Here is a 115,343-nt window from a genome sequence, read left to right on the forward strand (position 1 = left end):
GTCAAGGCCAAGGGTATTTGTTAGTGCAGGTTATTGAGCTGGTAGGCAGGTTTTACCAGACTCATCCATGGTTACAAGCCTTTCCTAATGAACAGGAAGGGATTAGTATGAACTCCGAAAGTTGAGTTACATAAAAAAAAGCGAATTAGTGTAACACGAATGCTCTCTGGCGAAAAGTCTCAAAGTAATGGCTTGATATTTAAACTACAGGCGTCCCGATTATCTGCATTTATGGACTATGGACGATTTAAACAGGTGTTATTGTCAAACCTGAGCCAACGACACACGCTCGATTTGCATTTACACATGATCCATCCAGAGCCGATAATTCGGACACACAGGTGCATGATTAAGCACATGGATGCTCCATGTGACATTGTGAATAAGAAAATTTAAATAGATGAAACTGTATATCAAGTACATGGTTAGCTTGCGTTGTAAGATGCTGGTAAAGGAGGAGTTGAAAAAACTTGGCCTGGACTGCATTTCTGTGGAACTTGGTATGGCTGAAATGCAGGAAGATATCACAGATGAGTTGCGTGAGGCGTTCAGAATAAATCTGGAAAAGGCGGGTCTGGAGCTTCTGGACAGCAAAAAAGACATTCTGGTTGAGAAAATAAAGAATGTGATTATCGAAATGGTTCATCACGCTGAGGATATACCCGATGTGAATGATTCCGATTATATCAGTGAGAAATTAGGCTACGACTACACGTACCTCTCTAACACATTTTCTGAAGTCAAAGGAATGACAATTCAGAAGTTCATCATTTTGCATAAAATTGAAAAAGCGAAAGAAATGCTGCTCTATGATGAAGATAACCTGACTGAAATCGCTTTTAAATTAAATTACAGCAGTGTCGCCCATCTTTCCAATCAATTTAAAAAGGTTACCGGTTTTACTCCCAGTTTCTTCAAAGAGATGAAATTCAAGAGGGAGAAAAATCTCGAAAACCTGTAAAATGTATAAACCTTGATCGTAATCATATAATTAGATGATCCAATTATGATATTACATTTATGCAATTTACTGCAAAAGGGTACAGCCAGGGTAATGGCATACTGAATCATGTGTCCCCTTTTTATGGGTGGTCGTCTCAGACGCTTCTCTGCCGGGGAACCTGGAGCGACCATAGCTGATATTCAACAAACCATTGTATTGAATAGAAACGAATTAAAACATTTTTAGCGATGATTGCATTAAAAGCCAATACGCAACGGGAAGCAACGAAGGCAAAAAAGAAGCTATATGTAAAATATATGCTGAGTCTTCGATGTGAGAAGAATGCGAAATCGGAATTAATTAATCTGGGCTTAAGACATATTATTTCAGATAACGCAATTATATTGCTTGGGAATGTCACAGAAGATCAACTGGATGCCCTGAAAGAAAATCTCAAAATGGCAGGGCTGGAACTTCTTGATGAGCCCGACAGCATGCTGATCGACAGGATTATTACTTCAATCCATGAGATAGTACACGATTCGGATCAGCTGCCCAATATTACGTATGAAGAGATCATCAATAAAAAAATTGTTCTGGGAAGCGAACATATCCTGAAAATATTTTCTGAAGTCAAAGGCCTTTCCATACTGCATTACATTGTCCTGCAAAAAATTGAAAAAGTGAAAGAGTTGTTACTGTACAGTGATCTTTCACTGCCTGAAATTGCCGGTCGGCTTCACTACAAAAATAAACATTCTTTAACAGCACAGTTAAGAAAATTTACCGGACTTACCCCTGACTATTTTAGAAAAATTAAACGGAAACGGGAACGGAATCTGAATCGGAATCAGGAAACCAGTAACAGGAATTAGAGAAGCTTGCATTAGTCAACGTTATGGTATCGCTGTAAACTATGTAACCATTCAGCGGTTACATGTAAGGATTTTTAATCGAAATCTGACAATATTATCTGTGAACAGTGTGAATTCAGGATCTTGAATTTTGTACATGCAAAAGGGATCAATAGATGAAACTACTTAAGCACTATATATTATTGTCTTTCTTTGCCGCCTTTCTGGCAGCAGGATGTTCGATACAGAAAAATCCGGTAACCGGAACGACCCGGGCATTCGGCTATTCATGGAGTCAGGAGGTGCAGATTGGAAAAGAAGTGGATCCGGAAATCGTTGCTCAGTTTGGATTGTACAATGACGATAACGTGGCAAATTATGTAGTGGAAATTGGAGAGACGGTACTCGAACAGAGCCATTTGAGAAGACCGGAAACAGAAAGCCACTTCAGAGAAACAGAATTCACATTCCGGATACTCGACAGTCCCGTCATCAATGCATTTGCTCTTCCGGGAGGCTATATTTACTTCACAAGAGGGATGATGGTCCACCTGAGCAATGAAGCCCAGTTTGCTGTTGTTATGGGTCATGAGATCGGGCACGTAGCAGCCAGACATTCCTCTCAGCGGGCCCTGAGGCAAACAATTGGTCAGATCGCTGTAATCGGCGGGGCCGTGATGGGACAGGAAATTTTCGGCCTGCCGGGCCAGACAATTTTGGATTTAAGCAGCACGGCGGCACAGTTAATTTTTCTCAGCTACAGCAGAGAGAATGAACGGGAGTCAGACAATCTCGGTGTGGAATATGCCGCCATGAGTGACTATGATGCTTCGGAAGGAGCGGCTCTTTTTACCAGTCTGAAAAGGATTTCAGAGATGCATGATCAGAATATTCCGAATTTTGTTTCTACGCACCCGGATCCCGGTGAAAGGGAGCGTGCCATCCCGGAGGAAGCAAGTAATTGGAAAGATCAGGGATATGAACAGTCGACGAGAAATGAGGAACGGTATATGGAGCTTATCGACGGGATGGTATACGGTGAGGACCCGCGGCAGGGTTTTGCGGAGGATGGATTCTTCTATCATCCGGACCTCGCTTTTCAATTTGAGATTCCGGTGGGCTGGTCACTGATCAATCAACCGTCACAAGTGGTATTGCTGAGTCCGGATGAAGATGCCGTATCCGTTTTCCGGATTGATTCAGAGTCCGGAACTCCGCAACAATCGGTCCGTTCTGTGACATCACAGGATGGCATCACGGTTGTGAATGAAAGTGAGGCACTGAGCAGCGGATCCTGGGGTGCCTGGGTTGCAAAAGCTCATGCAGCGCTTGAGGATGGAACCCCGTTGACCCTTCAGGTATATGCCGTTGATTTTGACAACAACATCTACCGGTTTCTGAGTTACACGGTACGTGACAACTATGATTCCATGGAACCGGGTTTCAATACTGCCACGGAATCATTCGATCGGCTTACAGATTCCGGGAAACTGAATATTGAGCCGGTCAGAGTACGTGCATTCCGGGCGGAGCGAAGTGGTTCGTTTGAATCGTTTTTACCGGACCCGCTCCCGGGAGCAAGGGACGCTCTTGAAATCGCAATAATAAATCAGGTTGAACTTGATGAACAGATTGAACAGGGCCGCTGGTTGAAAATACCGGTTCAATAAAATGTCAGGGCGTATTCCCTGCACTATAAAGGCCTGTAAATGCACAAATGATCCGTTAAAACTACGGCATATATTATATACCATTTATTCTATGTACCTTCGAACATGAAAAACAATAATGAATATCAACCCATCAACCGCAAGTTAAAAATACTCCTTGCCGAGGATGACAATGCCGATTGCCTTCTTTTTGAGGAAGTAATAGCGGAATTACCGGTATCAGTGAATTTATTTACGGTTACAAATGGTGAAGAACTCCTTGGCTGGCTCAATAAAAAAGGGAATAAACTTCCGGATGTGCTTTTCCTCGATCTCAACATGCCTCGTAAAAATGGTTTCGCAGCTTTGGGGGAAATCAAACGTAGTTCCAAATTGCAGGATCTTCCGGTCATTATTTTTACGACGGCTAATGATAAAGAAAGGATCAAGCAGGTTTACAAAGACGCAGCACACTACTATATCCGCAAACCCAACAAATTTTCGGATCTCAAAAAACTGGTCTATAAAATACTTGTATTAATATCGGAGAATAATATTTCACTCCCGGATAAAGAGCATTTTATTTTAAAGGTCGACTCTTAAATCAATTTTCTTTGAAAGCAAAGAAGCCATCAAATAAACGTCTGAAGACAGCAACTAAATCAGACCAACCATTTCCAATAGTATGTATCGGTGCTTCTGCAGGCGGGCTGGAGGCCTTTAAATTGCTGATCAAAGCGACATCCGAAGATTCCGGGATGGCGTACATTCTTGTTCAGCATTTGGATCCCAGCCACGATAGTCTGTTGCCCGAATTACTTGAAAAAGTAACAAAGATTCCCGTTTCGGAAATTTCGGAGACAACAGATTTGGCACCTGATCATATCTACGTGATGCCCAGTAACAAAATCATGGTGACCGAAGGTGGCCATTTAAAGCTGGTTCCACGTCCTCCAAAAAGTAAAACAGAGCGTAATCTGCCCATAGACACCATCTTTACCTCGCTGGCGGAAGTGTATCATGAGCATGCAATTGGAGTGGTATTGTCAGGAACAGCTACGGATGGCACGCTTGGGTTGAAAGCTATCAAAGAGCTGGGAGGCATCACTTTTGCACAGGACTCACTGTCAGCAAAGTTTGAAAACATGCCGAATAATGCCGTGGAAGCAGGTGTGGTGGATTTCATACTTTCGCCAGAAAAAATTCCGGAGAAGTTGCTGGAAGTAACGAGCTTTATCAATGCTCCCGCTGAGGGTAAAAAAGATCCGCATTTGGAAGATGAGGACATTTACAGAAAAATTATTTCTGTGCTTCGCATCCGCAAGGGAACAGATTTTACATACTATAAGCAGACCACGATTCGGAGAAGAATCCTCCGAAGGATGCTGATTACTCAAAAAACCAAACCTGCTGAATACCTCGCCACTTTAAGAGAAGACAAGGATGAGCAGGATGCACTATACCAGGACTTTTTAATTCCGGTTACTTTTTTTTTCCGTGATCCGGAGGCTTTTGACAATCTATATAAAAAGGTCGTACCACAAATTGTAAATAACAAAGTCGCCGGTGAACCCATCCGGGTTTGGGTAGCAGGGTGCAGTACCGGTGAAGAAGCCTACTCCATAGCTATTTGCCTGCAGGAGTATCTGGACAAAAACTCTTTGAAGGGTTCGGAATATAAAGTGCAGATCTTCGCCTCCGATATCAGTGAGCCTGCCATCAAACAGGCCCGGACCGGTATGTACTCAAAACTGGAGACAAGCGGTGTTTCAGAAAAACGCCTGAGTGAGTTTTTTACAAAAACAGATGGCCATTTTCAGGTAAACAGACGGATAAGGGATATGTGTGTATTCGCTTGTCATGATTTTTTAAAAGATCCGCCGTTCGGAAAAATGGATCTCATAAGTTGCCGGAATGTGCTTATCTATATGGAACTCTATCTGCAGAAGAAAGCGCTTGTCACTTTTCATTATGCATTGAACTCCAATGGATTCCTGTTTCTCGGCAAATCTGAAGCTACCGGCGGGGCACCTGAGCTTTTTGAGTTGATCATCAATAAAGACAAAATTTATACGCGCAAAGATGCACCAGGCAAGTTTATGCATGTAGTCAGTCCTGGATCCGAACGGAATCTCAATCAATCTGAAAACAAAGAAAGTTCCGAAAAGATGCATTCCGATTTTCAAAAAACGGCGGATGATATCATGCTCAACCGATATATGCCTGCCGGTGTAGTAGTAGATGAAGCAATGGATATTGTGCAGTTTCGTGGCAGTACCAGCAGCTATCTGGAACAAACGTCGGGAAAACCAAGTCATAATTTGATGGTCATGGCAAAACATGGTCTGGCATTTGAACTGCGGAACGTATTGCACAAAGTAAAAAAGGAAAAAGGAACGGTTAAGAAAGAAAATATTCCCGTTAAAAAAGGTGGAGAATTGCACAATGTAACCATCGAAGGCATTCCATTGCCCAACACCATAGAACCGTATTATCTGGTTTTGTTCCATGAAAACGTCTCAAGTGAAAAACAACAACCTGCCGGTACCGGGACAAAGAAGGGAGCGAAAACAAAAACGGACACCGAGGACTTGCGTGTAAAGCAATTGGAGCGGGAACTTGTTGAAACCCGGGAAGATATGCGCAGTATTACCGAGGATCAGGAAGCGGTTAATGAAGAGCTTCAAAGTGCCAATGAAGAACTGTTGAGCGGTAGTGAAGAGCTGCAGAGTTTAAACGAAGAACTGGAAACCAGTAAAGAAGAGCTTGAAAGCACCAATGAAGAACTGGTTGTGGTCAATAATGAAATGACAAGCTTGAACAAGCAGCTGGAGGCAGAAAAAAACTATTCCGAAGCTATTGTTTCAAACATACGTGAGCCCCTCCTGGTATTGGATAAACATTTGCGGGTAAGAACGGCTAATAACGCCTTTTATAAACTGTTCAAGATGAGTGAAGAGGAGACAGAAGGTGTTATTGTTTATGAGCTTGCCGACAAACATTTTGATATTCCGAAATTGCGAACCCTGCTCGAGAAAAGCATCCCGGAAAAATCAAAGATCAATAATTTTGAAATAACGCATACTTTTCCAAACACGGGAAAACTGATTCTGCTTGTTAACGCCCGCGTGGTAACACGTGAAAGCAAGACAGAAGAATTAATTTTGCTGTCCATCGAAGATATTACAAAACAGGAAACGGAAAGAAGAAAAAGACACGATATTCAGAAGCAGCACACCAAAGATCTGGAACAAAAAATCAAACAACGCACGGCTGAATTGAGTGATGTCAATAAAAGACTGGTGCTGCAAAATGAAGAACTGCTAAAGATGAACAAAGAACTGGAAGCGTTCGCTTATGTATCCAGTCACGACTTGCAGGAGCCGTTGCGGAAAATTCAAATCTTTGTGGACCGGATCCTTGATAAAGAACACAAGAACTTATCCACCAAGGGAATATCGTACTTCAATTTTATTCAGGATGCGGCGCACCGGATGCAGAAACTGATTGAAGATTTACTGACTTTTTCCAGATTGGCCAAAGCTGAAAAAAAGTTTAAACCCACAGACCTGAATACCGTTGTCGATAAGGCAAAAGCTGACTTTAGAGACATCCTTGAAGAAAAAAATGCAACCATTGAAACAGACGAACTTTGCGAGGTCAATGTTGTTGAATTTCAATTCCAACAGCTCATAAACAACCTCGTAAGCAATGCATTGAAATTTGCAAGACCCGGCACTCCGCCGGTAATAAAAATTACCAGCAACATTTCTCTGGGCAGTACATTGAAGCAGAAAAACCTGGTTCCGGATAAAAAGTACTGCCATATTACTTTTTCGGACAATGGTATCGGTTTTGAGAAAAAATTCGGTGAGATAATTTTTGAAGTTTTTAAAAAACTGCACAGCAAGGATGAATTTCCGGGAACGGGAATCGGATTGGCAACTGTGAAAAAAGTCGTAGACAATCACAACGGTATAATTACAGCCACAAGCAAGCTGGACAAAGGTACTACTTTTGAAATCTATATACCTGTTGAAAGTAATATTCTGAAGTAGAGAAATAGGTCTGTAATTAGTACATCAGGGGAATCTTACATAAATCCGTCTGAGAGTTACATAAATCATGTAAACTTTCAATCAGTGTTTTATATAAATAATAATTGCTTAACTGTAATAGTTGCAATCTGATATTATTGCATATTGATACTGGGAGCTTAGAAAAAGAAGAATTTTTCAAGATCAAGTTTAGAAGGATTTTTAAACCAAAGCATGTGAATAATTAATTTAACGATTTAAAAAACCGGCAACAACGAGATTAGTTAACAAGACCGCTTTTGATTTGACTTCTAATAACAAATCGCATGTCAAAACTTCTGCACAAATAACAATTAGGTTAATTCAATAAAACCAGGGAGTTCACTATGAAACAATACCGAACATCTTTCACACAGATATGTGGCTTAGGATTGTTGATGGTATTTTCTGGTCTTCTCGCAGCCTGCGGGAGCACCAGTCCGCCCACACAGCAACTCACAGAAACACAGATGGTTATCCAACAAGCCGAGCAGGCGGGAGCCAATGATTTTGCCCCTCTTGAAATCCGTGATGCGAGGAAAAAACTGGAGATGGCCCAAAAGGCTGTGGAAGAGAAAGAGTATGAACGCGCTCTTCGTCTACTTGAACATGCCAGAGTCGATGCTGAGCTGGCCCAGGTGAAAACGCTATCCGGTCAGTCTCAAAAAATAGTAGCTGAACTAAGAGAAAACATCCGGACCCTGCGGGAAGAAATCGGAAGTAAAAGTGGAAACAACAATAAAAACTGAGGAAACTCATATGAAATACAACTATTATCCATTCTATTTGGTGTTACCCTTGTTTCTGTTCTTCGCAAGCTGTGGTGGTCCACCTGCACAAAATCCGATTTTAGAAGATGCGAGCACCGCTTATGAGGCTGCCGAACAAGATGAAGACATTGTGCGGTTTGCTCCAGTTGCCCTCAAAGAAGCCGAAGAAACACTTGAAATGAGCCGCAGACTCTGGGAAGCAAAAGCAGACAAGGTAGATGTTGAACATCATGCCTATCTGGCAAAACAAAGAACGCTTATTGCCCGGGAGACAGCTATGTTAAATGCTGCAGAAAACGAAATTGGAAGGGCGGAAACAGAACGACAGCAAGTTTTGCTGGAAGTGCGTCGTAGTGAAGCGATGAATGCTGAAGCACGGGCAGGACGGGCTGAAGAAGAAATGCGGCGGGAACGAACATCATCAGAAGAAAGAGCGCTACGTGCCACGGAAGAAATGCAGCGGGAACGAGCATCATCAGAAGAAGCCAGGAAAAGAGCTGAAAAACTTGCAACAAGGGTTGAAGAACTCGAAGCTCTTCAAACGGAACGCGGTCTGGTCCTCACTTTAGGTGATGTAACCTTTGATTTTAATAAGGCAACTTTGAAGTCTGGTGGGTTACGAACGATCAGAAATCTGGGCAATTTTCTGGAAGAATATCCCGAGCGTAATATTCTGGTTGAAGGACATACCGATAGTATAGGATCAGACGAATACAATCTCGGTCTTTCTGAACGAAGAGCAAATGCTGTGAGACAAGCATTGATCGGCCTTGGGGTTTCAGGCCAGCGTATCAGGATTCAAGGAGTTGGGAAAATGCAACCTGTAGCCAGTAATGCCACCGAAATCGGGCGGCAGCAAAATCGACGTGTGGAAGTGATTATATCCGATGAAAATGGGGTTATTTCGGAACGTTGAAACTCCAATAGTTTACATGGCGGCTCCCTATAGACATTACAAACGCTCCCTCTCATAATCCCGTACATCTATTCATAAGGCAAACGGAGTGGGAGCGTAGTCCAGGCAAGTGAGGCCGATGGTGTAATGCTGCTGCGGAGTTGGCCCGGCAACACAGGAGTGCTGCTCAGTTGATTACCAGTTCTGTCACTTCCACTCGCATGTCTTCAATGTCCCCACTTTCAAGGATCAGTTTGTATTGTTCCAGTTGGTCACCGAATTGTTGTTTGATCATTTCACGCTGTGCATCAGGCATCGCATCGAGGCGTTCCTCCATCATTTGCAAAGCTTGTCGTGCTTCAGCCAACTCCTCTTCGGTAAACATATCGCCAAGTCCCTCAAAAGCAATTTCCGTAACCATCGGAACCGGTAGACCGGAATGCCACTGATAATCAGAAAGGGTGTAATGGATCTGAAGCGACCCCTTGTAATCAAATGTACCATGATGCATCACCAGGTCCTCTCTGTCCAGAAAGAAGGTAAATGACTCGACTGAAACAGGTTGCCCGCTTGGTTCCATGTTATCATCCATCAGCTCATCGATGGTAGCCATGCTACTTAGAAACTCCTGATCGTCCACGTACACGCGGTATACCGGATGTCCTTCATAGGTGTCATGTTCCACCGAACGGGCATGCCTGATCACATCATCGTATATGCCGTGAGAGAAGCCACCGGTTTCACTTGTCTCCAGAAATCCATCGGTTTCTACGGCAATGAGATCATAGCGGCCGTTGTGCTCTTTTTTCTCCAGAACATTTGTAGTTTCCTGACCCTCAAAAACTCCGGAAACAATCGTGTTTGTAAGCGTAAGCCGGTCGATATGCTGTATTCTTTCCTGTGTAACCTCCACAACGCGCCCGGCAAGTTCTTCGGGTGTTGGTTGTGCCGATACCAGGTTGCCGCTTATTGATAAAACCATAATTACCGGCAAACAGATAATATATTCTCGGATTTTCTCTTTACTCATAATGGTCCCTCCGTGTTGTAATGATCAGATGACACATTCGCATATTGGCAAACCCCTGTTTTTCACAATAATATGCCCTTCAATGCACAGATACGTTTGGATATGTCTGCGCACACTCATTCAATGTATAGGTTTTTATATCGTTTCTCAAACAGGCAGATCCGGAACAACTATCCATAGCATGTCATGCTACCTTATCAGAGTAAATTTTTTGGATTCCACATATCCACCTGCTTGCAGCCGGTATATATAAACTCCACTTGACAATCCGGCAGCCTCAAATATCACCTCATGCCATCCAGCAGACCTTTTCCCCGCATCAAGGAAAGCCACCTGTTGGCCGGAAAGTGTATAAATGCAGAGATGAACTTCGGATGGTACCGGTAATTGAAACCGGATTATGGTAACAGGATTGAACGGATTGGGAAAGTTCTGGTTCATAATGAAACTCGTGACATTGCCATGCAGCTGTTCGGTGGCTGTACCTGATGGACAACTACCCCATACGGGTTTGTTTTCTTCACTTAAGGGACAGCTAAAGGAAAAGTTTGCAGGTTCGGCAGTGATCTTTTCAACGCACCAGCTGCTCAGGTCCTGATTGAAAGAAGCGGCACCAGCAAACATGGTTTCCATATCGGTCACGTTACGCACATCCCAACCGCCAATATCTTGATTAAAGGCACGTGCATCGGCAAACATGGCATTCATGTGCATGACGTTACTTACATCCCATCGGCCAATATCCTGATTGAAAGAATGGGCAGCATAGAACATCAGCCCCATGTGGGTTACATTACCGGTATCCCAATTACCGAGATCCTGATTAAAAGAAACGGCACCACTGAACATGGAAAACATGTTGATCACACCGGCAACATCCCAGTTACCGATATCACGGTTAAATGAGATGGTACCTGAGAACATCATCACCATGTGGATGACATTGCCTACATTCCATTCACTGATATCCTGGTTAAATGACACTGCTCTACCGAACATTTCATTCATATCATTAACCTGGCTTACATTCCATTCACCGATATCCTGGTTAAAAGCTGCGGCATCAGAGAACATCCAGCCCATGGTGATCACATTACCGGTATCCCATTTGCTTATGTCCCTGTTGAAAGAAGCGGCACCACTGAACATGTATCTCATGTTTGTGACGTTGCTGACATCCCAGGAGCCGATATCCTCATTGAAGAAAAATTTTTCTTCAAATAATGCTTCCATGCTGGTAACCGGTGAGGTGCAAAGACGAGACAGGTCTGATTCATTCCGGATATGTAGTCTCAGTAAATCATTATCTGCAGCTTCATATTCGATGCCCTGAACAGTTCCCTTACTGCCCGAAGCAACTCCCGGACATTTTACTGTAATACCGTTATCATCGAGGAAAAAGGTACCTTGACTGACCGAACGTCCGGGGATAATCAGAAGGCAAAGCAGCACAACTATTCCGGGGAAAAATAGTGTTGTTTTCATGTGTTTATAATTTATGATTCTGACGTCACATGTAGTACCCATGTTGGCTATAATCATGCTTCTGTGTGGCGATAAGCCGCCATGGGTATTTCATTGAAACTCCCCGTGCTTTTATAGAGGTTTATAGACGTACTTATGCAAGAGTCCCGGTAAACAGCCGGTAAAGAGATGCCTGCCGCTCAGCAATGTGCGGCCAATGTAAAATGACCTTAATGCCATTTTACGATTCAGTTGTCGGTTGCCATGACAACTGTACCAAATCCCTGATTTATTTCAGAAAAACTACAAGTACAGACCAGAATTTTCTCAAATGCTCCGACAAAAACATATGGTATTATTGCTGAACAGAAGCGGTATTATGAAAATGCCTGGAAGTCTTTTTCAGATCTGCACATATTTCATAATCTACTTGCAATTCCCGATGAAAGCAACTGAAAGGGTAAAAATCAATTATATACACAAAATAAAGGGGCGCAATCGCAATAGGGATACAGGTTGAAGGCGGCAGAGAGGTATCTGCGTTAGGGAAAAGCAAGCTGTGGTTTCAGGATGAAGGGCAACGGAAACCAGTGAAACGGAAATTAGTGATACAGAAAGCTCTGGAATGAAACATCCGGATAAAATAAAAGCCTGCAGAACCGGGTCCGCAGGCCTTTGGATGATACTGTTTGACCAGAGAATTATTTGACCAGCGTCATTGTCCGGGTCAGTTCCATTCCGGCGGCATTAAGCCGGTAGATATATGTACCGCTGGTGAGTCCTGCGGCATCAAAGTCTACCGTATGTGTGCCTGCTCCAAGCTGTTCATTTACCAATTCAGCTACTTCCTGTCCGAGTGTGTTGTATACCGTCAGGGTAACCTGACCGGCATTTTCCGGTACCCGGAAGGAAATCTGGGTGGTTGGGTTGAACGGATTGGGATAGTTCTGATTCAAAGTGACATCTTCCGGGCGATCAGCCAGAATCTCATCAGCAGATGTTTCTCCGGGCTGTACCCCGAATATATCTTCAACTACTTTGTCATCTGTTACGGAAATTGACCTGTCCGGATCTCCGGGCCACTCATCATTATCCCAGGTGGGTTCGTCTTCTACAAGAAAATACTTGTATTCGTAGTCGTCCGCCTCCAGTTCCAGCGTGATGGTATAGATGTCAGAATCATCGGCATGCGGCTCCATTGCAAAATCCGGATTTTCTCCGGGTTCGGTCCAGTCAACCATGGATCCGGTGATGAAAACATCGTAGACATCCGGATCAAAATCAGCATCGGACATGTCGACATTGAATGTGACATCAAAGACTTCTTCTTCCTGCACGGTTCCTTCTGCTGCAGCCCGGGCTGCAGAAAATGTGAGGCCCGCAGCAAGAAAGAGAACAATTGTATTTCGTATCATTTTAGTAATCATAGTTCCATTGTGTTGGTTTAAAATTAACCGGCCGGACAAAGAACATTGCCGACAGTTGCCGGATAACCTTGTATTGGCAATGTTTTGCTAATGAATACAGCCGGCACGATTTGTAAGCGCTTACATCAAACATATTTAAAACTAAAAAACGCATATTACGATCACAAATAACGGAACCTCTTTTTTCATTTGTAAAATCCTTGAAAAGAGTTCATCAACCTTGGTATTTTTTCATATTTTAGATGTCATCTGCACTCCGCATCGGGTAAACTCATTAAGTATTTGCAGGGGATAACATTGTACCGGGACATCCGGTAGTCATTACAATATTTATTTCGCCAACAATCATTACAGTATGGAATTTGCAAGCGATCATTTTGCCATAGTCCACATCCTCAACCAGTACTGGCTCACCCTTCTTCTGGTGATTTCCATGGTACTGATATCCCGCACGTTTGTCGCCGGGACCCGCTACTCACCGATTCTGATTATCGTCGTTTTTGGTCTGATTATGGGATACATCATGGTCGGAACAGGACTTGCCACTCCCGGGCTGCCCGAATTTCCCATAGTAGAACTTACCAGCAGGGTGACCATAACAGCGCTGATGGCTTCTTTTTTTGTAGGCGGGCAGGAGATCAGAAAGCTCTTTGCCAATCAGAAAATCGATCCGGAGGACATGGTCGTACCTTCTTCCCAGGAGCTGTTTCTGGGTACTAAAGCCACCCAGTTCATGTTTCTGATCCGCGGTTTTTTTATTCTGACCGGCATCGAGGCTCTGCGACGGATGGTTACCGGTTACACCACAGGGGAGCCGCTCGACCAATTTTATCCGCTTTTGGGTTACATCGGCCTGGTTGCTTCCATCATTCTCATTGATCATCGCGCAAAGATCACCAACAAGGCCGTCTATATCCGCAAGGGAATTTACGAAACAGCTGTAATCATACTGGTCCTTACAGCTGCATTTCATATAGCCTCCTGGATTCGTCCGTTCATTGCCCTTCCCGAGATCTTCTTTGCGATGATAATTTCGGTGGGACTGGGTATGTTCATGGTGCGATGGCAGTTTGGTCCGACTATCAAGTCACTGTTGTTTGCAGGTATTCCTATAGTGCTTGCGGCCAACTTCATGGTAGGCGGATCGCGTATTGCCGAGGCGTTCGCGCTGACGGGCATGACGTCGGTGCTCTCATTCGGGTTTTTCGGGCAACTATTGTGGATGTTCGGCGGACTGGCAATCCTTATTCTGCTTGGTAACGCCAATCACATCCGCAACCTCGCTCCCGGTATGGCCGGTTCCTTGTCCCATTCGGGACTGACGGGCGCCTGTACTGCCGGTGATTTGGGGCCGCAGGCCGCCATCCGGGCCCCGATTATGATCAATATTCCGTTTATTGGGCACATTTTTGTGTTTTCCATACTTGCAGCAAGCGCTACCGCAGGAAAACTGCTGATCCCGTACACTCTGGCGGTGGTGATGGCCGGGTTGGTCCTTACCTTTTTTGCCCTTAAAATACTGCGCGGGGGAGTCGGTGAAGAACAATCCGAAATTCGCGGACTGATGATTTTCTCACTCGGATGGCAGCTGGTGGCCGTATTCGGCGGGTTGTTTCTTCTGGATATATCAGGCATGCCGCTGGCGGATGCTGTAATGGCCAATGCCTCGGCGATATCACACTTCGGTCTCTTTGCCGCCATTCAGGAGGGCATGTTCGGGGCTGAAGCAGCGGGAATGATCGCTTTCGTATTTGCCATGCCGTTTCTGGTCCATCCGCTGGTCTTCGGAATATTCGGAAAGGCAGCGGAAAATGACGGGATCATGCCGGCAAAAACGGTCTACTTTCTGGCGCTCCTTGGTGTAGTTGGCGTACTTTATTCGATGTTCTTCTAATCGGACGAAATCTGCAGCTTAAGCGCTTGCCGCATTAGTAAGAGTTTGTCGGAACCTTGAGCGGTTCCCGCGTTCTTAAGCGCATGCAAAATTTTTTAGCGCTTGCCACATTGCGGGTTACTTTGTTTTGATTTGATCCAATAATGATGAAAAGCCGCCCAGCTCCTTTACATCAAGGACAAGCAGTATGCCGTTTTCGGGATCATCAAGGTTGGCGTCCGAAATGATCTGATCCTTCACTTTTTTGGTTTTTGACTCGGGTGTCAATATAAAGATGATCTCTTTGGGTGGTTCAACTTGAACAGAAAGCAGTTTAAAACTTTTCTTTCCAACGCTTCCCTTTGTATTGAAAGCAGTGTAAACAGGAGCTTTCGATTTTTCACATGATTCGATAACGATGTCGTGCTGATCGGTATCAATGATTACCATTATGAGGTCGTATTTTTCTTCCATGTGATCACACTCTGATGTTTTTTGGCAATCCGGTCAATTTTCCAATCGGGCACCGGTGTTAAAAAAAAGTTTATGAAAATCATCTGTGCATTTTTCATCAGACAAGATAAATAATTTGTCATTTGTTTTAATATCGCATGATACCGGAGGATGATGAACGTGTCGTCTCTGCCGTTTATCGTGATAACAACATGAAGCATCCCGGGCCTTAGATAAAGGGTGGACTTGTACGGTGGTTATTAATCCGTGCTTCCCGGAAAAAATTGATTGTTATTTTTACTTTATGTAACATTCTAAAACAGCAGGCTTAATGCGAACATCACCAACCCGGGCATGTCCGGCAACACTCATATATCCCGACTGATGCGGTTTTGGTTACCCGGTTCCCGCAAAGGATCTGCAGCCATACCGGTCATGCTGATAACAACAGCATTGATCTTTTCCGCCTGCAATCCTTTTTCAGCCTCTGAAAAGTCCGGTTCCGGAATTGCAGAAGACGGGCTGGAAATATTTTTTTCCGAGCATGTCGAAAGAGAGCGAAGCGAAACAACTCCTGCTGAACTGAAGCTCCTCATGAGAATGAGCACAAAAAAGATCATGCCCTGCATGAATTACCAGATTTCTTTCCGCCTTTCGGATTATGGCAGGAAACCGAGAGTAAGAGATATCCGGCTGCTGAGCTATGGATTGCCGGGTCAGATGTGTCTCACTGCTCTTGGGCCCGCCATCGGGAAGGTGGATTTTGACCGGCATAAGGGGTCGTACCGCCTGCTGATCAGAGACGGCGACCTGAAAGACAGTTTCGACCTTGAAATAACAGATGAATATGTCCGGGTTGTACCCGATGCAGCCACATTCACCAGGGCAACGCACGATGTTTATTATCGAAGGCCGGAGAATTCGTTTTACTTCGTCTGTGGTACTACAAACGACATGGGCCATCTGTGCGATGATTTTCATCACAAAATGAAGGGCGAACTCACCGTTTCGGAGTTTACTTTCCCTGATGACGGCTGGATACCATATCCTGAAAAATCAAGTGGCAATCATTACAATCATCCCACGAGGTATTACACGTATGACAACGTGGAGCAGTTTCATCGTGCCGGAGAGCTTCTGGAGCAATTTACACATGATGAGATAGGCGACAAACAGGGAATATCACTGTCTATTATGAACTGGATAGATGAGGGATACCGGTCATGGCAAATGCAAAGCCGGTGATATTTTCGTTGCGCAGAGAGACGGATTAAAACAAGTGGTGAATTTGGAGGTTGCTCGATTTTTAAAAGTAAAATCCGTAAATTACGAAACTGTGGCAAAAACGCTGTTTTTGCTGATTGCCTGTAGCTGTGTCGGATAATTGTCCGACATGCACTACCTCAAAATATACTCCAATCATGGGACTGAATGACCGGTACGAAGTACCCGTGTTATGATCCGCCCGACCCCATTTTCCCAGCTTATCTCACATCAGATGCAACAACCCATTCGCAATATTGCCATCATCGCACACGTCGACCACGGGAAAACCACTCTGGTTGACCATATGCTCCGTCAAAGCGGTACTTTCCGCGAAAACCAGGAGGTCGCCGAACGCGTCATGGATTCCAATGCCCTGGAGCGGGAACGCGGAATTACGATCATGGCCAAAAATACCGCCGTGAAATGGCACGGTACAAAAATCAACATCGTTGATACCCCGGGTCACGCCGATTTCGGCGGTGAGGTAGAGCGTATTCTGAAAATGGTCAACGGTGTCATATTGCTGGTGGATGCCGCCGAAGGCCCGCTGCCCCAAACCCGGTTTGTGCTGCGTAAGTCATTGGCCCTGGGATACCGGCCCATTGTGGTCATCAACAAAATCGATCGCCATGATGCCCGCCCGGACGAGGTGGTCAACGAGGTGTTCGACCTGTTTGTCAGTCTGGAAGCCACTGATGAGCAGCTCGATTTCCCCGTATTATATGCCGTTGGCCTGCAGGGCTTTGCCAGGGAGGAACTTTCGGATGCCAACGAAGATCTGTCCCCGCTTTTTGACGTGATTATCCGTCATGTGCCGGAACCGGAGCGTCCGGTTGAAAAACCGTTCAAAATGCTGGTTTCCAACATCGAGTGGAACGACTATGTGGGCCGGATTGCCATCGGACGGGTAGAACAGGGAACCATCGAAAAGAATCAGCCGATCATCCTGCTGGACCGGAACGGTCAGGTCAAGGAGAAGTCCCGCATCACGAAACTGTATACCTATGCCGGACTCGAGAAAGTACCTGTGGACAAGGGCGAAGCCGGGGATGTTATCGCTCTGGCTGGCTATGAAAACACCAACATCGGCGATTCACTGACATCCGAAGAAGATCCGACTCCGGTCGCCTATTATGACATCGACAAGCCGACCATTGCGATGTATTTCCGGGTAAATGACTCGCCGTTTGCGGGACGCGAGGGCAAATATGTGACATCCAACATGCTCAAAGACCGCCTGATGCGGGAAATCCGGACGAATGTGTCCCTGAAGGTCGAGCCGACCGAAAATCCCGACATATTCAAGGTGTCGGGGCGCGGAGAGCTGCAGCTCTCCATTCTCATCGAAACCATGCGCCGCGAGGGGTATGAATTTGCCGTTTCTCGTCCGGAAGTACTCATGCAGGAGATCGACGGGGTGCTTCAGGAACCGGTGGAAGAGGTGATCATTACCGTAGAAGAAGAGTACAGCAGCCGGGTCATCGAGATATTGATGAACCGTAAAGGCACCATGACCAGCATGTCGGGAGAGCTTGACATGACGCGTCTGGAGTTTCGTGTGCCGTCACGCGGACTGATCGGATTCCGGAGCGATGTTATGACCGAGACCCGCGGGACGGCCATGATCCATCAGCAGTTTGACGGATACGAACCATTCAAGGGGGATATCACCGGCCGGAACAACGGAGTGCTTATTGCACTTGAACACGGCAGTGTCACCCATTATGCACTCGAAGGGCTGCAGGACCGCGGGCAGTTCATCATCGAACCCGGAGATTCCGTTTACATGGGACAGGTGGTCGGTTTGAACAACCGCTCGGATGACATGATCGTCAACGTGGTCAAAAAGAAAAACCTGACCAATCACCGGGCCTCGCAAAGTTCGGATGCGGTTAAATTGTCAACGGCAAAAAAACTGAGCCTCGAACAGTTCATCGAGACCATTGAAGATGACGAGCTCATCGAAGTCACACCTCACAGTCTCCGGATCCGGAAAAAATATCTTGACCCGCACGAGCGTAAAAGAAATAGTTAGCAGAATTTGGTAAATAATTTCTGTAAAGCTATCATACAATAATGATGCATTTTTTACCGGATGCAGCTAATTTTATCTAAAACGGGAACATTTATTTTCCAGTTATGCCGCGTAACGTTACAAAAATAATTGCAGATATTTTCAGGGCACTCACCTTTTCAGCACTGTTGCTGGCCGGATCCGGCTTGTATATGAATGTGCATGGCGATGAGGGCGGACCGCTTGCCAACCGGTCTGTATTTGCCGGTGAAAAGGTTCTTATCCATCACTGGAATTTCAACGATATTCCGAATAATGTCAATTTTGACATATCTGAGCCGGAACTGATGCATGTATCAAGCCGGCTTTACGGAGCATCTCTTACTTATGAAGGTACCCGATGGGACCGCGTCAACCATCCCACGACGATCAATGCACGGGAGCTTCCATATGAGGAGAACGATGACCGGGCGCTCCGGCTTCGCAATCCGGCAGGGGACTTCACCATCAGCCTGCCAACAGACGGCTATCGTGATCCTGTATTCCGCTACGCCGTGACACGGACGCCGAACGGTGCTCATTATCAGAGAATAACCTATTCCACCGATGGCGGCGAGACCTTCTGGACAGAAGGGCTGGATGAAAACCTTTTCTCGGTCGATGAAGGAAGTTACAAGCTTGTTGAGCTTGACCTGTCGGATGTACCCGATGCCGATGACAACCCCGATTTCATGATCAGAATCGAAATGGCGGGAGAGGGATCGGAGCCGGACAATAATGACGGTAATCACCGCATCAATAACATCACCCTGGACGGATATGTTATGGAGGATGCGTACGATCGTCAGCTCATCCACTACTGGCAGTTTGACAATATTCCCAATGACGTTGATTTTCCCCTCGAGGTTGAGATCAGCTCCGGCGGAATCACAGGTGGTCAGAGCTCGCTTGACGGGGCGTGGATTCGTTATGACGGTGCCAGATGGGATCGTGTTAATGCTCCCACTCCGTTCAATGCGCGCGCCATTCCTTACGAAGAAGATGATGACCGGGCGCTGAGATTGCGCAATCCGACCGGCGATTTCTTGCTTGGCCTTCCCACAACCGACCATGAAAACGTCGTGGTTTCCTATGCTGTCAAACGCACCTCAAACGGAGCGGCCAAACAGGAGATAGCATATTCGCTTGACGGAGAACAATTTGAAACCGAAGGCCTGAAGCACAGCAGCGTGGAAGTCGGGGAGAACTATATTCTTCATGTCCTTGATTTTACAGATATGGGAGAGGTAAATGACAATCCGGATTTCACGCTCAGGATCAGGGCTGCCGGTGAGGGTGCAGAGCCGGAGAACGACGACGGTAATCAACGCTTCAACCATATAAGCGTGGATGCCACTCCGACATTTACCTCTGCCGATGAATACTCATCGGAACGTCCTTCCCGGATCAGGCTGGAGCAGAACTATCCGAATCCGTTCAACCCGGCAACTACCATCCGTTTTACACTGCCGGAGCAAAAGCAGGTAACATTGGAGGTATTTGATGTTACCGGGCGCCATGTGGAGACACTGGTTGATGAATCACTTTCTGCCGGAGAGCACAGCCGGACATTCAATGCCGAAAATCTCTCCAGCGGTATATATCTGTACCGGCTGCAGGCCGGCGGAGAGTCATTTACCCGCCGGATGATGTTCGTGAAATAGACTCCGGCCCCGGACCAAGTTAATCCGGATTCAGACATCCATGAACCGGTAGTATTTCACTCCTTCAATAATGCCTGCAGCATAGTTGCTGTCGGCAAAGTAGACGCGTCTGTTTCCGCGTAGCCGCTCGATCTCGGGACTGTGATTTCCCACGACGACAGCAAGCCGCTTGCCGTAGAGCATCTCATAATCATTTCCGGAGTCACCGGAAACAAGCGTGTTTTCCGGTTTGATGTCCCACTTGTTACCGAGGTACTGAATGGCCCGTCCTTTTGATGCCCGTTGGGGAAGAATATCCAGATAGGCATCATGAGAATAGATCAGCTGATACCTCAGCTTGTTCTCGGTCAGGCGCTGGTGAATCTTGGCCAGGTGATCATCATTGGAATCCATGTTGTAACTGATCTTGAAGTCCCGCTCACCATCACGGTCCTGAGGCTCCAGGAAATCAAAATCGGAAAGTACCTCTTTGATCCGGTCCGGCTTCCACTGATATGAAATGTGGGACCGCCATCCGGAATCCATGCTCAGGTTATTCATGTCCGGACCGTAGTAAATTTCTGTACCGACAGAGGAAATGATGACATCAGGAACGGGTATGTTTTTCTCCTTGAGAATTTCGTCTACGAGCTCGAGGCTTCTGCCGGTTGCCACTCCAAATCCAACCTCATTACGGTTTTTTTCCATGATTTCAATGAACTCCTCAAGAGACTCATCATCACCTACCAGCGTGTCGTCAATATCGGTGATCAGCATTTTGTCAAGATCGGCAAACCGCCAACCCGGTGCCTGAGTGACTCCGTGAGTGCCGGTGGTTTTCTGGTAATCGCCTATGACGCCATCCACAGAGTCGAGGAAAGTTTCGGCATGGGCGGTCCAGGAGTAGTGCTTTCGCACACCATTGACACCACTGTTTGAGTACTCCCTCCATTTCTCCTGATCGATCAGAATATTCTTTATGGCTTCGCCGAGTGCTTTGGAATCGGTGGTATCGACCAGGATGCCGTTTTTACAGTTCTTGACGATGTCCTGGGGACCGCCGTCATCCGGCCCGACAATGGGAACCCCGGCCGAGGCCGCTTCAATAAGGGTGATTCCAAATGGTTCGGAAAATGCGGAGTTGACGAAAACGCCCTGCCGGTCGGCTGCCATCCGAAACAGCTCGGGAACTTCATTGGTGGGATCGTGCTTTTTCGGCAGTGCCATTTTTCCGTACAAGTCATACTTGTCCATCAAAAGCAGCATTTCGGTAAGCACTTCCTTCTCATTTTCATCCAGGTTGTCGATGTCTTTGCGGATGCCTGCAAATACGGCAAGGTTTGCAATGGCCTGAAGCTCCTTGTTTTCACCGAATGCGGTGATAAGCCCCTGGATATTCTTGCGCCTGTCCGGCCGGCAGATCGTCAGGATAAGTGGTTTGTCACTGTTATAGAAAAATCGCTCAAATTCCCGGTTCATTTTGTCACGCGCCTGAATGTAAGGCTCGGGCTTGGTAAAATTCTCATCGTGATCGTAATAGTAAGGGTAGAACTTGTCGACATCGATACCTGGCGGAATCACGGTGAAAGCAGCCCTTTCGCAGTTATCGTAGAGCTTGTATTGCTTTTGAATTTCATGGTTGGTACTGACAATGACGTGGGCTGCAGTTCGCAGGACATCTTCCTCGGCCTGGATACGCTCATTGATGTTGAACTTCTCCACCATCTGCTTTTCGGTCATGCCCTTATTGGCAAGGGAGTTCTTTTTGGAGCGTCCGAGAGAGTGTCCGGTAAATACATAAGGGATACCGAGAAGCTTGGACAGTTGCCGCGCTACATATCCGGCATCGGCATAATGTCCGTGCAGCAAATCCGGAGTAATATTCTCCTTTTTGTTGAACCGGACCACATTGTCGACAAATTCAGACAGGTGAGGCCATAACAACTCTTTTCTCATGTACCGTTTTCCGCCGCAACGGATTCTGACGATACGGGCACTTTCACTGATCTCCTCGACCTGTTGCTTATAGTCTGAACTGACTCTTTTGTCATCCACAAGTCTGGTAAACAGGTCGACCTGTTTGACTCTCGGCAATTCACCAAGTGCCCTGGCCAGTTCAACGACATATTTGGTCTGGCCGCCGGTGTCTGCATCGCGGCCAAGCTCCAGATTTTGCCCTCTTATAAGTCCGTGAATACTGAATAGTTGGAGATGGAGCTGCTCTTTTTGATTATTGTTTTTGTCACTCTTTGATTGAGCTTTTTTTTGATTTTTTTCTGTGTTCTTCAAAACAATAGTGTTTTGGTTGGAATTGATAAAAAAACTCCGGTCGTATCAAGGCTGTGCCTAATATATTACAAACAAGATAAAGTTACCTCAGTAAATTTTCCAGATTGGGGTTGTTGATGAATGCGAAAACCGCCGTCAGTGCAGCAGGTGCAATTGGTTGATTCAAATCTCTGCTTCAGTCTTTGCAACACATCTGAAGCCTGTTTTGTTCAGGAATGTCAGCTTCAGCCACCTCCGTAGGCATCTTCGTCGGGGCTGTCGGCATACCATTTTGTGATAATGGCATGGCTTGCCGGACGAATTCTCGCACCGTATCTCATGGTATAGACATAGGTGAATTCGGCACCCAGGAAAAACACCATCGCATTGTAGTACACCCAGATCAGAAACACCACAAATGATCCGGCGGCACCGTAGGTGGATGTTGTGGCAACTCCCATGTAAATCCCGATGAGATAGCGTCCAAGCAGGAAAAGCAAAGCGGTAATGACAGCACCAACGGCTACGTCTGACCACCTGATGCGAATATCAGGCAGCATTTTGAAAATGATACTGAACAGAAATACAAGCACCAGGAATGAGACGATATTGTTGACCGTGGACCAGATTCCGATACCGCCCGGCATAATTGGATCGAGAAAGGACTCCAGGCCTTTCATGACAAATTCCATCATCATCGTCAAGACAAAAAGACTGGCAAAAATCAGGATCAGCCCGAGGGCAACAATCCGGTCGATCAAAAAACGCTTGAATCCGCTGGCCTCTTTTTTTGTGGTGACATTCCAGATGTTATTGAGTGCGTTTTTCAGCTGTGTAATGATTGTGGTTGCCATGAACAGGATGATACCCAAACTGATGACAGTAGCTATGATTCCGGAAGTCGGTTCGTAGGCATCGAGGACAAAATTCTGTATCGTCCGGGCCAGGTCGGCACCCATCAGCTGGGACATGTATTCCTCAAGCTGGCCGGTAGCGGCCGATTCTCCGAAAATAAAACCCACTACAGCCACCATAATAAGCAGCAGCGGGGCTATGGAAAAAATGGTATAAAAGGCCAGTGCGGCACCATATGTCGGGATATTGTCATCAAGCCAGTCCCTGATGGTGTCGCGAATGACAATCCATATCTCGGTTCCTGCCAGTTTTATTTTTTCCCAGATTACATTTTTCATCTTTTAAATGTCTGGATTTATATGGTCGGATGTAATGTAATGACAGTTTCGTTCATATGCCTGTTTGTCTGTGTATCTGCTCTGTCATGGACAATACATCAGCTTGTTGTGCTTTTGCCGCGTGCAAGCATTGCCGCAGTAGTTTCGATAACATGTTCGATTTCATCCGGAGTATTATAACCATGTGGCGAGATCCGCAGTTTGCCGTCACGTATGGAAAGGTAAATATTTTCTTTCCGGTACATTTGCTCAGTGTCGTCATTAGCAAGGTTATCGGGCAATGTAAAGGTTACGATCCCCGATTCATGATCACGATGGTCTGATCCGTACAGCTTTAGTCCATATTCTTCCATTCTATTGCGCAGCAGCCGGTTGCATGTTGTGATCCGACTGAAAACGGCATCGATACCCGTGTCCAGAAGCAGACCAAGCGATGCATTCAGTCCGTAAATTCCCGGAATGTTGGTTACGCCGCCTTCATAACGGCCGGCATCGGTGCGCAGCGGCTGATGGTAGTTTAACAGGTCCCACGGCTCTTCCACCGATAACCAGCCCGGATCGGGCGTATTCATTTCTTCGCACAAACGCGGTGACAGATACAGAAATCCGATACCCATGGGTGCCATCAGCCATTTCAGTCCGCCGGCGGCAAAGGCATCCACACCCCATTTCTGCACATCCACAGGAACCACCCCTGCGGCCTGAATGCCATCCACAACAAAGAGGATACCGTGCTTCCGGCACAGCGCTCCGACAGCCTCCATGTCGGACCGGTAACCGCTCAGAAACTGTACTGCGCTCAGGGCGACCATTCGGGTTTTCGGAGTGATGGCTTTTTCGATTCGCTCAACGGGGACCGTGCCGTCACCGGCATCGACAAAAATACACCGGACACCTATCGACTCCAGTTTGCGATAGGGCAGTACATTGGACGGAAACTCGATGCTGTTGAGAATAATCTCGTCACCTTCATTCCAGTCCAGGCCGGATGTTACTTTGTTCAGACCTTCGGAGGTGTTCCCGATGAACGCAATCTGGCGGGCATCGCCGGCATTTACAAGTCTGCGGATGCGCTCCCGGCATTCAGCGATGACCTCCATATCCATCGGGTAGGTCATCATCATGCCGTCATGCCGCTCTTCGAGATGCCGGTTTATGGCATCCACCGTTAACCCGGCCAGCGGTGACTGGGCCGCATGGTTCATGTAACAGATACCACGAATCGTATGTGGAAATTGCTCCCTGAATCTGTGTAATTTGAAATCGGTTTCTGTTTCGGGATGCATCTTCGAATGATCGGTTTGACAGGTGCTGACACCTGATTATGCTGCTGAGTGTGCCGGTGTCCGGAAACCTTGCAGCTTTGTACTATATTAATCAAAATGTCCTACTGGAAAAACATTCTTTTCACATTTGCGGCGGTGATGCTGCCGTTTGCGGTTCTCGCACTGGCGGAAGGAGTGCTGCGGGTGACGGGTCTGGAAAGCGAGCGCCAGGAGCTTTTTATACCGGCTGGAGATGATGACACGATGGTCGTGATCAACCCTGCGTTCGCCGGCCGGTACTTTTCCGGCTTTACTCCGGACACAGCCCCGCAACCATTCCGGAAAGACAAACCGGAAGGTACCCGGCGATTTTTTGTTCTGGGCGGATCCTCGGCTGCCGGTTTTCCATACAACTTTTACTACGGCTTTCCTGCCAAACTTGAGGAAATGCTGCAAAAGGTGCATCCGGGAGAGCATGTGGAAGTGATCAACCTGGCAATGACCGCGGTTAACAGTTACACCTTGCGTGATTTTCATCGCAGGCTGGCGGAATTTGATCCGGATGGTATCCTGATCTATGCCGGACATAATGAATATTACGGGGCGTATGGTGCCGGAGTGGTACCCGGATGGATGCGTCCGCGATGGGTCAGAAGATCGGTGCTGAGCCTGCAGGATCTCCATCTGGTATCACTGGTCACGAGGCTTTTCCGGGATACAGGGGATACTGATGCAGCCTGGAGTCCGGATGCCGGTGACCGGGGTGCCGGTGGGACCGGAGACGGTTTCCGGAGATCTGATGATGGTCATGACGAGCCCGCCGCCCGTACGCTGATGGCACGAATGGCTGCCGACCGCCTGGTCCGTCATGACGAGCCGCGATTCAGGGAAGGCATCCGGCATTTTGAAAACAATATTTCAGATATTCTGTCGACTTTCCAGGACGGGGAGGTGCCGGTTTATCTGTCCACGGTGGTATCCAACAAGGCCGGCCAGCGGCCTCTTGGCGATGATGCCACGGCCGACAGCTTGTTTGCGAAAGCAAAGACCTTCAACCCGGAGCAGGAGCCCGACTCTGTCCGGAAATATTTCTCCGCTGCCAGGGATCAGGATCCGCTTCGGTTTCGCGCACCGGAGGACGTCAACCAGACCATTCGCGAACTGTCCCGGAAGGATGGAGTCTATCTGGTTGATGCCCACGAAATTTCCGCATCCGGCGGTCTGCTGCCGTTCGCCCCTTCATACTTCACCGATCATCTCCATCTTGATTACCGTGGCTATGCACTGGTTGCGGAAGCATTCGGCCGCACCATCCGGGAGCATGGCGGTTTTCGTTTTAAAAAGACCGCTCATAATGATTCCGGACCGGTGACAGCGCAGCCTGATCCGCTTGAGGAACAGATTGTCGATTACACATTGGGGCTGCTCAAAAGCGATTTCCCATTTGTCAGGGATCCCGAAGAGCAGAAACCTCAAAAATGGGCACGGCAACGACTGGAGGAGCTGCGCGCCTCCGCCGATCCTGCATCACAGGCTGCCCTGGCCTATATCACCGGCCAGGTGACGCTGGCCGATGCACATGCGCGGCTCGCAGGTACTTACCGCTCCGCAGATCAGCATGTCAGCGCCTTACGGTCACTTCGCGCTTTGCAATACCTTCAACCCCTGAACCCGGACCTGGACCGGATGATCCTGGATTACATAGCCGAAATTGCGGACATGCCCGATGCGGGTTCCGGTGAAGAGATGCCGGCTTCTGAAGACGAACCCACCACCGTCCGCGCCACGATATGGCAGGAGTCATTCCCGTTGCTGGTCCGGTTGAAAGCACAGTCTTTTGATGAGCGCGCCTGGCCGCTGATTGTTGACAATCTGATCCGGTCTGAACAGTTTGAAACGGCCCGCTACTGGCTGGAATCCTGGGAGACCCTCCAGCCCGATGCCCTGCTGTACTGGTACTTTGCACAATGGCATATCCGGCAGGGGCAATCAGGAGAAGCACAACCCTATTTCCGTGAATATTACAGGCGTGTGCGGTAGCCCGTCCAGAATTGTCCTGCAAACAGATGCAACGGATAAATTGTCATTTATTCAGAGATTGCAGCGCTTTCAGAGTCAAAAACAATTGCAAAAAGCAGTGTTTTTATTATTTTGTTTAGGTAAATAATCTATGGAATTAAACCTGCGCCATGATAGTGTACAGAATTGTTACAGGGACATTTCTTGCCTTATTGATTATTGCCGGATGCGGTAATGACAACGGCGAACAGCCTCCTGTAGATGAACAGGAACAAATCGATGCTGAAGCTATTGAAAACGATGTGGACGCTCCGGAGGCGGACGACCAGGAAGTGATAGATCAGCAGCGTGAAGAACTCCCCGAAGAGGAAAATGCACTTCCTGAGGAGACGGATGAACCCGGTCCGGCCGGTCATGAACCGCAGGAAGATGCCGATGATCCCCGGGACCAGTACGCAGAAGCGGAAGACGGAACTGATGAGTCCTCGGATGAGCAGGCCGACAGGGACGCAGTCACGATTTCGCGGGACGTCATTAACCCGGATTATGAAAACCTGCTTAACGAAGACGATGAGCTGGTTGTATCCGGCCGGACAGTCGAGGAACTTCTGGATTTGATTGGCGAGCCGCCGCATCTGCTGCGCCAGGGACACCGGGGCTCCGGATGGCACAAAGAGATCTGGATTCTTCCGATTTATCAGGAAGACTCCACAGGACTCTATATTTACATTGAAGACGGCGAAGTCGCCGACTGGCGGCTGGATACGTTCATGGGAATTGGAAGTCACGAACAGTTGCTTGACTGGTTCTGATGCAACCGGTCGATCAAAAAACTCATATACAGGGACATCATGAAGTTCAATACAATGAAACATCATAATAAAAGTGTGTTTTTTACACTCCTCATAGCCGGTTTGCTAACATCATTTCCGGCATTGCTTTTTGCTTCCGCTTCGGACGGCAGCACCGCGAATTCCAAATCGCAAAACATCATTCAGAAACACGACCTGACAGAAGCATCGCAGGTGCGTTCCAAAACCGCCGGAGAAGCCGCATCCGGAGGATTCGAAATTTTATCCGGCGAACAGGAAGCGGTTTTAATATCCGATCCGGTGGCCGTACCCATTGACCGGCCTGATCCGTTTCTTGCCACTGCCGGAAGCTGGCAGGCCACAGCCGACATTCCCGGTCAGGTCCATTTTGAACTGCGTTTTTCGGAGGATGGCGAAAAGTGGAACGGATGGGAGGATGCCGGTCTCGACCCCGATGCGCTTATCGAGGACGGACTCCACCATGGTACACTCATTTTTGCTGATGAAGACACCCGTTATATCCAGTACCGGCTCCGAATAAAACGGGATGAGGATGGGGTGTCGCCGCAAATCACCGAACTCAAACTCCATTTTATCAGTCCGGGATCTTCTTCACCGGAACTGAAGCAAACCGTCAATGATAAATCCTATGCCAACCGCAGCCGGGATATCTCTTCAACCCGGCAGGAAAAACGAAAAGATGCAGGGTCCAATGAGATCATGGATGATGAGACCTTCCCGCTACCCGACTATGTGGACAGGGAAACCTGGGGAGCGCAGGAAGATCTTAATAATAAAGAAGACCGGAGATTAGAAGATGTAACCCATCTGGTGGTACATCATTCAGGTGGCAACACCACAGCATCCGACTTTGCCGCGGTAGTCCGCAGCTATTGGGATTTCCACACCCATGGCCGCGGCTGGGGTGATATCGGATACAACTGGCTGGTCGATCCCGATGGTGTGGTCTATCAGGGCCGGGCGTTCAATCTTGACGGAAACAAAGATGTCCGCGGAACCCACGCCGGCGGTTTTAACAGCAACAGTATGGGAGTTTGTATCATTGGTGACTACTCCCAAAACCGGCCTGCAAGAGAAGCTGTCAGCTCCATGAACGAAGTTCTGGCATGGAAAGCGGACGAGCGCGGCCTCGATCCGATGGGTTCGTCCGTTCATGCGGCAACAGGAAATGACCTGCCTACCATCCAGGGGCACCGCGACGTAACGGCCACATCCTGTCCGGGTGCTGCTTTTTACGCCATGCTGCCTGAGATACGCAGAGATGTCGGACTGCTTGTAGAAGCCTGGTTTGATCCCGACGATGTTTTTGTTGAGGAAAACTGGAACCGTTCATTCGATGATGAAACGGCGTTCGGCTGGATGGGATCCGGCAGCAGCGAAACCGAACTGAGTCTGGACTACCACGATGGCGTCGTTTATGTTGCCAGCAGCAGTGACGGGTCACGCATCTACAAGATTGATGCCGACGACGGATCGGAGATCGGTTACATCGATTTCGAACAGGCATTTCCTGATCTTGAAGATTTTACCATTGCAACCGTCCGTGCAACGGATGACGGTTTTCTGGTGGCTTCCAACCGAACAGCAAATGCCGCAACCAATCCGTTCCGTATTGTGGTCCTGGAACCCTCCTTCGACAATATCACCCGCGAAATCGTATTCGATGAGACCGACTACCGGGTCGGAAATCAGTTGACGGTAAGTGGTTCCGTCGGAAATCTGGATATTTATGCGCCTGTCTCCAATGAAAACAAGGTTATAAGATGGCAAGGCTTTCAGGGATATGAGGCTGATGCCGAATCAGATATGGAGACTGCCGGTGACAGCTATGCACATATCCGGGATATTTTAGAAGTGCCTGAAATGGATGACTGGGGCCGGCAGGCGGCACTGGCTGTCAAAGAACGCGCTGCCACAGACGGATTCTTTGTCGGCGGTCTCCGGTCGGATGTAATCCGTGAGTATGACACGGACTGGGCGTCTGTCGGACGACTTTCGTTTGCCGATGGTGACACCGAGCTAAGCGGACTTCGCCACAGCGCCTATCAGGGCCGGGAATATCTCTTTGCCTACCATCCGGATGACCGGAAGGTGCGATGGCATTCCCTGTTTGGCGAACCGGGAGATGCCGATACCGACCGCTCCGCATATCAGCTGTATCTGAGCGATGCCCTGGGTTCCACAGATAACCGCACCACCATCAACATCGGTGACCTCACCGTACGTAACAATCTGAACGGATCATTTGATGTGTTTGTGCTGGCACCAAATAACGGAATCTGGTCCTTTAATTTCCAAGGGCCGGAATACGAAGGACCGGTTGCGGCAGAAGATGACCCCCGGTCCCGGCCGGACAGCTACCGTCTCGCCCAGAACTATCCGAACCCCTTTAATCCGGTGACACAGATCCGTTATGAAATTCCGGAGTCGGCTGATGTGCGAATTGAGATTTACAACTCCATGGGACAGCGGGTGACAACCCTGGTCAACGAGCATCAGCAGGCAGATGACATTTATTAAGTGATCATAAAACCATCAGGAACCTGATCTAAACGGGTAAGAGCTATGTTTTCATTAAGCAGTTGTCGCAGAGCGCTGTTATATACCATCACCACTTTTGTATTGGCTGGGTTTTCCGGATTGACCGGCACCCAGCCGGTAAAGGCCGGAGAACAGGATGCTGATCGCGGATCCGCATTCAATGAGCGTATCACCATCTCGCTTGCTGACCAGCCCATGCCGTCGGATCAGCACGAAATGCAGATGCTGCAGGAGGGTTTCGCAATAGAATCCGGTGCCGACCATGCCGAATGGGTTTCGGAGGCGATCGCAGTCCCGGCCGAAGGTGCCGAACCGTTCCTGGCACTCGCCGGAAGCTGGGATGCCGATACCCCGGACCCGCATCTGATCGACATCCACTTTCGAACATCCGAAGATGGTGACATATGGGATGACTGGATCGAAGCCGGTTATGATCCCCATACCGAAGAAGATTCAGAACTCTATCACAGCAACCTGGTTTTTGCCGACAAGGAAACACGGTATATCCAGTACAGGATCGTTCTCCACAGGCACGAGGAAGAGCAGAACCCGCTTGTGCGTGAGGTTAAGCTGCACTTCATCAGTCCGGGCGCAACTTCAGATCCGGTAGAGCAGGAACTGTTCCGGCTGCGTCCCGAAAACCGCCGCACCGCTTCGGTTCCGCCCTCTGAGGATGGCGGGCAGGGATTCATGGAAAGCAGCGAAGCCGAAGACGGGCAGCCCGCCTCGCTGAGTGATATGGCCGCCGCATCACAAGATGATCTGGTCACCTATCCGCTCCCGGAGTATGTCGACCGCGAAACCTGGGGAGAAGAGCACGACCTGTCCAACACGGCAAACCGTACGGTTACCGATGTTTCCCATCTGATTGTGCATCACTCTGCAGGTGAAACAAATGCCGACGACTTTGCTGCTGTTGTGCGTTCTTACTGGGATTTTCATACTCATGGCCGCAACTGGGGCGACATCGGTTACAACTGGCTTGTGGACGGCAACGGTGTCATATACCAGGGGCGTGCCTTCGACCTGGACGGCAGCAAGGATGTCCGCGGTGCCCACTTCAGCGGGTTCAACAGCTATACCATGGGTATTTGTGTTATCGGAAACTATAATCAGCAAATGCCGACCGGCGATGCCCTGTTCAGCCTGAAAGAGATGCTGGCCTGGAAATCATCGGAACTGGAGATCGATCCGCTCGCAGAAGCCTATCACTATGGTCCGGACGAGGAGATCTACCATATTTCCGGACATCGTGACAGCGGCGTTTATACCGACTGTCCCGGACATCAGATGTACGACTATCTGCCTGATCTGCGTCTGGCCGTAGACGATCTGCTCGACGAGTTCTTTACCCCCGTCGATTACTTCATTCCGCAGGGCGATCATGATGCCGGATTTGCTTCCCTCAGCGAGGCTGTCGACTGGATCAATGACCTTGACACGCTGGAGACAAACATCCGCTTTTTTATTACGGATGATCTCGATGAAACGGGCGAAGAGATTGCTCTTATGCGAGCTTTCCGTCAGTATACCCAGCTTCAGATACTTCCCTATGATGACGCCAGTCCGGTAATAACCCTTGACCATCCGTTAACCATATCCTCTTCTTATGTCACGATAGACGGTGACGGCGGCAATGGAAATCAGAATCTCGGTATCCGGTACAAGGGCGAGGACTCGGCTGCAATCCACATCGCCTCCGGCTCCGGGAATATCCGGCTCACCAATCTGGAATTTACCAGGGATGATGAAGCCGAAGGATCGGCATATGCGGTTGCTACGGGTTCAGATACCGGTGAGCAGGGGCCGAACGGTGTTGTTTTCAGCGGCAACACGGCGGGAAACGCTGATCATCCGTTTACAAAAGGTTTCTTCGTAAGCGCCGGGTATCCAAGCGACCTTGATATCACGGTTAATGACATTTTTGCCTCAAAAAGAGCCGTCAGTTTTGGCGCTCAGGGGTTCGATGTAACCATATCCGGCAACAGGCTTCATACCACATCGGCCGGGGCATTGGAAAGCAGCGGTCTGCACCTTGACGGTGGCGGCTTTACGGTTGAAAATAATATCATCCGGACCAGGGTTGCGCCGGGAGCACAATCCGCTGAAGGAATCCGCATCGCACGTGTATGGGACGATATGCTTTTCGCCAATAACATGGTGACCCTGGAGGCTGATGCACCATGGATTGCTGACGGGACTCAGTCCGGTGACAATGCCGGAGGCGACGGCCTGGCCGGCAGCACATCCGCAACCGGTATCGGCCTGATGACGGACTACGCCGATGGCGATGGCGAAGTGCGTATCTATCACAATTCCCTGCTGATTGACCTGCCGGATTCCGACGGCACATCCCGGTCACTGGCTGCATCGGGTGAGAACGGATCTGCCGTTGCGCTTGATGTCCGCAACAATCTGTTTGTAAACCAGCATGAGACGACCGGTGCCGGGCTGGACGGTGCTGTCGGACTGATGCTTGACACCGACATCGAATGGCATACCGAGGCCAACAACTGGTATGTTCCGGAGAATGCGCTGCAGGGTTACTTTCAGGGAGAGGAGGCTGATAACCCGGAAGCATTCAGGTCGCTTTCCGGTGACGATAAGGCTGTCAGCACGCCGGTAGCCTTTACACTGGATGCAGATGAAAACCTGCTGCTTGATGATCCGTCCAAAGGCGACACCGATCTGACCGGAGTAAGTCTGGCTGATGTCGTACCGCTTGATTTCACAGGAAAAGAGCGCCATCCCGTCTTTCCTTACATGGGTGTCCATGAGCCAGAACCCTCACTCTCACCCATGCTCACAGGTGAATACCACATCCCGCAGGGTGATTACGAAAATGGGTTCAGCAGCCTCGGGGAGGCATTGGCAACACTGAATGCGAACGGGGCGGAAGGTCACTTCCGGTTTATCATCCATGAGGATCAGGATGAAACGGATGCACAGCTGCTGCTGGAGCGTGATGATCTGTCCAGCAGCACACGAATGGAGATGGTGCCGGGCGGTGCTGATATTACGATATATCTGGCCGACCCGTTTCTCATCAAAAACACCTCGCATGTGACCATTGACGGTGGTGAAGAGCGTGATTTTGACTTCCGGATGGAAGATGAGGGCGCGGTTCAGGCAATCTGGATTGCAGGCAGTAATCGTAATGTGAGCCTCAAGAATCTTTCATTCAGCCATGAGTTTGGTACCGGGGCAAACGTTGCTGCCGTTCAGGTTCGCCGCGATGATGATGCAACGGCGGTTCCCCAGGCGATAACCCTTGAGGGACTTCATATAGGCAGCCTTGAGCATCCGTTCAAAGACGGGATCAGGCTTTGGGGTACAGGCGACCCTGTGCTTCGGGTGCGTGCTGATGTGCGCGGCAGCCACATTTATGCATCGCACCGTGGAATTACCACTTTCTACGTCGAAAACAGTGCTTTCCGGGGAAATGAAATAGATATTACCGGTACCTATGCCGACCAAAGCTGGTACGCAGGTATCTATCTGGCCGGTACAAGAAGCATGAACACCCGGGAAAACCAGATCAGAATGCACGGCGTCAACACCGCATCGCCCGGCTATGTTTCAGGGATCAACATCAACCTGAATGAAGGCCAGCTAACCTTCATTAACAACATGATCAGTGTTGCGGACGAGCTTGAGTCACACGGCGACAGCGACGATAACCGGACCTACGGAATTGCGGTCAACCGGGAAGGGCAGGGCGAACGGTACAACATGTTCCACAACACCGTTTATGTCGGTGATACCGGTCAGACCGGACGGTCGGCGGCATTCGGATGGGAAATCAGTGAAGAGCAGGACGATCCGGCTGATTTCATGCTTATGAACAACCTGTTCAGTAACCGGCATGATCATGACAACGCCTATGCCTACTACTGGTATATCGGCAATTTCATGAACGTACAGTACAATAATCTGGATGTGGCTGGTGATGCATACATTGGCAGTTACAAAGGGGAAACAGCCGAAAGCGTGAGTGACTGGAGTGACATTACCGGCGTGGATGAAAATTCCACTGATGTGTATGTTCACTACCGATCACCGGCTGATTTGCGCCTGACCGGTGACTCGGAAGGTGATCAGGCTCTGGCAGGAAGTTATATGGCAGCTGTAACCACCGATATCTTCGGCAATGAACGAAATGACAGAGCTCCCTACAAAGGGGCATGGGAATCACTGGATGCGGTGCTTACGGATGCCGAAGACGAGAGACTGGCTGATGCACCTGCGGAGTTTCAGCTGAAGCAGAATTATCCAAACCCGTTCAATCCGGATACGCAGATTCGTTTTGACCTGCCTGAGGATGCTGATGTCCGACTGGTGGTTTATGACGTTACCGGCCAGCGGATAACGACCCTGGTCAACGAACAGATGTCGGCCGGAAGCCATACGGTCCGGTTTGATGCCTCCGGCCTGGCAAGCGGTGTATATATATACCGTATCGTTGCCGGAGACTTTGTGCAAAGCCGGCAGATGACGTTCGTCAAATAATCCCGGAGTCCATCATGTAATCCGGTCAGTAACGGCAGGCAACATGCGGTTTCAGAATCAATGTCACGATCATAAAACCGCACGCTGCTTCATCAGGTGACTAATTTGCAATTTGTTGATTAATCACCTGATGATATTTCCAGCAGCGCCGCCGTACCTGCTGCCATATGAAGCCCGTCGGTGCTGATCACCCGGTGGTACAATCGGTACTTCCCGCCGTTTTTTTGATCAGTGTGAGAAGAATCCATTCCGGACAATATTTCTTCAGCGTTCAGCTCAATCCGGTTCTCATATCTGGCATGTTTCTGAAAAAGAATATCATCAAAAGTGTCATCTCTGCTGATTTGATAGACAAATCCCACAGGAAAGCCATCGGGGTGAAGCACATCGTCCCAGGTCACTTCAAAATCAAAATTTTTACTGTTTTCCGGGGCATGATCGCCCGTGGTTTCATTTGAATAGTTCCCGCTTTCACTGCCTCCGTTTCGTTTCCGGTCTGTGCTTTGCTCATCCGGGCTGATGACCGTATCGGTTAATGCAACAGCCGGCGGCTCCGTCGTTCCTTCGGGCAAAAGCTGGCCGCGAATGCCGCCATCGGGATGATCCAGTGTCCGGATGGCAATGTGAACCATACCGGCAGCAGTCATTTCCTTCTGATGGGAAGTCAGCCGCACACGGCCTTCAAAACAACCGGCAATATCCGTTTCGGCAAAGGTCTCCCGCAAGGTCTCGGGAAAAGAATCATTATTCCCGAAAGCATCGGGCAACCGATCCTGCATATCGGTTTCATCAGGGTGGACCGGAAACAGCGTTGCGATGGTTTCGCCCTCAATCTGCTGCGGACCGAAGCGCAGTGCGACGGCTGCTTCCGGGCCCTGAAGAAGCGTGCTTCCAGGATCCGTAAAGCACCCCTCAATCATCAGTGAATCGCCTTCAAGCCGGGCCGAAGCTGCTGAGACCGGAGTCAGTGATTCCGGCTCGTGAAGAAGCGCGGTATAGGATTGCGCCGGCTTCTGGTCATCCCTGACAAGGTATCCCTGAATGCCGTGCAAGTGCACAGGCAGCTCCCGGTGCGTAATGCGCTCATCATTGACGGGGTTTCGGGTGGTATTTCGGATGTCTCCGCTGTCCCAGTCGAAATCGAGTACCGTGTAGGCTTTCCGGGGCGGATGAGGACTGCCCAAAATCTGACGCGGCCCCTGTCCAACGGCACCGGCTGACAGGAGCCTGATGTCATCCCGCTTGCCGGGGTAATAAGCATGATGGTGTCCGCTCACATACATGTCCACACCATGCTTGCGGAACAGCTCAAGGTAGCGGTCGGGCTTATTCAGAACCTCTCCCGGTCGGTTGCGCCCATATGCAAGAGGATAAAGAGGGAGATGTCCCAGAACAATACGGTATCTGGCGTTTTGAGCCTCTTCAGATGTGAGCTGCTCCCTGAGCCATGAAATATTTTCTTCGAAAATCCTGGCCGATGATGCATCCCATGTAGCGAAGAATATGTCGCCGTGTTTGTAGCTGAACCAATAGGGATAGTGCTCTTTGGACAAGAAGTTGAGGCCGGGGTCGCTTTCCGGCCGGTTCCAGTACTCGGCGGCAACGTCACGCTCATGATCAAAACTGCCGGATGATGATCCGTCGTGATTGCCGAGTGTAAAACCAAATGGAATCCCGGCATCGCGCATTGGTGCAGCGATACGTTCATCAAACGCATCCCACATGGCCCAAAGATCATCCTCGTCGAGACGGAGATGCTGCCCCGCGATCATGTCGCCGGGAATGATGACGATATCGGGATCGTATCCGGGCAGGCGGGCCACGACGCTGTCCACTTCCGGATCATAATCTGTAGAGCCATAACTGCTGTTAAGGTCACTGATGATGACAATACGGGTATCACCGCGTTCTGGTGGAGATTCGGGCTGGTTGGCTGAGGCCCCGGTAGCTATTGTTGTATTGAAATGTAGCAGGCCGGTCAGGAAGAAAGCAAAAAAAAATAAAGAAGTGGCGATAAAAGTGCGATTTACCGGAGGGTGTAACAAGGTGAACATGGCAAATGATCCTGGAGCTAATAACGAATATTTTTGGTGTGTGAAACAGATAAAGGATGACTCCTGATAAACAGGTTATATACAAGATAAGAAATGCTGCCGGCAATTGTGGGTTTACATCACTGTAAGGGTGAGAACCTGCGTACGATATTTCATAAAAGATGTTAATAGATATTGCAAAAAGCGATAAAATTAAGTAGGTTTGTAAAGCTGTGTAAACCAGGTTTCCCGGTCGGGAAGCGCTGCCAGCACTTGTAGATGCAATTGCTGCAAATACAGGAAAAGGACGTAACAGGGACGAGCATTCGACAGAAGGTTCATTGCATCACAAAGTGATTCCGGATGTAAGCTGTTGGATGTGACCGGTCCTTTTATGGTTTATGAAACATTCAGGAACATTAAATAATGGAGAAACTATGAATCGACTATTACAACGGCTGTTGTTGAGTGTCGCACTGGTTGGACTACTGTCTGTCAGCGCTACTAAACAGGCCGAAGCGCAAGCTTTGCTTGATACCCCCAACTGGGAAGTTGTGGCAGACAGTGTGGACTGGCTTTCCGATTCCGGCAACCAGACCCGGGGAGTTGCCGCAAATCCGGTGACAGGAAACATTATTGTCGCAACCCGCGCAGATGGAACCGAGGTGAAGGTTTTGGATCCTGCGGATGGCTCTGTAGTCAAAAACCTTGAAATCGGTGCTGTCAGCGGTGGTTTTTTTCCGGTAAACCGAATATCCGTAACAGATGATGGCCAGATTTTTGTAACCAATTTTTCACTCAATGGCCCTGAACATCGTATTTACTGGTGGGCTGATGAAGATGCCGATGCCAAGATGGTATGGGATGGCGATCCTTATGGCGACCGGGTAGGTGACGGATTTGGCGTAACCGGTACCGGAGATGATATCAAAGTTTACGTATCCGGAACATTTCAGACCCAGCTTGCCGAGTTTACATGGGATCCGTCTGAAGAAATGCTGGATGGGCCAAGGCTGATCAGTTTGCCGAATGAAGACAATGCCAATGCCAGTATTGTTAAAGCACCCGATGAGGAAGCACTATGGATTAACGGACGGGATGCTCCGATTGTCAAAATCGACATGGACGGTAATGTGCTCAATCAGATTCCGGAAAGTGTTGTTGCCAATGGAAATGGAGAGCTTGATATCATGACAATAGATGGCAACACATTCCTGTTGACCGGTGTACGTGCACCTGATGACAACGTATTTTCCATTATCGATATCTCTGATGAAAATGCTCCCTATGTTATCGCTGAAACCAAGGATCTCACCATACATCCCAATGATTTCCGTGTAGCCGATGTGGCATTCGATCAGCCGACATCAACGCTTACCGTACTGGTAACCAACAGCGGTCTCTTTAATTTCACGATAGATGCAGATGAAATTGTGACAGAAGAACTTTTGGGCGAATATTACATCCCCCAGGGTGATTTTCCCAGAGGCTTCGAATCACTAAAGCAGGCTTTTGATTCACTGGGTTCCGCAGGATCAAATGGTCCGGTGACCTTCTTCATAGCTGAAGACCTTGATGAATCTTACAACGAGTTGGTGCTGGAAAGTAAAAATATTAGCGAGCGTAATTCACTGCGCATCAAGCCGGCTGCAGGTGCGACACCGACGATCACGGTTGCTGATACTGTTGGTGTGGAAGGCGGTAGTGCAGGTATTACCGTGTTTAATACAGATTGGGTTACCATCGATGGTTCCAACACGGTCGGCGGTACGTCTCGCGACCTTACGATTCTGGAGACCGAGGGAGTCACCAACCGATTGATTTCGGTTCTTTCCGGATCGGAAAATGTCACAATTAAAAACACCGTCCTGCTTGCTGAGGGTGGCGGTTCGACCGGTATTCGTGCGCGACGTGATGATGCCGATACTGCAGTTCCTGTAAACTTGATGATTCAAAATAATCAGATCGGCAGCCAGGATAATCCTTTTGCTGACGGCATGACGCTCTGGGGAACCGCTGATCGTCCTATCAATGTCCATGTGCATGGTAATAACATTTATACTGCCGGCCGGGGTGTTGCAACATTTCACAACATCGACAATACATTTGTAGGAAACACTATAGAACAGCACAATGTTGGTGTAGACCGGTCATGGAATGCAGGTATCTATTTTGTTCTTATGAAAGGAGAGACTGTTGTCCGTGAAAATAATATCACCCGACTTGCGGTGAATGCTACAGATGAAAGTGCGTATGCGGCTTCCATTGTAACCAACTTCAATGAGGGCACCATGACCATAGCCAATAACCTGTTTGGCGGTATGCCTGTTAACGAAGGACCGGTAGCCGATAACAACTTCTACGGCATTGCCATTAATAATGCCGGTAGTGTTGCAAGCATGGATGTCTACCACAACACGTTCCGTTTCCTTGATGGAGAAGAGGCGGGTAGAACCGCAGGCGTTGGATTTGAAGGTGTGGAAGCTACGGGTGAAAGCTATGATTTCCGTAACAATATCATCCACAACGAGACCGGCAATGATGCTGCACTTGCTATTCACTGGCTTGGTTCCGCAGGTCAATTCAACAGCAACTATAATAACTACGTGGTTGCCAATGAAGATGCGAACCTTATGCAACTCGGCGATGAAACGTTTGCAACGCTATCAGAATGGGTCATGGAAACTCAGCGTGATCAGCGTTCTTCGAGCGTTCCGGTGGAGTTTGAAGCCGCTGACAACTGGCGTCTTGCCGGTGAATCCATTGGTGATCTGAATCTTGCCGGTACACCGATTGCGGCAGTAAATACTGACTTCGAAGGCAACATGCGTGATTCCGATAATCCTTACATGGGTGCTTTTGAGGGTGATGCCGTTCTTATAGTTGAGCCTGATATCCGTCCGTTTGCACTTCTTCAACCGGCTGATGGTGCTGATGTTGATCTTGGCGAACTGGAAGAAAATGTAGAGATCAGCTGGGAGTTCCCGCAGTCAACTGTAGCATGGGCGCGGTATAACGGTCAACTTCTCGACGATCAGTTTGCCCATGTCGGTGAAGGTGAAAGCGGTGACGGCCGTTACATCGGCACCCAAAACGACGTGGATGCCTGGCTGCAAACCCCGCTTCTCCAGAATCCGGATACATTGAGCTTCTGGGCTTCCACATTCAGCAACGCAACAGTCCTGGATATGGTAATCGAGATTTCTGAAGACGGCCAGGATTGGGAAGAACTGGAAACGCTGGTAGCTGAAGATGGCGGAACCGGTGACATCAACGTTGACTGGTCCTATCATCAGGTTCCTGTCGAGCGCGAAGGTGAATTCTATATTCGGTTCAGCCAGACCGGCAATGTGGCCGGATCATTCTACCTTGACGATGTAACCGTTAATTCCTATACGTTTACCGGTGAAATCGTTATCGATGAAGACTTCGAAGTGTGGGAGTCTTTCCGCAGTATCCAGTATACCTGGCATCTTGATGTAGCCGGAAGTGACTTCAGCAGCCCTGCTCTGAGCCTGGCATCAGATCGAAGTGGTGAAGCAACTTCGTTGACACTGACACCGGGACAAGTTGATGCCGCACTGGAAAACATTGATGTTGATCCGGGCGCAACTTTCACCGGAAGCTGGACAGTAACAGCAGAGATTGCCGATTGGGTTGAGTTTGCTGAACAGCCGTTTGGCATCAGTCTGACACGACGCGTTCCAACCGGAACGGAAGTGGATCTGGCTTACGAATTCAATGTTCGCCAAAACTATCCTAACCCGTTCAATCCAACAACACGAATCGAGTTTACACTGCCTTCCACCATGGACGTAAAGCTGGATGTGTATTCGGTAACCGGTCAACGTGTAGCTACACTCGTTAACGAGCAGCGACAGGCTGGTGTCCATACCGTTGAATTTGATGCCACCAGACTGGCAAGCGGTATCTATCTCTATAGAGTTACTGCCGGAGATTTTGTACAAACCCGTCAGATGACTCTGATCAAATAATAACTCCACGCTGTAGATGAGTCGGTCTTAATTGGTGCAGATTGCCGCATAAGACCTGATCTCTGAAAAAATAAGCATGTAACAACAAGCCCGGCTTCCGAATGGAGGTCGGGCTTGTTGTTTTTATACAGACAATTCAAAAAATGGAGCAAACTCTCGTTGTTCAGATTAGATGAGTCTGCGGGTGCAGTATACTGTAAACACTTGCAAAAGACAGTAAACAGTAGTAAACAAAACAGGTCTTTATTGCATATGCAGTCAGAATTAAGTACGTTTTTTTTGCACTTTCAATAACAAACATGCTTGTACCTGGAAGCGCTTCATGCTGACATGCAAATTATAGCGTCTAACGCAACAATACAGGGACGTACTTACAGGGATTTTCTTCTCAATCATGCCGGTGGATATTACCGTTGGATACCTTGTAATGTGTCGCTAATTATTTCTAATCAACAAATAATGACTGAAAAGGAGAAGCTATGAATCGAATAATACAGAAGCTCTTGTTATTTGGTATCGTTTTTGGACTGTTGTCCATTGCGGGACTGAACAGGGCGGGTGCCCAGTCTGTGCTGGACGGGCCCAACTGGCAAACTATTGAAGAAGAGGTAGACTGGTTGTCAGATTCCGCAAATGAAACCCGGGGTATCGCAGTTAACCCCGAAACCGGACACGTTCTGGTAGCCACCCGGGCCGACGGTGACCAGATTGTGGTTCTGGACTCTGAGGACGGATCCGAGGTCGGAGAACTGGATCTGACCGGAGTAGAAGGAGGCATGTTTGCCATTAACCGCATAGATGTTTCCGATGACGGACAGATTTTCGTCGGCAACTTTTCCCTGAATGGTCCGGAATACCGGATTTACAGATGGGAAGATGAAGAAGCCGAACCTGCCATGGTATTTGATGGCAATCCGATCGGAGACAGAGTCGGCGACGGTTTTGGTGTTATCGGAACGGGCGATGATGTAAGAGTCTATGCCTCCGGAACATTTTCCGACCAGCTTGCCGAATTTACATGGAATGCAGATGAAGGCGAGCTTGATGACCCGGAAGTCATCACAATGCCCTACGAGGATAATGCCAATGCATCCGTTATTGATGCCCCCGGCGAAGATGCCATCTGGATCAACGGACGTGACGCTCCCATCGTCAAGATGGACCGCGATGGCAACGTACTCGCAGAAATCGGTGATGATGTTATTGCTGAAGGAAACGGCGAGCTTGAACTAATAGAAAACGGTGATGAACAATTTCTGGTCACCGGTATCCGTGCTCCGGAAGATAATGTCTTCTCAGTGATCGATATTTCCGACCTGAATGCTCCGCTTGTTGTTGCCGTAACGGAAGACCTGACCGTCAATCCCAATGACTTCCGTGTTGCTGACGTTGGTTTTGATCCGGCGACCTCGACCCTGACCTTCCTGGTCACCAACAGCGGCCTGTTCAACTTCACATTTGACGCCGATGATATTTTAACCGATGAACTGCTCGGCAGCTACCATATCCCGCAGGGTGATGAGCCCCGTGGATTTGAGTCGCTTCAGGAAGCTTTCGATACGCTCAATGCTGTGGGGACAAACGGTCCGGTGACATTCTATATCACCGATGACCTGGATGAGTCCTATAACGAACTCGCTCTGGTTGATGCCGACGTGACAGAAAACAGCCCGCTGCTGATAACCCCGGCTCCGGGTGCGTACCCCACGATTACCGTTGCCGACACCGTTGGTGTGGAAGGCGGAGGTGCCGGAATCACTCTGTTCAATACCGGATATGTTACCATTGACGGTTCCGGGAACAATGATGTCAACAACAATGACAATAATAATAACGGGAACAATGACAATGCGAACAACCGCAACCTGACCATACTTGAACAGGACGGAGTAACAGAACGCATGATTTCGGTGCTGGGCGGTTCACCTGAAGTAACTATTGAAAATGTGATTTTCGAATCCGCCACAGGTGACGTTCATACCGGTATCCGGTCACGGCGAAATGACGCTGACTCTGCTGTACCGACCGATCTATTGGTTCGCAATAACCTGTTCGGCAGCCCTGACTATCCGTTTGCCGAGGGTGTGCAGCTTCTGGGAAGTGCTGACAACCTTAACCATGGTCTGGTATATCACAACGAAATCTATGCCAGCGCCCGGGCGATTACCACATTCTACAACATTGACAACGAATATGTGGGCAACCACATCGAATTGCACAATGTGGCTGAAGATCGCGCTTATAACACCGGGATTTACATGGTATTGATGGACGGTGAAACGGTGGTTCGTGAGAACAACATCGCACGCCTTGCGGTAAATGCGTCAGATACTACCGCTTATGCCGGTTCTATTGTGACCAACTTCAATTCTGGTACCATTACTGTCGCCAATAACCTGTTCGGCGGCGAGCTCGTCAATGAAGGTGATCTGCAGGACAATAACTTCTATGGTATCGTCATAAACAACGCCGGAAGTGTTGCCGATATGAATGTATACCATAACACGTTCCGGTTTACCGGAAACCCGGATGTAAATATCTCGGCAGCTGTAGGCTTTGATGCCGGAATTGAAGCTTCCGGTGAAAGCTATGACTTCCGCAACAACATCGTGCACAACGAGATAGAAAACGACCGGGCACTTGCCATTGAGTGGCTTGCAGGCGCCGGACAGTTCTCATCCAACTACAACAATCTTGTTGTTGCTGATGAAGACGCCCATGTTGCGCAACTCGGTGAAGAACGGTTTGAGACGCTCGCTGACTGGGCTATGGAAACGGGCAATGACCAGCGCTCGGCAAGTGTCGTGGTTGAATTTGAGGATATCGACAACTGGCGCCTCGCCGGTGAATCGGTTGGCGATGTCAATCTGGCCGGTACTCCCATAGAGGATGTGACGACCGACTTTGACGGCAACCCGCGTGATGAAGCCAATCCCTACATGGGTGCATTTGAAGGCGATATCATTCTGGTTCCCGAGCCCGATATCCGCGCTTTTGCATTGCTCGAGCCGGAAGATGGCACCGGAATCAATCTCGAAGACATTGACGGTGACATCGAAATAAGCTGGGAGTTCCCGCAGTCAACAATTGCATGGTCCCGCTACAACGGTGAACTGCTCGATGACCAGTTTGCCCATATCGGAGACGGTGAAAGCGGCGACGGACGCTACATCGGCACAGAAAATGACGTGGACGCATGGCTGCAGACACCGCTTCTGGAGAACCCCGATACGCTCAGCTTCTGGGCTTCCACATTCAGCAACGCCACGGTACTCGATATGGTAATCGAGATATCCGATGACGGACATGAGTGGGAAGAGCTCAAAACGCTTGAGGCCGAAGACGGTGGCACCGGTGACATCAACGTGGACTGGTCCTTCCATCAGATCGCCATTGAGCGCGAAGGCGAGTACTATGTTCGGTTCAGCCAGGAAGGAGACGTTGAAGGTTCCTTCTACCTGGATGATGTCATGGTCAACTCCTACACCTTCACAGGCGAAGTAGTTGTGGATGAAGACTTTGAGGCATGGGATTCATTCCGCAGCATGGACTTCACCTGGCATCTCGATATTGCCGGTAGCGACTTCGACGATCCTGAGCTGAGCCTGCCTGCCGATCGTGGCGGCGAAGCAAATTCACTCACGCTTACCGCCGGACAGGTGGATGGCGCTCTGGAAGATCTCGGAGTGGATGGCGGCGAAACATTCAGCGGAAGCTGGACCGTTACAGCGGAACTTGCTGACTGGACGGAAAGAGCCGAAGAGCCGTTTGCACTGGATATCACCCGGATGGTGCCGACAGACTCCGAAGTGGACCGTGCCTACGATTTCGCTCTGAACCAGAACTACCCCAATCCGTTCAACCCGACGACAAATATCGAGTTCACTATCCCCGAAACCATGGATGTGCGCCTTGATGTTTATTCAGTCACCGGAGAGCGGGTTGCGACACTGGTCAATGAGCAGCGCGAGGCAGGAGTTCATACCGTTGAATTTGATGCCACCAGACTGGCCAGCGGTATCTACCTGTACAGAGTCACTGCCGGTGAATTTGTTAAGACCCGTCAGATGACCCTGATCAAATAATGGATGCTTCGGTTTTTCGGAAGACCCGGTAGTCAGCCGGTGAGTCCGAAGAAACGCAAACGATCATTACCATAAAAAAATGCCCGGCTTCCATCAGGAGGCCGGGCATTTTTGTTTAGTGGCTGCTCATTAATGAATGGCGGATCGCCAAGTACGCATCATTATATCATTCTGTTCATCACCATTACATCCCGGCGCAACTCACAATGACATCAAGGAGCTCATCACACCTTGACGATGATGTTTTTGCGATACATGTAGCTCAGGATGAAGTACCAGATAACAATCCATGTGATCGCGTACATCAGTGAAGCGTTGATCTCCGAGGCAAACGGCAGAAATACATTGGAGAAAATAACCCGCTGCAGGCTGATGTATTCACCGGCAACCGGAATCTGTATCAGGTTGAGAGTGCGGGCCACAATACCGCTCATAAAGAAGACGGTAAGCGCATTGACACCATACACAACGAAGGGACGGGTCAGGCGCTGGTATCCTTTGACGTCAATCAGCCAGTAGCAGATGCCGAACAGCTGCATACCAACACCGGCCGTGAATATAGCGTACGAGCTGGTCCAGATCGGTTTGTTGATCGGGAAAAACCAGTCCCACACATAACCGATAGCGGCAAAAAAGAAGCCCCAGAGAAGGAACCGGGCCGTCTTTTCAATCGGGTCACGGTCCGACATCAGAATGATACCTGTCATCACACCCAGAAGGGTAGTACCAATTGCCGGAATGGTGCTGAATAGTCCTTCGGGATCGTAGGGCCCGTTGCGATACAGGTGCACATCCGCAAAAATCAGCTGGTCGATGTAGGCAGCCAGGTTGGTATGCGGCTCGTCAATCATGCCCGCACCGTGTCCCGGCACCGGAACCAGCATCATCAATGCCCAGTATCCGACCAGAATACCGGCAATGCTGTAGACAATGGTACGCGGCTTCAGGTAGATGAACATTACCGATGCCACCAGATAGCATATGGCAATGCGCTGAAGAACACCCATGATCCTGATTTCAGACAGGTTCTGATGTATCCCGAAGGAAGGATCAAAAGTGAAGTAGGGATATCCGGCCATCAGAAGGCCCAGGCCAAAGATGATGAGCGACCGGGTAAAGGTTTTGCGCACAAGTACATTGTCCTCTGCACCTTTAGCCAGCGCTTTGGTAAAGGCAAGCACGACCGATACACCGACAATGAAGAGGAAGAACGGAAAAATTAGATCAGTGACCGTCCAGCCATGCCACTCGGCGTGACGCAGCGGCGGATAGATGGCACCCCAGGTGCCGGGGTTGTTGACCAGAATCATGGAGGCAATGGTCGCACCGCGGAATACATCCAGCGAGACCAGCCGCTTCCCGGCACGGAGCGCCTCCAGAGAGTCATTTTTTGTCATAACAGATAATATTATAAGTGTGAAACATTAACATATTACTTCTCCATGCCCGTCAGACGGATAAGCGGAAAAGTGTAGGTATTTCCAAGGTAGGGGCGTGCGGATAAGAGAAACCGGTGCGAATCCCGTCCGTCGTCCGTTTCGGATGTCATCAGTCCGGCAATGGTGGCTCTCATTTCGGATTTGCCGCCATGCGGTACCGCAATCACGGCACTGTAGCCGTAATCCGTCTCCTTCCATCCGAATGAAACCTCCTCGGCGAACGTTTTGGTCAGGCTGCGGAAAGGGTTGGTAACCTGATGATAGAAGAAACCGGTCAGCGTGTACAGGTGAATGTCCGAAATACCCCGTTGTGTAAAAGGCGTCAGGTCCATCACGCGGACTTTATAACCGGGCTCCTGCCATTCGATTTCTTCGTCGGCAAGCCGCTGAGCGGATGCACCTGCTGCCACATCAGAGGTGACCTCCTCCTCATTGTTATTTCCGGAATCATCAGCATCGTTATCGTTGCCATCTTCATCATCAGTGTCGGGCTCCGGTCTCATTACAATGACCGGATCCTGTGGTTTGATCCAGGTCACCGGATCATCGGGATCCGTGTCCACAATCAGCATGATATGATCACCCTGAAAAAACGGTTCCCCGGGTGCAAGCCGGCCTTCCCGGTAAAACCGCATCCCGAAATAGAGATGAGTATCGTCATGGACGACAGCGGTTTCAGGCGGTCGTCCGGTCGTGTTGCCGGCCACCGGGATGGAGTAGAATCCTTCGTATTCCCACTCGCTGAGATCGCCGGACATGTCCACATCGAATGGCGCTTCCCGGGCGGTAAGGGTCTGACGGCCGACCCGGTATTGCAGCTTGCCGCGGCGGTCGACATAATAAGCCGGATCGGCTACCATCGCTTCAAAATCATCGCGGGTGTCTTCCAGAAACGGAATCAGTTCGGAGACCAGTCCCCGGACACGCCGGGTTTGCCGGTCATCATCTGCGGATCCGGTGGCGGTATCTTCGTCATATTCTGATGAGCCGTCATTGTCCGGGGAGTCCCCGTTTGTCTCATTATCGTCATCGAACGGTTCATAACCCAGCGAAATGAGCGATTCGATGGCACCCTGGAACCGGCCAAGACCTTCGGCAATGGTTGCCACGTGAAAGGGTTTGCCGGGGGTGTAGATCGGTGTGAAAACATTGTCATCCCATCCGTGCTCTCTGTAAAGGGCAATCAGCTCACGGATGTGCGGAATTGCGTCATCCGGGAACAGTTCGTTCAGCGCCCTGTCAAGAGCCGGCTCAGGCTCATAGTTGTACGGATCCAGTGCGTAGTAGGCCACAGTCGCCATCGGGATCATGGAAGCATAGGGCTGGTTCATGGGATTGGAGACAATTCCGGTGGTGGTCTTCGCCAGATCGGGGTCACGTCCTTCAAGCGGACCGAGAAAAACGCGCCAGGAGTCGAAGTCATTGACCGGAAAGTTGTCCCAGATCAGCGGCTTGCGCTGCATCTTTTCGCCCCAGTTCCGGGCCTCTTCCGCCGTGATGTGAGAAATGGCAACGTCCGTGCCTGTCCAGAAAAGAGGAACCTCCTCCGGCACCCCTTCGCCAAGTGTATAGACATATTCCCGGTTACCCCAGGCATCGGTGTAGGTGGTCGGGCAGACCACAAGCTCGGTTCCGCGTTCCTTGAGGTCTTCGTACAAACGGTTGATCACATGGACATGGGCTTCCCCCAGATTATCGAACTCTTCCATGTCCTCTTCGTGATTCAATGTCTCCGGAACATCATCCAGGAACAAAGCCACGTGGGTAATGCCAAGATCGATCATGGCCTCCATTTTGTCCAGCAGCGCCTGATAGTCATCCTCGCTGGAGTAGACCATGTCAAGACCCGGGCTGATGGCATAATAAATGATCACATCGTTTTTTTCGGCCTTCACCAGGAGTTCTTCGAAAATCTCAAGCTGCTCCCCGGCATAAGGCTCGCGCCAGCGTGAGCGGTGGTAGGGATCATCCTTCGGGGCATAGAAGTAGGACTGGAGGCCGACCTCGCCCATGAAGCGGATGACGTCAAGGCGTTCCTCCGGGGTCCAGTGGCTGCCGTAAAATCCTTCCACAACACCATGGATGGGGAAGGGGGAGATGTCTGCTGAAACCGAAGAACCTGCTGTAGCGGAAGCCGGCAGCTGACAGGTTAATCCCAGCATCAGCAATGCAAGAAACCCCTTGAGGCAATGCATAACCGGATTTGATGTCCGTTTGAACGATGCACGGTTCCGGCCGGCAACGGATCCGGCATTTTCAGGCAATGATTCAATATCTGAAGGATTCATTTTAATCAAATTCTCATGTTGCATGTCTTGTTATTCACTTTTTTCTGCAGCTTTGGCCAGCTCCTTGCGCCTCAGATATTCCTGCTCTTCTTCAAAGGCCTCCTGTTCGGCAATACGCTCGCGCTCGAGGTCATCTTCTTCCTCAAGATGGTGTTCCCACTCAAATGTGCGGCGATGCCAGGTCAGTTTGTCCTCGTTGACATCGAACACGTTGTATCCCGGCTTGAAACCGATCCAGTTTCCGCCCCACCAGGCAGCGCTGACGGACTGACTGGTGACGTACCAGATGTCGTTATACTTGAAGTCTTCGTTGATGTGGGTGTGTCCCTGCAGTAATGCCCTGACATTTCCGTGACGCTCAAGCACCCAGCGCAGATCCCGGGTATTCTGGATGACACGTCCGTGCATGGAGGGCATGTCGGGATCCTGATTGATCTGACCCAGATGAGAAAATGCGGCGATATGCGTGATGGCAACAACCGGCATATTCGCGTGCGCGGCAAGATCAAAACGGAGCCAGTCGAGCTGTTCCTCACCGATTTTGGCGATGTAGGAAGGGCCGTGATCGGCATCAACTTCATGAATACAGTCAAGAACAACAAAATGCCAGCCAAACTTATTGAAGCTGAAGTAGCTTTTGTCCATGCCAAGCTTGTTCATGATCATGGTTTTGCCAATATCCGGATCATCTACGGGGACTTTTCTTCGCGAATTCCATCCAAGTACATCGTGGTTGCCCATGCAGTGATACCATGGCATGCCAAGATCATCGGAGATGGATTTATAGAGGTCTATCTGATCGTCAAATTCGTCTTTTTCGGTATAGAGACCGTCAAACGGACCGTCTCCGCCCATCAGTGCGAAGTCCGGTTTGGGACTGAGCGCCTTCACATGCTCCACACAGCGCATATATCCTTCATCGCCTTTGCGCCCGCGGCGGACGTGGGAGTCGGTCAGATGGACAAAACGGAAATTGCCGCTTCGTTTGGGCTGAACAGCCCAGGATTTTTCGATACCGGTCTGAGTGAACAGGCCCAGTCCGGCACCCCCAAGGGCCAGTTTTTTGACAAAATCGCGCCGGTTGCATCCCGTTGTCAGGCTGCCTGAGTGAGTGTCATTACTATGATCCGGGTTGCTATCCTTCCCGGAAAGCTTCTTTTTTTTGCTGTGATCTTTTTCAATGTGTCTTTTTTCCTGTGACATGTCCCTGAGGTTTTTAGAAGTTTATCGTTCTCTTAAAATCATTTGTAATGTCTGGCTGCAAGATAACAGGCCGGACACAAAAAAGAACCGGAACAGTCAGCACGGGTTCGGAAATCATACCCGCCGGACGGTCCCGATTCTTTTATTCGATCCGGTTCGTAATACTACAATGTAATAACTAACGAAAAAAAATGCGGATGCCGGCTGCTTACTTGACCAGGGTCATTTTCCTGGTCAGTGTCTGACTGCCGGCCTGCAGCTTGTAAATATATACGCCGCTGGATACCTGAGTGGCATCCCATTCCGTTTCGTGCTGACCGGCCTCCATATGCTGGTCAACAAGCACGGTTACTCTGCGGCCAAGCATGTCGAACACCTCCAGTGTGACATCCTTTGCACTCGGCAAATCGTACCGGATAACGGTTGTCGGATTGAAGGGGTTCGGGTAGTTCTGGGCCAGACTGAGTTCATCGGGGACATCAGCCAGATGATCGCTGCCCGATGTGGGCTCCCTTTCGTAATATTCCACGATACGGTAATCATCTATATAGATGGTACCCGTTGTGGCGGCATCTTCTTCCCAGGTAAGCTGGAAGCTGTCGGTATAGAGCTGGCCGTTGAGCTGACCATTGCCGTTCACCCAGGGCACAACCGGATCGTTGCTCAAATCCCAGGCTACCCGTTTCCATCCTTTCCAGTCGATGTCATACCACTCGCTTCCTTCCAGCTCATTGTTGCCGTCACGAAGCATGAAACGGAACCGGTTTCCTGATCCGTCACCGAATACATACGCTTCAAGGACATAGGAATCATCAAACCGCAGGTTCTGATCTGCACCCGGAGCAAGATACTGGCGAATCAGATGTGTTGAGGCATCCGTCTCCCATCCGTAACTCAACCGCATGGATCCGCTGCTTCCTGATGCAGCGTTGACAATCCGGGTTTCAGGCTCCCGTTCGGTCAGATCGGTGATGATACCGCTTGTGCTTCCGCTCTGCTGGGGAACCCACCAGTCGGAAATTCCGTCGTTGAAATCATCTATAACCTGCATATCGACAATTTCAGGGATTTCGGCGACAAAATGGAACTCCTTGACATCGGTTGTGTTGCCGAACCGGTCGGCCAGTCCGGCCGCTATGGTTACGGTATACTCGGCGCCATCCTCCAGATCAGAGGACGGGAAAAAGTGGAGGATGCTCCTCCTGTTCACCGTATTGAGCTGCGTTGAGCCCCTGATGGTACCTCCGGGTCCTTCGAGGTTGACGGCATCCCTGCTGACGGAGCCAAGCTCAATGGGTTCGTCAAATTCCATCCGGATGACCGGACGCTGTTCCTGTGCCGGACTGTCTGCAGATGGATAATATTCTACCAAAGCCGGTGGATCCGTGTCGGGCTCGGAAGTGGTGATTGTCAGCACATAGTCGCCTCCCGGCTCTCCGTCACCATCCCCGTCCAGGGCATTCCCGTTGAATTTGTCGACCACAATGTCACGGATCGTCAGGGTATATTCCTGCTCAAAATCAAGTGAGTCGGTGGTAATTATCAGAGTAAAGTCATCTTCCCATTCCAGCGTAAAGTCGGCTTCGGGATCAAAACTCACGGCATCCTCGAAAGAATCCGGGTCGGGGATGCGGCTGAAGGTGAGTTCAAGCTCATCGCCAGGTGTCAGTGCGTCAACCGGCGTATAGGCATGTACGTTAATAATGCGCGGAGCCTCGCTTGATTCCAGCTCGACATCCAGAAACGTGAAATCGTGCGTTTCCAGAACAGCGGTAACTGTTTTTTCATAATGGTTGGGCGAATCGACAGTCACCTCAACGGTATCACCGGGAATCAGGCCATCTATATAGTAAAATCCGTTGCTGAGCTCATCGGGGTCATTGGAATATTGGTGGAACAGCGATTCGTACGTGTCGGTGGTATAGGTGTGTTCGCCGATGGTTACCGTAGCTCCGTTGATCGTTTCGCCGCTTTGGGAGTCGGAAATGAAGCCGGTGGCAATACCGACTTCCGGCCGCTCAAGGTCATGATACTCAAGGATGGTCCAGAATGCAGCCTTGGCTTCAAGCCGGCGCCACTCTTCATTGAGATTGCGCATCTGCTGGGTCGGATTGGTGTGAAAACCGGCTTCGCTCAGCAGCGAGGCCATAACCGTTTCCCTGTTCACATGCAGATAAGGCCATTTGTTGTCGTGATTTTCCGGAAATCCCTGATAGAACGTCCGGTCGGCATAGTTTCCGCGGCGGTCAATACGCATGGATTCGGTCAGAATCACATCCATGATGTCCCCGAAATCTTTTCCGCCTTTGGGAGTTTTTTCGACCGTTTCCCCGTTTTCTCTCCATCCCCCGTACAGCATAAGCGTTGAGTTGGCAGAAGGAGACCCCGCGTCACTGTGCACGGAGTAGTAGAAGTCTGCTCCTGTGGCATTGGCATCGCTAGTTCTTTCGGCAAGGCTCACCTGCTGCTCATGGTTGGTGCGGGCCATAAAGACTTCTTCAATATCGGTCTGCTCCTCCAGCATCTCGCGCAGGATAAGCGATACTTCCAGAACCTTTTCGGCCTCGGAGTAATTGAAAAGTCCCATGTTTTCGGTCCGGCTGTGTCCGGGATCGATGTAAATCGACCAGTCGCTGAGTCCGGTTACCTCCTGTGATTCGGCATCAGGCGGGGTCGATATAAGCAGTGCAAGTAAAACAGGCAGCAGGACCGCTGCTTTTATGTTTGTCCCTGTAAAAAAATGACTCATTTTTTTGAAATTTTGGAATGAATACGTGATGATGTGATTACGTCAGTGCAACAGGATGTGCACCGGGAGTGCCGGCATTAATATGGACTCCATGGTACAGAGGCTGAAGTAATTCACGGGGTTGCCTACCGTATGGGCATGGCGTAAATGTTTCCGGATTCGTTGTCGGTGAATGCTATTCGCGTGCCGTCAGGTGAGACGGAAGGATGAAGCGCAATCATATCGGTGCCGGAGGTGAGGTGATGACGTTCACCGGTATCGATGTCAATGGCATAAATTTCCGAACCGGTGATATGATGACCGTCATCTTCCGTAATCACCGCTATAACATATTTACCGTCAGGTGTCCAGGCCGGATCTTCTCCTCTGCCGAGTTCACACAGATCGCTTCCGTCGGCATCGATCAGAAACAGTCCTTCCCCAATGACCTGAAAGGCAATCACACTGCCGTCCGGCGAGGGAGTGATATTGAGAATTCTCCGGTCTTCGAGTTCCACAACGACTTCGGGTTGCTCATCAGCTACCGGTGTTTTTTCAATCCGGTTATCGCGTGAGACCAGAACCGCTTCATCAAGAAGCCGCTTTTGCCTGTCGGCCGGTTGGATACCCGATTCCACCATTTCGATCGACTCACGCATGGGGACGGCTATCCGCTGATCCATATCGGTCCACTGTGGAACTCCGGTGCGTTCCCGGGAGTAGTCCCTGATCACGTGTTCGGTTTTGGTTTCAACATCAAAGCGCTTGACGGCATGCAGGCGGTGACGGTCTTCATAACTTGCCGTGCGGCTGAGGATAGATGAGCCGTCAGAAGACCAGCTGAAACCGTAGCCGGCAGACTCGTCCTGGCTCAGCTGCTCGATTTCGCTGCCGTCGGCCGATGCCGTCCACAGACCGCGGTACTCTGCGGATGTAAAGGCAATTCTGGAGCCGTCCGGCGACCATTTCGGACTCATAAAGTAGCGGGATTCGCTTTCAATGAGTATTTCGGGAGTGCCGGGAGAAAACGGTTGCGCTTGCATGTTCTGGAAGCCCAGCAGTAAAACAAAGAAAAGCGCTACCGGAACCGGCAGCAGGTAGTTTTGTATTCCGTTGTTCATAAGAATTTTACACATTTCGATTTTTGATGGAGGGATGAATGATCAGGGAATACGGTGTGGAAGGGCGCTTTTGAAGTAATTACGTCAATCCGGTGAAATATTGGCGTGCTTTAATTGGTGACGTTACCCCATTGCATCCTTAAAATTGTATGTCCCTGACTTGTGTATTCCATAATAATGAGAAATAATTAATATTTCATGATTTTTTGTTGGGTGGCAGCTTCTTGTCTTCTGTCCGGATTCAGGGATCATTTCCCGAATACTTACCCGGAAACCCTCACGGTTGTTTACATCAGAATACATTATCTTTTCAGGGTGTTTTGATATCCGGCAGGATGTTAATAATTGTTTAAAATTTTTCTTGACAAACTACAGGAAATTGAGAATATTTGATCATTGAAAGATCAGTGATCCAGGGACATTATGATCAAGCACAGCAGCCACACCTCCCTAATTAGTACAGAAACCAGCCTCAAGGCATTGTATGTATGATTCTACTGCCGGAAAAGACTGACGTGCCTACCTGCAAAGCAGGGCTTTAATTTTTTTTACGTAAATAAACAACATGTCTACAACGCGATAATTATGTCAGGAAAGAATACACCAACCTTCTCTCGAATCGCTTCCAGGCGTTTTACGGGGTTATTTTTTGCGCTGCTTTTTTTAAGCAGCAGTGTCATTGCGCAAACCGGCCGGATATCAGGCGATGTGACCGTCGCCGGGACAGACGAAACCCTTCCGGGTGTAAACGTCATCATTGACGGACTGCAAATCGGTGCAGCAACCAATCTGGACGGATACTATTCCATTGTAAATGTTCCACCCGGAACCTATACGCTTCGTGCCAGTGCCGTCGGCTTTGCCACGGTAGTCATGGAAGACGTCCGGGTAAACATCGATCAGACCACTATTGTTGACTTCCAGCTTCGTGAGCAGGAGTTTGTCGGGGATGAAGTTGTGCTGATTGCCGAAAGGCCTGTGGTTGAGCGGGATGTTTCTTCAAGCCGGGCAAATATCAGCTCCGAACAGATCGAAAGTATGCCGGTAACCAACATTCAAAGCGTGGTTAATCTTCAGGCCGGTATTCAGGGCGGATCCATCCGCGGTCTTGGGGAAGAGTACAGCCAGTGGACACTGAGCGGGGTAAGTCTGCGTGACGAGCGGGACAACACACCCTACCAGGCGGTCAGCCTGACATCTATATCCGAAGTACAGGTCCAGACCGGCGGATTTAACGCCGAACATGGAAACGTACAGTCCGGTATAGTAAATATTGTGACCAGGGAAGGAAGCCGTGACAGATACAATGCGGATGTTATCTTCCGGTATCGCCCGCCGGGCAAGAAAAATTACGGCATTTCCCCGAATGACCCGAATTCGTACTTCATGCGTCCTTTTCTTGATGATGAGGTCGCCTGGACCGGTACCCAGAATGGTGCCTGGGACCGCTATACACAGCGCCAATATCCAGAGTTTGAAGGATGGATATCTGTATCCGAAAATAACATGGATCCGGAAAGTCCATACTACGGCCTTTCTCCCGCTGCTGCCCAGCAGGTATTCCTGTGGCAAAAGCGCAAGGATTTTGCTATTACCGATCCGGATTACGATTTGGATATTGGTTTTGGAGGCCCCATGCCCATCATAGGTAACTCACTTGGAAATCTTCGTTTCTGGGCATCTCACCGCCGAACCCAGGAAATGTATCTGTATGCTCTTTCCAGGGATCGTTATGAAGATCACAGTACGCATATCAAGCTTACTTCTGATTTGCTGCCGGGAAGGGGTATGAAGCTGAGTATTGAAACCTTGTTTGGAACACAAACCGGTACCAACGATAATAATTCAGGTAATCCGGGTATTTTCCGTGGTGCCAGTGATATTGCTGCCGCACCCAGTATGCATTCCTATCAGGACGGAGTGGTCTTTTCTTCCGATTATTTTGCACCCACAAGCGTGGATCGGTTTGTCCTTGGTGCCAAATTTACCCACTCGATCAGTTCGGATACGTTTTATGAACTGCAGGTCAGCAACTTTCACTCAAGCTATGACACCAATCCTTCGCCTCTCCGGAGTGATGAGACATTGCGGGTCTTTGGCAACGGATATGAAGCCAACGAAGCTCCGTTTGGTTTCATGCCGGAACCGTCCGACGGTATCGGTGACGGTATGCGGATGGGCGTTGGCATGAGCAACTCCCGCGACAGCAGTGAAGTCAGTTATTTGACGGTCGATTTCGACATTACCAGTCAGCTGAACCGCTACCTGCAGGTGAAGTCAGGCCTGGAGTTTGTCCGCACACACAGCAAAGTGAACTATGCCCGGTTTGACGAATTCCTTCCAAGCCAGAACACGGTATCGCGTTGGGACAGAAAACCGCTTAGGGGTGGCGCATATGCCCAAACCCGTCTTGAGTTTGAGGGTATGGTTGCCAATCTTGGTCTGCGCCTTGATTACTCCTATGCCAATACAGATTGGTTTGAATTCGATCCTTTCAATCCGGCACTGGGAAGTGGCAATATTGATAATCTGGAGGAATTGCTCCAGACTAGCGACACGGATCATCAATTTTATCTAAGTCCGAGAATCGGGGTATCGTTTCCAATTACAGTGGAGAGCAAGCTCTATTTTAACTACGGTCACTTCCGTTCCATGCCGACTCCCGAAAACCTGTACATGGTCAGGGAAAGCATGCTGAATGACCGGGTGGCACGTATCGCTAATCCGAATATGCCGCTTCCGCAAACCGTATCCTATGAGCTGGGGTATGAGCACAACATCTTCCAGAACTATTTGATACGTGTAGCCGGTTTCTATTCGGATATCTCCAATCATGCCGAACTGGTAAGTTATCTTAGCTCCGACCGCCAGGTTTCTTATACCATCAGTCAGCCCAACCGTTATCGTGATCACCGGGGGATTGAAGCCACACTGGAACGCCGTGGAGGCCGGTTTTTCCGGGGATTTGTAAACTATACCTATACGGTAACATCAACAGGACGGTTTGATTTTGCTACTCAGTATGAAAACCCGGCACAACAACGACAATACGAACGGACAACAACCGCCAATGATCAGCTGCGTCCGGTAGCACGTCCTTATGCAAGATTCAGTCTGGACTTCTTCACACCGGCAGGTTTCGGGCCGGACTGGGGTGTATTAAATCCACTCGAAAACTGGCGGGTGAACTTTCTGGGTTCCTGGCAGGCCGGCAGGTACTTCACCTGGGCCGGTGGCGGTGCCGCTCCCCGCGGAATTGTGAACAATGTGCAGTGGCGTGACTACTACAATCTTAATATGCGTGTAAGCCGCGAATTTGAGGTGACCGGAACCCGCATTCAGTTGTTCATGGATATGAACAACGTATTTAATACACGCCGCATGTCTCAGTGGGCCAGCTACGGTTATTCGGATGGTGAAGATTACAACCGGTACATGAGATCGCTGCATCTGCCCCGGGAGGTTCTTGACGAGCTCGACTATGCAGCGGTTCCCGGCAGTGACCGGCCCGGTGACTACCGGGAATCCGGTGTCGAATTTGTGCCTATCGAGCCGATCGTCAATCTTGATAATGTCGAGCGTCCGAATGAGCGTGCACTCTATTTTGATACTCGTGATGAGCAGTACTATCAGTACCGGGACGGAGTGTTCATCGAGGCGGATCAGAACCATGTAGATCAGGTTCTTGATGACAAGGCTTACATCGAAATGCCCAACCATACTTTCTTCACCTTCCTGAACCCGAGAAATGTATTCTGGGGAATCCGGGTACGGTTTTAATCCAAATAGACTTAATCATTATTGTAATCAGAGAACGTATCTATGAGAAATCATTTCATCTCAATATGCAAGACCGCATTATGTGTCTGGGTGGCCTTTTTCTGGCTGCTCAGCGGTCAGACTTCTGCCCAGGATGCCACCTGGCTGAATGTAGGATCTCTTCATAACTGGTATTCAGAAATCGGCAATGAACGGGAGCACGGGCTGGTAACCTCTCAGCAATACGGTTTGCGCTGGCCTGCCATTTTTGAATTCCAGGACGCCCAGGCAACCAAAGCCTTTTGGATCGGTTCACGCGGCTTTGATGATGGGGTCAATGCACCGTTCGACTACAAGGTAATTCACACAGGACCGAGAGTACTGGGAGCGGATCATTTTTTTCCACAGGAGTTTACCCTCTATTCCCGCTTTGATGCACCGGAAGTGTTTGTCGATGGTGTTCCTACCTTCTTTGAACAGGTGATACCCGATGAAATCGATCCCGATTTGCCCTCTGACAGAATGCTGCGGAATACAGTCCGGACTTCCATGGGTGTGACTTTCACCAGGGAAATCCATCAGTTCAGTCAGGAGCACCATGATAACTACCATATCATGGATTATACCATAACTAATGAAACAGGCCAGTACAACGATATTCCTGAACAGACACTGGAAGACCTGCTTTTCTACTTTCAATTTCGCTATTCACCGGTCAGAAAGTCGCGGTACCTCGTGGCAAACCACACCGGATGGGGCCGAAATACCATGAATGACAGGTGGGGTGATGGCCTGCGGGGTCAGGAGCGTGGCGAACCGTTTTCAGACGGTGGCCCGCCCATGCGCGCCTCCTATGCCTGGCATGGATACGAGCCGGAACGCAGAATTGACTACAACAATATTGGAGCACCGCAAATTGATCCGGTCACCCAGTTTATGAGCCTTGCTGATACACTGGGGCATCTGCTGGCGCATCATTTTGTCGGTCATGCCACTATCCATGCTGATGCCGGACCGGGTGATCCCTCCAACGACATGAATCAGCCGTATACGCTTGGCCACATCAACTCTGATGACGATCTGAAGTCTTCAAATGATCCGTTCAATCGCGCAAGAATGCAGCGTGAGTACAATATCATGAACAGAGGGGTAATGTCACGCCACGCTTATCAGGTGCATAGCGCTTCGGAGTTTATTGATTTTGCGGATCAGGAAAGTGATCCGAGGCTGGGTACGTCCGGAGGCATGTCTGCCATGAAAGCATACGGACCTTATACACTGGCACCCGGAGAGTCGGTGCGCATTGTCTGGGTGGAAGGGGTATCCGGCTTGAGTGTGGAAATGGCCCGCGAAATAGGAGAAAAGTACAAGGCTTATGTTGAGGACAGGACATCTGATGCCCAGGGGCCAAGGATAGATGGCTCCACGGGGATCATTGATGATAGAGCCAAAAACGAGTGGGTAATGACTGGGCGGGATTCCCTTCTGCAGACATTCGAGCGGGCTATTCTGAACTATAACAACGACTTTGCCATTCCGCAGCCGCCGGAACCACCGAGTATTTTTCAGGTTAACTCCGGAGGTGATGGAATTTTCCTGGATTGGCAGTATGATGGGGATCAGGGGCAGCTTGAAGCTTTTGAAATCTACCGTGCACAGCAACGCTATGACAGTACAGCGCACCTGGTTCATGTTGCCGATGCCTCGGAACGATCTTTTGTGGATGAAACGGCTATTCGAGGAAGGGATTATTACTACTACATCTCTGCAGTGGGGCCGGATCAAACCGGAGATCCTGCAACGGGTACACCGGCAGGAGCGCTGAGAAGCAGCAGGTACTACACACAGACGTTTGACCCGGCACGACTTCAGCGTCAGGCTGGTGAAGCCATGTCGCAAATTGCCATCGCACCCAATCCCTATGTGCGGACTGACGATGACAATCTCCGCTTCACCACACGCGATGAGGTTGCCTTCTTTGATGTTCCCGGCGAAGCTGATATAAGTATATACACGGAGCTTGGAGAGTTGGTGCAGACCATCGAGCACCGTGACGGCAGCGGAGATGCCAGCTGGGATCTGAGAACAAGATCCAGGCAGCTGGTTGTCAGCGGTATTTACATCGTTGTATTTGATAATCTGGAAACCGGCGAGCGGACGACCCGCAAGCTCGTAGTGGTCATGTAACAACACGAAATTCATTTAACAACTCAACAAGGTTTGATCGTGAAACGAAAGCAATTATTTATATCCTCCGTCCTGCTGCTCCTTTGCTGTCTATTGGTTAGTGATACCATTGCACAGGAGCGTGAAAAGCGTGCTCAGACAACCATGAAGTTTCTGAGTGTATCCACCAATGCAAGAGCTTCCGGAATGGGAACGGCCATGACTTCTGTAGAAGCCAATTCGGCCTATTCCATGCTCTACAATCCTGCTTCTTTATCACGACTGCCACAAAATGTGGATATGTCGTTCGGTATGGTGAACTGGATTGACGGCATCGACTATAACATGGGTGCGGTTGCTTACCGGCCGGGCGACGGTCGCTATGGGGTATTCGGACTCAACTTCGTCATGGTGGATTATGGTGATATCGATGAGACGATTGTAGGTCCTGGTGAAAAGGGGTACTACAGGCTGGGAACCTTCCGGCCGCATGCCTATACAGTAGGCTTCAGTTACTCACGGGCGCTGACCGGCCGGTTTTCCGTTGGCGGTAATCTTAAGTACATCGCCATGGATCTGGGATCTGCGACCCGCTCACTTACCTCGGGGGGCGGTCTGGTTCGTGACGATTTCAGAGAAGAAACTATCGGCTTTGATTTCGGTGTGCTCTATCTGACCGGGTTTGAAAGCCTGAAGCTGGGGATGTCTGTCCGCAACTTTTCCAGTGATGTTTCTTTCAATGAAACCGACAGCGAGCTGCCCTTAACCTTTCGGATCGGTGTTTCCATGGATGTCATGGACCTGTTTGATGTCGACAGAGATATGCACTCATTTCTCGTCAGCATTGATGCCAACCGGCCAAGGGACTTCGATGAACAACTTATCCTGGGAGGGGAATACACCTTCTTGCAGCGGGTAGCCGTTCGTGCCGGATACGGATATCCGACAGACACCCAGCAAATTTCAGCGGGATTTGGAATCCGGCAGCCAATCGGATCCATTAATCTTGCTATCGATTACTCCTACACAAACTTTGACGTGTTCAGCAACGTAAACACCTTTTCCGTTCAATTCGGATTCTAAAATATTGGATCAAACGAATGTTTATTAATAGAAATACCATAAATCAAATCTGCCTGTTGGCAGGTGCTTTTCTGATGACAGCTACCCTGCAAGCCTGCACTGAAGACAGCAATGTTATTTTTGATCCGGAATGGCAGGGGGATCCCGACCCGGTCATATCAGAAACATTTCCCGAAAATACGGCCTATGCCGGAATCGGATCTATCACTCCGGACGGCCTGGAACCCGTAGTGATTATGGGTGAAGATTTCGGTGCCAATCCGGATGACGTCATCGTCTATTTCGGTACCAGCAGGGCAACCATCCTGGAATTACAAAGCGACAGAATACTTGTAACTCCTCCCGATGATCCCGGTAATGAACGGCGGATCAGGGTTGTCAGGATTGGATCCGAACAATACTCGGAAACAGATTATAGTCTCAGATCTGTATTTACCGCATTTCCGGGATTTGAAAGTGCCGACGAGCCACGAAGTATTACGACCGATTTCAATGGAGAACTCATAGCGGTAAACATCCTGAGTGATCGTTTTGACGGAATGTTGCGCATGGATCGGGATGGAGAGCGCGAAAACCTTGTTGATGGCGAAGACTGGACCTATTACAAGGTTCAGCATGGCCCCGACGGAGCTCTTTACAGTGTACGTGGAGCAACGGTTCCCATTATTTACAAAGCAGAGCCAGGGCAAACTGTACCGGAGATCTTTCTTGGGCCTCAACCTGATTTGGGAGGCAACCGTACACGAATGCAGGATTTGGAGTTTGACCAGAATGGTTTCATGTGGAGTGGCGGACGAAATGGCGACGGTCCCAATGCCGATCTTGTTCGAATTGACCTGGATTCCTATGACCCCGATGATATACCTGCCAGCGTAGAGCGCTTCCGGTTTGAAGGTGACATCAATGCAATCAGGGTGCACGACGGCTATCTTTATGCAGCTGCTATACGCGAAACGGATGACGTTGAATCTTCAAACATTTACCGCTTTGAAATTTTGGCTGATAATACGCTCGGAAACGAAGAATTGTATCTACAACTCCCGGGCCCGGAATATCTGATCAGAGACATGGTATTCACCGTTGATGGTGACATGGTGCTTGCCACTGATACCGAAGAATCTGTCCTGGTTTACAGGAACAATCAGCTTGAAGAGCTGTATCCGGGAATTGTGCCGGCTGGTGCCAGAGATTTTGCCGTCTCTTCGATTGATCCGACCCAACTGCTCGTCAATATCGTGAGCTCAGAGATGACAGAAATAATTATCCTCGAAATGGAGCAGGAAATGGCGCAGATTTATGGTACCTTTTGATATTTTTTTACATATGTAATGTTTGTTGTTGCCAAGTTTGAATAATCAGTATATTATCAGAATATATATTGCCTGCGAAGCAATAGTTGAGTGTTGGCATTAAGCCTGCAAATAACATCACAAACAAATAACAGGAGACAACTATGAAAAAGGTGTTACAAATACTGGCAATTGCTATGCTTTTGCCAGTGTACGCAATAGCTCAGAGTTCCGACTGGGAGTTTCAAACGGTAATCCCGCCTGATACTTCCATCGACAACTCACACGGAGCGGCATTTGATGCTGCCGGAAATCTCTGGACAGCTCCGTATTACTCAAGTGCAACCGATGACGGGCCAAGAAACTTCGTTTACTGCTACGATACGGAAGGCCAGCCTTGCGAGGACGTACCTTACGTTCACAGTGTAGCTGCCGGAGATTCAACTTTCTACTTTGCCCCCATAACCGGTCTGGCTGCTGATGAGAACGGTGATATCGTGATTTCTTCACACCGGTACCGCAATGCTGCCGGTGACTGGGTAGGTGAAGTAAGTGCCTATATCCTCAAAATTGATCATACCAATGGTGAACTGCTTGACTACTATGAAGTCACCAGTGGCCAGGCACAACATATTGCAATCGATGGACAAGGGTATCTTTTCCATTCTGCTGTTTTCCCCGGCCATCCTATTGGAATACTTGATCCTGATATGAATGAGCTTGCTGTAGTAACCGACAACAGATCAGGCTTTGCCAGAAATATTGTCGTTAACCGGGAGGGTACCCGCGTGTATCAACCCACCGATTTTTCCACTGAATTTGTTGACGGTGACGATACCACTACGGTCAGCGGAAGAGTCGAAGTGTATGAAGGTGACGTTTTCAGCGGGTATGCACTCATTGATACCATGAGATTCATCGGTATGGATCCCGGTGCAAGTGCTGTCTGTCCGCAGACTGGCGTTGTTTATTTTGCTGCTTCCGGTACCGGAGGAGCGCCTTTGACGGATCCCGACAGATGGGACGCACTGACCGTTTATGGGTTTGCACCGGACGATCAGGGTGAATACCAGGTAGTTGATGAGGTAATGTGGCATTTTGGAGATGCAGATCCCTACAATCCGGTTTACAGAACAATGGCTATATCATCTGACGGATTTGGAATGGTATTGGGTGCTTTTGACCGGGGTGGTCTTCCCGGAATCCAGTACTTTGAACGGGATGAACTGCTTGTGATTGACACCAGTGTGGACGAAGTCCTTTCTGAAGTACCTGCTGGTTATGACCTTGGACAAAACTATCCGAATCCGTTCAACCCTGCAACTCAAATCAATTTTGAGATCGGGCAGTCCGGAATGGTTACTCTAAAAGTATATGATGTGCTTGGCCGTGAAGTTGCAACACTTGTAAATGACAACCTGCAGGCCGGAAGCCATACTGCTTCTTTTGATGCAACCAGTCTTTCCTCGGGTACCTATATATATACCCTTGAAGCCAACGACATCAGAATGTCACGCAAAATGATGCTGGTAAAATAAGGTGATTCTGCAAGGTTAGATCAATCCTGGCATCCTGATTTAAAGGGGGATCCTGTTTTGAAACGGGGTGCCCCTTTTTTTATATTTTTTTATGTCAAGATTTTACTTTTTTTTAAATCAGATTCTCTTATACTGTCAATTGGTAGCCCTTCCAGATTGCATGACAAAAGCTACAGGGACTTCCTGAAGGGTATCTCATACCTTTCAGAACTAATAATAAAATGAAGCAATTCCATTCAGAAAAGTTGTAATTGAAAAACTATGAAACACTATCTACTGCCGACTGCTGCTCTGATTCTGTGTTTAATGTTCTCATCAACGGTCACAGCTCAGAATGCAATTCAAAACGAATCACCTGAACCACCTAAAGAAGAATTTCGCTCGTACTGGCTGGCAACTGCTGCAGCCATGGACTGGCCGCCAAGAACCACCGATCCGGACGAGCAGAAAGATGCGTTGCGTGACATCATCCACAACACCAAGGAAATGGGTCTTAATGCGATCGTCTTTCAGGTGGTGCCCAGAGGCGATGCTTTTTACGAAAGCGAGCGACTTCCCTGGTCCAGCTGGCTGACCGGTCCGGAGCACCAGGGCACTCCCGGGGAAGACCCCGGATGGGATCCGCTTGCGTTTGCAATTGAAGAGTCTCACAAATTGGGGCTGGAACTCCATGCCTGGTACAATGTCTACATGGTTAACCGGGCAGAATACGATCGCAGCCCGGACAGCGATCCCCCGCACGTATACTATTCCAATCCGGAATGGATTGAGAAGGTGCCAACATATGATCAAACCTGGAGCTGGATCAACCCGGCCTTTCCCGATGCAAGAGAATGGATCGTCGGTAACGTAGTCGAAATTGTCGAAAACTATGATGTGGACGGCATTCATTTCGATTTTATACGCTATGGGCAAAACTACGACCGGGATGACAGTCTGATGCAGGAACACAATCCGTCCGGCAAAGACAATATCAGTGATTGGCGGCGTGAGAATATCAACATCTTCGCCCGTGATGTATATGCTGCAGTAAAAGATGTCAAACCCTGGGTAAAAGTAGGCTCCACCCCAGTAGGCCACTATCGTCAATCAGGCGGTTGGGCGGCCGGCTACGGCTATTCCCAGTACTATCAGGATAGCCGAAGATGGGTTGAAGAAGAGGTGCATGATTATGTTGCACCTCAGCTTTACTGGGACATCGGAGCGCCGGGAGACGGTGGAGAACATGCCCCTCGTTTTGAGTGGCTTGTCGATGACTGGAGCAATGACATGAGGGGAAGGCATTATTATATCGGTACCGGACCTTACCGGGCCGAAATCAAACCAGAATTACAGGCTCAAATTGACACCGTCCGCAACTCACCGGCCCCCGGACACATGCATTTCAGTTATAAGGACATTTCTGACAATCCGTTTGGTGATCGTTACCGGTCAAAGGCGATAGTACCGCCCATGCCATGGATGTCCATGCGCACTCCCGGAAGAGTCAACAACCTTTCGTATGATACAGAAGGCAACAGCGTGACGCTTTCCTGGGAGGAACCCGATCCCGGTAGAGGAGAAGACCATCCGTTTTTCCGGTATGTCGTTTACCGGGCCAAGGCCGGCGAGGTTATTTCCGATCAGGCAATCATTGATGACGCTGCCCGAATCGTAGAAATCACAGGTGAACGCGAATTTACGGATGAACCTGAAGTCGGGGCATCTGATGAAGACTATGTCTACTACGTTACCGCCATCAGTCGTAATAATGTGGAGGGTGATTTCGAAAAGGCTGACATCACTCTGGTTTCGGCAGAAGATGACGGAATGGTAGCTCACCAGTTAGAGTTGGACCAAAACTATCCGAATCCGTTCAACCCTACCACAGAGATCCGGTTTGAAGTTCCGTCGAACGATCATGTCCGTCTGACAGTATACGATCCGCTTGGCCGGCAGATCACCACACTGGTCAACGAAGAGCTGCCTTCCGGTTCACACGAGGTAACCTTTGACGGTACCGGGCTGTCGTCCGGCATGTATATCTACCGTCTTGAATCGGGGTCTCTGCAAATGACCCGCAAAATGATGCTTGTCAAATAGTATCGGCAAAAATTCACTTACAGGGACATGTATCCGGTTTCGGCCGGATGCAATATCGAACTGCGGAGGAGCAATGACTTCTCCGCAGTTTCCATATTACCAGCATCTACACAAACCCACGTTATGAAATCACTGCGTCCAGCCATCTCTTTTTCACTGACTGGTGCACTCATTGCACTGCTTTCTTTCTCTGCCGCCTATGCCAACCCCGGTGAGACGGAACACCCCAAATACGAATTCCGGAGTTCCTGGGTAACCACTGCGTGGGGACTCGACTGGCCGTCAGGCAACGATCCGTCATCCCAGCAGCAGCAAATGATCAATATTCTGGATCAGCTGCAGGATCAGAACATGAATGCCATTGTTTTCCAGGCTTCGGCGCGCGGTGACGCCTACTATCAGAGCGAACGCCTTCCGTGGGCCTACAACCTGACCGGCACTCCCGGAGAAGACCCCGGATGGGATCCGTTGCAGTTTGTCATTGACGAGGCGCGCAAGCGGGGTATGGAAGTGCATGCCTGGTTCAACGCATTTACAACCGCCTACGCGTCGGGAAACGACGCTACGGAAAGTGCGGATATTCCCAATGTACGCTTTACCAATCCGGAATGGATGGAGCACGAAGGCTGGATGAATCCCGGTTTCCCGGAAGCCCGCGAATGGCACGTGGAAAATGTGCTGGAAATGGTTGAAAACTATGATATCGATGCAGTGCATTTCGATCGAATCCGGTACCCGGGAGGGGCTTATAATCGTGATGATTCCCTGATGTCAGTCCACAACCCCGAAGATATTTCAGGAATTGACAACTGGCGGCGATACAATGTCACCGAGTTTGTAAGAAAGGTCCATGAGGGTATTCAGGACCTGGGTGTGCCCGTGAAGGTTGGGGTCACACCAATTGGTCACTATGATGCCGGCAGCACGGACAGCTGGGGGGCACAGCTTGGGTACAACTCCGTATATCAGGACAGCCGCTACTGGGCCGAGCAGGGATATATTGACTACATCGCTCCTCAGGTATATTGGGATATCGGAGGGCCCGATGTAGGTGAAGATGATCCGGATTATACCCACATCGTCAATGACTGGGTGCAAAACAAGCGAAACGACCGGCATATTTACGTTGGTCTGGCACCATATAAAAGTAATATAAGATCTGAGCTGGGCGCTCAGATAGATACAAGCCGCACAGCCGGAGCTGACGGCCAGCTCTATTTCCGCAATGACAACATCGCAACTTCCGGATTCAGCGGCCGCTATGACAGCAAGGCGCTGGTGCCTCCCATGCCATGGAGGAACATGACCGAACCCAATCGCGTGCGTGATCTGGCCTACGATAATGCAGGCAGTGAAATCACACTCTCATGGGACAAGCCGGAGCCTCCCCGCGGGGAAGAGGACCCGCTCTACCGCTATCTTGTTTATCGTGTGGACAGGGTGAACGTTCTTGACGACAGCGGGGTGATTGAGGACGCCGGAAATATTGTCGCAATCACCGGAGAACCGACATTCACTGATCAGATCAATCCGGACGAAGACGGCGACGAGTTTACCTATTATGTGACGACAGCAAGCCGGAACAATGTTGAAGGCGATTTTGTGAAGGTGGAAGTCACCCCTGTTTCTTCCGAAGATGAGAGGCTGGTTGCAGAAGAGGTTTCTCTGGATCAGAACTATCCGAATCCGTTCAACCCGACGACCAGCATTTCCTTCTCACTGCCTCAGCAATCGCACGTCACCATTGAAATTTTTGATGTGACGGGACGTTTGGTAGAGACAGTGGTTGACGAGCAAAAATCCGCAGGTTCACATTCCATCACCTGGGATGCAAGCGGAAACGCCTCCGGTGTCTATCTCTACAGACTTCGGGCCGGAAATACCACGGAATCCAGATCCATGATATTGATGAAATAGGTATATTATGTGATGTTTCTGAGTGCGGCCTGTCACGCAGCAACATTCAAAAAAAAACGAAAAAACAATCGACTATAAAATAAAGAATGACAAGGTTACCGATCTTTTTTATTGCTGCCCTTCTGCTTGTATCGGCCGGGGCTAAGTCTGCAGAGGCAGGCGCACATGAAGCACCAAAACATGAATTCCGCGGAGTATGGGTGGCAACGGTTTACAGCGGCCTGGACTGGGGAGGGTCGGGCTGGCCTCCGCCCGAAGAGCGGATGGAAAACATTCTGAATCGCGCCGAGCGACTGGGCCTCAACGCGATAGTCCTGCAGGTAATCGGCCGGGGCGATGCCATGTACCAGAGTGAACGGCTCCCCTGGGCATACAACCTGACCGGTGAACCGGGAGAAGACCCGGGATGGGACCCGCTTCAGAAATGGATCGATGCCGCCCATGAACGGGGTATGGAACTGCATGCCTGGGTCAATATTTTCAATGTGGCTTACGGAAATGATAATGACAGCCAGAAAGAAGATCTGCCGCATGTCCGACACAGCAATCCCGAATGGATTGAGGATGATGTCTGGCTGAACCCCGGTATTCCCGAGGCGCGTGAATGGATGGTCGGAAATATCGTGGAACTTGTCGAGAATTATGACATCGATGCGATACATTATGACTACATCCGCTACAATCAGGGGGGATACACCAGCGATTCCGAAACCATGTCCGAGCACAACCCCGACGATATTTCCGGGCTGGATAACTGGCGGCGTCATAACATCAATGAATTCGCAAAGGAAGTTCATGATGAGGTTAGCCGGATCAAACCCTGGATGAAAATTGGTGCGGCACCTGTGGGTCATTATGACCGTGGCAGTGCTGACGGATGGGGTGCTCTGTGGGGTTACAGCAGTGTCTATCAGGACAGTCGCCACTGGGCTGAAGAAGGACATATCGATTATATCGCACCGCAAATTTACTGGACCATAGGTGATGCGCCACGGTTTGAATTTATTGTCAGCGACTGGGTTCAGAATCGCAAAAACGACCGGCATCTGTATATCGGTACCAATCCGGCAAGCAGTGATGTCCGGCGCGAGATACACCGCCAAATCGATACCACCCGTACCCGTGGCGCCGAAGGGCAGATGTTTTTCCGGTATCAGAGTATTTCTGCAGACTGGGATATATTCACAAGCGGCGGTTATGACCGGTATGGAACAGAGGCCATTGTTCCGCCGATGCCCTGGCATGACATGGACGCCCCGAATCGGGCAAGAAATTTTGTTGTAAATCCCGGACACTACAGTGCCGAACTGGAGTGGGATGAACCGGACCCCGCCGGAAAAGATCATGCACGATTCCGTTACGCCGTATACCGAACCGAAACGAATGATCGACGTACTGTGGAGGATATTCTTGCCGATCCGTCGCTCATCCGGATCGTAACCGGAAAAACATCATTTACCGATGAATTGTCTGAAGAAGATGCAGGCAAAGAATATCGTTATTTCGTTACAGCGCTAAGCCGGAATAACGTTGAGAGTGCTCCGGGGGAAGATCAGCTGGTGATTACATCATCTGATGAAGAGCCGCTTGTCAGCAGGGAGTTTGAACTGAAGCAAAATTATCCCAACCCGTTTAATCCGACAACCACGATTTCTTTCCGGATGCCTGAGCATACGCATGCCCGTCTTGTCGTGTATGACCTGCTCGGCAGGGAAGTGGCTGTGCTGGTAGACGAGTCCCTTCAGGCCGGAACGCACAATGTACAGTTTGATGCCGGCAATCTGGCATCGGGTGTCTACATTTACCGGCTTACTGCAGGGAGCTACACGGAGACCAGGAAAATGATTTTCAATAAGTGATCAGAACACGGGAGACAAAAAAAGTGCTTTTCTGTCCCATTTTCTCAAAGTTTTTTTTATATTTCCTGTTATAAATGTATACTTCATAACAGGGACATTTTTCCATCCAAATATCAATTATTATGACACGATTGTTTCTCAATGCCATTGCAGTGGTTCTGCTGGTCTTTACATTGCATGCATGCGATATTTTTGAAGCCGATAACGAATATCCCGACGGCAAAGCTTCCGTAAGGGTTGTCAATATAGCCCCCGAGGCGGTTTCCCCGGTAAGCTATTTCCAGAAAGATGAAGTCGTATTCACCGGGCTTGAGTTTGGTGATATGACCGACTTTGCCGATGTTGCTGTCGGAAGAAATATTGACGGTTTTCTGGATGACCAGGGAGATACCCTGATTGTCAGAGATGAAATGGCGGACAAGGAAAACGACATCCGTTTCTTCGATTTTGAGCGAAGCTTTACGGTATTTGCCATGCACGGTCCTGATTCCACCGGCAATGTGCGCATCCGGAGCATGGAGATTGAGGATACACCCAACAGGGAAGGATATTCAAGAGTCAGGGTACTTCATGCCGTATCCGGTCTGGACGTTGTGGATGTTTATCTTACAGAGCCAAACGAGGGAATTGACCAGGAAAGCCTGTTTGCCTTTGATATAGGTTTTAACAATGAAGGTGGTTCGAGTGATCCGGATGACGGCTCGGCACCTGCCGAAATGCCGCTCTATAGTAATGTTGAACCCGGTGTATACAATTTAAAACTCACACTGGCAGATGACACCGATGTGATTTTTGAAGAAGAGGTTGAGTTCGATGAAAGCCGCAACTACACCATGGTGCTCTATCCAAACGAAGATAATGACGACATTGAGCGTGTCCTGTTAGTGGCTGACAACTGATAAGCTTTCAAGCAGCTGAGAGCAACCGGCTGCTTTCAAAACCGGTATTTGACCGGTTTAACACCGGCCGGTTGTACATCTCCGAACTTTTCACGGGTTGTAAAGCCATCTCGGTCTGCACGGGGTGGCTTTTTTTCTTAGATTTTCCCGGGTATTCTCCCGCCGGAACGTGTTAACTACAAGTTTTCAATATATACAGTATGTCGAACAGTAAACCGACTTATCGCAACCCCTGGGCGTGGATTCCCACGCTTTATTTCACGCAGGGGATACCTTATGTCATTGTAATGTTTGTCACCGTGGTGATGTATAACCGCCTCGGTGTGTCCAATACCGAAATCGCACTTTATACCAGCTGGCTATATCTGCCATGGGTTATCAAGCCGCTGTGGAGTCCGTTCGTAGATCTCATCAAAACCAAACGATGGTGGATTATAACCATGCAGCTGGTGATTGGTGTGGCTATGGCCGGTGTCGCTTTTTCAACACCACTGCCCGGTTTTTTGCAAATGACACTCGCCTTTTTCTGGCTGATGGCTTTCAGCTCGGCAACCCATGATATCGCAGCCGACGGGTTGTACATGCTCGGACTTAGCAAACACGAACAGGCATGGTTTGTCGGTGTTCGAAGTACCTTCTACCGCATTGCCATGATGACCGGCCAGGGTGGACTTGTTATTGTAGCCGGCTTTATTGAAAGTGTGACCGGGCTGGATGATGTCGATGTCCGTGCCTACTCCGCACCGGATAGGGAAATTACCGAGATTATGCATCCGCAGGATATGCAGGTCGAACGTGAACCGGGTGAACTGCGTCTGGTGGCAACTCCCACAGAGCTGGAAATCAGCACCGAAGGCAGAAAACGTGCGGAGGTCGATTCCATAATTGCATTTGCACAGCAATGGAACCTGGATCAGGGGTTCAATCCGGCACTTGAAGAGGATCTTGCCGAGGAAGAAGCCGAAGAAAAAGAGGACCCCGGGTGGTTGCGTCGTAATATCCTGCACCCATTTGAAGGATTCATCCAGGATACCTTCGGTCCGGCTGAGGATGTAGAGCTGGACACCGAATACACCGGCAACATAGGAGTTGTTTACTTTCACTTGTCCGACAAGCCCGAACCCGGTGAAGAAGTAGTGATGAATTTCGGGCGGGTACGCGGTGATAACAGTATCTCACTTGAGGAGGGCAGTTATTTCCGCTTTACAGAAGACAACTGGGATGTGCCCGGAATGGCGGTGATTCGAATCGATGAACAGCTCGATTTTGCCAGTTCTGCCGAGTTTCAGGTGCGATCGGGCAACATTCCGCTTGCCTGGTCTATCACCTTCTTCTTTCTGGCAGGACTGTTTGTGGTACTTTTTGTATATCACCGGTTCATGCTTCCTCATCCGACGGTGGATAAGCCTGCCACACGGGAACCCGGTCAGACTATCCTTGGTGAATTTCTCAAAACATTTGCCCTGTTCTTTAAAAAGGAGAAGATCGGAGCCATTCTGGCCTTCCTGCTGCTCTACCGGTTTGCAGAAGCACAAATTGTGCGACTGGCGTCACCATTCCTCCTGGATGCTCAGGAAATCGGGGGACTTGCGCTTACCACCGGTCAGGTCGGTATTGCGTATGGTACCGTAGGTCTTGCTGCGCTCACTGTTGGCGGGATCCTCGGGGGGATCATGGCAGCGCGTCACGGACTCAAGTTCTGGCTGTGGCCGATGGTGTTTGCCATGAATATACCCAATCTCGTCTATATCTACTTATCACAATCCCTGCCCGACAGTTTTGTCGTGATCAGTGCTTCCATTGCCCTGGAACAGTTTGGCTACGGATTCGGATTCACCGCGTACATGCTGTTCATGATTTATGTGTCAGAGGGTGAACATAAAACTTCTCACTTTGCCATAACCACAGGCTTCATGGCACTTGGAATGATGATTCCGGGTATGTTCAGCGGATGGATACAGGAACTGGTCGGCTATCCCAATTTCTTTATCTGGGTCATGATTGCCACCATTCCGGCCTTTATTGCCACTTATCTGATTCCGCTTGACAAGGATTTTGGAAAGAAGGATAATAATCACGGCGAAGAACCCGGAGACGGAGGCGGTGGAAAAGAGTCGGAATCCTGACCTGACAACCCGGCCGGTCCGCCGGCCGGATACGGGGATACAGGGCATACTTCCGTTAAAGTAAAGCTTCTCCTGATTTCAGCTGACACTGCAAACAGCCGTCCGGATTAAAAACCGGTCGGCTGTTTGCGTTATGGCTCCTGGCTGATAATGGGTACTGCGGTTCACCGGGGTCACAAGAAACTGGGCGCTCAGAGGAAGGGCTCAGGAAACCGGTTCAGAAAAGCAAAAAAAGGCGCCTGGAATTAATCCCGGGCGCCTTTTCAGTCTGTACAATATAACTGCAGCCTGAAAGTCTGCAATGCAAGATCAGTCAGACAGCTGTTTGGAAAAGGGTGAGGTGTTACTGGTACAGCCAGTATTGGCGAGACAACTCACGAAACGACTCAACATCTTTATTCAGGAAGTCGTGCAGGTCTTCATAGCGCATATTTTCCATAAAACGCTCACGGACTTTAGAGGTTCCGGCAACCCGGTCAAACATTCTGATTCTGTCATCCGTAGCCATCTCAAAGGGGTTTTTATCCGGGTAGAGTTCATTATGCACTTCAAGAAAGCGGAAACCCAGTGATGTCAGATCCAGCTCGGTGTAATCTGTGATATGAATCTGGACCCCGGTCAGCCGCTTTCCTTCATCCCTTCCGTAGAAAGCAGGCCAGGAGACCGGACGAAATATCACTCCCGGGAGTTCCAGCTTGTTCAGTTCGGCAGCCAATTTGTCCGGGTCGATCCATTCGGCTCCGAACACTTCAAAAGGCAGGGTATAACCGACACCCTCGGAGAGTATCTGAAGCTCACCAAACATACCGGTAGCCACATAAAAAATGGGTGATCTGGCATGGGGGATGTGCGGCGAAGTAGGTACCCAGTGCAGTCCGGTATCCTCAAATGTCATGCTGCGCTCCCAGTTTTCCATGGGTACAACTTCAAGGTCTGTCTGTATCCCATTCTCAAGCATCTGCTCGCCATTGAGCATTTGGGCAAGTTCGGCAACGGTGAGACCATGAACGTAAGGGATCGGATACTGGCTCACAAAAGAGAAATATCCCTCCTCAGCAAGATTGCCTTCAATACGGTTTCCTCCAAGGGGATTGGGACGGTCAAGCACAACAACCTCAATGCCCTGCTCGGCGGCAGCTTCCATTACCAGTCCCATGGTACTGATATAGGTGTAAGAGCGCACGCCGATATCCTGGATATCGTAAACCAGGACGTCAATATTCTGCAGCATATCCTCACCGGGCTTGCGTGTGGGCCCGTAAAGAGAGTATACCGGAAGACCCGTCCGTTCATCAGTATAGCTTTCAACATACTCCCCGGCGTCATAGTCCCCCCGGACACCGTGCTCAGGTCCGAAAAGGGCAACAAGATTCACCTGTTCGGCATCATGGAAAATATCCACAATAGAAAGCAAATTACCGTCCACACCCGTGGCATTGGTAATGAGTCCGACCCTTTTGTCTTGCAGTACATCAAAGTCACGATCAATCAGAACTTCAAGTCCGGTCTTTACGCGCATATCTTGTTCTTCACCATGTGTGTTTTCACATCCGGAAAGTGCAGAAAATGCAAGCAAACCGGACAAAATGATTATTGCTAACGATTTCATGTGTTTATAGTTTTTTGATTTTTAGGTCACAGGAACCGAAGGTCACGAAGTGAAATGACATACCCGTATGTATTCCAGCCCCTGTGTGTGTCCGGGCGCCGGCCCGGTCATGGCTATTCACCTGTTTTGGTTTTGGATTACATCATTGATTAATAATGCCACATGATGACATATGCCCATCATGTGTATGTGTCCCTGTTTTTTAGGTTAAAGTCACAATCTACGGATCAATTTTGAAAAATCATTTAATTTCGCCTGAAAATTTTCATAAACTTGCCATCTGATTCCGGTATTCTGACGGCGGGACGCAACGCACCAAAAACCTGACCGATGCTTTTGGCTTTCAGATTGTGATTGCGTAAATTTCCTACGCATAATATTACCAATACCGGCCGTTAAACCGGCCCGGATTGTTACAGGGATCAGATTCACTATTACCAAACCAAAACTTGTATGTCAAATAATGTGACGTGTTTTCTTCCAAATCATGGCGGGAAACATACCGAAAAAACCATAGACGCTCTCCTTGCATCCGACAAAATCACCGAAATCGTATTGCTTGGTGATCAGCCCTCAGGTATTTCAAAAGAGAGGACAACAGATCTTCAGGTAGATGCACTCAAGAGCAGCAAGGCTTTTCGAGCCATATCAGAACATGCTCAAAGTGATTACATCCTGTATCTGCTTACAGACACGCTGATCGATCCCGGACAGTTCTGCATTGACCGGATGGTTCAGGTGGCGGATGATACCGGGGCCGGAATCGTCTACTCCGATTACCGGGAAATTGAAGGCGACAAGACCACTGCGCATCCGGTTACCGACTACCAGTTCGGAAGCGTAAGAGATGATTTTGATTTCGGTCCGCTTGTGTTGATCCGTTCCAAAGCACTCAGCGAAGCCGTTGCATCTTTTGAAAAGGATTTTTCTTTTGCCGGCTGGTATGATACACGCCTGCGCATATCACAAAATTACGAACTGTCTCGTATTTCCGAGTTTCTGTACAATACGGTGGCCACCGACACCCGCAAATCGGGCGAAAAAATGTTCGATTATGTCGATCCCAAAAACCGGGATGTCCAGATTGAAATGGAGGAGGCCTTTACAAGTCACCTCAAAGCCATCGGAGCCTATCTCAAGCCTGAATTTAAGGATGTCAGGGAGGAAGACAGACAATGGCCGGTCGAAGCATCGGTTGTCATCCCGGTCATGAACCGCGCACGTACCATTCGTGATGCCGTTGAATCGGTGCTTAAGCAGCAGACCGATTATGAGTTCAATCTGATAGTCGTGGACAATTACTCCACAGACGGTACCACCGAAATCCTTGAGGAGATTGCAGCAAAGGACAAGCGCCTGAAGCATATCATCCCTCAGCGAAAGGATCTGGGCATTGGCGGATGCTGGAACGAGGCCGTTCACAGCGAGTATTGCGGCAAGTATGCCATCCAGCTCGACAGTGACGATATCTACAAAGATGAAACCACCATCACCCGTATTCTCGAAGTCTTCCATAAAGAAAAATGCGCCATGGTCGTCGGAAGCTACCAGATGACCGACATCGATCTGAATGAAATTCCGCCGGGTATTGTGGATCACCGTGAGTGGACTCCCGAAAACGGGCGCAACAACGCTATCAGAATCAACGGACTCGGAGCTCCGCGGGCGTTTTATACCCCCGTTCTGCGGCAAATCAAGATTCCGAATGTCAGTTACGGCGAAGATTACGCCGTGGGACTTGCCATCTCAAGAACCTATCAGATCGGCCGGATTTACGATCCGATCTACTGCGTACGCCGGTGGGATGACAATACCGACGCCTCGCTTGACATCCCCAGGCAAAATGCACACAACGCATACAAGGACAAGGTCCGGACATTCGAATTGAAAGCGCGTCAGCAAAAGAATGCGCAAAACGTCTGAAACCGGAGGAAAAGATGAGCAGCAATGACAGTAAACCGGCCAGCACAGACGCACCGGCCGGTCAGGCGGTGCCGTCCGGCCGCACACTGAGCAAGTCTGAAATGTCGGAGTTTCTTGATAACCGTGCATCCGGTGTCCCCGATAATCCCGCAGACCAGGCCAGGCTTCTGCTGCGCCATCAGCGCCGGAACTGGCCGATGCTGGCCAAAGGTGCTGAAAGTCTGGACTCTGTGCAGGTGCGCGAATTTGCGTTCGACGGATTCGGAATGAAAGTGCAGTTCAATCCCGGCCGCATCGTATCCAGTTCGGCCAAAGTTGACAAAAAATCGATCAAAGAGCGCAAATGCTTTTTGTGTCAGAAAAACCTGCCGCCTGAGCAGAAGGGGTTGATGCACGGCGATTACATGATCCTTGGAAATCCCTTTCCGATTTTCAACGAGCATTTTACCATCCCCCACATCCAGCATATTCCGCAGCTGATCAAAGATGCTTTTGATCCCATGCTCAGGCTGACCGAAGCTCTGGGAGACTACTACACACTGTTCTATAACGGTCCCCGATGCGGAGCATCGGCCCCGGATCATTTGCATTTCCAGGGTGGCGAATACGGTTTCATGCCCATCGACAGCACCTGGCAAGAGCTGGCTGCACAGCACGGCCGGTGGGTGGTCGATGAAGACCGTTTCCGGATGGCCTGTGTTGATGACGGTCTGCGCCGTTACCTGATCATGGATTCTGACGACCGGAAGCAGCTTCTCACGTGGTTCAACCGGGTATATCAGGCTTTTGACTCCGTCTCACGGCAGGCCGGATCAGAGGCACTGGATGACGAGGAGCCGATGCTCAACATCCTCACCGCCCGCGAAAACAATCGCTGGAGAGTAATCGCGTTTTTAAGAAAGAAACACCGGCCCGGCCGTTACTTTGCCGAGGGCGACGAAAAAATGGTGTTCAGTCCCGCTTCTGTTGATTTCGGCGGGATGTGCATCACACCCGTCGAACGTGACTTTCAGCGGATTACCGCCGATGATCTCAAATCCATGTTCAATGAAGTCTCGGCGACCCCTGAAGTACTCGATCGCGTGACGGAAAACGCAGTGGGCTGACGTAACGGCCTGACCCTGGTGAAATCCCTTTCTGCCAACGGCTTGACTCCGGATTGCCTGCGGTTTGACTCTTATGCATTCTCATTGCGACAAATATAATCCGTGCTGACACAACCTCTGACTATTATGAAAAATTCAGCAATTGCAATATCCCTTTGGCTTGTCATGTTTATGACGCCGGTTATTTCACCGGTTCCGGTGACAGCTGTAAATACCCACGGCCCGGGCAATGATACCGTAGCCGACACCATTGAAACCTGGCTGGATGAGGGATTTGCCTACTGGAATCAGGTTGAAGATGTTCCGGCACTGATACGCTTTTATGCCGAACGGCAGCTGGGGATCGATTACGAAGGCGGCCTGCTGGATGCTCCGGAGCACGAAGAGCTGGTAGTGACTCTGGATGGATCCGACTGTGTGATCTATGTGGAAATGAGCCTGGCCATGACCATGACAACACTGCAATTGCAGAAATCCTATGATGCGTTCCGCGAAAACCTCACATTCATACGCTACAGGGATGGTGAAATCGACGGGTACCCAAGCCGTCTGCATTATTTCAGCGACTGGCTTCTGACCAACGAGGAGAAAGGACTGGTTTCGGTCAAATTTCAGGAAGAAGATCTCCCCGTCATCGAGCCTCCGGACTTTATGTCACAAAACAGGGAGGATTACCGGCACATCGCCGATGATGACAGCCTCTACCGGGAAATAAGTCGGATGGAAAAAGCCCTCGCCGATTATTCCCTTCGGTACATTCCGGAAGATGAGATTCCAGGTTACGAAGACCGTTTTGAAACAGGAGACGTGCTTGCCTTTGTGACTACCATTGACGGGCTCGATATAACCCACACCGGCCTTGTCAGGATGGATGGAGACCGTGCAGGATTTTATCATGCCAGCATGACCGGAGCTGTAATTGAAGATCCGAACACTATTTACGAATACACAAAGGGTCGGGATAATGTCAAAGGTATTGTAATAGCCCGGCTTCGTTCTCCTCAAATGTAGGTAACGCATGTCTGAACATCAGTCCTCCCGAATACCTTATAAAGCATTAAGCAGCATCCGGTTCGGGGTTGATACAGCAATAAGCAACCTGTCAGGTGACCCCGGCGGAATATCAGAAGGCTCGTGGGGTATGGTGACCAATGACGCTGCACGTTCCGCATACGACAAGGATCTGCTCTCCCGCAGCGCACTGATAAAAGCGGGTGTCAGAATAACGCAGCTCTTCGCCCCGGAACACGGAATATCACGGTTTGGTGCCGACGGCAAACCAGTTGATGATGACACCGATCCGCAGACAGGCCTGCCTGTCTGCAGTCTGTATGGCAACAGAATGCGTCCGCCCGCCGGCATGCTCGAGCAGCTCGACGGTGTGCTGTTTGATATCCCCGATATAGGCAGCCGGTTTTATACCTACATCTGGACCCTCTCGCACGTAATGGAAGCCTGCGCCGCTGCCGGTAAGCCTCTTGTTGTTCTTGACCGGATCAATCCGATTGGCGGAGAGATTGCTTCTGCCGAGGGCCCTTTGCTCGATACCCGCAATTGCAGCAGTTTCCTTGGCAGGGCTGCCATTCCTGTCCGACACAGTCTGACGGCCGGTGAATTTGCTCAGTGGCTGAATCATCACTGGAATCTGGATCTTGACCTTCGGATTATCAAAGCGGAGGGATGGCATCGCGGCATGCACTGGCCGGATACGCACCTTCCGTTTGTTCCCACATCACCTGCCATGCCTTCCTATGAATCAGCACTCTGCTATCCCGGAACCTGTCTGTTTGAAGCCACCAACCTGAGTGCGGGCCGGGGCACCGCGGTACCATTCCGGTTCATCGGAGCCCCCTGGCTGGATCCGGACACTATCGTTGAAGCCGGAACCGGAAACGTTCGCGTGCTGAAAGCGGGCTCAAAACCATCCGGAACGCAAACCCTGACACTGCCGGGAGTTATGTTTCATACCGAAATAGCAGTTCCCGATGATCAGCCGTGGAAAGGTCAGTCATGCACCGGGATACGTATCGAGGTTGCCGACAAAAACTGCTTCCGGCCGGTACGGACCGGTCTGGCTTTGCTTGCTGCAATCCGGAATTATCATTCGGATACATTCGAATGGAAGACGTATCCGACCGCTGCTAATCCGGAAGGGGAAGATCATTTTGAGCGTCTCATCGGGGTCCGGGATATGCGTCCGGCACTTGAAGCCGATCCTGCCGCTTTCCTGGAGTCTCTTCCGGACCGCCTGCAAGCCGCAGGCTGGAAAGAGTCGGTTTCTCCGCTTTTGTTGTATTAAAACTTACCGCAGGTTACATTCCTGTGATGCCTGCCGGAAGTGTAACCGATACATATAACACCAAATTTTCAAACCCATGTCCATTGCCGAATCGTCATTGCCAGCCCTGAAGGACCTGTCACTTGAGCAAAAGCTTGGCCAGATGCTGCTGCTCGGATTCCGGGGCAAAGAGCTGAAACCGACCAACCCCATTGTAGCCGAAATAGAGGAATATCACATAGGCGGTGTCATTTTATTTGACTATGACATCAAACTGCAGTCCGGAGACCGCAATATTGAATCGCCTGAGCAGGTGAAAGAGCTGACCACGGACCTCAAATCCCACGCCCGGATTCCCATGTTTGTCTCCATCGACCAGGAGGGCGGACTGGTGAACCGGCTTAAGCCCGAATTCGGCTTTCCTCCGACACTTTCTCATAAAGCGCTTGGGGAAAGAAATGATCTGGATTTCTCCCGGGAGCACGGCCGTGAGATCGCCCGGCTTGTGAAGCAAACCGGACACAACATGAACTTTGCTCCCTGCGTGGATCTGGGCATCAATAAGGAGAACAAGGCGATTTACGGAAGAGAGCGCTGTTTTTCAGACGATCCGGAAGTGGTGGCACTGCATGCCAGTGCCTACGTCCGCGGGCACAAGGAAGAAGGTGTGCTCACTGCGCTCAAGCACTTTCCCGGCCACGGCAGCTCAAAAGAGGATACACATCTGGGGATGGCTGATGTAACCGAAACCTGGCAGCAGCATGAAGTCCTGCCCTATCAGCGCGTTCTGGATGAGGGACTGTGTGACATGATCATGACCACACATATTTTCAACCGCAATCTGGATCCCGACTACCCCGCAACGTTGTCAGAATCCATTCTAAAAGGAATGCTGCGGGATCAAATGGGGTTTGAAGGTGTGATCATCAGCGATGATCTGCAAATGAAGGCCATTACAGCACATTTTGGGGTGGAGGATGTCATGAAGCAGGCACTGACTGCAGGTGTGGATATTCTGGCATATGGAAACAATCTCGATTTTGATCCGCGTATTGCCTCCAAATTTGTTCGTGTTGCGAAAGAGATGCTGCACGATGGTGACATAACCGAAGAACGAATCGACGAGTCTGTCGGACGCATATTGAAACTGAAAGAACAAATTTGTTGAACAATTTGCAGAAACAAGAGATGTAAGTCATGAAAACTCATACGGCAGGAACCATCTTCATATGTCTGATTGCTGCAGTGCTTTTCTTATCTGCAAGCTCCTGCCGGAGTCATGCCGGTTTGCCGGATACAAACGCAGCAGAACCGGCAGCAACTGACACCGCAGCAACTGGCACCGGTCCCGACTATGAAGCGGTCAGGGTGCAGGTGCTGGATGCGCTGAACGAGCAAATCGACGCTTTCAACGGTGATGTCGGCCTGCATCTGAAACACCTGCAGTCGGGCATGGAGATCGGAATCAATGAAGATGAACTGTTTCCGACCGCCAGCATGATCAAAGTACCGATCATGGTCAAGATTTTTCAGGATCTTGAGGATGGGAAATACGGATTTCAGGATAAATTTTCCTATGACCCGGTTCATTCCTATCAGTATACTGATGATATGATCAATCAGATGGCACCCGGATCTGAAGTGGCACTGAGCAGGCTGCTGTATCTGATGATCAGCGTAAGTGACAACACGGCAAGCATCTGGAGTCAGGATATAGCCGGGGGCGGAAAGGAGATCAATGCCTGGTTTGATGAGCACGGTTATAATGACATTCGTGTGAACTCCAGAACACGCGGGAGGGAAGAGGCTTTCAGCGAGTTCGGGTGGGGTCAGACCTCCCCCGCGGAGATGTCACAGCTAATGACCGCCATTTTCAGAGGTGAGGTCATCAGCCGGGCGGCATCGGAGAAGATGTACCGGATCATGTCGGGAAGTCTGTGGGATGGAGAGGCACTGTCGCAGATTCCGCCATACGTAAATCACGCATCAAAACAGGGTGCGGTCAGGCAGTCACGGTCTGAAACTGCCGTAATCAATGCGCCGTCAGGTGATTATGTGTTCACTGTAATTACCAAAAATCAGGAGGATGAAAGCTATGCCTTTGACAACGAAGGGTATGTGCTCATCCGAGAAATTTCATCCCTGATCTGGAATCACCTGGAACCGGAGGATGACTGGCAGCCCGATCCCGGCTTCGAAAAATACTGGTGATCACCTAATCGCTGCCTCACCTTTATGCTACCTCACACCTCCGCAGCCTCACCCTTCCGTTGCCTCACACCTCCGCAGCCGGGGCTTGATTCACCTTGAGTAATAAGTATGCGGTGAGAAGTTATGCGTTAAGTTCCCTGCCGTGGTACTCTCGCAGGCCCTGCATCGGGGTCTGTAAAAAACTGCCGGCTGCCAGTCCTTTTCTGGCAAGTGCCGCCCGGACCACCGCCTGGTTGTGGAATGCCACTGATCCGACAAAACCCACGGGTGTGTCCGGTCCGCAGTGATATTTGATGACATGCCGCTCGAGAAACTCGCTGATGCCCTCCTGAAGCAGTGCGATCACATAGGGATGATCGCTGAACTCGGCAAACAGCCGGGTAAACGAGGCGACAAAAGTGTTGAAATGGGGTTTTTTGTAAACGGATTCGAGAATGGCCGGCCGGGCCATATCATAGTGCTCCTCAAGCCAGCCACGCAGCTCCTCAGGCATTTCCCGGTAAAAATATCCCTGTAGTATTTTTCGGCCGAATGAACCCGCGCTGCCTTCATCGCCCAGAATAAATCCGAGAACCGGGACCTGGTCAATGATTTTTTCACCGTCATAATGACACGAGTTCGAGCCCGTGCCAAGAATACAAGCCACGCCCTCCTCATGTCCGCAGATAGCACGGGCGGCACCAAGAAGGTCGGAATCCACCCCGACCTGCACCTCGCCGTATACCTTCTTCAGCGCTGCGGTCATCCGGCCGATAGCCTCCTCTCCGGCACACCCGGCACCATAGAAATATATCCGGTCAGCGGCAGGTATATCCGGTACCACCTCTTTGGTGATTTCGGCAGCTATCGTGTCGGCAGTGTGATAAAACGGGTTGAGTCCTGCGGAATAGCTTGTCACCGGACCGGCATCGGAAGTGATTAGGCACCATTCGGTTTTTGTCGATCCGCTGTCGGCAAGTAATATTTTCATGTCTGTACTATTAAAATATTTGGATTCTGACGTGGCTTGAGATGTCCCTGCATCAAAGCTGTTGTGTGAGAAACTTGACCAAATATACGATTCACAGGTTTCGATTTCGATTTTTTTTACTATTATATTGCTCAGTGACTTAAGCTCCGGACAAATATCATTTCAAGCCGAAAACAGGGACATGCCGGCTTTCACTGCACGGGGGCAGACACACTTTATTAAGACGAACAATGAAAATCACTACTATATCTATATCTATGAAATCAGCAAGCTGCCTTATTCTGGCCATTTCCTGGCTGCTAATGTTTTCCGGATGCAAGACAGCCGAAACGGCAACCGGATTACTTGACGATTATGATCCACCCAAAGAGGACTTTCGCGGTGCGTGGCTGACCTCCGTTGTTAATCTCGACTGGCCTGTGTCAAATGAACAGCCGGTTGATGAGCAGAAAGCCGATGCCATTGCCATGCTTGACAGCCTCAAGGATATCGGCATCAATGCCGTACTGTTTCAGGTTCGCGGGGAATCCGATGCACTGTATGCCTCAGCCTATGACCCATGGTCTTACTGGCTGACCGGTGAGCAGGGGCGGGCGCCGGAACCGTTTTATGATCCGCTCTCCTTCATGGTAAGCGAAGCTCACAAGCGGGGAATGGAGCTGCATGCCTGGCTGAATCCCTACCGGGTTGAACGGATCAAGGGCAAATATGATCTGGCAGGTTCAAATATCAGCCGCCGTGAACCGGAGTGGATTCTCGAATTTGCAAGCGGAGAGGACCAGTACTACACCATGCTCAACCCCGGACTGCCGGAGGTTCGTGACTATGTGACCAATGTCGTGGTGGATATCATCAGCCGCTATGATGTGGATGGAGTCCATTTTGACGACTATTTCTATCCATATTCGCCGGTGACCGACGAAGACTCGCTTACCTGGGAGGAGCACCACAGCGGTATCGAAGACATCGAGGATTGGCGCCGGCACAATGTGAATGAGCTGGTGGCCCAGGTGCACGACAGCATCCAGGCACTGGACCCTGATATCAATTTCGGTATCAGTCCGTTTGCCATCCGAAAAAACGAAGATGCCGGAACCGATGCCTTTGAAGGCTATTACCGACTTTATGCTGACGGACAGGCATGGCTGGAAGAGCAGACGATTGATTATATCAACCCGCAGCTCTATTTCGAACTGGAACACCCCCGAGCTCCATACGCTCCGCTGCTTGAATACTGGACCAGAGTGGCTTACGAAAACGGGCGGCATATGTACGCAGGACTCGCGCCGTACAAAATTTTTCCGCCGACGGACTGGACCCTTGAGCAGGCACTTGACCAGCTTCTGCTCAATCTCGAAAACGGGAAGGTTCACGGAAATATCTATTTCAGAACCGAGCATATGATCGGCAATCCAAAAGGATACACAGACTTTGTCCGGGATGAACTCTACCGGTATCCGGCTCTCACGCCATCCATGCCATGGAAAAGTCAGGCCAGACCACCGGAAGTGCAAAAACTTTCAGCCTCCTGGAGCGGCGACGGCCGTATGATCCTCACCTGGGCAGACCGGTACCCGGAAAGCGGAGAAGCTGATCCGCTTCGTTATGCTGTTTACAAAATTGCTTCCGGTGCGGATGAATACGACCAGCTGGCCACTGCGGAAAACCCGGCCCTTTCCGCTAATGATGAACTGGCTGATGAGGTTCTGAAAGCAGAAAACATGATCGGCCTGACGGGTGAGAATCAGTTTGTCGATCAGTGGCCTGAAGGACGGGACGAAGCCATATATCTGATAACTTCGGTAAGCAGAAACAGCAGGGAAAGTGAGCCGGTAATGATCAGGACCAGCAGGGATGGTGACCGGTTTACGTATGATGCCATGTAATTATTCACTACTCAAAAGATGTGACTTATGACTTTTATGAAACGGATGACCGTTATTATCTCCATGACAATCATGTCGTTGGGCATGTATGCATGCGGAAACGGAAATGCTGACAACGACAGGCAGGCGGAAGACATAAAAAGCGGAGCTCAGCGGCTCGCAGAGCAGAACTTTGAGATCATTGACGGTATGAACGCCGGCGTGATTACCAATCACAGCGCCGTGGTCGGCGAACAGCATCTTGTGGATGTTCTTGACGATGCGGAGAATGTCGAGGTCAGGGCACTTTTCGGACCGGAACATGGTATCCGCGGTGATGCCGATGCGGGAGAAGTGATTGAGGATGGTATTGATGAACAGACCGGAGCTCCTGTATACAGCCTCTACGGAGAAACCCGAAAACCCACCCCGGAGATGCTCGAAGATCTCGATGTACTCATATTTGATATCCAGGACATCGGTGCCCGTTTCTATACCTATATCAGCACCATGGGACTGGCCATGGAGGCGGCTGCTGAACATGACCTGAAGTTTGTAGTTCTTGACCGCATCAATCCCCTTGGCGGTGAAAAGACGGAAGGCTTTGTTCTGGAACCGGAGTTCGAGTCGTTTGTCGGGCAGTTTCCCATTCCCGTAACACACGGAATGACCGTAGGCGAACTTGCGCTGATGATCCGGTCGGAGGATATGATGGTGGATGTAGACGGTATCGATCTGCATGTGGTGGAAGTAAGCGGGTGGAGCCGCGACCAGTTGTGGAGTGATACCGGTCTGGAATGGATTCCCCCAAGTCCGAATATCCCGGATTTTGAAACGGCACTGGTTTATCCCGGATCCTGCTATTTCGAGGCCACCAATGCAAGTGAGGGACGCGGAACGTATGAACCGTTTCTGCAGGTTGGCGCTCCCTGGGCTGACGGAGAAGCCATTGCCGAAGAGCTCAACAACAGGGGGCTGCCCGGACTGCGGTTTGAACCTGTGGTTTTTACCCCGGAAAGTATTGAAGGAATGTCCTCAAGTCCCAAACTGCTGGGAGAAGAGCTCGGCGGAATAAAGTATGTAGTCGAAGACCCTCATGCCGTAGAGCCAGTTGCAGCAGGAATGCATATCCTTGAAGTGTTTTTTGCCATGGCTCCGGACGAAGAACGCGAAGAGCTCTTTGACAGGGCCCGCTTTGCCCGGCTTGGCGGTACTCACCGCATGTATGACATGCTGACTCAGGGGGCAATGGCTGAAGAGGTCATCGAGGCATGGCAGGAGGAAGTGGAAGAATTCCGCCAAAAACGGTCGTTGTATCTCATATACGATTGAACAATGTAATCTGTATTCTGAGGCGGGATCGTCATGCAGAGATAACCTTTCCCTGCATGACGATCCCTTTTTTTTACGCATCGCAATCCACACCTGTGATTATTTTAGGGCAACCGCCTTGAAACAGAAGCTGAATCAAGGCAGTGTTTCGGGCGATGACTGTACCTTGTCCACCTTGAATGTCACCGTTGCATCCTGAAGTGTTTCACGGTCCCCGGTTATCCGGAAGCCGTTGAACTGGTTTTCTTCGCGGGTCAGTTCACCGTTGCCGTTCAGATACCCTTCGAAGTGCTTATTTGCCAGTTCGGTCTGAATCCACTTCCATTCCCCCGGTGTTAATCTGCCGGCCGGACCGGCTTCCAGCTGGCCGTCTCCGTCGCGGATCACCAGCTGCATGTAAATATCGCCGGGGGCATCATCAGCAAGGTAAACCCGGGCACCGAGATGAGTGCCGTAAAGCATGTCGCCAAGCTCATCCCGCAGCTGCCTCGTAATTCGTATGTCCCAGTCCTCCTTTGATTCCGGATCATCAACGAATGTCCAGACGCCATGGTTGTCCCTGGTCTGCAATGATGAAGCCGACGGATCCACTCCCAGAATCTGCGAGCGGTGCGTTTGCGCCGGTGACATCCAGCCGGACAGCTCACCGGTGAAGTCTTCCAACGCAGTCTTTTTGATCCCGCCTTCGATAGTCCATGGAACAGTTGCAGAAAGCTCTCCGGCCTCAAATATAATTTTGCCGCTTCCTTCTGCCCATGCATACACGCGTCCGCTGCTTGACAGATACAATTCCTCTCCGTCAGAGGCAAAATCTATGCGATCAAGCGGGATTTCCCGGCGATCATCGCCGTCAGTGACGCCGAACAAGGTAATTTCTCCTGATGCTCCGGGCTCAAGACGTAATTCCTCACGGTCTGGTTCAAGAGCGGTGATGTGATGGACCCGTACCTGTGCCGAATCTTTGATATCACCGTGGCGGATTGCAATATATCCGGATGTGTCCGTATTTCCGGGGTAAAACACACCGTTTTCGATGTTTCCCAGTGCGGGATCGGTCTGCCATTCAATTTCATCCGGGACATCGACCGGATTCCGGAATGTGTCGAATGCGCTGATTTCTGGCCGCTTGGATTCATGCGGGTAGAGGTCGAAGGAATCGGGCTTTATGCTAAGAGAGGCAGCTTCACCCGGCGGGGCAGTGCTGACAAGCTGCAGCGAATTGGCCACCTTGCGCTCGCCTCCGGGATCAGACGGCGAGTTGACAACCTCATGGCGAACCACCATCGTTGTCGATCCGCCTCCATCCAGATTGACCGCATCCCAGGCGCCAAGTCCGAGCAGCACATCCGCCATTTCCCGGTAGCTCATCCCGATGCTCGAAGTCTGTCTGCCGTCAACGGTGCACAAAAACAGTGTGGTTGTGTCGCGGTCAATGGCAGCAAAGGTGCGGGGATGGCGTGCCTCGTTGTCACCGCTGTAGGGTTCGCCCTGATCCAGAATGCGCACACCGCCTCCCATGACATCGGTGATTCCCTGATGATCTGGCTTGAATCCAAGCTCAAGAGTAACCCGGTCGCGGCGGGCAATATGCTCTGCCGCGCGTTCAGACAGCGATTTGTCCCGGATGCGCAGCACGAATCCGTCTTCCGGCACGGCGTTGCCTCCCGAGCTGCGGATATCATCCACCATCACGGTGACAGGGTGCCGGGAGCCTTGCATGGGTTCATCATCAACAGTTTTTAAAATCAGTTCGAGAACTTCGGAATCCTGCGGGGTCTGAGCGCCATAGTAGCGGTTGAACAAGGTGGTTTCGGCATCGGAACCGATGTGATTCAGATCACCGACAGGAAAGGATTCGCCGTCATCCGTAACAAGTGATCCGCGGAATGACAGCGCGTCCAGAAACGGACGGCCTTCCCGGTCGAATGCGACATGGTACCGGCCTTCCGCCGGTACTCCGTGGACAAAATCCCCCCTTATCATCTGGTTCCCGATCGGCCAGTCGGTGTCAAAACTGAAAAAATCACCGTTTACAGCAGCCACGACACGATGCCCTTTGCGATCGTTTTGTTTTGCCTGAGCCGTGGTCCGGGTCAGGCTGTCTGTACCGGCTGTTTGAAAGTGGAGGTACGGCTCGTCCAGATCGATGGCAATGATATTCAGAATATTTGGTCCGTCAGCAAGATACCTGCTGTGTACGACGCCGTAGGTCAGTTCTTCGGTGTGAAGTGTGTCCCGGATGGATACATCGGATGATTGAAATGCGGCTTTTGCATCGGTGTAAAGAAAGAAAAGTCCGAACAGAAAAATCAGAATATATGTTGTCTTTTGACTGAAGTTAGTCATGGTAACATGTCCCTGGTTTAATGGAAAAATAATTATTCATGGCAGGTAGTGCAGGTAGTTGCAGCATGGTAAAATATAATAAAGAACGCACAACAGGGTCCAAAAGCGGCAGCAGATTTTTAATCCGGCAAGAAAAGAATTATATTCTATAATTACACATGCACACTTGTACGCTCCTGCTGAGTTGCCGGGGCCGTCATGCAAGTCAACAGCAAAATCTACAGAAACCGGACTATGGCGTATCGCAGATCAGCTTTTATGGAAGAACGGGTTTCCAGGAGAAAACGGCAAATGATCAAAGCCGCCGAGGAACTCATCAGCGAAAACGGCTACAAGGCAACGACCATGCAGGATGTGGCCAGAAAAGCGGGGACTTCCATCGGGAATGTCTATTTTTATTTCTCCAACAAGGATGAGATGGTCATGGAAGTGATTGACCATCTGTGTGAGGAGATCTGGGCTGAAGATGATCTCGAAAAGCTGGATCTGGAGGCCTATCCGCACTACTCCATTGAAGCTCTCGATGATTATCTGAAGATCACGGCCCTGTTCAAAAAGAAACATTTTGCCCGGGCCATTCTGGGAGGAGCGACCTATCCGGGTTTCCGTGACAGGATTATTCGCTTCTTTGAGGAAAAAGCAGTCGACAGGTATTCGAAGTATTCCGATTTTTACAAGGGAGTTGACCGGGAGTTGGCGTTTGCATGCCATTTTGGTTCGGTAGTGAACGTGATGATGAAAGTGCTGCAGGAGGAACTGGACCGGAGTCCGCAGGAAGTAGGCAAGTTTCTTGCACGCTGGAAGCTTCAGGCCCGGGGCCTGCAGGCCGATGTTGTTGACCGCGCCATGAACGACCTGGAAACATTAATTTTGCAGATTGAATCTTCCCGGAAAGCGCCTGTGACATCATCATCAGAATAAAAAGTATTTGAAAAGGGAGTGGGAGGGGTTTTTATGTTACTGATATTAATGTATTTATGTATATTATAGAATTTCGTTCGATTTTTATTGACAAGAATAGAATTAAGTTCTATATTTTGAATGTCGAACGTGATTCTATATTTGAGAAGGTCGGAGGAAAGTTAACCGCATCTATCTCAGTACACAGTTTTTAAGACTATTACCCAACATAAACCCCACTACAGGGTCCCGCTTGAATGCGGGGCCTTGTTTTTTTAAGCCCTTGCAAGTAATCCGTGGGTGAGGTGCGTCTTGAAGACAAAAAGAATATCAAATTATGAAAACTGAATTTTTAAAATACACGGGGCTGACCATTGTCATCTTACTGATGGTGGTTGATTCAGGAGCTGAGGCGCGCCCGCCGCTTCAGACGGTTCTGGAAGAGGCTGCCGGAAAAAGCCATACATTGAATATCGGCCGGGCTGAACTGGATAAGGCTCAATTCAAAAGGCATATGGTATATCAGACTTACCTGCCAAACGTAGAGTTCAATACAAGTTTCCGGTCTCTGGATGAGAGGATTCAGTTTCAGGCAGATCCGGTATCGTTTCCGCTGCCCGGAGGAAACGATTTGCAGGTTCAGGTACCACCCGTCACCCTGCAGGACCGCAACACATTCAGAGCCAATGTAGAGGTAACACAGGTTTTATTTACGGGATTCAAGGTTCCACGATTGGGCCGGGCGGCACGGCACGGAGAGCAGGCTGCAGAATGGAGCATGGAAGCAGACAAGCAGGAGCTTCTGAAGGAGGTAACAGAGGCCTATGACAAACTCGCACTCCTGGATCAGTCGCTGAAGGTGATAGACCGCGCCGATGAGCGCCTTGAAGAAGAACAGCGGGTTGCCGACCAGGCATACGAAGAGGGGCTGATCCCCGCATTTGATCTGACCCGCCTGCGCATTGCACAGCGGGATCTGGAAAAGCAGCGGATTGGCATTGAAGGCAAAAGAGAGCTTGCCGCGCGAAATCTGGAGCATCTGAGCGGGATTGGATGGGAGCAATTTCTGGAAGATACTTCGGAACTGTCCCTCATTGCCATTGACCCGGCTAATCTCAAACCGGACAACAGGCCGGAAATAAAGGCACTTGAAGAAGCAGGCCGTGCAGCTGACCAGAAATACCGCGCTGCGAGATCAGATTACCTGCCGGAAGTTTACGCCTTTTTCCGGCAGGAATTGTATGAGGATGACCTCTCCGTCCTGGAACCCACCAGGGCAATGGGTGTGGGACTCCGCTGGAATGTGTTCGACGGATTCAACCGGTCCAGAAAAGTTCAGAAGGCAGAACGCGACCGGATTATTGCCCGGGAGCGTCTGGAAGAGGTCACTTCGTTGTCGTCACTGGATCAGAAGCAGGCTGAGGTAAAGTTTTCGGTGGCAGATCAGCAGCTGCGGGTTTCGGAAGAAACATTGAAGGATGCCCGCACATCACTCCGTCTTTCCCGGGAGCGCTACCGCCTGGGACTGGGTCCGGTTTCCGAGCAGCTGGAAGCGGAAACCGATTATCAGAAAGCAGAACTGGACTGGCTGGAGGCTGTTTATGACCAGCGCAGGGCGGCCATCGACCTGCTTCGGGCCTCCGGCACCATGTCTGTCGATCGCATTGTGATGCTGGAACAAAACTAACTCGTTCATTCAAATTCAGAATAAAACCCGGGAGAACGTATCGTGAATAGAAAAAAAATTATCATAGCAATTCTTGCAGTTGTCATTATTGTTTCGGGAGTTTCACTTGCGGTAATGGCAGGCAGACAGTATGAAAAAGACCGTGAAGGTCCGCTGGAAGGAAAAGTCAAGCTGGAGTCTGTATATCTTGCTCCCAAAGTGCCCGGACGCATTGAATCGGTTGCGGTTCGGGAAGGAGAGCAGGTGGATGAAGGGGACACGCTGCTGATCATTGATGTCCCTGAAATAGAAGCCAGACTCGACCAGGCCCGGGGCGCGCTGTCATCGGCCAGAGCGCAGTACCAGAAGGCGAAAAGCGGGGCAACCGAATTTGACCGCCGGAGGGTTCAGGCCAAAGTTGATGCGGCAGAGTCTCAGTACTCATTTGCCAAAGCAAGTTACCGCCGGATGGAAAACATGTTCAACGACTCGCTTATCGCAGCACAGGAATACGATAAAATCCGTTCGAAATATGAATCCGCCCGGTCGCAGCTTGAAGCGGCTGAAGCAAAAAAGGAAGATGTGGATACCGGTGTCCGTTCGGAAAAAATCGAGATGGCACGTGGTGACTATGAGCGGGCCAAAGCGGCATTCCGGGAGGCTGAAACCGCATATGACGACAGGGTCATAACGGCCCCGAAACCGATGCGGATCCAGTCCGTAATGCTTCAAAGGGGTGAACTGGCCACTCCGGGGTACAATCTCTTTTCAGGATACGATACTGAGTCCACCAAAATCCGGTTTACCGTGCCGGAATCGAAAATGAACGAATTTGAAGTCGGACAGACCCACAGTATGGAGGCTCCTTTTGACAGCAGAACTTTCAGGGTGACGCTCGATCGCATCCAGCCGCTGCCGGACTATGCCTCAATCACTTCCATGTATCCCCGGCATGAACTTGGCGAAACGGTGTACGAACTCTATTTCCGTCCGGTTCCCGGCGAATCAACGGGTGAGCTGCATCACAATATGACGTTTCTGCTGAAAGGGGCGGGCGAGTGATGCTGTCCGGATTCTGTGGAGGCTGCTGTTTCTTCCCCGGAATCCGCATCGCATCCTGAGCACAAAAAAGCAATCAGAACACTTCACCGGCCTGACAGAAATGGTCTGACAGGCAAACTTTGTAATCATGTCGTTTTTCCGAATTTTCTTCAATATAGTGATCCGCGAGTTTCATAAGTTCTCCAGGAACTCGGTGGCACTGGCTATCTTTCTGGGAGCGCCGCTGCTCTATGGCCCGTTGTTCGGTATGCTGTACAAGGATGCGCAGCTGTATGACACACCCATAGCCGTTGTCAATGAAGACGGCGGCATTCTTGCCGACCGGATCATTGACGCGCTTGATGACAATGAAAATATTAGGGTCAGCGGAGTTTACGGCGATGAATCAGGTTTGAACGATGCATTCATCACGGGTGATGTTTATGCGATTGTGACCATTCCCCGCAATTTTGAGTCGGACGTTCAGCACAGCAGGGGGGCCGAAGTGCATGTGAATATGAATGCGATGAACATGGTTGTGACCAACTACACCAGCAGGGCGATTCAGCAGGTCCTTGCAACCATGGATGCCGGTGTCAGGATCGAATCGCTGAGAAAGTCCGGTGTACCCGCGCAGTTGGCCGAAAAGCAGCACAGTGCCTTTTCAACAACGTTCAGCCGCTACTTCAACCCGTCAAACAACTATCTGATTTTTTTACTTCCCGGTCTGCTCGGGATGGTCCTGCAGCAGGTGTTCCTGCTGGTTCTGGCCATTGCCTTCAGCCAGGAATTTGAAGAGAACACGTTTATAGAGCTGGTAGGGCAGACGCGATCTACATTTCTGATTCTTCTTGCCAAGTCGTTTCCGTACTGGATCATGGGTATGCTCATGTGGCTGTTCAGTCTTCACGGAATAATGCAGGCGTTTGATATCCCGATTGACGGGCGTCTCTGGGGGATTTACCTGTTCTCCTTCCTGTTCGTGATGGCCATGAGCAGCATCGGCATCATGGTCAGCGCGGCGATTCCCTCACAGCTCAAAGCCACTGAAGTACTCATGGTAATTGCAGCACCGGCATTCCTTGTCAGCGGTTTTACCTGGCCGCTGTATCAGATGCCGGGAACGGTGCAGGCTATCGCGCATCTGATTCCCACCACGCATTTCCTGGAGGGATTCCGGAAAATGATCCTGGCCGGTGCCCAGCTTGAGCATCTGCAAAATGAGGTTCTCTGGCTGGTAATGCTCACACTTATACCCTATTTCCTTACACTGCTCATTATCAAGAGACGTGTCCGCATTACGGAAGAGCACTATGCCGCCCAGCTGAGCATTCAGGGAAGTGAAAGCTGAACGCGGAGTGGTTAAAGCTGAATCCGGCGATCTGTCACGTGCGGTGACAGCAGCAAGGTAAGTCTGAAATCAAAAAAAAAGGATCATCCGGTTGAGGATGATCCTTTTTTTGAATCTGGTGCTTTTTGAATCTGGTGCTTTTTGAAACTGATGTTTCAGGAAACTTTCGCGGTTCAGGGTTTTACTTCCAGTCCGCGGCGCCGGAGCAGTGCTTCAACACCGGGTTCTTCACCGCGGAAGTCAAGGTACAAGTCCATTGCTTCCCTGCTGCCGCCACGCGACAGGATGGTTTCACGGTAGTGGTCGCCGTTCTCGCGGGTGAGTCCGCCCCGCTCCTGAATATATTCAAAGGCGTCAGCCGCCAGTACTTCACTCCAGATATAGGCATAGTAGTTGGCCGAGTATCCGCCTGAAAAAATGTGCGCAAAATAGGGTGATTTGTATCGCGGCGGAACCGGCTTGTAATCAAGGTCATATTTGGCCATGGCCTGGTTTTCGAAAGCAATGACGTCGTCCGGTATTTCATCCGGCGGGAGTGTGTGCCACTCCATGTCGATCATGGTTGCCGCGAGGTACTCCTGGGTCTCAAAGCCCTGGTTGAACTCTCTGGCAGCAATCACACGATCAAGAAGGTCTTCTGGAATCTGCTCACCGGTTTCATAGTGAATGGCATAGTTGGCCAGCACTTCCGGATGAATCGCCCAGTCTTCTTCAAAAGTGGATGGAAATTCGACAAAATCACGGGGTACCGATGTCATCGCCTGCGAGGGATACTTCACATCCGAAAACAGGCCGTGCACGCCGTGGCCCATCTCGTGGAAAAGCGTGGTGACATTGTCAAAACTGATCAGTGCCGGCTCGCCTTCTGCCGGACGCGATATGTTCAGTACATTAACAATTACCGGCTTTTTGTCATGAAGGTGTGACTGTCCGACGAACGAGCTCATCCAGGCACCGCCACGCTTGGAATCCCTTTCGAAGTAATCGGCATAAAACAGACCGAGCTGTTCGCCGTCCTCATCATACACATTAAACACCCGCACATCTTCGTGATAGACGGGCAGGTCGAACCGTTCTTCAAAAGAGATGCCGTACAGGCGGTTCATCGTGTAAAAAACGCCATCCTCAAGCACTCTGTTCAGTTCGAAATAGGGTCGTACCTCTTCATCATCAATGTCGTATTCGGATTCACGGACGCGTTCTGCATAATACTCCCAGTCCCACGGCATGACCTCGTCATCGATGCCGTCTTCCAGCATTTTCTGACGTATCATCTCCGCTTCGCGCTCGGTATTGGCCCGGACGGACGGGATCAGGTCCGTAAGCATATCAAGAACATTGCCCGGGGTTTCTGCAGTTTGCGGGTCGATGGCATATTCAGCGTAGTTTTCGTATCCGAGCAGCTGCGCCCGCTCTGCACGAAGCTCAGCCAGGCGGAGGACCATCGGCCGTGTATCGATACCGTCATTTTCACCGGTACCGCGGTTAGCAGAAGCCTCCCAGACGCGTCGCCGCACATCACGGTCTTTCAGGCTGGTGAGGATGGGTACCCGGGTCGTATTGGTGATCGAAAGCAGGTATTTTCCTTCGTGGTCACGATCTGCTGCAGCTTCTCTGGCAGCGGCAATCCGGTCGGAACTGAGTCCCTCCAGGTCGCTTTCATCCTCAATGATAACCGCCCGCTCACTGGTCATGGCCAGAAGTTTTTCCTGAAACTCGGTGGTCAGTGAGGAGAGTTCGCTGTTGATTTCCCGGATGCGTTTCTGCTCCTCTTCGTCCAGCAGGGCGCCGGCACGCACAAACTGGCGGTGGGTGTCTTTCAGGAGTTTTTCGGATGCCTCATCAAGGCCGAGATCCTCTTTTTGCTCATAGAGCGTTTCGATACGCCCGAACAAATCGCTGTTGAGCCGGATATTATCGGAATGGTCGGAAAACTTCGGAGCCATTTCCGACTGGATCTCCTGGATCTTTTCATTGGTATGGGAAGATGTCATATTGAAAAACACACGCTGCACACGGGTAAGCAGCTCACCGCTGTGTTCCATCGCAACGATGGTATTTTCAAATGTCGGCGGCTCCGGGTTGCCGGCGATCGCTTCTATCTCTTCCATTTGCTGCGCCATCCCGGCCTCCATTGCCGGCTGATAGTGCTTCTCACTTATCGATTTGAAATCAGGTGCTTCAAAGGGGAGTGAGCTCGGTTTTGAAAAGGGGTTGTCTTCTGAAAGCATGGCTTCGGAGGAATATTCCACTGTATCTAGAATGTGTGTGTGATCGGTGTCAGCCCGGGGTTCGCCGGTGTCGGCAACGGGCTCCCCGGCATCCGGTGAGCAGGCAGCAGCCCACATCAGCCCGCCGAGAAGAAATACGGTCAATAGGTTTTTCATGATAATTGTAGCGTTATTGTTGAATATTTTGACATGTGCAAAACAATCTTGTCAATATACGAAATGCTTTGCGTGATTCACTACCATTGCAGCCGCAAATAAATTATCCGTGTGGCTTGCAATGTGTGCAATATCTCAATGAAAGCTTGTTATGCAATGCTGTCTCATGAAGGACCGGCTGCCTTTTACATACTCAGCTTCAAGCATATATCACCAGTATTTATTATCTTATCAGGCTTTACACATATCGTTCTGAAGATGCGTGCAGGCTGATAAACGCATCCAGAAAACCTAATAACAAACGAAACTGAGTACTGAATGTCCGTTCGCAGCTCACACCAGATCCGCCGGGATTTTTTCGAGTTTTTCCGTGAAAAAAAACACATCATCGTGGAAAGTGCGCCGGTTGTGCCGGAGAATGATCCGACACTGCTGTTTATCAACGCCGGAATGAACCCCTTCAAACCCATCTTCCTTGGTGAAGAGCAGGGGCTTAAGCGCTCCGGAAAGCAGTGGCAGCGCGCAGCCAACACCCAGAAATGCATCCGTGTCAGCGGCAAGCACAACGATCTGGATGAGGTGGGTCACGATACCTATCACCATACGCTCTTCGAAATGCTCGGCAACTGGTCATTTGGCGACTATTTCAAAAAGGAAGCAATTGCCTGGGCTTGGGAGCTGCTGGTTGACCGGTGGGGACTGGAGCCCGACCGGCTTTATGCCACGGTTTTCGAGGGCGATGACAGAGACGGCCTGCCTGCCGATGAAGAGGCTGCAGGGTTGTGGGCATCCGAAACGCCCATAGCCAAAGATCACATTCTCAAGTACGGCAAAGCCGATAATTTCTGGGAAATGGGAGATACCGGTCCGTGCGGACCCTGCTCCGAGGTGCACATTGACCTGCGTCCGGATGCCGAACGCAAGAAGGTGGACGGTGCCACACTTGTCAACCAGGATGATCCCAGGGTTATGGAGATCTGGAATCTGGTTTTTATTCAGTTCAACCGGCAGAAAGACGGTTCGCTGAATCCGCTGCCGGCCCGGCACGTTGATACGGGAATGGGCTTCGAGCGGATCGTCGCCGTACTGCAGGGCAAGCGCTCCAATTACGACACAGACATTTTTACTCCGCTTCTGGATGCCATCAGCAAACGGGCCGGGGTTGCATACGGCAAGGCTGAGCAGACCGATATTGCCATGAGAGTGGTGGCCGACCATATTCGGGCCGTCAGTTTTGCCGTGGCCGACGGGGCTGCGCCCAGCAACGAAGACCGTGGATATGTGATCCGCCGGATTCTGAGACGCGCAAGCCGCTATGCCTGGGACCGGCTCAATATCCGCGAAGCGTTCATGGCTGAACTCGTGGACGTCCTTGCAGAGCAGTTTGCCGATGTGTTTCCCGAACTCAAGGAAAAAAAGCGCCACGTTACAAAGGTCGTGACCTCCGAAGAGACTTCTTTCCTTCGCACGCTCGACCAGGGGATCGCTTACTTCAATCAGATGACAGAGAGCATGTCCGGCGGGCAGTCGGTGATTTCCGGTGATGATGCATTCAAGCTGCACGATACCTACGGGTTTCCTATCGATCTCACGGAGCTGATGGCCCGCGAGCGGGGGCTGAAAGTCGATCATGAGCGGTTCCATGAGCTGATGGAAGAGCAGAAAGACCGTGCCCGCAAGGCCGGCAAATTCAAATCCGGCGAGGATGATGACCAGCCCGACCTGTCGCGGCACTTTTCCACTTCAGCAGGAACAGGCTCCGAGTTCACCGGATACGATGAACGCAAGTCGACGTGCCGCATACTGGAAGTACAGGATGTGAACGGCAGGACAGCTGTGCTGCTTGACCGTACTCCGTTTTATGCTGAGAGCGGGGGACAGATCTCCGACACGGGTGTGCTTGCCAATCCGGATAGCGGTGTCACCCTGAATGTAAAAGATGTGGCCGACATTGCCGGTCACCGGGTGCATTTTGTCGACAAGATGCCTGACAGCCGGGAAGGAACCTGGATAGCGGCTGTTGATGCCGACCGTCGTGCGGAAATCGAGCGTCACCACACGGCCACGCATCTGCTGCATGCCGCCTTGCGTGAGACACTGGGCAATCATGTGGCTCAGCGCGGGTCACTTGTGGCGCCGGACCGTCTTCGCTTTGATTTCTCGCACTATGAGCCGGTGACTCAGGAGCAGCTGGATGAGATTGAGCAGCGGGTGAATGAGAAGGTCAGGCAGAATATTCCGATGGAGGAGGAGCGGGACGTTCCCATTGACGAGGCGAAAAAGCGCGGGGCGATGATGTTGTTCGGGGAGAAGTACGGAGAAAGGGTGCGGATTGTAACGTTTGATCCCGATTATTCCGTCGAACTCTGCGGAGGAACGCATGTGGATGCCACCGGAAAGGTCGGTTATCTGCGTCTGGTTTCCGAGTCATCCGTAGCCGCGGGAATCCGGCGCCTGGAGGCGGTGAGCGGATCGGTCGCCGATACGTATCTCCGGAGTGAAAAACATATGCTGCAGAACATACGCCGTCAGATCGGTACTTCCGGGCAGCCGGATAAGGAAATTGAGCGGCTGATGGAAGAGCGGAAGCAGCTTGAAAAGGAGTTGTCCCGGATGAACCGCCTTAAAGCCGGATTGCGGTTTGATGAACTGCTCTCCGGGGCGGAGGCTACTGAAGGCGGTATCCGGCTGGTTGCCGGTGAAATTGAAGATGCCGATATGAATACCCTCAAACAGCTTGGTTATGACGGGCTGGATAAGGCCGGCGAAAAAACTGTGATTGTGCTTGGAGCCCGTGATGAGGAAAAAGGAAAGGCGTTCCTGATGGCAGCAGTAACAGACGATCTGATTGCTTCCGGTATAAAAGCCGGCGAGCTGGTCGGAAAACTTGCCAAAACGGTAGGCGGCGGCGGTGGTGGTCAGCCCAACCTGGCAACCGCCGGCGGAAAAAAGCCGGATCAGCTGCAAAAGGTTTTCGATCAGGCAAAAGACGAGCTCGGCTGAGCGCGACCGGAAACCCGGATCGCTGAAATTGTTCAAAGACCGTTGCCGGCCTGAATTTTTCAGAATGATTCAGGCCACTTGCGTGTTAATAGAGCTCAGAAAGCTCAACTATTTTCTGTATATTTGCAAGCGAAAATTAAGACGGATTCATCCGAAATACGGGATCCGCACAGAAACATGAGTTCAGATCTCAATCAGTACAGAGAAATAAATTACATCAGTAAAATATATCAGAATCTCAATGTCTAATAACAGTAAAGAGAACATTAAAAGCAAAACAGCGTCCATAATAAGGGCAACCGATCTTCCAAAGGCGACACAGAAGACGCATAAGGGGCTGAACATTTCCGAAGATGAATTGCTGGAACTCTACAAATCCATGTATCTGCAGCGGCGCTTCGAGGAGCGGTCCATGCAGATGTACCAAAAAGGCAAATTCGGAGGATTCCTTCATTTGTACATTGGTCAGGAAGCCGTTTCTACCGGATCAGCATTTGCTCTCAGGGAAGATGATGACTTCATAACGGCATACCGCGATCATGGCATGGGACTGGTAAAAGGGATTACTCCCAACGAAGCCATGGCCGAACTGTTCGGTAAAAAGGACGGATGCAGCAGGGGCAAGGGCGGATCCATGCACTATTTCAAGCCGGAAAAACACTTCTGGGGTGGTCATGCCATTGTCGGTGCTCATCTGCCGCTGGCTGCCGGCATTGCGTTTGCCAACAAGTACAAAGAAAATGACCGTGTTACCATCTGTTTCTTCGGTGACGGTGCCGTTGACCAGGGTTCGCTGAATGAAAGCTTCAACCTGGCCCAGCTCTGGAAGCTGCCGGTTATTTACGTCGTGGAAAACAACGGCTATTCGATGGGAACTGCCGTGCAGCGGCACAGTGCCGGCGATCTGGCCGACCGCGCTCTTCCATATGGAATGAAATTTGACAAAGTGAACGGAATGGACCTGTTCAGCATGATCGAAAAGATCCGGGAAGTCGGCGAGGAAGTCCGCAAGACTCAGGAACCCTATTTCCTGGAAGTGGTCACCTATCGCTATCGGGGACACTCCATGAGTGATCCGGCCAATTATCGTACGAAGGAAGAGCTCGATGAGTACAAGAAAATTGATCCCATCGAACGTCTCAAAACATACGTCCTCAAAAAGGATATCGCCACTGAAGATGACCTCAAGGCCATCGATGAGGAGGTTGAAAATACCGTGCTTGAGGCTGTTGAGTTTGCCGACAGCAACGAGTTTCCGCCGGTTGAAGAGTTGTACAAAGATGTCTATGCCGAAGACGATTTCCCGTATCTCACCTGATTACGTGTCAGGCAGGAACCGGCATTACACAAAACAGGAACAGATCAGAATCTAACAGAAATTCAGTAACAGTATTACCATGGCGCAACAACAATTCAGAGAAGTAATCCGCGATGCCATCCGTGAAGAGATGGAGCGCGATGAAAATGTCTTTATCATGGGTGAGGAGGTAGCCGAATATAACGGCGCCTATAAGGCCACGCAGGGGTTGCTCGACCAGTTCGGGTACAAGCGGGTCATAGATACCCCGATTTCAGAGCTTGGTTTTTCCGGACTCGGGGTCGGAGCGGCTATGAACGGTCTGCGGCCTATTGTCGAGTTCATGACGTTCAACTTTGCGGTCGTGGGGATGGATCAGCTCATAAACAACGCTGCCAAAATCCGGCACATGAGTGGCGGACAGGTAAAGATTCCCATCGTATTCCGCGGACCGAACGGATCGGCCGGTCAGCTCGCAGCCACCCACTCGGTGTCCTATGAAAGCCTTTACGCCCACTTTCCCGGACTCATAACCATACATCCGTCAGAGCCGTACGATGCCAAAGGACTGCTGAAAGCTGCCATCCGGGATGACAATCCCGTCATTTTCCTTGAGTCGGAGCAAATGTACGGACTCAAGCAGGAGATTCCTGAGGAGGAGTATCTGCTGCCCATAGGCAAGGCCGAAATTAAAAGAGAAGGATCGGATGTTACCGTTGTAGCTGACGGCAAAATGTATCATATTGCCAAACAGGCTGCGGAGCAGTTGTCCAAAGATGGTGTCGAGGCGGAAATTATTGATCCCCGGACCATCAAACCGTTTGATATGGAGACCGTGATTGCATCGGTCAAAAAGACCAACCGCTGTGTGGTGGTTGATGAATCACATCCCTTCGGTGGTGTGGCTTCCGAAGTCGGCTTTCAGATCCAGCGGGATGCCTTTGACTATCTGGATGCTCCCGTTCAGCGGGTCACGATCCCGGATGTGCCAGCTCCGTTCTCCAAACAGCTGTTTGATGCCTGGCTGCCCGGACCCAAACAGGTTATTGATGCTGTCAACACCGTAACCTACAGAAATTAACGACACAATATTTGAGGAAGCATTATGGCAACGATAATTGACATGCCCAAGCTCAGTGACACGATGGAAGAGGGCACCATCTCCAAATGGAACATTAAGGAAGGCGATAAAGTGGAAGCCGGTGACATCGTGGCGGAAGTGGAAACCGACAAGGCTACCATGCAGCTCGAGGCATTTGATCCCGGAACCGTACTGAAGATTCTTGTCAATGAAGGAGATGCCGTTCCACTGGGCGCCAAACTGGTGATACTTGGCGAAGAAGGGGAAGATATTTCCGGAATGGTGGATGGAGAAAGTTCCGATGCTGGTGCTGATACTGCAGAGAAGGACGAGCAGGATCAGAAAGACAAGGAAGGTGATGATGCCGGAGAAGAGGATCAGAAAGCCGATGAGTCCGGAGCTGAGAAAAAGAAGGGTTCCGGCAAGGATTTTGACCCGCTGTTCGGCGACCTGAAAAAAGAGAAGAAAGCCGGTGGCAACGGAGAGTCCGGGGATGACCGCAAAGATGACGGCCGTATCAAAGTTTCCCCGCTGGCAAGAAAAATGGCGGAAGAACGCGGAATTGACCTGGGTAAAGTCCGGGGTTCCGGTCCGCATGGACGCATTGTCAAGGATGATATCGAGAACTTCAAGGATGAGGCTCCGGCCAAAGAATCCGCCGCTGCTCAGCCGGACGAAAAGCAGGAAGACAAAAAAGCTGCAGAGGCTCCAAAACCCTCTGTTTCCGGTACCAGCCTGCGCGAGGATGAAGACATCAAGGTCTCACAGATGCGCAAGACTATCGGAAAGCGTTTGGCCGAGAGCAAATTTACCTATCCGCATTTCTATGAAACCGTGGATATCGACATGAAACGGGCTATTGAAGTCCGTGCTTCTCTGAATGAAGTCAGCGATGTCAAAATCAGCTTTAACGACCTGGTTGTCAAGTCAGTGTCGGTTGCATTGCGCCGCCACCCGTGGATTAACTCATCCTGGCTGGGTGATGTGATTCGCCTGCATGGAGATGTCAATGTTGCCGTTGCCGTGGCTGTGGATGAAGGGCTTCTCACACCGGTCATCCGGCATACCGATCAGAAAGGTTTGCGGGACATATCGGCAGAGACCAAAGACTTTGCCGCACGGGCACGTGACAAAAAGCTTCAGCCCGAGGATTGGGAGGGAAGCACCTTTACAGTAAGCAATCTGGGTATGTTCGGCATTGAAGAATTCACAGCGATTATCAATCCGCCGAATGCCTGTATCCTTGCGATCGGTGCCATTCGTGATGTACCGGTAGTGGAAAATGGCGAAGTGGTACCCGGAAAGCGCATGAAAGTGACGCTCTCCAGCGATCACCGCGTGGTAGACGGCGCCAAAGCTGCCGAGTTTCTGAGCACACTTCGCAACCTGCTTGAGAATCCGACATCCATGCTGTTGTGACAGCCGGCAGTTTGTGCGGTATTCTGTATTCTGAACACTGTCGTCACTGGTGACTTTGGTCGGTCACAATCGTGGCATTCACTTTCAGGTCATAGAGCGGGAGAGTGCAGTCGCATAGCCGTCTGCATACTCCTGCATTCTTTTCGACCGGTACTGCACTACAAAACGCGGATGGTCAAGCGGGACGACCTCCCCGAACCATCCGTTTTTTTTGTTCAATGCATTGAGATATTTGAAATTTTTTCCGCGCCCCATGCAAAAGCACAAATCGGTTGCCGCACCGAAACCGATCTGTCGCTCTATGCACTCTTCGATAAACGGGGTAACCGCCTCCTGGAGCTGCCGGTCATCGTAAAAATTGTAGTTTACCTCATTTCCCTTCTCATTCCGGCGTGTGAATCCGAGCGGACAGACCGAATTGATGTAAAACCGGCTGTAAAAGGTATCCGGACCGCCCAGCGCATCGATCACTTCATACACGAAAACCGATGAAGGTTCATGTGTGGGATCGATGGCGATGTCAATGCCGCAGACGTCTCTCATGCGCTTTGTGTCGGTAAACGGCACACCGGTCACTCCGGCACCAAATCTTCCGGGATTAATGCCAAGAATCAGGTGACGCGGCCGGTTGTCGGAGTAGAACTTGCGGTAAAACCGGGAGGTGACATCCCGGATGGTATCGGCATGCTCCCCGCGGAAAGGGTTCATTACGGAAATCCTGTCCGGCAGCAAAGCCTCATCCAGTTCCAGCTGCTCGTTAAAAGCCAGTATTTGTTCGGCAATAGTCATTTAAAAGTTCCGAAAATGCATTATGTTACGATTGGTAGTGTACGGTGGATCAAATATACAACCCGATGAGCAGATTGCACAGTTTTCTGACGCTGATTTTCAGCATCCTGATCGCCCAGTCCGCCGGTCTGATTGGGTCCGTCGCCACGCGGCCCAATATTGATACCTGGTACCGCACCATTGCAAAGCCGGACTTCACGCCACCTGACTGGGTGTTCCCGGTAGTCTGGCCCACACTTTTTCTGCTTATGGGCATAGCTGCCTGGCTGGTGTACCGTTCCGGGGCCCGGACCAGCGGTTATTACAGCGGAAGAACGGCGTCCTATGAAAACATGCTGCTGAGAAAAGCGGTATCGCCATGGCTGGCCCTTTCCGTATACGGAGTTCATCTGCTGTTCAACGTGCTCTGGTCATTCCTCTTTTTCGAATGGCAGCTCCTTGGCCTGGCTTTTATCGAGGTGCTGTTCCTTCTGGCTCTGATCATCATCACGGCCAGGCTGTTTTACCTCATCCGTCCGCTGGCCGGATACCTGATGATTCCGTACATTTTTTGGGTCAGCTATGCATCGGTTCTGAACGGAACCATCTGGTGGATAAATTAAAGCGCATCAGATTATTCAATCTTGTGCACAATAGAACGGGCTTGACAACTTTATCTGAATACCATCCGGAAATTTCACAGAACGCATCCGGAATCACATAAAAATTCATGAGCAATTACACTTTTTCCCGAAATATTATGAATAACATTCCCTGGAAACACGCACGTGAGATCATGAATCTGACCGCACGCCGCATTGCAATGCCGCAAGGAATAACGAAATTCAAAAAAGCATGGGCTGTGCCGCTGTGCATTTTGATGCTTGTCCTTGTGCTGCCTGCCGGTGCCGGTGAATCGCTCCTGTCCGCACAAACGAGCATTGCCGGGGAACGGGGTTCCGGAGCGGACGAAGACAGATTTGCCAGCCAGCGTGAACAGATGGTGGAACAGCAAATAGCCGGCCGGGGAATCGACAACAGCGAGACACTTGAAGCAATGCGGAATGTGCCGCGTCATCTTTTTGTGCGCTCATCCGACCAGCGCAGGGCGTATTCCGACGGACCCATGCCCATCGGCCACGGACAAACCATTTCACAACCCTATATTGTGGCCTACATGACTCAGCTCATCGAGCCGAAACCGGACATGAATGTGCTTGAGATCGGAACCGGATCCGGTTACCAGGCTGCCGTTCTTGCCGAAATAACGGATAACGTATTCACCATTGAAATTATCGGTGATCTTGCGGAATGGGGCGGACAGAACCTTCAAGAAGCCGGTTATGATCATGTTCAGGTCAAGCACGCCGACGGCTATTACGGATGGGAAGAGCATGCCCCGTTTGATGCCATTGTGGTGACCGCTGCCGCCGATCACATCCCATCCCCGCTGGTGGAGCAGCTGAAGGATGGCGGACGCATGATTATTCCGGTCGGGTCGCCGTTTCAGACCCAGAATCTGATGCTGGTCCAGAAAGATGGCGATGATGTCCGGACCCGCAACCTGATGCCGGTCCGTTTCGTGCCATTCACCAGGGAAGAAGAGTAGGCGAATGACTTTTCGCAGTGTCGGCATAGCCCTTCGCAATATCAGTATTCCGCTTTCTGTTGGTGTCGCCTCGGTATCGGTGATTTCATTTCAGCTGGTGATCATGCAGATTCTGTCGATCACCCAGTGGCACCATTTCGCCTATATGGTCATATCCATGGCCATGCTGGGCTTCGGGGCTGCCGGAACAGTGCTGGCCCTGTTCAGAGAGTGGATGAAATCGCACTTTGAGGTGCTGCTGCCGGTATTGTACCTGCTGTCAGGCATTTCGATGGCCGGAACCGCCTGGATGGTTGGTATATTTGGTGATTTTGACGCCTTTCTTCTCTTCTTCGAGCGGGCACAGATTGGCCTGATGGTCTTCTCATATCTGATTTACTGCCTGCCCTTCTTTTTCAGCGGCCTTGCCATCACACTGGTTTTTTATTGCAAGGTGGATGAGATCAGCAAACTCTATTTCTTCAATCTGGCAGGATCTGCAGCCGGCGCCCTGTTTGTTATCCTGCTCTTCTGGATACTTCCGCTCGGATATGTTGCCTCTGTTCTGGCGCTTCTGCCACTGACTGCCGCCTGGCTTGTACGGCCGGATTCGCTGCCCGTCCGCTCACTTACCATAGCCGGACTTCTGTTTCCTGCAGCCGGGCTTCTCTTTCCTGTTACTCCCGAAACATCGGAATACAAAGCGATATATGCAGCCAGACAGCTCCCCGATGCCGAAATCGTTCACGAAACATCCAGTCCCTACGGTTTGCTGCAGGTAGTCAGTGCCCCCGCTCAGCGATTTGCTCCGGCGCTCAGCCTGCAGCACCGTGGAGAGCCGCCCGTCCGTGATGTCATGTTCAACAACGGTGAGTATTTCGGGACACTGCTGGGAATCCTCGATCCTGAGGATGGTCCGCACATTCTGGACTACACCACACGCGGGCTGCCTTTTGCCCTGCGTGATCAAAAATCGATGCTGGTTCTCAAAGCCGGCACCGGAACCGACGTTTCGCAAGGCGTCTACCACGATGTGGAGCAGATTACGGTGGTCGAGCCGCACCGGCAGTCCAACCGGTTGCTGATCCGGGATCATCCGGAATGGATCGATTCGCTGTACCGTCATCCCGCAGTGAATGTTTACGGCAACAGTGTGCGGACCTGGCTTGCAGGTTCTGATAAACAGAAAATGGATTTGGTGGTGCTTCCGGTTCTTGGTGCTTTCGGCGGAACCTCGGGGGTGCATGCGTTGCAGGAGCAGTACCATCTGACACACGAGGCCTTTGAAGCGTACTGGGAACAGCTGGCCCCCGACGGCATGATTTCCGTTACCGCATGGGATGAGCACCCGCCCCGGACATCGCTGAAGCTGCTTGCGACCTGGCGGTCAATGCTGGATACGCATGGCAAGGATGAACCAGCCGATCACATCATGGCCGTCAGAAACTGGGGGACGATAACATTTCTGATGAGCCGGTCGCCCTTTACATCAGCCGAACGGGATAAGGCACGCGAATTTTCACGGGACCGGTCGTTTGATCCGCTCGTGATGTCGGACATCCGCGCCGAAGAGCGCGAGCGCTTCAACGAAACCGAAGATCCCGGATTTTTCGACTATGTGGATACCCTTGTATTCGGCAAACCGGAGCGGTTCCTTGAGGGCTACACTTTTGACATTTCTCCGGCAACCGACAACCGGCCGTTTTTCTCCCATTTCATGACGCTCGAAAGCATTCCGGAGCTGCGTGAGATGTACGGGGATGATCAAATCCCGTATATGGAGCTTGGCTTTGTAATGGCCTGGGCAACGCTTGTGCAAATTGTGGTCGCTTCCATTGTGCTGATCATATTGCCGCTGTTCCGGGTTGGATGGAAGGGAACCCGCCGCCGGTGGACATTTCTCTATTTCAGTGGTATCGGTACAGGGTTCATGTTTTTCGAGATGGTTCTGATACAGAAGCTTGTGCTATATCTCGGTCAGCCGGTTTATGCCACAGCCGCGGTTCTGGCTGCGCTGCTGCTGTTTTCCGGTATCGGCAGCCGGTTCTCATCCAGGCTTCCGGCAAACAGAACGGCACTTGTCCGGACGGGACTGACCGTAGTTGCCCTGATCGTTTTATACACATTCCTGCTGATGCCGCTGCTGAGTGTGACGATGTCCTGGCCGGTATTTGGCAAGGTGCTGACCGTGGCCCTGCTGCTGGCGCCCCCGGCATTTTTCATGGGTATGATGTTTCCCTTTGGTCTGCGGCGCCTCTCCGGCAGCAATGACACCCAGATCCCGTGGGCATGCGGAATTGACAGCTGCCTGTCGGTATCGGCTACAGCGCTGGCCACAGTTGTGGCGCTGGGATCGGGATTTGGCCTGGTGATGGGCATCGCTGCGGCAGCATACGGGCTGACGACACTGGCCGCACTGCGGATGGGAGAGTGAACGGATTACCGCTGTTTTCGGCGGAATTGACAGACCACATTGGTAATCAAGCCGAAAAAATTGTTAAATTCCCGTCGAATTCCCGCGAACGGACCAAGTCATCATTTAGAACGAATTAGAACGAAATCAACCGCTATCCGGAAACTTCTGGTCAAAACCGGGAGAGGCCCGGCAAATCAAAACGACATGATTACGAAATATACCCGCTGTTTTCTCATTCTTCCTCTGCTCCTGGCCACAATGACCATGACTTCATGCAACGATTCTGCAGAAGATGGACGTCAGTTTCTCGAAAACCTGAGCCAGTATTGCGGATACGCCTATGAGGGACGGACCACGGAATTTGCCCTGGGAACCGGTGATGACGACCATCCGCTGGAAGACCCGCGCATGCTCATGATTCTCGAGGATTGCTCCGAAGAGGAAATCCGTATTCCCTTCCATGTCGATGACGACACTTCACGGACATGGATTCTGGAAATGAGGGACGGCACGCTGCATCTGAGCCATGATCACCGCTATCCCGACGGGACCGAATATGATCAGAACATGTACGGCGGATATTCCGACGCGCGCGCTTCCGATGTCAAGCATTTTTTTCCGGCTGATGAGTTTACCATCGCCGAGCGTCCTCAGCGGGAAATAAATGTCTGGTCCAAGGAAATCGATACGGAAAACGACGTCTATTATTACCGGCTTTACCTGGACGGCGAGCTCAGTTTTGAAGCCACTTTCGACCTGGGTGATCCGCTTCCCGTTCCCTGATCATGGATCCTTTAGCACCGGCTTTTTTACTTATTGCAAGCCTGCTGATCGGAGTAATTCTTCAGTTTGTCAAGGCGTTTCCCGATAACAGCTATCTGGTTCTCAATCAGTATGTGATTTATGTCGCTCTTCCGGCTGTGGGACTCATACATATCCCGGAAATCGAGATTCAGACAGATTTGCTCTACCCGGTTGCAAGCGCCTGGATTATCTTTTTCATGGCCATCGTCCTGATCAACATGGCAGGCCGGTGGCTGAGCTGGTCACGACAAACCATAGGATGCATCATTCTGACGGGCGGACTGGGCAACACCCTTTTTATCGGTTACCCTGTCGCTGAAACCCTTTTCGGCCAGGAGGGACTGAGCATGGCATTGCTGATGGATCAGTCGGGATCGTTTGTCATTGTCAGCACCATCGGTATAGCAGTAGCCGGAATTTATGCAGCAGGTAAGACAAAAAAACGGGCCCTGCTCCGGCAGGTGGTTACCTTTCCGCCTTTCATTGTATTCATACTGGCTATCATTATGAATATTGCAGGAGTAACCACCGGGGGTATTGTTTTGGATGTGCTTGATGTATTTGCAACAACACTGGCACCTGTGGCACTGATATCGGTGGGAATGCAGCTGAAATTCAGGCAGCGCGGGTATGATTTGCAGCCGATGTCTGTCGGGTTGATATACAAGCTTCTGATTGCACCGGCAATACTGTTTGTGATCTATGTTTTGATCACCGGCGGTGAAGGTGTTGCCGTGCAGGCAAGCATTATCCAGGCAGCAACTCCACCCAACATAACCGGCTCCATATTGGCAACAACCTACGGACTCAATCCGCGTCTCGCATCCCAGATGGTCAGCGTGGGAATTCCGGTTTCCGTTCTTACGATGGCGTTCTGGTACGTGATTATTGCCTGACCTTCGCTGCCGGCCAGGCAGGTATTTTGTAGCACATACCAATTCAGCCCGGCAAGTATTAGTGGGGTCAGAATAATCCAGGCTAATTCAGCCCGGCAACCAGTGTGTGGCGCATAGTGAAATGCCTGCTTTACAGCCTTACCGGATCATCGCCTTGATGATTTCACGGCAGAAAGCGGGGAGATCATTCGGGTTGCGGCTGCTGATCTGATTGCGGTCCACCACGACCTCCTGATCGACCCATTCCGCTCCGGCATTCTTCAGGTCATCCTTGATTCCGGGGGTGGATGTACAGCGGAATCCATCCATCACACCGGCTGATATGGTGATCCATCCTGCATGACAAATATGAGCCAGCGGCTTTCCGGCTTCATGAATCTCCCTGGTGAGCTGGAGTACACGCGGATCCCGCCGCAGTTTGTCCGGCGCAAAACCTCCCGGAATGACAAGAGCTTCAAAATCACCGGATTCCATTTCGTTGATAGCGGCATCAGACCGGCACGGGTAGCCGTGCTTGCCGGTATAAACAACCCCTTCTTCGGGGCCGGCTACTACAACTTCAGCACCCTCCTCAGTCAGCCGGAGTTTCGGGTACCAGAGTTCAAGATCTTCATATACATGATCAACGAACATCAATACGCGCTTTCCATTCAGTGTGCTCATAGTTTCTGGATTTAGTAAATATTGGAATGTGGGCAGGACTATCTGCAACTACTTGGACAACAATGTGACGCGCTGCTTCATTCGGTTTGCGGGTTAGCAGATTGGTAAACAGGATGAACTTTCAAAAAAAATAGCGGCATGCGAAGCCGGCCGGATAAACGCGACGGGCGCATCAAAATAATGCCGATAACGTCAGTTGAAGTCCGAGGTTGTTTTTATAGACATCCCCGAAGTCGGCAGCAAGACTTACCGCCGCAGTATAATCATCACCCAGCCTGGTTTCCAGATCCAGTAAAAAAGACCATTGATCTTTGCGGTCGAAAAAATTGTTGAATCGCACGCCGTCCGGACGGTCAACGCGCTGTGCTCCGTAATTTCTGCTGTAAGTGGCATATGTGCGGTAATGAACCGGGCCGATATATCCTTTAATTGCCAGATGGTGCCCCAGCAGCTTGTTGTTGGATACCCCGAGATACTGATCCTCGCTGAAATAGAGCGGGTTTCCGATAGCTCTGCCATAGTAAGTCCAGCCACCGCGATAGGCGTAGTGATTGTAGTAGTTGACGTAGGCGGGCTCCCAGTCGCGGTTGCCGGTCAGATGGTAACGTGTACTGAGATATTCGTATGAAACGGCCTTGATCAACGGCCTTTCGGCACCGTTGCGTCGCAGATATCCGCCCCAGAGCCCGTCGCGCAGGCCCGCAAAACGGGCGTTTGGAGTGTCTTCAAGGATGATCTGCCAGATGAGCCCGAGCTGATAGCCACTGATATTGCTCACTATGGAGAAGTCATAGCTGCCGATGTGGTTCTGAAATGCGTTCGGGGTCTCTCCGCCGCCAATGACCTCTTTCGAATCTGAGGCGCGCCCGAAAAAAACATCCAGATAATTGCTGAAACTTTCCGGTGCCTGACCGAAGATGGGTGAATATCCGCCCCACTGGGCGAAATGAACAAGTCCGCCGTGCAGCTCCACAGGCGCATCTTCGGAAAAAATCCGCAGGTAAAGGTGTTTTTGGTGCAGCTTGACTCCGTCCACAAAACGGTATCTGGGAAGCAGTTCGTCATCCACATACCGGTACTCGTCGTCATCCATCCATCCATGGGCAAGCGACGCATTGTAGTACAAAAATCCTGCGGTGCCCGGAACCGTTTGATATCCGTCGGTGGAAAAAGTGATTTTGGGCATCGGCCGTGCATTTTTTGATGCGATCAGTGATCCGACCGACATGTCATGATGAACCAGGCCGAAGGTTTCTCTCTTGCGTCCGGCGGTGAGTTTGAAGTGGCCGTATCCCGCCTGGAAATATGACTCCTGGAAACGGGCGTCAGGTTCGCCTGATGCTCTTGTCAGAAGGTCGGCTCCGGCAGATAGGGCGATTCCCGATTCGAATCGGTAATTCCATGTCCCGTATAGATTAATAGCAGCGTTTTGACTGCCTTTTTCAAGCTCACCATACTGATTGGAATGGAACCAGAAGGGCATGTTTCCGGACGTGCCTGCCGCGGCTCTCACCTGCCAGCCCAGTGCAACGTCACCATCGAAAGGAAATCCCGAAGCAGATGCATCCGGGGCATCGTGTGAGCTGCCGGACAGGGCAGAGGCCTGGCAGTGTGAGAACTGCCACACTGACAGCTGCCAGCCCGAGAGCAGCAAAACAAACCCTATGATATAACAGATGAAACGGATCATCATGAATTTTCAAAGACCTTCGCCAGAAATACGATGTGATCGCCAAGGTCGGTTTCGATCAGCCCGGCACCTTTGTGGATATCATCCCGGTTAACATTGGCGGCAAATCGCTTGTCTTTCATCTTTTTGGTCACGGATTTGGCTTTCATTCCCCTGAATCCTTCAGGGCGCATCAGCGCAACAGCGTGCATGAAACCGCTGATCTCGTCACACGCATACAGATACCGTGCTATTTCCGACTCGGGTTCTGCACCGGTGCGTTCCGGGGCATGAGCGCGGATAGCTTCTATAACTTCCTCGTCCAGACCGGTATCCGGGAAAATGTGATCAAGAGCATAATTGGGATGCTCGTCCGGCTTCTTTTCCCAGTCAAGGTCATGAAGCAGTCCGGCCAGCCACCAGTTTTCCGTAGTCCGGGTGTCCTTGCCGAGTTTCCGGGCATAGGCCTCCATTGCCGAAGCTACCATGTGACAATGCCGCTGCAGGTTTTCGTTGGGTATCCACTCCTCAAGAAGTGCCGTTGCTTCGTTCCTGTCCATGCTGTTACCCTTTTGAATTATTCTGATTTGATATTCCGTTCTGTCAGTCAGTTTTTCTGTTTTCGGGATGTGAATCCGGACAGCTTTTCAGCCAGTGCATTGGTACTTCGCAGTATGACCTTTTTTTCATCCGGAACCGGACGAAGTTTTGACGCTTTCCTGGCTACGTCCAGGGCACAACCCCAGGAAAGACCGACACCGGACCCGCCATGTCCGTAATTATGAATGACCGGTTTTCCGCTGACATTTTTCTGATCGGTTTCGAGACGAAGCCCACCGGGAGTATCTCTTGTGAACCGGTATCCGAAAATGACTTCTCCTCCGAGCGCCTCAATATTTTTCCCGTATGTATTCATGAAAATATCGCGGTTGATCGAAACCAGCCTGGCGGGGATGGCATTTCCGTTGACCGAGATCAGTTCGTCATTGTACCATCTGCGAATGTGGGAACGGTCTTCCGGCCGTTGTACACGAAACCGGCTTCCACCGAAAATCAAACCATCCGCGCGCGGATAAAAATAAAGGTCCATAGGCTTTCCGTGCCGGTCGCAGTACACATCCGCGTCGGGTGTGTATGTATATGAAGGAAAAGGCCCTCCAAATCCATCCGGCAAATTGCGTCGGGGAATATGAAACAAATGACCGGCAATGTAGACCGGGTCGGCGGGATCATCGAACAGATCGATGCCCGCAGCACCGCTGCAGTTTACGATCATATCGCAGGGGAGGGTTTTCAGGCGCTCTCTGTGGAGCTTGATTTTTTCAAAACTGCCTCCGGCCTTTTCGTACATCCCGGCCAGTTCTCTGGTATAAGAGGGCATTTCAGCAAAATAGTAATCGAATTTCCATCCCTTGACGGTGGCTTCGCTTCGTTTCGGCACCCAATCATCCATTTCATTGACCGTAACCACATTTTTCATCAGCTCCAGATAGTCCGGCTGAAGACTTTCCGCCTCGGCTCCTCTGGTTTCGGTAATCTCAAAGTGCGTGTTTTTACTGACGGGCAGGATGTCGTTTTGATGCAGCTTGCCGAAAATGCCGATAGACTTTCGGAAAACGGGATACAGAGTATGGCTGTCAAGATTTCTGGGGATAACGGATGCAGCGGGATAAAGACTTGAAAACATCGGATCGGATGTGTCCGCAGGATAATCCGCCCTGTCGTTAGCATAAATGCGCGTCTTGTATCCCATCAATTGCAGGATCAGGGCCGAGGTGAACCCGTTTATTCCGGCACCAATGACTGCAATGTCGTGTTTTTCCATCGTGGTTGCGTTTGATGTTATTTTTCAGGTATCGGGATTGCCAATTCTTCTTGCCTGTTAAAGTTTCCTGATACATATTAATGGCTTCGGGGGCTCAACGCAATAAAAATGTAAGGCCGCACGCCGGTGCACGAAGCAGGTGCGGCTGGATATCATTTGTTTGTCGCTGTTGCAATCACTGAATTTTAATTATATATTATATAGATATATAAATATATATAAACGAATTGTACTAACCAGTCAAGGTTGATAAAAGGCAAGAGGTATGGATGCTGATATTCTGATTGTACTGACCATTACGGGGCTGACGATCATCATGCTTGTAACGGAGGTGGTCCGGATCGATGTCACGGCGTTGCTGGCGATGCTGGCCTTGAGCTGGACCGGCATTCTTTCCACAAGTGAGGCGCTGTCAGGTTTTTCGAGCAATGCGGTGGTAGCCATGATAGCGGTCATGATTATGGGCGAAGGAATTGCGCGGACCGGAATGATGGCGCGTTTTTCCAAAGCATTGTTGCGCAAGGTCGGAACAAAAAAAACAGGGATTCTGGGCACACTGTCGCTCTCTGTCGGCACACTTTCCGGTGTGATTCAGAACATAGGAGCAGCCGCGCTGTTTCTTCCGAGTATCCTGGATATTGCCCGGCGCATCAAAATATCCGCCTCTGAGCTTATCATGCCGATTGGTTTTGCCGCAATCATAGGCGGGACGCTCACCATGGTTGGCTCGGGACACCTCATACTGACCAATGATCTTCTGGAAAGTGCAGACCTGGAGCCTTACGGACTTTTTGCGGTTACGCCGGTCGGAATCGCATTGCTTCTGGCCGCGATAGTATTCTTTCTGTTGTTTGGCAAATATGTGCTTCCGCAGGGAAGCAGCGAAGCCCGCCAGGATTTGACTGAGCAGGAGAAACTGATCGAAGCGTTCAACCTGGATCAGAAAATCAGGTATTACCGCATTCCTCAGGGGAGTCCGCTGATTGACAAAACTGTTGAGGGATCCGGTGTCTGGAATACTTACCATATCAACATACTTGCGCTGTCCCATGATCAGTATGCCGATTACGCCCCGTGGCGCGAAACCCATTTTGAAGAGGGACAGGTGCTGGCACTGTATGGCGACCAGGATAAAATCCAAAAGTATGTATCCGACTATAAGCTGAAAGAAACCGAAGACCATCACATGTTTCAGGGGCTGGATGACCCGGATGAGTCCGGATTTGTCGAGGTGATTGTTCCTCCGAGATCCGAACTGGTCGGTCAGACGATCCGGAAGTTTTCCATGCGCAAGCGTTATGCTGTGGAACCACTGATGATTTTCAGTCAGGGAGAGCGTATTGAAGGTGATATATCCGACCATGAGATCCGCGCTGGCGATACATTTATTATTTATGGTCCCTGGTCACATATCAAGGAGCTTCAGAACAGTGATCCGTTTGTTGTGGCTACTCCGTTTGATGTTGAACCGAGGGACCGGTCCAAAACCTGGCACGCAGCCGGCAGTTTTCTGCTTGCCATAGCCCTGGCCATGTCCGGGTTTTCCATCTCCATCGCATTTCTGACCGGTGCCGTTGCCATGATCCTGACCCGGGTAATGTCCATTCAGGATGCATACAAAGCCATTGAATGGAAGGTGGTTTTCCTTCTTGTAGGACTCATTCCACTCGGAGTGGCAATGCAAAATTCCGGTGCTGCAGAATTTCTTGCCCGGAGTGTTATGGGTGTGGTCGAGGGAAGTCCGCTTTATGTGCTTCTGCTGACCGTAGCCGTTATTTCCACAGTTTTTTCACTGGTGATGTCCAATGTGGGTGCTGTCGTGGTACTGGCCCCGCTTGTAGTAAGTATCGGTACCCTTGCCGGCGTGGACCCGCGGCCGCTTGTTCTGCTTGCTGCCGTATCGGCCGGTAACTCGTTTGTACTTCCCACGCATCAGGTAAATGCGCTGCTGATGACGGCCGGAGGTTACCGGACAAAAGACTATTTCAAGGCCGGGGGTGGCATGACACTGGTATTTCTTGCTGTTGCGGTGACATTCTTTTATTTCGCATTTTTCTGAAACATGTCGAAAATCAGTCCATTTCGGGTTTTCTGAACGGTCATTGCCGGTTTATTTTGCATGTATCTAAATTGGATAGAAAGGTGATATCGTCCCGTCAATAACTTATCTTTACAGACTGTCAGATAAATCAGAACAGGACTGTCAGATGAAAGAGAAAAAACCGGTAATTGTAGTAAAATATGGCGGCAACGCCATGACCGACGATGTGCTCAAGCAGCAGGTTGTCAAGAATA

At 50.3% G+C, this 115,343-nt stretch carries 72 protein-coding genes (1 of these 72 running past the window's edge); 50 read left to right on the forward strand and 22 right to left on the reverse strand.

The window, feature by feature from the left end; all coding sequences use genetic code 11:
* Nucleotides 1-400 precede the first annotated feature (400 nt).
* The 7 genes from NATSA_RS11105 to NATSA_RS11135 all read left to right on the forward strand — a co-directional run bounded on the left by NATSA_RS11105 (nt 401) and on the right by NATSA_RS11135 (nt 9,208).
* On the forward strand, nt 401-961 hold the full coding sequence (locus NATSA_RS11105; RefSeq protein ID WP_210512638.1) for a helix-turn-helix domain-containing protein: 561 nt from the start codon (nt 401-403) through the stop codon (nt 959-961).
* A 230-nt stretch (nt 962-1,191) separates the two neighbouring features.
* Entirely contained in the window at nt 1,192-1,818 is a 627-nt protein-coding gene (locus tag NATSA_RS11110) for a helix-turn-helix domain-containing protein (RefSeq protein WP_210512640.1), read from the forward strand.
* Nucleotides 1,819-1,973: 155 nt separating this feature from the next.
* Entirely contained in the window at nt 1,974-3,467 is a 1,494-nt protein-coding gene (locus tag NATSA_RS11115; protein WP_210512642.1) for a M48 family metalloprotease, read from the forward strand.
* A 105-nt stretch (nt 3,468-3,572) separates the two neighbouring features.
* On the forward strand, nt 3,573-4,049 hold the full coding sequence (locus NATSA_RS11120; RefSeq protein WP_210512644.1) for a response regulator: 477 nt from the start codon (nt 3,573-3,575) through the stop codon (nt 4,047-4,049).
* Nucleotides 4,050-4,060: 11 nt separating this feature from the next.
* Nucleotides 4,061-7,504, forward strand: a complete 3,444-nt coding sequence (locus NATSA_RS11125; RefSeq protein WP_210512646.1) for a CheR family methyltransferase — start codon at nt 4,061-4,063, stop codon at nt 7,502-7,504.
* A 416-nt stretch (nt 7,505-7,920) separates the two neighbouring features.
* Nucleotides 7,921-8,271, forward strand: coding sequence for a DUF4398 domain-containing protein (locus tag NATSA_RS11130; RefSeq protein ID WP_272491775.1), 351 nt, complete (start codon nt 7,921-7,923; stop codon nt 8,269-8,271).
* A gap of 10 nt (nt 8,272-8,281) precedes the next feature.
* A complete protein-coding gene (locus NATSA_RS11135) occupies nt 8,282-9,208 on the forward strand; it encodes an OmpA family protein (RefSeq protein ID WP_210512649.1) in 927 nt (308 codons plus the stop codon).
* 166 nt (nt 9,209-9,374) lie between these two features.
* On the opposite strand, the gene NATSA_RS11140 is transcribed toward NATSA_RS11135, so the two are convergent.
* The 3 genes from NATSA_RS11140 to NATSA_RS11150 all read right to left on the reverse strand — a co-directional run bounded on the left by NATSA_RS11140 (nt 9,375) and on the right by NATSA_RS11150 (nt 13,096).
* Nucleotides 9,375-10,217 carry a hypothetical protein gene (locus NATSA_RS11140; RefSeq protein WP_210512651.1) on the reverse strand — a complete coding sequence of 281 codons (843 nt, stop codon included), beginning with the start codon at nt 10,215-10,217 and terminating at the stop codon, nt 9,375-9,377.
* A gap of 189 nt (nt 10,218-10,406) precedes the next feature.
* Nucleotides 10,407-11,702: a BspA family leucine-rich repeat surface protein gene (locus NATSA_RS11145; RefSeq protein ID WP_210512653.1), complete on the reverse strand. Its 1,296-nt coding sequence runs from the start codon at nt 11,700-11,702 to the stop codon at nt 10,407-10,409.
* 680 nt (nt 11,703-12,382) lie between these two features.
* The gene (locus NATSA_RS11150) at nt 12,383-13,096 is read right to left on the reverse strand and encodes a T9SS type A sorting domain-containing protein (RefSeq protein ID WP_246481812.1); all 714 of its coding nucleotides are present in this window, start codon (nt 13,094-13,096) and stop codon (nt 12,383-12,385) included.
* A 367-nt stretch (nt 13,097-13,463) separates the two neighbouring features.
* On the opposite strand from NATSA_RS11150, the gene NATSA_RS11155 reads away from it, so the two are divergent.
* Entirely contained in the window at nt 13,464-15,002 is a 1,539-nt protein-coding gene (locus NATSA_RS11155; protein ID WP_210512657.1) for a hypothetical protein, read from the forward strand.
* A gap of 117 nt (nt 15,003-15,119) precedes the next feature.
* Here the strand turns inward: NATSA_RS11155 and NATSA_RS11160 are convergent, their stop codons facing one another.
* The gene (locus tag NATSA_RS11160) at nt 15,120-15,455 is read right to left on the reverse strand and encodes a hypothetical protein (RefSeq protein ID WP_210512658.1); all 336 of its coding nucleotides are present in this window, start codon (nt 15,453-15,455) and stop codon (nt 15,120-15,122) included.
* A 363-nt stretch (nt 15,456-15,818) separates the two neighbouring features.
* On the opposite strand from NATSA_RS11160, the gene NATSA_RS11165 reads away from it, so the two are divergent.
* From NATSA_RS11165 to NATSA_RS11175, 3 genes are all read left to right on the forward strand, one after another.
* Nucleotides 15,819-16,679 carry a hypothetical protein gene (locus NATSA_RS11165; protein WP_210512659.1) on the forward strand — a complete coding sequence of 287 codons (861 nt, stop codon included), beginning with the start codon at nt 15,819-15,821 and terminating at the stop codon, nt 16,677-16,679.
* 253 nt (nt 16,680-16,932) lie between these two features.
* On the forward strand, nt 16,933-18,735 hold the full coding sequence (gene typA / locus NATSA_RS11170) for a translational GTPase TypA (protein ID WP_210512662.1): 1,803 nt from the start codon (nt 16,933-16,935) through the stop codon (nt 18,733-18,735).
* 104 nt (nt 18,736-18,839) lie between these two features.
* Nucleotides 18,840-20,417, forward strand: a complete 1,578-nt coding sequence (locus tag NATSA_RS11175) for a T9SS type A sorting domain-containing protein (RefSeq protein ID WP_210512664.1) — start codon at nt 18,840-18,842, stop codon at nt 20,415-20,417.
* Nucleotides 20,418-20,447: 30 nt separating this feature from the next.
* Here the strand turns inward: NATSA_RS11175 and NATSA_RS11180 are convergent, their stop codons facing one another.
* From NATSA_RS11180 to NATSA_RS11190, 3 genes are all read right to left on the reverse strand, one after another.
* Nucleotides 20,448-22,685, reverse strand: coding sequence for an HAD-IIB family hydrolase (locus NATSA_RS11180; RefSeq protein WP_210512665.1), 2,238 nt, complete (start codon nt 22,683-22,685; stop codon nt 20,448-20,450).
* Between the two features lie 224 nt (nt 22,686-22,909).
* Complete coding sequence (locus NATSA_RS11185; RefSeq protein WP_210512667.1) at nt 22,910-23,857, reverse strand: YihY/virulence factor BrkB family protein; 948 nt, start codon at nt 23,855-23,857, stop codon at nt 22,910-22,912.
* Between the two features lie 98 nt (nt 23,858-23,955).
* Nucleotides 23,956-25,143, reverse strand: coding sequence for an aminotransferase class V-fold PLP-dependent enzyme (locus NATSA_RS11190; RefSeq protein ID WP_210512668.1), 1,188 nt, complete (start codon nt 25,141-25,143; stop codon nt 23,956-23,958).
* A gap of 96 nt (nt 25,144-25,239) precedes the next feature.
* On the opposite strand from NATSA_RS11190, the gene NATSA_RS11195 reads away from it, so the two are divergent.
* The 4 genes from NATSA_RS11195 (at nt 25,240) to NATSA_RS11210 (ending at nt 35,024) form a co-directional block, all read left to right on the forward strand.
* The gene (locus NATSA_RS11195) at nt 25,240-27,162 is read left to right on the forward strand and encodes an SGNH/GDSL hydrolase family protein (protein WP_210512670.1); all 1,923 of its coding nucleotides are present in this window, start codon (nt 25,240-25,242) and stop codon (nt 27,160-27,162) included.
* A gap of 149 nt (nt 27,163-27,311) precedes the next feature.
* Entirely contained in the window at nt 27,312-27,953 is a 642-nt protein-coding gene (locus NATSA_RS11200; protein WP_210512672.1) for a midas domain-containing protein, read from the forward strand.
* Between the two features lie 39 nt (nt 27,954-27,992).
* Nucleotides 27,993-30,494 (forward strand): N-acetylmuramoyl-L-alanine amidase, encoded by a 2,502-nt coding sequence (locus tag NATSA_RS15905; protein ID WP_210512675.1) that lies wholly within the window; start codon nt 27,993-27,995, stop codon nt 30,492-30,494.
* A 102-nt stretch (nt 30,495-30,596) separates the two neighbouring features.
* Entirely contained in the window at nt 30,597-35,024 is a 4,428-nt protein-coding gene (locus NATSA_RS11210; protein WP_210512677.1) for an N-acetylmuramoyl-L-alanine amidase, read from the forward strand.
* A 119-nt stretch (nt 35,025-35,143) separates the two neighbouring features.
* On the opposite strand, the gene NATSA_RS11215 is transcribed toward NATSA_RS11210, so the two are convergent.
* The gene (locus NATSA_RS11215; protein WP_210512679.1) at nt 35,144-37,078 is read right to left on the reverse strand and encodes a metallophosphoesterase; all 1,935 of its coding nucleotides are present in this window, start codon (nt 37,076-37,078) and stop codon (nt 35,144-35,146) included.
* A gap of 416 nt (nt 37,079-37,494) precedes the next feature.
* Here NATSA_RS11215 and NATSA_RS11220 point away from each other — a divergent pair, with 416 nt between their 5' ends.
* Both NATSA_RS11220 and NATSA_RS11225 read left to right on the forward strand, forming a co-directional pair.
* The gene (locus NATSA_RS11220) at nt 37,495-41,052 is read left to right on the forward strand and encodes a T9SS type A sorting domain-containing protein (protein WP_210512682.1); all 3,558 of its coding nucleotides are present in this window, start codon (nt 37,495-37,497) and stop codon (nt 41,050-41,052) included.
* 479 nt (nt 41,053-41,531) lie between these two features.
* Entirely contained in the window at nt 41,532-45,137 is a 3,606-nt protein-coding gene (locus NATSA_RS11225) for a T9SS type A sorting domain-containing protein (protein ID WP_210512684.1), read from the forward strand.
* A 224-nt stretch (nt 45,138-45,361) separates the two neighbouring features.
* On the opposite strand, the gene NATSA_RS11230 is transcribed toward NATSA_RS11225, so the two are convergent.
* The 5 genes from NATSA_RS11230 to NATSA_RS11250 form a co-directional block, all read right to left on the reverse strand.
* A complete protein-coding gene (locus NATSA_RS11230; RefSeq protein ID WP_210512686.1) occupies nt 45,362-46,534 on the reverse strand; it encodes an acyltransferase family protein in 1,173 nt (390 codons plus the stop codon).
* A 35-nt stretch (nt 46,535-46,569) separates the two neighbouring features.
* The gene (locus NATSA_RS11235) at nt 46,570-48,864 is read right to left on the reverse strand and encodes a protein O-GlcNAcase (protein WP_210512688.1); all 2,295 of its coding nucleotides are present in this window, start codon (nt 48,862-48,864) and stop codon (nt 46,570-46,572) included.
* A gap of 30 nt (nt 48,865-48,894) precedes the next feature.
* Nucleotides 48,895-50,067 carry a metallophosphoesterase family protein gene (locus NATSA_RS11240; protein ID WP_210512691.1) on the reverse strand — a complete coding sequence of 391 codons (1,173 nt, stop codon included), beginning with the start codon at nt 50,065-50,067 and terminating at the stop codon, nt 48,895-48,897.
* A gap of 208 nt (nt 50,068-50,275) precedes the next feature.
* Nucleotides 50,276-52,816: an Ig-like domain-containing protein gene (locus NATSA_RS11245; protein ID WP_210512693.1), complete on the reverse strand. Its 2,541-nt coding sequence runs from the start codon at nt 52,814-52,816 to the stop codon at nt 50,276-50,278.
* Between the two features lie 125 nt (nt 52,817-52,941).
* A complete protein-coding gene (locus NATSA_RS11250) occupies nt 52,942-53,931 on the reverse strand; it encodes a TolB-like translocation protein (RefSeq protein WP_210512694.1) in 990 nt (329 codons plus the stop codon).
* 570 nt (nt 53,932-54,501) lie between these two features.
* Between NATSA_RS11250 and NATSA_RS11255 the strand changes: the two genes are divergently transcribed.
* The 10 genes from NATSA_RS11255 to NATSA_RS11300 all read left to right on the forward strand — a co-directional run bounded on the left by NATSA_RS11255 (nt 54,502) and on the right by NATSA_RS11300 (nt 72,634).
* On the forward strand, nt 54,502-57,696 hold the full coding sequence (locus NATSA_RS11255) for a TonB-dependent receptor (RefSeq protein WP_210512695.1): 3,195 nt from the start codon (nt 54,502-54,504) through the stop codon (nt 57,694-57,696).
* 42 nt (nt 57,697-57,738) lie between these two features.
* Nucleotides 57,739-59,862 (forward strand): phage tail protein, encoded by a 2,124-nt coding sequence (locus tag NATSA_RS11260; protein ID WP_210512697.1) that lies wholly within the window; start codon nt 57,739-57,741, stop codon nt 59,860-59,862.
* 39 nt (nt 59,863-59,901) lie between these two features.
* The gene (locus NATSA_RS11265; protein ID WP_210512699.1) at nt 59,902-60,924 is read left to right on the forward strand and encodes a PorV/PorQ family protein; all 1,023 of its coding nucleotides are present in this window, start codon (nt 59,902-59,904) and stop codon (nt 60,922-60,924) included.
* Nucleotides 60,925-60,998: 74 nt separating this feature from the next.
* Complete coding sequence (locus NATSA_RS11270; RefSeq protein ID WP_210512700.1) at nt 60,999-62,234, forward strand: IPT/TIG domain-containing protein; 1,236 nt, start codon at nt 60,999-61,001, stop codon at nt 62,232-62,234.
* A 143-nt stretch (nt 62,235-62,377) separates the two neighbouring features.
* A complete protein-coding gene (locus NATSA_RS11275) occupies nt 62,378-63,751 on the forward strand; it encodes a T9SS type A sorting domain-containing protein (protein ID WP_210512701.1) in 1,374 nt (457 codons plus the stop codon).
* Between the two features lie 306 nt (nt 63,752-64,057).
* Nucleotides 64,058-65,833 carry a family 10 glycosylhydrolase gene (locus NATSA_RS11280; RefSeq protein WP_210512702.1) on the forward strand — a complete coding sequence of 592 codons (1,776 nt, stop codon included), beginning with the start codon at nt 64,058-64,060 and terminating at the stop codon, nt 65,831-65,833.
* Between the two features lie 123 nt (nt 65,834-65,956).
* Nucleotides 65,957-67,750 carry a family 10 glycosylhydrolase gene (locus NATSA_RS11285; RefSeq protein ID WP_210512703.1) on the forward strand — a complete coding sequence of 598 codons (1,794 nt, stop codon included), beginning with the start codon at nt 65,957-65,959 and terminating at the stop codon, nt 67,748-67,750.
* Between the two features lie 86 nt (nt 67,751-67,836).
* Nucleotides 67,837-69,609, forward strand: coding sequence for a family 10 glycosylhydrolase (locus NATSA_RS11290; RefSeq protein ID WP_210512704.1), 1,773 nt, complete (start codon nt 67,837-67,839; stop codon nt 69,607-69,609).
* A 122-nt stretch (nt 69,610-69,731) separates the two neighbouring features.
* A complete protein-coding gene (locus NATSA_RS11295; protein ID WP_210512705.1) occupies nt 69,732-70,508 on the forward strand; it encodes a DUF4397 domain-containing protein in 777 nt (258 codons plus the stop codon).
* A 200-nt stretch (nt 70,509-70,708) separates the two neighbouring features.
* The gene (locus NATSA_RS11300) at nt 70,709-72,634 is read left to right on the forward strand and encodes an MFS transporter (protein ID WP_210512706.1); all 1,926 of its coding nucleotides are present in this window, start codon (nt 70,709-70,711) and stop codon (nt 72,632-72,634) included.
* A 343-nt stretch (nt 72,635-72,977) separates the two neighbouring features.
* Here the strand turns inward: NATSA_RS11300 and NATSA_RS11305 are convergent, their stop codons facing one another.
* The gene (locus NATSA_RS11305; protein ID WP_210512707.1) at nt 72,978-74,243 is read right to left on the reverse strand and encodes an exo-beta-N-acetylmuramidase NamZ family protein; all 1,266 of its coding nucleotides are present in this window, start codon (nt 74,241-74,243) and stop codon (nt 72,978-72,980) included.
* Nucleotides 74,244-74,696: 453 nt separating this feature from the next.
* On the opposite strand from NATSA_RS11305, the gene NATSA_RS11310 reads away from it, so the two are divergent.
* From NATSA_RS11310 to NATSA_RS11335, 6 genes are all read left to right on the forward strand, one after another.
* Nucleotides 74,697-76,166 carry a glycosyltransferase family 2 protein gene (locus tag NATSA_RS11310; protein ID WP_210512708.1) on the forward strand — a complete coding sequence of 490 codons (1,470 nt, stop codon included), beginning with the start codon at nt 74,697-74,699 and terminating at the stop codon, nt 76,164-76,166.
* 14 nt (nt 76,167-76,180) lie between these two features.
* Nucleotides 76,181-77,272, forward strand: coding sequence for a DUF4922 domain-containing protein (locus NATSA_RS11315; RefSeq protein ID WP_210512709.1), 1,092 nt, complete (start codon nt 76,181-76,183; stop codon nt 77,270-77,272).
* Between the two features lie 126 nt (nt 77,273-77,398).
* Entirely contained in the window at nt 77,399-78,283 is an 885-nt protein-coding gene (locus tag NATSA_RS11320; RefSeq protein ID WP_210512710.1) for an N-acetylmuramoyl-L-alanine amidase-like domain-containing protein, read from the forward strand.
* A gap of 7 nt (nt 78,284-78,290) precedes the next feature.
* Nucleotides 78,291-79,571, forward strand: coding sequence for an exo-beta-N-acetylmuramidase NamZ family protein (locus NATSA_RS11325; protein ID WP_210512711.1), 1,281 nt, complete (start codon nt 78,291-78,293; stop codon nt 79,569-79,571).
* A 76-nt stretch (nt 79,572-79,647) separates the two neighbouring features.
* The gene (locus NATSA_RS11330; protein WP_210512712.1) at nt 79,648-80,718 is read left to right on the forward strand and encodes a glycoside hydrolase family 3 protein; all 1,071 of its coding nucleotides are present in this window, start codon (nt 79,648-79,650) and stop codon (nt 80,716-80,718) included.
* 29 nt (nt 80,719-80,747) lie between these two features.
* Complete coding sequence (locus NATSA_RS11335) at nt 80,748-81,761, forward strand: serine hydrolase (protein WP_210512713.1); 1,014 nt, start codon at nt 80,748-80,750, stop codon at nt 81,759-81,761.
* Nucleotides 81,762-81,882: 121 nt separating this feature from the next.
* On the opposite strand, the gene NATSA_RS11340 is transcribed toward NATSA_RS11335, so the two are convergent.
* Complete coding sequence (locus tag NATSA_RS11340; RefSeq protein ID WP_210512714.1) at nt 81,883-82,731, reverse strand: hypothetical protein; 849 nt, start codon at nt 82,729-82,731, stop codon at nt 81,883-81,885.
* 257 nt (nt 82,732-82,988) lie between these two features.
* Here NATSA_RS11340 and NATSA_RS11345 point away from each other — a divergent pair, with 257 nt between their 5' ends.
* Entirely contained in the window at nt 82,989-84,617 is a 1,629-nt protein-coding gene (locus NATSA_RS11345; RefSeq protein WP_210512715.1) for a glycoside hydrolase family 10-like protein, read from the forward strand.
* A 27-nt stretch (nt 84,618-84,644) separates the two neighbouring features.
* Nucleotides 84,645-85,928 carry an exo-beta-N-acetylmuramidase NamZ family protein gene (locus NATSA_RS11350; protein WP_210512716.1) on the forward strand — a complete coding sequence of 428 codons (1,284 nt, stop codon included), beginning with the start codon at nt 84,645-84,647 and terminating at the stop codon, nt 85,926-85,928.
* Between the two features lie 135 nt (nt 85,929-86,063).
* Here the strand turns inward: NATSA_RS11350 and NATSA_RS11355 are convergent, their stop codons facing one another.
* On the reverse strand, nt 86,064-88,274 hold the full coding sequence (locus NATSA_RS11355; RefSeq protein ID WP_210512717.1) for a phosphodiester glycosidase family protein: 2,211 nt from the start codon (nt 88,272-88,274) through the stop codon (nt 86,064-86,066).
* Nucleotides 88,275-88,472: 198 nt separating this feature from the next.
* On the opposite strand from NATSA_RS11355, the gene NATSA_RS11360 reads away from it, so the two are divergent.
* From NATSA_RS11360 to NATSA_RS11375, 4 genes are all read left to right on the forward strand, one after another.
* Nucleotides 88,473-89,195 carry a TetR/AcrR family transcriptional regulator gene (locus tag NATSA_RS11360; protein ID WP_210512718.1) on the forward strand — a complete coding sequence of 241 codons (723 nt, stop codon included), beginning with the start codon at nt 88,473-88,475 and terminating at the stop codon, nt 89,193-89,195.
* A gap of 316 nt (nt 89,196-89,511) precedes the next feature.
* On the forward strand, nt 89,512-90,861 hold the full coding sequence (locus NATSA_RS11365; RefSeq protein ID WP_210512719.1) for a TolC family protein: 1,350 nt from the start codon (nt 89,512-89,514) through the stop codon (nt 90,859-90,861).
* Between the two features lie 42 nt (nt 90,862-90,903).
* The gene (locus NATSA_RS11370; protein ID WP_210512720.1) at nt 90,904-91,902 is read left to right on the forward strand and encodes an HlyD family secretion protein; all 999 of its coding nucleotides are present in this window, start codon (nt 90,904-90,906) and stop codon (nt 91,900-91,902) included.
* A 127-nt stretch (nt 91,903-92,029) separates the two neighbouring features.
* Nucleotides 92,030-93,232, forward strand: a complete 1,203-nt coding sequence (locus tag NATSA_RS11375; RefSeq protein WP_210512721.1) for an ABC transporter permease — start codon at nt 92,030-92,032, stop codon at nt 93,230-93,232.
* A 173-nt stretch (nt 93,233-93,405) separates the two neighbouring features.
* Here NATSA_RS11375 and NATSA_RS11380 read toward each other — a convergent pair whose 3' ends face one another.
* Complete coding sequence (locus tag NATSA_RS11380) at nt 93,406-95,619, reverse strand: M3 family metallopeptidase (protein ID WP_210512722.1); 2,214 nt, start codon at nt 95,617-95,619, stop codon at nt 93,406-93,408.
* 318 nt (nt 95,620-95,937) lie between these two features.
* Between NATSA_RS11380 and alaS the strand changes: the two genes are divergently transcribed.
* The 4 genes from alaS (at nt 95,938) to NATSA_RS11400 (ending at nt 102,419) form a co-directional block, all read left to right on the forward strand.
* Nucleotides 95,938-98,622 carry an alanine--tRNA ligase gene (gene alaS / locus NATSA_RS11385; protein ID WP_210512723.1) on the forward strand — a complete coding sequence of 895 codons (2,685 nt, stop codon included), beginning with the start codon at nt 95,938-95,940 and terminating at the stop codon, nt 98,620-98,622.
* 241 nt (nt 98,623-98,863) lie between these two features.
* A complete protein-coding gene (gene pdhA / locus NATSA_RS11390; protein ID WP_210512724.1) occupies nt 98,864-99,940 on the forward strand; it encodes a pyruvate dehydrogenase (acetyl-transferring) E1 component subunit alpha in 1,077 nt (358 codons plus the stop codon).
* Nucleotides 99,941-100,019: 79 nt separating this feature from the next.
* The gene (locus NATSA_RS11395) at nt 100,020-101,000 is read left to right on the forward strand and encodes a pyruvate dehydrogenase complex E1 component subunit beta (RefSeq protein ID WP_210512725.1); all 981 of its coding nucleotides are present in this window, start codon (nt 100,020-100,022) and stop codon (nt 100,998-101,000) included.
* A gap of 24 nt (nt 101,001-101,024) precedes the next feature.
* Nucleotides 101,025-102,419 carry a pyruvate dehydrogenase complex dihydrolipoamide acetyltransferase gene (locus NATSA_RS11400; protein WP_210512726.1) on the forward strand — a complete coding sequence of 465 codons (1,395 nt, stop codon included), beginning with the start codon at nt 101,025-101,027 and terminating at the stop codon, nt 102,417-102,419.
* Between the two features lie 84 nt (nt 102,420-102,503).
* Here NATSA_RS11400 and NATSA_RS11405 read toward each other — a convergent pair whose 3' ends face one another.
* Nucleotides 102,504-103,208 (reverse strand): uracil-DNA glycosylase family protein, encoded by a 705-nt coding sequence (locus NATSA_RS11405; protein WP_210512727.1) that lies wholly within the window; start codon nt 103,206-103,208, stop codon nt 102,504-102,506.
* Between the two features lie 65 nt (nt 103,209-103,273).
* Here NATSA_RS11405 and NATSA_RS11410 point away from each other — a divergent pair, with 65 nt between their 5' ends.
* The 5 genes from NATSA_RS11410 (at nt 103,274) to NATSA_RS11430 (ending at nt 108,891) form a co-directional block, all read left to right on the forward strand.
* Nucleotides 103,274-103,810, forward strand: coding sequence for a TspO/MBR family protein (locus tag NATSA_RS11410; RefSeq protein WP_210512728.1), 537 nt, complete (start codon nt 103,274-103,276; stop codon nt 103,808-103,810).
* 137 nt (nt 103,811-103,947) lie between these two features.
* Complete coding sequence (locus NATSA_RS11415; protein WP_210512729.1) at nt 103,948-104,796, forward strand: protein-L-isoaspartate(D-aspartate) O-methyltransferase; 849 nt, start codon at nt 103,948-103,950, stop codon at nt 104,794-104,796.
* Between the two features lie 4 nt (nt 104,797-104,800).
* Nucleotides 104,801-107,209: a spermidine synthase family protein gene (locus NATSA_RS11420; protein ID WP_210512730.1), complete on the forward strand. Its 2,409-nt coding sequence runs from the start codon at nt 104,801-104,803 to the stop codon at nt 107,207-107,209.
* A 186-nt stretch (nt 107,210-107,395) separates the two neighbouring features.
* A complete protein-coding gene (locus NATSA_RS11425) occupies nt 107,396-107,974 on the forward strand; it encodes a hypothetical protein (RefSeq protein WP_210512731.1) in 579 nt (192 codons plus the stop codon).
* 2 nt (nt 107,975-107,976) lie between these two features.
* On the forward strand, nt 107,977-108,891 hold the full coding sequence (locus tag NATSA_RS11430; RefSeq protein WP_210512732.1) for an AEC family transporter: 915 nt from the start codon (nt 107,977-107,979) through the stop codon (nt 108,889-108,891).
* Between the two features lie 138 nt (nt 108,892-109,029).
* Here the strand turns inward: NATSA_RS11430 and NATSA_RS11435 are convergent, their stop codons facing one another.
* From NATSA_RS11435 to NATSA_RS11450, 4 genes are all read right to left on the reverse strand, one after another.
* Complete coding sequence (locus tag NATSA_RS11435; protein ID WP_210512733.1) at nt 109,030-109,554, reverse strand: type 1 glutamine amidotransferase domain-containing protein; 525 nt, start codon at nt 109,552-109,554, stop codon at nt 109,030-109,032.
* Nucleotides 109,555-109,726: 172 nt separating this feature from the next.
* A complete protein-coding gene (locus NATSA_RS11440; RefSeq protein WP_210512734.1) occupies nt 109,727-111,247 on the reverse strand; it encodes a capsule assembly Wzi family protein in 1,521 nt (506 codons plus the stop codon).
* On the reverse strand, nt 111,244-111,783 hold the full coding sequence (locus NATSA_RS11445; RefSeq protein ID WP_210512735.1) for an HD domain-containing protein: 540 nt from the start codon (nt 111,781-111,783) through the stop codon (nt 111,244-111,246). Before NATSA_RS11445 ends, NATSA_RS11440 begins: the two co-directional genes overlap by 4 nt.
* Nucleotides 111,784-111,830: 47 nt before the next feature.
* Complete coding sequence (locus tag NATSA_RS11450) at nt 111,831-113,048, reverse strand: FAD-dependent oxidoreductase (RefSeq protein WP_210512736.1); 1,218 nt, start codon at nt 113,046-113,048, stop codon at nt 111,831-111,833.
* Nucleotides 113,049-113,313: 265 nt separating this feature from the next.
* Here NATSA_RS11450 and NATSA_RS11455 point away from each other — a divergent pair, with 265 nt between their 5' ends.
* Together NATSA_RS11455 and argB are read left to right on the forward strand one after the other, a co-directional pair.
* Nucleotides 113,314-115,107 (forward strand): SLC13 family permease, encoded by a 1,794-nt coding sequence (locus NATSA_RS11455; RefSeq protein WP_210512737.1) that lies wholly within the window; start codon nt 113,314-113,316, stop codon nt 115,105-115,107.
* Between the two features lie 148 nt (nt 115,108-115,255).
* Nucleotides 115,256-115,343, forward strand: the beginning of a protein-coding gene (gene argB, locus NATSA_RS11460) for an acetylglutamate kinase (protein WP_210512738.1). It continues 740 nt past the right edge of the window; 88 of the gene's 828 nt are visible here — the first part of the coding sequence; it begins with the start codon at nt 115,256-115,258; its stop codon lies off the right edge, out of view.

This window comes from Natronogracilivirga saccharolytica (assembly GCF_017921895.1).
In the GTDB taxonomy this organism is placed as follows: domain Bacteria; phylum Bacteroidota; class Rhodothermia; order Balneolales; family Natronogracilivirgulaceae; genus Natronogracilivirga; species Natronogracilivirga saccharolytica.

Excerpts from the sequence above, each read along its gene's own strand:
- NATSA_RS11105 (WP_210512638.1), top strand. The coding sequence starts at position 401 with ATGAAACTGTATATCAAGTACATGGTTAGCTTGCGTTGTAAGATGCTG.
- NATSA_RS11110 (WP_210512640.1), top strand. The coding sequence starts at position 1,192 with ATGATTGCATTAAAAGCCAATACGCAACGGGAAGCAACGAAGGCAAAA.
- NATSA_RS11115 (WP_210512642.1), top strand. The coding sequence starts at position 1,974 with ATGAAACTACTTAAGCACTATATATTATTGTCTTTCTTTGCCGCCTTT.
- NATSA_RS11120 (WP_210512644.1), top strand. The coding sequence starts at position 3,573 with ATGAAAAACAATAATGAATATCAACCCATCAACCGCAAGTTAAAAATA.
- NATSA_RS11130 (WP_272491775.1), top strand. The coding sequence starts at position 7,921 with ATGGTATTTTCTGGTCTTCTCGCAGCCTGCGGGAGCACCAGTCCGCCC.
- NATSA_RS11135 (WP_210512649.1), top strand. The coding sequence starts at position 8,282 with ATGAAATACAACTATTATCCATTCTATTTGGTGTTACCCTTGTTTCTG.
- NATSA_RS11140 (WP_210512651.1), bottom strand. The coding sequence starts at position 10,217 with ATGAGTAAAGAGAAAATCCGAGAATATATTATCTGTTTGCCGGTAATT.
- NATSA_RS11145 (WP_210512653.1), bottom strand. The coding sequence starts at position 11,702 with ATGAAAACAACACTATTTTTCCCCGGAATAGTTGTGCTGCTTTGCCTT.
- NATSA_RS11150 (WP_246481812.1), bottom strand. The coding sequence starts at position 13,096 with ATGATACGAAATACAATTGTTCTCTTTCTTGCTGCGGGCCTCACATTT.
- NATSA_RS11155 (WP_210512657.1), top strand. The coding sequence starts at position 13,464 with ATGGAATTTGCAAGCGATCATTTTGCCATAGTCCACATCCTCAACCAG.
- NATSA_RS11160 (WP_210512658.1), bottom strand. The coding sequence starts at position 15,455 with ATGGAAGAAAAATACGACCTCATAATGGTAATCATTGATACCGATCAG.
- NATSA_RS11165 (WP_210512659.1), top strand. The coding sequence starts at position 15,819 with ATGCGGTTTTGGTTACCCGGTTCCCGCAAAGGATCTGCAGCCATACCG.
- typA (WP_210512662.1), top strand. The coding sequence starts at position 16,933 with ATGCAACAACCCATTCGCAATATTGCCATCATCGCACACGTCGACCAC.
- NATSA_RS11175 (WP_210512664.1), top strand. The coding sequence starts at position 18,840 with ATGCCGCGTAACGTTACAAAAATAATTGCAGATATTTTCAGGGCACTC.
- NATSA_RS11185 (WP_210512667.1), bottom strand. The coding sequence starts at position 23,857 with ATGAAAAATGTAATCTGGGAAAAAATAAAACTGGCAGGAACCGAGATA.
- NATSA_RS11190 (WP_210512668.1), bottom strand. The coding sequence starts at position 25,143 with ATGCATCCCGAAACAGAAACCGATTTCAAATTACACAGATTCAGGGAG.
- NATSA_RS11195 (WP_210512670.1), top strand. The coding sequence starts at position 25,240 with ATGTCCTACTGGAAAAACATTCTTTTCACATTTGCGGCGGTGATGCTG.
- NATSA_RS11200 (WP_210512672.1), top strand. The coding sequence starts at position 27,312 with ATGATAGTGTACAGAATTGTTACAGGGACATTTCTTGCCTTATTGATT.
- NATSA_RS15905 (WP_210512675.1), top strand. The coding sequence starts at position 27,993 with ATGAAGTTCAATACAATGAAACATCATAATAAAAGTGTGTTTTTTACA.
- NATSA_RS11215 (WP_210512679.1), bottom strand. The coding sequence starts at position 37,078 with ATGTTCACCTTGTTACACCCTCCGGTAAATCGCACTTTTATCGCCACT.
- NATSA_RS11220 (WP_210512682.1), top strand. The coding sequence starts at position 37,495 with ATGAATCGACTATTACAACGGCTGTTGTTGAGTGTCGCACTGGTTGGA.
- NATSA_RS11225 (WP_210512684.1), top strand. The coding sequence starts at position 41,532 with ATGAATCGAATAATACAGAAGCTCTTGTTATTTGGTATCGTTTTTGGA.
- NATSA_RS11230 (WP_210512686.1), bottom strand. The coding sequence starts at position 46,534 with ATGACAAAAAATGACTCTCTGGAGGCGCTCCGTGCCGGGAAGCGGCTG.
- NATSA_RS11235 (WP_210512688.1), bottom strand. The coding sequence starts at position 48,864 with ATGAATCCTTCAGATATTGAATCATTGCCTGAAAATGCCGGATCCGTT.
- NATSA_RS11240 (WP_210512691.1), bottom strand. The coding sequence starts at position 50,067 with ATGTCACAGGAAAAAAGACACATTGAAAAAGATCACAGCAAAAAAAAG.
- NATSA_RS11245 (WP_210512693.1), bottom strand. The coding sequence starts at position 52,816 with ATGAGTCATTTTTTTACAGGGACAAACATAAAAGCAGCGGTCCTGCTG.
- NATSA_RS11250 (WP_210512694.1), bottom strand. The coding sequence starts at position 53,931 with ATGTGTAAAATTCTTATGAACAACGGAATACAAAACTACCTGCTGCCG.
- NATSA_RS11255 (WP_210512695.1), top strand. The coding sequence starts at position 54,502 with ATGTCAGGAAAGAATACACCAACCTTCTCTCGAATCGCTTCCAGGCGT.
- NATSA_RS11260 (WP_210512697.1), top strand. The coding sequence starts at position 57,739 with ATGAGAAATCATTTCATCTCAATATGCAAGACCGCATTATGTGTCTGG.
- NATSA_RS11270 (WP_210512700.1), top strand. The coding sequence starts at position 60,999 with ATGACAGCTACCCTGCAAGCCTGCACTGAAGACAGCAATGTTATTTTT.
- NATSA_RS11275 (WP_210512701.1), top strand. The coding sequence starts at position 62,378 with ATGAAAAAGGTGTTACAAATACTGGCAATTGCTATGCTTTTGCCAGTG.
- NATSA_RS11280 (WP_210512702.1), top strand. The coding sequence starts at position 64,058 with ATGTTCTCATCAACGGTCACAGCTCAGAATGCAATTCAAAACGAATCA.
- NATSA_RS11285 (WP_210512703.1), top strand. The coding sequence starts at position 65,957 with ATGAAATCACTGCGTCCAGCCATCTCTTTTTCACTGACTGGTGCACTC.
- NATSA_RS11290 (WP_210512704.1), top strand. The coding sequence starts at position 67,837 with ATGACAAGGTTACCGATCTTTTTTATTGCTGCCCTTCTGCTTGTATCG.
- NATSA_RS11295 (WP_210512705.1), top strand. The coding sequence starts at position 69,732 with ATGACACGATTGTTTCTCAATGCCATTGCAGTGGTTCTGCTGGTCTTT.
- NATSA_RS11300 (WP_210512706.1), top strand. The coding sequence starts at position 70,709 with ATGTCGAACAGTAAACCGACTTATCGCAACCCCTGGGCGTGGATTCCC.
- NATSA_RS11305 (WP_210512707.1), bottom strand. The coding sequence starts at position 74,243 with ATGAAATCGTTAGCAATAATCATTTTGTCCGGTTTGCTTGCATTTTCT.
- NATSA_RS11310 (WP_210512708.1), top strand. The coding sequence starts at position 74,697 with ATGTCAAATAATGTGACGTGTTTTCTTCCAAATCATGGCGGGAAACAT.
- NATSA_RS11315 (WP_210512709.1), top strand. The coding sequence starts at position 76,181 with ATGAGCAGCAATGACAGTAAACCGGCCAGCACAGACGCACCGGCCGGT.
- NATSA_RS11320 (WP_210512710.1), top strand. The coding sequence starts at position 77,399 with ATGAAAAATTCAGCAATTGCAATATCCCTTTGGCTTGTCATGTTTATG.
- NATSA_RS11325 (WP_210512711.1), top strand. The coding sequence starts at position 78,291 with ATGTCTGAACATCAGTCCTCCCGAATACCTTATAAAGCATTAAGCAGC.
- NATSA_RS11330 (WP_210512712.1), top strand. The coding sequence starts at position 79,648 with ATGTCCATTGCCGAATCGTCATTGCCAGCCCTGAAGGACCTGTCACTT.
- NATSA_RS11335 (WP_210512713.1), top strand. The coding sequence starts at position 80,748 with ATGAAAACTCATACGGCAGGAACCATCTTCATATGTCTGATTGCTGCA.
- NATSA_RS11340 (WP_210512714.1), bottom strand. The coding sequence starts at position 82,731 with ATGAAAATATTACTTGCCGACAGCGGATCGACAAAAACCGAATGGTGC.
- NATSA_RS11345 (WP_210512715.1), top strand. The coding sequence starts at position 82,989 with ATGAAATCAGCAAGCTGCCTTATTCTGGCCATTTCCTGGCTGCTAATG.
- NATSA_RS11350 (WP_210512716.1), top strand. The coding sequence starts at position 84,645 with ATGACTTTTATGAAACGGATGACCGTTATTATCTCCATGACAATCATG.
- NATSA_RS11355 (WP_210512717.1), bottom strand. The coding sequence starts at position 88,274 with ATGACTAACTTCAGTCAAAAGACAACATATATTCTGATTTTTCTGTTC.
- NATSA_RS11360 (WP_210512718.1), top strand. The coding sequence starts at position 88,473 with ATGCAAGTCAACAGCAAAATCTACAGAAACCGGACTATGGCGTATCGC.
- NATSA_RS11365 (WP_210512719.1), top strand. The coding sequence starts at position 89,512 with ATGAAAACTGAATTTTTAAAATACACGGGGCTGACCATTGTCATCTTA.
- NATSA_RS11375 (WP_210512721.1), top strand. The coding sequence starts at position 92,030 with ATGTCGTTTTTCCGAATTTTCTTCAATATAGTGATCCGCGAGTTTCAT.
- NATSA_RS11380 (WP_210512722.1), bottom strand. The coding sequence starts at position 95,619 with ATGAAAAACCTATTGACCGTATTTCTTCTCGGCGGGCTGATGTGGGCT.
- alaS (WP_210512723.1), top strand. The coding sequence starts at position 95,938 with ATGTCCGTTCGCAGCTCACACCAGATCCGCCGGGATTTTTTCGAGTTT.
- pdhA (WP_210512724.1), top strand. The coding sequence starts at position 98,864 with ATGTCTAATAACAGTAAAGAGAACATTAAAAGCAAAACAGCGTCCATA.
- NATSA_RS11395 (WP_210512725.1), top strand. The coding sequence starts at position 100,020 with ATGGCGCAACAACAATTCAGAGAAGTAATCCGCGATGCCATCCGTGAA.
- NATSA_RS11400 (WP_210512726.1), top strand. The coding sequence starts at position 101,025 with ATGGCAACGATAATTGACATGCCCAAGCTCAGTGACACGATGGAAGAG.
- NATSA_RS11405 (WP_210512727.1), bottom strand. The coding sequence starts at position 103,208 with ATGACTATTGCCGAACAAATACTGGCTTTTAACGAGCAGCTGGAACTG.
- NATSA_RS11410 (WP_210512728.1), top strand. The coding sequence starts at position 103,274 with ATGAGCAGATTGCACAGTTTTCTGACGCTGATTTTCAGCATCCTGATC.
- NATSA_RS11415 (WP_210512729.1), top strand. The coding sequence starts at position 103,948 with ATGAATAACATTCCCTGGAAACACGCACGTGAGATCATGAATCTGACC.
- NATSA_RS11420 (WP_210512730.1), top strand. The coding sequence starts at position 104,801 with ATGACTTTTCGCAGTGTCGGCATAGCCCTTCGCAATATCAGTATTCCG.
- NATSA_RS11425 (WP_210512731.1), top strand. The coding sequence starts at position 107,396 with ATGATTACGAAATATACCCGCTGTTTTCTCATTCTTCCTCTGCTCCTG.
- NATSA_RS11430 (WP_210512732.1), top strand. The coding sequence starts at position 107,977 with ATGGATCCTTTAGCACCGGCTTTTTTACTTATTGCAAGCCTGCTGATC.
- NATSA_RS11435 (WP_210512733.1), bottom strand. The coding sequence starts at position 109,554 with ATGAGCACACTGAATGGAAAGCGCGTATTGATGTTCGTTGATCATGTA.
- NATSA_RS11440 (WP_210512734.1), bottom strand. The coding sequence starts at position 111,247 with ATGATGATCCGTTTCATCTGTTATATCATAGGGTTTGTTTTGCTGCTC.
- NATSA_RS11445 (WP_210512735.1), bottom strand. The coding sequence starts at position 111,783 with ATGGACAGGAACGAAGCAACGGCACTTCTTGAGGAGTGGATACCCAAC.
- NATSA_RS11450 (WP_210512736.1), bottom strand. The coding sequence starts at position 113,048 with ATGGAAAAACACGACATTGCAGTCATTGGTGCCGGAATAAACGGGTTC.
- NATSA_RS11455 (WP_210512737.1), top strand. The coding sequence starts at position 113,314 with ATGGATGCTGATATTCTGATTGTACTGACCATTACGGGGCTGACGATC.